The organism is Microbacterium sp. NPDC089186 (genome assembly GCF_040685115.1).
In the GTDB taxonomy this organism is placed as follows: Bacteria; Actinomycetota; Actinomycetes; order Actinomycetales; family Microbacteriaceae; genus Microbacterium; species Microbacterium galbum.
The window spans coordinates 1-111345 of the sequence record NZ_JBFBHJ010000004.1; the positions used below are offsets into that span (position 1 = coordinate 1).

Annotated in this window: 116 protein-coding genes (1 of these 116 only partly in view); 37 read left to right on the forward strand and 79 right to left on the reverse strand. The window is 70.8% G+C overall.

Going from position 1 to position 111345, the window contains the following annotated elements; genetic code table 11:
• Positions 1-420 precede the first annotated feature (420 nt).
• Together AB0N82_RS13775 and rpsA are read right to left on the reverse strand one after the other, a co-directional pair.
• Positions 421-597, reverse strand: a complete 177-nt coding sequence (locus AB0N82_RS13775) for a hypothetical protein (RefSeq protein WP_315992893.1) — start codon at positions 595-597, stop codon at positions 421-423.
• A gap of 120 nt (positions 598-717) precedes the next feature.
• Positions 718-2172 carry a 30S ribosomal protein S1 gene (gene rpsA / locus AB0N82_RS13780; protein WP_315992894.1) on the reverse strand — a complete coding sequence of 485 codons (1455 nt, stop codon included), beginning with the start codon at positions 2170-2172 and terminating at the stop codon, positions 718-720.
• Positions 2173-2709: 537 nt separating this feature from the next.
• Here rpsA and AB0N82_RS13785 point away from each other — a divergent pair.
• Complete coding sequence (locus AB0N82_RS13785; protein ID WP_315992895.1) at positions 2710-3651, forward strand: lytic transglycosylase domain-containing protein; 942 nt, start codon at positions 2710-2712, stop codon at positions 3649-3651.
• 28 nt (positions 3652-3679) lie between these two features.
• On the opposite strand, the gene AB0N82_RS13790 is transcribed toward AB0N82_RS13785, so the two are convergent.
• The gene (locus AB0N82_RS13790; RefSeq protein WP_363392305.1) at positions 3680-6640 is read right to left on the reverse strand and encodes a hypothetical protein; all 2961 of its coding nucleotides are present in this window, start codon (positions 6638-6640) and stop codon (positions 3680-3682) included.
• A gap of 63 nt (positions 6641-6703) precedes the next feature.
• Between AB0N82_RS13790 and AB0N82_RS13795 the strand changes: the two genes are divergently transcribed.
• Positions 6704-7822 (forward strand): hypothetical protein, encoded by a 1119-nt coding sequence (locus AB0N82_RS13795; RefSeq protein WP_363392307.1) that lies wholly within the window; start codon positions 6704-6706, stop codon positions 7820-7822.
• A 9-nt stretch (positions 7823-7831) separates the two neighbouring features.
• Here the strand turns inward: AB0N82_RS13795 and AB0N82_RS13800 are convergent, their stop codons facing one another.
• The 10 genes from AB0N82_RS13800 to AB0N82_RS13845 form a co-directional block, all read right to left on the reverse strand.
• Positions 7832-9529 (reverse strand): AarF/UbiB family protein, encoded by a 1698-nt coding sequence (locus AB0N82_RS13800; protein WP_363392309.1) that lies wholly within the window; start codon positions 9527-9529, stop codon positions 7832-7834.
• 53 nt (positions 9530-9582) lie between these two features.
• The gene (locus AB0N82_RS13805) at positions 9583-10161 is read right to left on the reverse strand and encodes a PadR family transcriptional regulator (protein WP_315992899.1); all 579 of its coding nucleotides are present in this window, start codon (positions 10159-10161) and stop codon (positions 9583-9585) included.
• A gap of 90 nt (positions 10162-10251) precedes the next feature.
• On the reverse strand, positions 10252-11160 hold the full coding sequence (locus AB0N82_RS13810; protein WP_363392311.1) for a phospholipase: 909 nt from the start codon (positions 11158-11160) through the stop codon (positions 10252-10254).
• A 413-nt stretch (positions 11161-11573) separates the two neighbouring features.
• Complete coding sequence (gene pgi, locus AB0N82_RS13815) at positions 11574-13253, reverse strand: glucose-6-phosphate isomerase (protein ID WP_363392313.1); 1680 nt, start codon at positions 13251-13253, stop codon at positions 11574-11576.
• Positions 13254-13316: 63 nt separating this feature from the next.
• Positions 13317-14033 carry a CoA pyrophosphatase gene (locus AB0N82_RS13820; RefSeq protein ID WP_363392315.1) on the reverse strand — a complete coding sequence of 239 codons (717 nt, stop codon included), beginning with the start codon at positions 14031-14033 and terminating at the stop codon, positions 13317-13319.
• A 29-nt stretch (positions 14034-14062) separates the two neighbouring features.
• Complete coding sequence (locus AB0N82_RS13825) at positions 14063-15082, reverse strand: G5 domain-containing protein (protein ID WP_363392317.1); 1020 nt, start codon at positions 15080-15082, stop codon at positions 14063-14065.
• Positions 15083-15129: 47 nt separating this feature from the next.
• Complete coding sequence (locus tag AB0N82_RS13830) at positions 15130-15723, reverse strand: hypothetical protein (RefSeq protein ID WP_363392319.1); 594 nt, start codon at positions 15721-15723, stop codon at positions 15130-15132.
• Positions 15711-16529 (reverse strand): twin-arginine translocase subunit TatC, encoded by an 819-nt coding sequence (gene tatC, locus AB0N82_RS13835; RefSeq protein WP_363392321.1) that lies wholly within the window; start codon positions 16527-16529, stop codon positions 15711-15713. The genes AB0N82_RS13830 and tatC overlap by 13 nt, the downstream gene beginning before the upstream one ends.
• On the reverse strand, positions 16526-16762 hold the full coding sequence (locus AB0N82_RS13840; RefSeq protein WP_363392323.1) for a twin-arginine translocase TatA/TatE family subunit: 237 nt from the start codon (positions 16760-16762) through the stop codon (positions 16526-16528). The genes tatC and AB0N82_RS13840 overlap by 4 nt, the downstream gene beginning before the upstream one ends.
• 17 nt (positions 16763-16779) lie before the next feature.
• Positions 16780-17763: a 3,4-dioxygenase subunit beta gene (locus tag AB0N82_RS13845; protein WP_363392325.1), complete on the reverse strand. Its 984-nt coding sequence runs from the start codon at positions 17761-17763 to the stop codon at positions 16780-16782.
• A 146-nt stretch (positions 17764-17909) separates the two neighbouring features.
• On the opposite strand from AB0N82_RS13845, the gene AB0N82_RS13850 reads away from it, so the two are divergent.
• The 3 genes from AB0N82_RS13850 to AB0N82_RS13860 are packed head-to-tail and all read left to right on the forward strand — an operon-like array spanning position 17910 to position 19884.
• Positions 17910-18242 (forward strand): hypothetical protein, encoded by a 333-nt coding sequence (locus tag AB0N82_RS13850; protein ID WP_363392327.1) that lies wholly within the window; start codon positions 17910-17912, stop codon positions 18240-18242.
• Positions 18206-18919, forward strand: a complete 714-nt coding sequence (locus AB0N82_RS13855) for a response regulator transcription factor (RefSeq protein ID WP_363392329.1) — start codon at positions 18206-18208, stop codon at positions 18917-18919. The genes AB0N82_RS13850 and AB0N82_RS13855 overlap by 37 nt, the downstream gene beginning before the upstream one ends.
• The gene (locus AB0N82_RS13860; RefSeq protein WP_363392331.1) at positions 18916-19884 is read left to right on the forward strand and encodes a HAMP domain-containing sensor histidine kinase; all 969 of its coding nucleotides are present in this window, start codon (positions 18916-18918) and stop codon (positions 19882-19884) included. The genes AB0N82_RS13855 and AB0N82_RS13860 overlap by 4 nt, the downstream gene beginning before the upstream one ends.
• A 9-nt stretch (positions 19885-19893) precedes the next feature.
• On the opposite strand, the gene AB0N82_RS13865 is transcribed toward AB0N82_RS13860, so the two are convergent.
• From AB0N82_RS13865 to AB0N82_RS13895, 7 genes are all read right to left on the reverse strand, one after another.
• Complete coding sequence (locus AB0N82_RS13865; protein ID WP_363392333.1) at positions 19894-20682, reverse strand: FAD:protein FMN transferase; 789 nt, start codon at positions 20680-20682, stop codon at positions 19894-19896.
• Complete coding sequence (locus tag AB0N82_RS13870; protein ID WP_363392334.1) at positions 20679-21191, reverse strand: FMN-binding protein; 513 nt, start codon at positions 21189-21191, stop codon at positions 20679-20681. Before AB0N82_RS13870 ends, AB0N82_RS13865 begins: the two co-directional genes overlap by 4 nt.
• 10 nt (positions 21192-21201) lie before the next feature.
• A complete protein-coding gene (locus AB0N82_RS13875; RefSeq protein ID WP_363392336.1) occupies positions 21202-22626 on the reverse strand; it encodes a ferric reductase-like transmembrane domain-containing protein in 1425 nt (474 codons plus the stop codon).
• 201 nt (positions 22627-22827) lie between these two features.
• On the reverse strand, positions 22828-23487 hold the full coding sequence (locus AB0N82_RS13880) for an NAD(P)H-binding protein (protein ID WP_363392338.1): 660 nt from the start codon (positions 23485-23487) through the stop codon (positions 22828-22830).
• Positions 23484-24188 (reverse strand): DsbA family oxidoreductase, encoded by a 705-nt coding sequence (locus AB0N82_RS13885; protein ID WP_363392340.1) that lies wholly within the window; start codon positions 24186-24188, stop codon positions 23484-23486. Before AB0N82_RS13885 ends, AB0N82_RS13880 begins: the two co-directional genes overlap by 4 nt.
• 128 nt (positions 24189-24316) lie before the next feature.
• Positions 24317-24745, reverse strand: a complete 429-nt coding sequence (locus AB0N82_RS13890) for a helix-turn-helix domain-containing protein (RefSeq protein WP_363392342.1) — start codon at positions 24743-24745, stop codon at positions 24317-24319.
• Between the two features lie 94 nt (positions 24746-24839).
• Complete coding sequence (locus AB0N82_RS13895) at positions 24840-25667, reverse strand: SDR family NAD(P)-dependent oxidoreductase (protein WP_315992917.1); 828 nt, start codon at positions 25665-25667, stop codon at positions 24840-24842.
• Between the two features lie 192 nt (positions 25668-25859).
• Between AB0N82_RS13895 and msrB the strand changes: the two genes are divergently transcribed.
• The 3 genes from msrB (at position 25860) to AB0N82_RS13910 (ending at position 28343) form a co-directional block, all read left to right on the forward strand.
• Positions 25860-26318, forward strand: coding sequence for a peptide-methionine (R)-S-oxide reductase MsrB (gene msrB / locus AB0N82_RS13900; RefSeq protein ID WP_315992918.1), 459 nt, complete (start codon positions 25860-25862; stop codon positions 26316-26318).
• Positions 26319-26362: 44 nt separating this feature from the next.
• Positions 26363-26917 carry a peptide-methionine (S)-S-oxide reductase MsrA gene (gene msrA, locus AB0N82_RS13905; protein ID WP_315992919.1) on the forward strand — a complete coding sequence of 185 codons (555 nt, stop codon included), beginning with the start codon at positions 26363-26365 and terminating at the stop codon, positions 26915-26917.
• Positions 26918-27107: 190 nt separating this feature from the next.
• Complete coding sequence (locus tag AB0N82_RS13910; protein ID WP_315992920.1) at positions 27108-28343, forward strand: NAD(P)/FAD-dependent oxidoreductase; 1236 nt, start codon at positions 27108-27110, stop codon at positions 28341-28343.
• Positions 28344-28392: 49 nt separating this feature from the next.
• On the opposite strand, the gene AB0N82_RS13915 is transcribed toward AB0N82_RS13910, so the two are convergent.
• Genes AB0N82_RS13915 through AB0N82_RS13925 form a run of 3 tightly spaced genes read right to left on the reverse strand, consistent with a single transcriptional unit; the run spans position 28393 to position 30588 of the window.
• A complete protein-coding gene (locus tag AB0N82_RS13915) occupies positions 28393-28893 on the reverse strand; it encodes a GNAT family N-acetyltransferase (protein WP_363392346.1) in 501 nt (166 codons plus the stop codon).
• A complete protein-coding gene (locus tag AB0N82_RS13920) occupies positions 28890-29843 on the reverse strand; it encodes a membrane dipeptidase (protein WP_363392348.1) in 954 nt (317 codons plus the stop codon). Before AB0N82_RS13920 ends, AB0N82_RS13915 begins: the two co-directional genes overlap by 4 nt.
• A 1-nt stretch (position 29844) precedes the next feature.
• Positions 29845-30588 carry a sulfurtransferase gene (locus tag AB0N82_RS13925; RefSeq protein WP_363392350.1) on the reverse strand — a complete coding sequence of 248 codons (744 nt, stop codon included), beginning with the start codon at positions 30586-30588 and terminating at the stop codon, positions 29845-29847.
• A gap of 117 nt (positions 30589-30705) precedes the next feature.
• On the opposite strand from AB0N82_RS13925, the gene AB0N82_RS13930 reads away from it, so the two are divergent.
• From AB0N82_RS13930 to AB0N82_RS13940, 3 genes are read left to right on the forward strand one after another with little or no spacing between them, the layout of a single operon-like run.
• Complete coding sequence (locus AB0N82_RS13930) at positions 30706-31479, forward strand: glycosyltransferase (RefSeq protein ID WP_363392352.1); 774 nt, start codon at positions 30706-30708, stop codon at positions 31477-31479.
• Complete coding sequence (locus AB0N82_RS13935; protein ID WP_363392354.1) at positions 31479-32312, forward strand: endonuclease/exonuclease/phosphatase family protein; 834 nt, start codon at positions 31479-31481, stop codon at positions 32310-32312. The genes AB0N82_RS13930 and AB0N82_RS13935 overlap by 1 nt, the downstream gene beginning before the upstream one ends.
• Before the next feature lie 32 nt (positions 32313-32344).
• Positions 32345-32938 (forward strand): hypothetical protein, encoded by a 594-nt coding sequence (locus tag AB0N82_RS13940; RefSeq protein WP_363392356.1) that lies wholly within the window; start codon positions 32345-32347, stop codon positions 32936-32938.
• 95 nt (positions 32939-33033) lie between these two features.
• On the opposite strand, the gene AB0N82_RS13945 is transcribed toward AB0N82_RS13940, so the two are convergent.
• Positions 33034-34563 carry a catalase gene (locus tag AB0N82_RS13945; protein WP_363392358.1) on the reverse strand — a complete coding sequence of 510 codons (1530 nt, stop codon included), beginning with the start codon at positions 34561-34563 and terminating at the stop codon, positions 33034-33036.
• Between the two features lie 182 nt (positions 34564-34745).
• On the opposite strand from AB0N82_RS13945, the gene AB0N82_RS13950 reads away from it, so the two are divergent.
• Positions 34746-34961 carry a DUF2945 domain-containing protein gene (locus AB0N82_RS13950; RefSeq protein ID WP_315992928.1) on the forward strand — a complete coding sequence of 72 codons (216 nt, stop codon included), beginning with the start codon at positions 34746-34748 and terminating at the stop codon, positions 34959-34961.
• Between the two features lie 177 nt (positions 34962-35138).
• Here the strand turns inward: AB0N82_RS13950 and AB0N82_RS13955 are convergent, their stop codons facing one another.
• Positions 35139-36578 (reverse strand): cryptochrome/photolyase family protein, encoded by a 1440-nt coding sequence (locus AB0N82_RS13955; RefSeq protein ID WP_363392360.1) that lies wholly within the window; start codon positions 36576-36578, stop codon positions 35139-35141.
• On the reverse strand, positions 36575-36730 hold the full coding sequence (locus AB0N82_RS13960; protein ID WP_315992930.1) for a DUF2256 domain-containing protein: 156 nt from the start codon (positions 36728-36730) through the stop codon (positions 36575-36577). The genes AB0N82_RS13955 and AB0N82_RS13960 overlap by 4 nt, the downstream gene beginning before the upstream one ends.
• A gap of 111 nt (positions 36731-36841) precedes the next feature.
• Between AB0N82_RS13960 and AB0N82_RS13965 the strand changes: the two genes are divergently transcribed.
• A complete protein-coding gene (locus AB0N82_RS13965) occupies positions 36842-36970 on the forward strand; it encodes a hypothetical protein (RefSeq protein WP_315992931.1) in 129 nt (42 codons plus the stop codon).
• A 67-nt stretch (positions 36971-37037) separates the two neighbouring features.
• Here the strand turns inward: AB0N82_RS13965 and AB0N82_RS13970 are convergent, their stop codons facing one another.
• Both AB0N82_RS13970 and AB0N82_RS13975 read right to left on the reverse strand, forming a co-directional pair.
• On the reverse strand, positions 37038-37529 hold the full coding sequence (locus AB0N82_RS13970) for a pyridoxamine 5'-phosphate oxidase family protein (RefSeq protein WP_363392363.1): 492 nt from the start codon (positions 37527-37529) through the stop codon (positions 37038-37040).
• Positions 37530-37581: 52 nt separating this feature from the next.
• Complete coding sequence (locus AB0N82_RS13975) at positions 37582-37932, reverse strand: biopolymer transporter Tol (protein ID WP_363392365.1); 351 nt, start codon at positions 37930-37932, stop codon at positions 37582-37584.
• A 229-nt stretch (positions 37933-38161) separates the two neighbouring features.
• Here AB0N82_RS13975 and AB0N82_RS13980 point away from each other — a divergent pair, with 229 nt between their 5' ends.
• The 3 genes from AB0N82_RS13980 (at position 38162) to AB0N82_RS13990 (ending at position 40026) form a co-directional block, all read left to right on the forward strand.
• On the forward strand, positions 38162-38446 hold the full coding sequence (locus AB0N82_RS13980) for a hypothetical protein (protein ID WP_315992934.1): 285 nt from the start codon (positions 38162-38164) through the stop codon (positions 38444-38446).
• 16 nt (positions 38447-38462) lie between these two features.
• Positions 38463-38666 (forward strand): cold-shock protein, encoded by a 204-nt coding sequence (locus AB0N82_RS13985; RefSeq protein WP_013583139.1) that lies wholly within the window; start codon positions 38463-38465, stop codon positions 38664-38666.
• Positions 38667-38910: 244 nt separating this feature from the next.
• Entirely contained in the window at positions 38911-40026 is a 1116-nt protein-coding gene (locus AB0N82_RS13990) for an acyl-CoA desaturase (protein ID WP_363393321.1), read from the forward strand.
• 142 nt (positions 40027-40168) lie between these two features.
• On the opposite strand, the gene AB0N82_RS13995 is transcribed toward AB0N82_RS13990, so the two are convergent.
• Together AB0N82_RS13995 and AB0N82_RS14000 are read right to left on the reverse strand one after the other, a co-directional pair.
• On the reverse strand, positions 40169-40771 hold the full coding sequence (locus AB0N82_RS13995) for a M15 family metallopeptidase (RefSeq protein WP_363392367.1): 603 nt from the start codon (positions 40769-40771) through the stop codon (positions 40169-40171).
• Positions 40772-40855: 84 nt separating this feature from the next.
• Positions 40856-41359: a metallophosphoesterase family protein gene (locus AB0N82_RS14000; RefSeq protein ID WP_315992936.1), complete on the reverse strand. Its 504-nt coding sequence runs from the start codon at positions 41357-41359 to the stop codon at positions 40856-40858.
• 57 nt (positions 41360-41416) lie between these two features.
• On the opposite strand from AB0N82_RS14000, the gene AB0N82_RS14005 reads away from it, so the two are divergent.
• Together AB0N82_RS14005 and AB0N82_RS14010 are read left to right on the forward strand one after the other, a co-directional pair.
• Positions 41417-42085, forward strand: a complete 669-nt coding sequence (locus AB0N82_RS14005) for a response regulator transcription factor (protein WP_315992937.1) — start codon at positions 41417-41419, stop codon at positions 42083-42085.
• Positions 42078-43160: a HAMP domain-containing sensor histidine kinase gene (locus AB0N82_RS14010; RefSeq protein WP_315992938.1), complete on the forward strand. Its 1083-nt coding sequence runs from the start codon at positions 42078-42080 to the stop codon at positions 43158-43160. Before AB0N82_RS14005 ends, AB0N82_RS14010 begins: the two co-directional genes overlap by 8 nt.
• A gap of 23 nt (positions 43161-43183) precedes the next feature.
• On the opposite strand, the gene AB0N82_RS14015 is transcribed toward AB0N82_RS14010, so the two are convergent.
• The gene (locus AB0N82_RS14015) at positions 43184-43609 is read right to left on the reverse strand and encodes a VanZ family protein (RefSeq protein ID WP_363392370.1); all 426 of its coding nucleotides are present in this window, start codon (positions 43607-43609) and stop codon (positions 43184-43186) included.
• A 113-nt stretch (positions 43610-43722) separates the two neighbouring features.
• Between AB0N82_RS14015 and AB0N82_RS14020 the strand changes: the two genes are divergently transcribed.
• Positions 43723-44124 carry a DUF3054 domain-containing protein gene (locus tag AB0N82_RS14020; RefSeq protein WP_315992940.1) on the forward strand — a complete coding sequence of 134 codons (402 nt, stop codon included), beginning with the start codon at positions 43723-43725 and terminating at the stop codon, positions 44122-44124.
• An 87-nt stretch (positions 44125-44211) separates the two neighbouring features.
• Here the strand turns inward: AB0N82_RS14020 and AB0N82_RS14025 are convergent, their stop codons facing one another.
• Complete coding sequence (locus AB0N82_RS14025; RefSeq protein WP_363392372.1) at positions 44212-44733, reverse strand: ACT domain-containing protein; 522 nt, start codon at positions 44731-44733, stop codon at positions 44212-44214.
• 63 nt (positions 44734-44796) lie between these two features.
• Here AB0N82_RS14025 and AB0N82_RS14030 point away from each other — a divergent pair, with 63 nt between their 5' ends.
• Positions 44797-45075: a DUF6412 domain-containing protein gene (locus tag AB0N82_RS14030; RefSeq protein WP_315992942.1), complete on the forward strand. Its 279-nt coding sequence runs from the start codon at positions 44797-44799 to the stop codon at positions 45073-45075.
• A gap of 187 nt (positions 45076-45262) precedes the next feature.
• Complete coding sequence (gene yidC, locus AB0N82_RS14035) at positions 45263-45952, forward strand: membrane protein insertase YidC (protein ID WP_363392374.1); 690 nt, start codon at positions 45263-45265, stop codon at positions 45950-45952.
• A 19-nt stretch (positions 45953-45971) separates the two neighbouring features.
• Here the strand turns inward: yidC and AB0N82_RS14040 are convergent, their stop codons facing one another.
• The 3 genes from AB0N82_RS14040 to AB0N82_RS14050 all read right to left on the reverse strand — a co-directional run bounded on the left by AB0N82_RS14040 (position 45972) and on the right by AB0N82_RS14050 (position 47926).
• Entirely contained in the window at positions 45972-47210 is a 1239-nt protein-coding gene (locus AB0N82_RS14040) for an MFS transporter (RefSeq protein ID WP_363392376.1), read from the reverse strand.
• Between the two features lie 115 nt (positions 47211-47325).
• Positions 47326-47541 carry an SCO4848 family membrane protein gene (locus tag AB0N82_RS14045; RefSeq protein WP_315992945.1) on the reverse strand — a complete coding sequence of 72 codons (216 nt, stop codon included), beginning with the start codon at positions 47539-47541 and terminating at the stop codon, positions 47326-47328.
• Positions 47542-47584: 43 nt separating this feature from the next.
• Positions 47585-47926: a TraR/DksA C4-type zinc finger protein gene (locus AB0N82_RS14050; protein ID WP_315992946.1), complete on the reverse strand. Its 342-nt coding sequence runs from the start codon at positions 47924-47926 to the stop codon at positions 47585-47587.
• Between the two features lie 52 nt (positions 47927-47978).
• Between AB0N82_RS14050 and AB0N82_RS14055 the strand changes: the two genes are divergently transcribed.
• Positions 47979-48323: a DUF2834 domain-containing protein gene (locus tag AB0N82_RS14055; RefSeq protein ID WP_363392379.1), complete on the forward strand. Its 345-nt coding sequence runs from the start codon at positions 47979-47981 to the stop codon at positions 48321-48323.
• Between the two features lie 70 nt (positions 48324-48393).
• Here the strand turns inward: AB0N82_RS14055 and AB0N82_RS14060 are convergent, their stop codons facing one another.
• Complete coding sequence (locus tag AB0N82_RS14060) at positions 48394-49254, reverse strand: SDR family oxidoreductase (RefSeq protein ID WP_363392381.1); 861 nt, start codon at positions 49252-49254, stop codon at positions 48394-48396.
• 93 nt (positions 49255-49347) lie between these two features.
• Between AB0N82_RS14060 and AB0N82_RS14065 the strand changes: the two genes are divergently transcribed.
• From AB0N82_RS14065 to AB0N82_RS14075, 3 genes are all read left to right on the forward strand, one after another.
• A complete protein-coding gene (locus AB0N82_RS14065; RefSeq protein WP_315992949.1) occupies positions 49348-49716 on the forward strand; it encodes a helix-turn-helix domain-containing protein in 369 nt (122 codons plus the stop codon).
• 3 nt (positions 49717-49719) lie between these two features.
• Positions 49720-50775, forward strand: coding sequence for an FUSC family protein (locus AB0N82_RS14070; protein WP_315992950.1), 1056 nt, complete (start codon positions 49720-49722; stop codon positions 50773-50775).
• A gap of 90 nt (positions 50776-50865) precedes the next feature.
• Positions 50866-51513, forward strand: coding sequence for an LON peptidase substrate-binding domain-containing protein (locus AB0N82_RS14075; RefSeq protein ID WP_315992951.1), 648 nt, complete (start codon positions 50866-50868; stop codon positions 51511-51513).
• Between the two features lie 87 nt (positions 51514-51600).
• Here AB0N82_RS14075 and AB0N82_RS14080 read toward each other — a convergent pair whose 3' ends face one another.
• From AB0N82_RS14080 to AB0N82_RS14095, 4 genes are all read right to left on the reverse strand, one after another.
• Complete coding sequence (locus AB0N82_RS14080) at positions 51601-52377, reverse strand: isocitrate lyase/phosphoenolpyruvate mutase family protein (RefSeq protein WP_363392384.1); 777 nt, start codon at positions 52375-52377, stop codon at positions 51601-51603.
• The gene (locus tag AB0N82_RS14085; protein ID WP_363392386.1) at positions 52374-53039 is read right to left on the reverse strand and encodes an SDR family oxidoreductase; all 666 of its coding nucleotides are present in this window, start codon (positions 53037-53039) and stop codon (positions 52374-52376) included. The genes AB0N82_RS14080 and AB0N82_RS14085 overlap by 4 nt, the downstream gene beginning before the upstream one ends.
• 1 nt (position 53040) lies before the next feature.
• Complete coding sequence (locus AB0N82_RS14090; protein ID WP_315992954.1) at positions 53041-53424, reverse strand: PPOX class F420-dependent oxidoreductase; 384 nt, start codon at positions 53422-53424, stop codon at positions 53041-53043.
• An 86-nt stretch (positions 53425-53510) separates the two neighbouring features.
• Positions 53511-53909 (reverse strand): YchJ family metal-binding protein, encoded by a 399-nt coding sequence (locus tag AB0N82_RS14095; RefSeq protein ID WP_315992955.1) that lies wholly within the window; start codon positions 53907-53909, stop codon positions 53511-53513.
• 94 nt (positions 53910-54003) lie between these two features.
• Between AB0N82_RS14095 and AB0N82_RS14100 the strand changes: the two genes are divergently transcribed.
• Positions 54004-54915, forward strand: coding sequence for a 5'-3' exonuclease (locus AB0N82_RS14100; RefSeq protein WP_363392389.1), 912 nt, complete (start codon positions 54004-54006; stop codon positions 54913-54915).
• 1 nt (position 54916) lies between these two features.
• Here AB0N82_RS14100 and AB0N82_RS14105 read toward each other — a convergent pair whose 3' ends face one another.
• Positions 54917-55909, reverse strand: coding sequence for a PHP domain-containing protein (locus AB0N82_RS14105; RefSeq protein WP_363392391.1), 993 nt, complete (start codon positions 55907-55909; stop codon positions 54917-54919).
• Positions 55910-55912: 3 nt separating this feature from the next.
• The gene (gene trpD, locus AB0N82_RS14110) at positions 55913-56974 is read right to left on the reverse strand and encodes an anthranilate phosphoribosyltransferase (RefSeq protein WP_315992958.1); all 1062 of its coding nucleotides are present in this window, start codon (positions 56972-56974) and stop codon (positions 55913-55915) included.
• Between the two features lie 133 nt (positions 56975-57107).
• On the opposite strand from trpD, the gene AB0N82_RS14115 reads away from it, so the two are divergent.
• The 6 genes from AB0N82_RS14115 to AB0N82_RS14140 all read left to right on the forward strand — a co-directional run bounded on the left by AB0N82_RS14115 (position 57108) and on the right by AB0N82_RS14140 (position 63376).
• Entirely contained in the window at positions 57108-57779 is a 672-nt protein-coding gene (locus AB0N82_RS14115) for a heme-copper oxidase subunit III (protein WP_315992959.1), read from the forward strand.
• Between the two features lie 14 nt (positions 57780-57793).
• Positions 57794-58606: a cytochrome c gene (locus AB0N82_RS14120; protein ID WP_298875568.1), complete on the forward strand. Its 813-nt coding sequence runs from the start codon at positions 57794-57796 to the stop codon at positions 58604-58606.
• Positions 58607-58650: 44 nt separating this feature from the next.
• On the forward strand, positions 58651-59709 hold the full coding sequence (locus AB0N82_RS14125; protein WP_315992960.1) for a Rieske 2Fe-2S domain-containing protein: 1059 nt from the start codon (positions 58651-58653) through the stop codon (positions 59707-59709).
• Positions 59706-61550, forward strand: a complete 1845-nt coding sequence (locus AB0N82_RS14130; RefSeq protein WP_315992961.1) for a cytochrome bc complex cytochrome b subunit — start codon at positions 59706-59708, stop codon at positions 61548-61550. Before AB0N82_RS14125 ends, AB0N82_RS14130 begins: the two co-directional genes overlap by 4 nt.
• A 254-nt stretch (positions 61551-61804) precedes the next feature.
• On the forward strand, positions 61805-62212 hold the full coding sequence (locus tag AB0N82_RS14135) for a rhodanese-like domain-containing protein (RefSeq protein ID WP_315992962.1): 408 nt from the start codon (positions 61805-61807) through the stop codon (positions 62210-62212).
• Positions 62213-62407: 195 nt separating this feature from the next.
• Positions 62408-63376 carry an alpha/beta fold hydrolase gene (locus AB0N82_RS14140; protein ID WP_363392395.1) on the forward strand — a complete coding sequence of 323 codons (969 nt, stop codon included), beginning with the start codon at positions 62408-62410 and terminating at the stop codon, positions 63374-63376.
• 51 nt (positions 63377-63427) lie between these two features.
• On the opposite strand, the gene AB0N82_RS14145 is transcribed toward AB0N82_RS14140, so the two are convergent.
• The 6 genes from AB0N82_RS14145 to AB0N82_RS14170 all read right to left on the reverse strand — a co-directional run bounded on the left by AB0N82_RS14145 (position 63428) and on the right by AB0N82_RS14170 (position 69287).
• The gene (locus AB0N82_RS14145) at positions 63428-64219 is read right to left on the reverse strand and encodes a protein phosphatase 2C domain-containing protein (protein WP_315992964.1); all 792 of its coding nucleotides are present in this window, start codon (positions 64217-64219) and stop codon (positions 63428-63430) included.
• A 4-nt stretch (positions 64220-64223) separates the two neighbouring features.
• On the reverse strand, positions 64224-64640 hold the full coding sequence (locus tag AB0N82_RS14150; RefSeq protein WP_315992965.1) for a cytochrome c oxidase subunit 4: 417 nt from the start codon (positions 64638-64640) through the stop codon (positions 64224-64226).
• A gap of 3 nt (positions 64641-64643) precedes the next feature.
• Entirely contained in the window at positions 64644-66407 is a 1764-nt protein-coding gene (gene ctaD, locus AB0N82_RS14155; protein WP_315992966.1) for a cytochrome c oxidase subunit I, read from the reverse strand.
• Between the two features lie 2 nt (positions 66408-66409).
• Positions 66410-67288, reverse strand: coding sequence for a cytochrome c oxidase subunit II (gene coxB, locus AB0N82_RS14160; protein WP_315992967.1), 879 nt, complete (start codon positions 67286-67288; stop codon positions 66410-66412).
• A gap of 166 nt (positions 67289-67454) precedes the next feature.
• On the reverse strand, positions 67455-67820 hold the full coding sequence (erpA, locus tag AB0N82_RS14165) for an iron-sulfur cluster insertion protein ErpA (protein ID WP_056227791.1): 366 nt from the start codon (positions 67818-67820) through the stop codon (positions 67455-67457).
• A gap of 72 nt (positions 67821-67892) precedes the next feature.
• The gene (locus AB0N82_RS14170; protein WP_315992968.1) at positions 67893-69287 is read right to left on the reverse strand and encodes a dipeptidase; all 1395 of its coding nucleotides are present in this window, start codon (positions 69285-69287) and stop codon (positions 67893-67895) included.
• 46 nt (positions 69288-69333) lie between these two features.
• Between AB0N82_RS14170 and AB0N82_RS14175 the strand changes: the two genes are divergently transcribed.
• Positions 69334-69906, forward strand: coding sequence for a DUF3043 domain-containing protein (locus tag AB0N82_RS14175; protein ID WP_315992969.1), 573 nt, complete (start codon positions 69334-69336; stop codon positions 69904-69906).
• Between the two features lie 337 nt (positions 69907-70243).
• Here the strand turns inward: AB0N82_RS14175 and AB0N82_RS14180 are convergent, their stop codons facing one another.
• The 24 genes from AB0N82_RS14180 to AB0N82_RS14295 all read right to left on the reverse strand — a co-directional run bounded on the left by AB0N82_RS14180 (position 70244) and on the right by AB0N82_RS14295 (position 97298).
• On the reverse strand, positions 70244-71269 hold the full coding sequence (locus tag AB0N82_RS14180; RefSeq protein ID WP_363392399.1) for a quinone-dependent dihydroorotate dehydrogenase: 1026 nt from the start codon (positions 71267-71269) through the stop codon (positions 70244-70246).
• Positions 71270-71279: 10 nt separating this feature from the next.
• Positions 71280-71765 (reverse strand): transcriptional regulator NrdR, encoded by a 486-nt coding sequence (gene nrdR / locus AB0N82_RS14185; protein ID WP_076674915.1) that lies wholly within the window; start codon positions 71763-71765, stop codon positions 71280-71282.
• 10 nt (positions 71766-71775) lie between these two features.
• A complete protein-coding gene (gene hisD / locus AB0N82_RS14190; protein WP_363392402.1) occupies positions 71776-73077 on the reverse strand; it encodes a histidinol dehydrogenase in 1302 nt (433 codons plus the stop codon).
• Positions 73078-73243: 166 nt separating this feature from the next.
• A complete protein-coding gene (locus AB0N82_RS14195; RefSeq protein WP_315992972.1) occupies positions 73244-74485 on the reverse strand; it encodes a hypothetical protein in 1242 nt (413 codons plus the stop codon).
• A gap of 108 nt (positions 74486-74593) precedes the next feature.
• Entirely contained in the window at positions 74594-78106 is a 3513-nt protein-coding gene (dnaE, locus tag AB0N82_RS14200) for a DNA polymerase III subunit alpha (RefSeq protein ID WP_363392404.1), read from the reverse strand.
• Between the two features lie 236 nt (positions 78107-78342).
• Positions 78343-79266: an RluA family pseudouridine synthase gene (locus AB0N82_RS14205; RefSeq protein WP_315992974.1), complete on the reverse strand. Its 924-nt coding sequence runs from the start codon at positions 79264-79266 to the stop codon at positions 78343-78345.
• 1 nt (position 79267) lies between these two features.
• Positions 79268-79852, reverse strand: coding sequence for a signal peptidase II (lspA, locus tag AB0N82_RS14210; protein WP_363392406.1), 585 nt, complete (start codon positions 79850-79852; stop codon positions 79268-79270).
• Positions 79853-79865: 13 nt separating this feature from the next.
• Positions 79866-80486 (reverse strand): DivIVA domain-containing protein, encoded by a 621-nt coding sequence (locus AB0N82_RS14215; protein WP_315992976.1) that lies wholly within the window; start codon positions 80484-80486, stop codon positions 79866-79868.
• Between the two features lie 133 nt (positions 80487-80619).
• Positions 80620-80922 (reverse strand): YggT family protein, encoded by a 303-nt coding sequence (locus AB0N82_RS14220; RefSeq protein ID WP_298875518.1) that lies wholly within the window; start codon positions 80920-80922, stop codon positions 80620-80622.
• Positions 80923-80928: 6 nt separating this feature from the next.
• A complete protein-coding gene (sepF, locus tag AB0N82_RS14225) occupies positions 80929-81402 on the reverse strand; it encodes a cell division protein SepF (RefSeq protein WP_363392409.1) in 474 nt (157 codons plus the stop codon).
• A gap of 31 nt (positions 81403-81433) precedes the next feature.
• The gene (locus AB0N82_RS14230) at positions 81434-82117 is read right to left on the reverse strand and encodes a YggS family pyridoxal phosphate-dependent enzyme (protein WP_363392411.1); all 684 of its coding nucleotides are present in this window, start codon (positions 82115-82117) and stop codon (positions 81434-81436) included.
• 67 nt (positions 82118-82184) lie between these two features.
• Positions 82185-83372 carry a cell division protein FtsZ gene (gene ftsZ / locus AB0N82_RS14235; RefSeq protein WP_076674902.1) on the reverse strand — a complete coding sequence of 396 codons (1188 nt, stop codon included), beginning with the start codon at positions 83370-83372 and terminating at the stop codon, positions 82185-82187.
• Positions 83373-83523: 151 nt separating this feature from the next.
• The gene (locus AB0N82_RS14240) at positions 83524-84558 is read right to left on the reverse strand and encodes an FtsQ-type POTRA domain-containing protein (RefSeq protein WP_363392413.1); all 1035 of its coding nucleotides are present in this window, start codon (positions 84556-84558) and stop codon (positions 83524-83526) included.
• Between the two features lie 2 nt (positions 84559-84560).
• Positions 84561-85973, reverse strand: a complete 1413-nt coding sequence (murC, locus tag AB0N82_RS14245) for a UDP-N-acetylmuramate--L-alanine ligase (RefSeq protein WP_315992980.1) — start codon at positions 85971-85973, stop codon at positions 84561-84563.
• A 157-nt stretch (positions 85974-86130) separates the two neighbouring features.
• Positions 86131-87204 carry a UDP-N-acetylglucosamine--N-acetylmuramyl-(pentapeptide) pyrophosphoryl-undecaprenol N-acetylglucosamine transferase gene (locus AB0N82_RS14250; protein WP_363392416.1) on the reverse strand — a complete coding sequence of 358 codons (1074 nt, stop codon included), beginning with the start codon at positions 87202-87204 and terminating at the stop codon, positions 86131-86133.
• Positions 87205-87300: 96 nt separating this feature from the next.
• On the reverse strand, positions 87301-88557 hold the full coding sequence (gene ftsW / locus AB0N82_RS14255) for a putative lipid II flippase FtsW (protein ID WP_363392418.1): 1257 nt from the start codon (positions 88555-88557) through the stop codon (positions 87301-87303).
• Between the two features lie 11 nt (positions 88558-88568).
• A complete protein-coding gene (gene murD / locus AB0N82_RS14260; RefSeq protein WP_363392420.1) occupies positions 88569-90089 on the reverse strand; it encodes a UDP-N-acetylmuramoyl-L-alanine--D-glutamate ligase in 1521 nt (506 codons plus the stop codon).
• The gene (gene mraY / locus AB0N82_RS14265) at positions 90086-91192 is read right to left on the reverse strand and encodes a phospho-N-acetylmuramoyl-pentapeptide-transferase (protein WP_315992983.1); all 1107 of its coding nucleotides are present in this window, start codon (positions 91190-91192) and stop codon (positions 90086-90088) included. Before mraY ends, murD begins: the two co-directional genes overlap by 4 nt.
• Positions 91189-92601 carry a UDP-N-acetylmuramoyl-tripeptide--D-alanyl-D-alanine ligase gene (gene murF / locus AB0N82_RS14270; protein ID WP_363392422.1) on the reverse strand — a complete coding sequence of 471 codons (1413 nt, stop codon included), beginning with the start codon at positions 92599-92601 and terminating at the stop codon, positions 91189-91191. Before murF ends, mraY begins: the two co-directional genes overlap by 4 nt.
• Positions 92602-92665: 64 nt before the next feature.
• Positions 92666-94468: a penicillin-binding protein 2 gene (locus tag AB0N82_RS14275; protein WP_315992985.1), complete on the reverse strand. Its 1803-nt coding sequence runs from the start codon at positions 94466-94468 to the stop codon at positions 92666-92668.
• Between the two features lie 5 nt (positions 94469-94473).
• Positions 94474-95091 (reverse strand): hypothetical protein, encoded by a 618-nt coding sequence (locus AB0N82_RS14280; RefSeq protein ID WP_363392425.1) that lies wholly within the window; start codon positions 95089-95091, stop codon positions 94474-94476.
• Positions 95088-96041 carry a 16S rRNA (cytosine(1402)-N(4))-methyltransferase RsmH gene (rsmH, locus tag AB0N82_RS14285; RefSeq protein ID WP_315992987.1) on the reverse strand — a complete coding sequence of 318 codons (954 nt, stop codon included), beginning with the start codon at positions 96039-96041 and terminating at the stop codon, positions 95088-95090. Before rsmH ends, AB0N82_RS14280 begins: the two co-directional genes overlap by 4 nt.
• Positions 96042-96140: 99 nt before the next feature.
• Entirely contained in the window at positions 96141-96572 is a 432-nt protein-coding gene (gene mraZ, locus AB0N82_RS14290) for a division/cell wall cluster transcriptional repressor MraZ (protein WP_056227713.1), read from the reverse strand.
• Between the two features lie 345 nt (positions 96573-96917).
• Positions 96918-97298, reverse strand: coding sequence for a DUF3040 domain-containing protein (locus tag AB0N82_RS14295; protein ID WP_315992988.1), 381 nt, complete (start codon positions 97296-97298; stop codon positions 96918-96920).
• A gap of 64 nt (positions 97299-97362) precedes the next feature.
• On the opposite strand from AB0N82_RS14295, the gene AB0N82_RS14300 reads away from it, so the two are divergent.
• Positions 97363-98442, forward strand: a complete 1080-nt coding sequence (locus AB0N82_RS14300) for a polyprenyl synthetase family protein (protein ID WP_363392427.1) — start codon at positions 97363-97365, stop codon at positions 98440-98442.
• Between the two features lie 112 nt (positions 98443-98554).
• On the opposite strand, the gene AB0N82_RS14305 is transcribed toward AB0N82_RS14300, so the two are convergent.
• Positions 98555-98899 (reverse strand): Rv2175c family DNA-binding protein, encoded by a 345-nt coding sequence (locus tag AB0N82_RS14305; protein WP_315992990.1) that lies wholly within the window; start codon positions 98897-98899, stop codon positions 98555-98557.
• A gap of 147 nt (positions 98900-99046) precedes the next feature.
• Between AB0N82_RS14305 and AB0N82_RS14310 the strand changes: the two genes are divergently transcribed.
• Both AB0N82_RS14310 and pknB read left to right on the forward strand, forming a co-directional pair.
• Positions 99047-100069, forward strand: coding sequence for a LysM peptidoglycan-binding domain-containing protein (locus tag AB0N82_RS14310; RefSeq protein WP_363392429.1), 1023 nt, complete (start codon positions 99047-99049; stop codon positions 100067-100069).
• Between the two features lie 54 nt (positions 100070-100123).
• A complete protein-coding gene (gene pknB / locus AB0N82_RS14315; protein WP_363392431.1) occupies positions 100124-102076 on the forward strand; it encodes a Stk1 family PASTA domain-containing Ser/Thr kinase in 1953 nt (650 codons plus the stop codon).
• Positions 102077-102406: 330 nt separating this feature from the next.
• Here the strand turns inward: pknB and AB0N82_RS14320 are convergent, their stop codons facing one another.
• Genes AB0N82_RS14320 through AB0N82_RS14330 form a run of 3 tightly spaced genes read right to left on the reverse strand, consistent with a single transcriptional unit; the run spans position 102407 to position 105405 of the window.
• Positions 102407-103744, reverse strand: a complete 1338-nt coding sequence (locus tag AB0N82_RS14320; RefSeq protein ID WP_298875462.1) for a class II 3-deoxy-7-phosphoheptulonate synthase — start codon at positions 103742-103744, stop codon at positions 102407-102409.
• A gap of 9 nt (positions 103745-103753) precedes the next feature.
• Complete coding sequence (locus AB0N82_RS14325) at positions 103754-104467, reverse strand: lysophospholipid acyltransferase family protein (protein ID WP_076674869.1); 714 nt, start codon at positions 104465-104467, stop codon at positions 103754-103756.
• Positions 104468-104469: 2 nt separating this feature from the next.
• Positions 104470-105405, reverse strand: a complete 936-nt coding sequence (locus AB0N82_RS14330; protein WP_315992993.1) for an ROK family glucokinase — start codon at positions 105403-105405, stop codon at positions 104470-104472.
• 153 nt (positions 105406-105558) lie between these two features.
• Here AB0N82_RS14330 and AB0N82_RS14335 point away from each other — a divergent pair, with 153 nt between their 5' ends.
• Positions 105559-107385 carry an AMP-dependent synthetase/ligase gene (locus tag AB0N82_RS14335; RefSeq protein ID WP_363392434.1) on the forward strand — a complete coding sequence of 609 codons (1827 nt, stop codon included), beginning with the start codon at positions 105559-105561 and terminating at the stop codon, positions 107383-107385.
• A gap of 146 nt (positions 107386-107531) precedes the next feature.
• On the opposite strand, the gene def is transcribed toward AB0N82_RS14335, so the two are convergent.
• The 3 genes in view from def to AB0N82_RS14350 are tightly spaced (at most 46 nt apart) and all read right to left on the reverse strand, a layout consistent with a single transcriptional unit that may run on beyond the window.
• Positions 107532-108023: a peptide deformylase gene (gene def / locus AB0N82_RS14340; protein ID WP_315992995.1), complete on the reverse strand. Its 492-nt coding sequence runs from the start codon at positions 108021-108023 to the stop codon at positions 107532-107534.
• Positions 108020-110578, reverse strand: a complete 2559-nt coding sequence (locus tag AB0N82_RS14345; protein ID WP_363392437.1) for a MinD/ParA family protein — start codon at positions 110576-110578, stop codon at positions 108020-108022. Before AB0N82_RS14345 ends, def begins: the two co-directional genes overlap by 4 nt.
• A gap of 46 nt (positions 110579-110624) precedes the next feature.
• Positions 110625-111345, reverse strand: the 3' portion of a protein-coding gene (locus AB0N82_RS14350; RefSeq protein WP_363392439.1) for a pyruvate carboxylase. It continues 2687 nt past the right edge of the window; 721 of the gene's 3408 nt are visible here — the last part of the coding sequence; its start codon lies off the right edge, out of view — the gene reads right to left on this strand; it ends in the stop codon at positions 110625-110627.

Genomic DNA, 111345 nt, shown 5'->3' on the forward strand with positions numbered 1-111345 from the left:
TAAATTGGCATTTGACAAGTGCACGCTGTTGAGTTCTCAAGGAACGGACGCACCCACAGAAACAGTCACCTAGACCTAACCGTGAGGCAGTTCACCACCTTCACTGACCCCGAACTCCGGAACCACAGTGGGACCTCACGAAGAGATCAACCTCGGGTGCCGGCTCGCTGGCCAGAACCAAAACCCTACACCATCCGGTGGAGGATTTGGGATGTTCACCGCTTGAGAGGACGCGGGGCCTTTCGGCCGCTCCGCTCTCCCCTGTGGGGCGAACAAGTAATAAGTTACGCCCGAACGACCACGCCGTCGAATCGACACCCCGCCCCGGGCGTGTCGTTGCCGCTTTTTCCCTTTTTCATCAGGAAAAACCCTGAGATACGCCGGGACTTCGGTTCGGACGGGATCGAGGGTATCCCGCGATCACGCAGCGAGGTGCAGGACGGCCGGCGCGCCCGCGGCGGCATCCATCGAACCGCCGGTGAACTCGATGCCGCCGAAGAACATCGCGCCGATGACGAGAGCGAAGACGAACAGGATCGCGAGGAAGAGCACGGCGACGCCGGCGAGGGTGATCAAGAGCGGAAGTCGAGAAGCCATGACCCCATCCTGCCGTCGGCGGGACCATCGGGCCCGGGGCTTGCGGACGGCCCGGGAAGGTCCCCGCAACGACCGAAGGCCGGCACCCCAGAGGGGTACCGGCCTTCGATGCGGGACGGATCAGCGACCGGAGAGCTTCTCGCGAAGCGCCGCCAGCGACTCGTCGTCGGCGAGAGTGCCCTGGGCGGGCGACTCCGACGAGAAGGACCCACCGAACGAACCGGAGTCCGTCGGGTTGGCCGCCTCGGCCTCGATGGCCTTCGCGACAGCGGCCTTGTGGGCCTCCCAGCGACCCTGGGCAGCGGCGTACTCCTGCTCCCACTGCTCGCGCTGAGCGTCGAAGCCCTCGAGCCAGGCACCCGACTCGGGGTCGAAGCCCTCGGGGTACTTGTACTCGCCGCGCTCGTCGTACTCGGTGGCCATGCCGTACAGCGCGGGGTCGAACTCGGTGCCGTTGGGGTCGACCGACTCGTTGGCCTGCTTGAGCGACAGCGAGATGCGGCGACGCTCGAGGTCGATGTCGATGATCTTGACGAAGACCTCTTCGCCGACCGACACGACCTGCTCGGCGAGCTCGACGTGCTTGCCCGACAGCTCGGAGATGTGCACGAGGCCCTCGATGCCGTCGGCCACGCGGACGAACGCACCGAACGGAACGAGCTTGGTGACCTTGCCCGGCGCGATCTGACCGATCGCGTGGGTACGGGCGAACACCTGCCACGGGTCTTCCTGCGTCGCCTTGAGCGAGAGCGACACGCGCTCACGGTCGAGGTCGACCTCGAGGATCTCGACGGTGACCTCCTGGCCCACCTCGACGACCTCGGAGGCGTGCTCGATGTGCTTCCAGGAGAGCTCGGAGACGTGGACGAGACCGTCGACGCCGCCGAGGTCGACGAACGCACCGAAGTTGACGATCGACGAGACCGTGCCCTTGCGGACCTGGCCCTTGTGCAGGTTGTTGAGGAACGTGGTGCGCGACTCGGACTGCGTCTGCTCGAGCAGGGCGCGGCGCGAGAGCACGACGTTGTTGCGGTTCTTGTCGAGCTCGAGGATCTTGGCCTCGATCTCCTGGCCGAGGTACGGCGTCAGGTCGCGGACGCGACGCAGCTCGATGAGCGACGCCGGGAGGAAGCCGCGGAGGCCGATGTCGACGATGAGACCACCCTTGACGACCTCGATCACGGAACCGGTGACGACACCGTCGTTCTCCTTGATCTTCTCGACGTCGCCCCACGCGCGCTCGTACTGCGCGCGCTTCTTGGACAGGATGAGGCGGCCTTCCTTGTCCTCCTTCTGGAGGACGAGGGCCTCGACGTGGTCGCCGACGTTGACGACCTCGTTGGGGTCGACGTCGTGCTTGATCGAGAGCTCGCGGGAGGGGATGACGCCTTCGGTCTTGTATCCGACGTCGAGGAGGACCTCGTCGCGGTCGATCTTGACCACGGTGCCCTCGATGAGGTCGCCGTCGTTGAAGAACTTGAGCGTCTTCTCGACAGCGGCCAGGAAGTCTTCGGCCGAGCCGATGTCGTTGATCGCGACCTGCTTGGTAGCGGGAGCGGTCGTTGCGGTAGTCATGTAGTGGGTTGTCCTAGTTGGGTGGGTGTCGGGCTCCGACTCCTGCGCCCGTCGGTCCGGCGGACCGGGGCCGTCGGCATCCGCACGCCCGAGGGCGAACGCATGCCACGAGTCGAAGCGAAGCGGATTTGTTCGTGCGATGTCACGGGCCCGCCCGACGAATCGGGTGAAGCCCCACGAGTGACACTCCAGTCTAGCGCACGCTCCCGCCACCGCGGAGACGGCCTCGGCGCCGCACGTATTCGACGTCGCCCATCCAGGCTTCCGGAGCGCCGCGTGACGACCCGGCGGAGGGGAAGCACATCGGCGATTCGCCTCGGATCGGCGCTTTTCGCGGGGGCATCGGAGGGTTTGCGCCCAGGTGCCGTCCAGATTGGCGTGCCAGGCTCCCGGTTTCGTGCCCGCCGAACGCGGGTCGGACGGTGACACCCGCACCGCCCTCCCTCACGTGAAACCGGTTCTATGCGCTCTGATTCGACGTCCCTCACCAATCGTCGCTCCCGTCGCCAAGCCGCCCGCCGCTCCCGCCGTCGTCCTGTGACGACCGCGGGCGCTCTGGTGCTCGGCGTCGTCGCGGCCGCGGCCCTCACCGGCACGGTGCCCGCCGCCACGGCCTCTCCGGCTGATCTGTCGACCGCGACCTTCTCGCTCGCGTCGACCACCACCCCCACCGCTCTCTCCGCCGCCCGAGGACCGGAAGCCCAGGAGGCACGCGCCGCGACCACCGCCGCGACCGCCTCGATGCAGGCCGTCACGTCGGTGCAGAACGACATCGCCGCGTCGGGCCTGGACATCGGCCAGCCCGCCGACGTCGACACCGCTGCGCTCGAGAAGGCGACCGAGCGTCTCGAGGCGGCATCCGCTCTTCCCGACACCTTCCTTCCGAACCTCTCCGACGACGTGACAGCGGCGACCACCGCCGTCGACCAGCGCGTCGCCGAGCTGCGCGGCGGCCTCGACGCCGCCGTGGCGAAGAAGGCCGAAGAGGAGGCCGCCGAGAAGGCCCGCCAGGAGGCCGAGGCGGCTGCTGCGGCGAAGGCCGCCGCAGAGAAGGCCGCGGCCGAGGAGGCCGCCTCGAACAGCGGCAGCGGCTCCGGCGGCTCCGGCAGTGGGAGCAGCGGCGGCGGCTCGTCGTGGACTCCCCCGGCGTCCGGCGGCGGCTCGGGCGACAACAGCCCGGGCGGTGCTCAGGCGACCGCGCGCGGCATGCTCGCCGGCTACGGCTGGGGTGACGACCAGTTCTCGTGCCTCGTCTCGCTGTGGAACAAGGAGTCGGGCTGGAACTACCAGGCCTACAACTCCGGCAGCGGCGCCTTCGGCATCCCCCAGGCTCTGCCCGGAAGCAAGATGTCGTCCGCCGGTGCCGACTGGGCCTCCAACGCGGGTACGCAGATCGCGTGGGGTCTCGGCTACATCTCGGGTCGCTACGGCAGCCCGTGCGGCGCCTGGGGCCACTCGCAGTCGGTCGGCTGGTACTGAGCTGAGCGGTGACCGGCTCGCGAACCGGTCACCGCCATTGCCACATCGAGCGCGTCGCGCCGGAGAACCCTCCGGCGCGGCGCGCTTCGCTCATCAGCGCGAGGTTCTCGGGGCCGGAGAACTCGTGCAGCACCGCCGGTCCGACGTGCACCTGCCAGGCACCGTGGAACCGCACGGCGTCGTCGCGACGGCGGCCGATGGCATCCGGGACCGAGAGGAACTGGCGCGCTCGGCCCCGGCCCGCGTGCTCCAGGACCCGGCGCACCCACCACGACCCTCCCCCGCGGTCGATCTCCAGAACGAAACGGGGCGAGCGGACGGGTCCGCACAGCTGCTCGACGGCGTGGGCGAAGGTGCGCTGATCATCGAGCCCGGCCTGCGGCATCCGGACCTCGACGCGGATCCCGTCGCCGCCTGCACCCGTGACCTCGACCGTCGGTGAGGTGGGGCGGGCGGCGACCCTGCCGCTCTCGGACAGCGCGGTCCACACCACCCTCGCGATGCGCATGAGGGTGGCCGGGGCGTCGCGGCTCTGCCGTCGCGTGCGACGCCAGGCACGGCCGAACGAGACGGACAGGAGCACCCCCGTCACGGCCGCGACCGCGGCGAGTGGAGCACCCACCGCCGTCGGCAGGAAGAACGCCAGGACGACGAGGGCGGCCGGCAGCGCCACGGAGCCTCCGAGCCAGCAGCCCAGCACGCGAGTGGCGTCGACAGAGGTCGAGAAGGCCGGAGCGCGATGCGGGCGTTCGACGACCACAGCGGCCTCCTCCGTGTCCGCGTAGGGGGTGCCGACGCGCCACGCGGCGCGGGTGTCGGCGCGCGGAGGGACGCCGGCGAGGGCATCGACGGCACGCACGGACGAGCCGGGGTCCTTCGCGAGGACGGCGTCGAGAGCCGCGCGACGATCGCGATCGAGCGCCGCACCGAGACCGCGCACGACGGAGCCGGGACGATCGGCGTCGAGACCCCAGAGACGGGCGTGCTTGCGACGGAGGCGGGCGGCATCCGGTTGCGCGGAAAGAGAGGACGTGGGCGGCAGGATCGCGGTCACGGTCCAGTTGTGGGCCACCTTCTCCGGCCACTGCGGGTCGAGGCGCAAGGTGCGTCCGCGCAGCTGCTGCGTCGCAGACGCCGTCGCCACCGCGGTGAGGTCGACGAGCGTGTTGACCGCGGGGCAGTCCCAGCCTTCGCCGAAGAGTCCGCGCGTTCCCACCACCACCTCGATCTCTCCCGCGGCGAGCAGGCGCGACGCCGCGCCGGTGACCCCGGTTCCCGTCGTCCCGCGCACCTCGACGGCGGACGGGTCGTCGGCGCAGGGGATGGTCTCGAGCTCGGCGCCGAGCTCGCGGGTGAGGGCGGGAAGGATGACGGGCGCGTGGCGGGTGGAGACGCGCACGGTCGAGGACGTGATGAGGACCGCCCGCAACGCGGCGGTGCCGGCATCCGTCGAGAGGACGGAGAAGGTGCGCACCGCTCCGGCGGACCCGAGCAGGCCGCCGTGCACGTTCCCGTGCGTGACGAAGTCGGTCACGACGAGGGCGCGCAGACGGTCGCCGAGCTGCGCACGCTCGACGGCGAGGATGTCGCAGGCGCCGCGATCCTTGGCGAGAGACGAGGCCAGCACGGTGTCGATGGGGTCGCGGGTGCGCCGCACGCCGCGGTCGGTGAGGGCGTAACCGAAATCGGCGAGAAGGCGGCGCAGACGTCTCCAGTCGGCCTGACGATCGGGGTCGGGAAGCACCCGATCGAGGGCGTAGCGGCCGAGCAGACGCACGGTCTCGTCGGTGGTGGGTGCCCGACGGGCCACCGCGGGGAGCCTCGCCACCAGGGGATCGTCGGGGGCGATCTCCGAGAACATCGCCGCGGCGGCTTCGGCTCGCGCGAAGTCCGCCGAGAACGCCTCGGCCAGGCCCCGGTCGATCCGAGCGAGGTCGGCGCCCACGGACGTCGAGGTGTGGACATCACGCGGTGCCGACGGCGGAGCGAGCGGATCGGCGATGGGGGCGGTGGCAGCGGCGGGCGGCTGCAGCGCGTCGCGGAGGTATTCGCGTCCCGCTCCGACCGCGAACGTCGTGCGCAGCGCCTCGTCGAGGGCCGCGGCGTGCGCGGAGAGGAAGGCGAGTTCCTCGTCGGTCGGCTCGACCGCGTGCACCAGCTCGCGATAGGGAGCGAGATCGCCCTCGCGCACGACCGCGGGCACGGGCACCTCGAGGTCGACCTCTCCGAGGAGGGACACGTAGTTGTCGTACTCGTTCGCGTCGTCGGGGGACGGCAGCGTCGCCGTCAGGCCCACCACGAGCGGCTCCCGGCCCTCCGCGCGGATCCGGGCGACGAGAGCCGCCACGACGAGAGCCCAGTGGTCGAGGAGGTGGTGGCACTCGTCGAGCACGATCGTCTCGACACCGGCCTCGACGAGGCGGTCCATGAGGTCACGGGCGCGCGGGTGCAGCGCCGACGTGAGGGCGGCGGCATCCTGCCGGGCGAGCGTGCGCCGCACGGACCGTGACCGGGAGCGGATGCCACGCCGGTACGCCGCGGGATTCTTCTCGTTCAGGGCGTCGAGCCAGTCGTGCGCCTGATCGGGCGTGCGCTCGTCGCCGACGAGTTCGTCGGCCCACCGGGCGCGGGCGAGGGCGGTGAACGGCTGGGCGGTGTCGAGCACGCTCACCGCCTGATACGTCAGGGCAGTGAGGTCGGCGGGCCGGAACGGGTCGTCGGAGACGGTCGCCTCGTCGTGGGCGAGTCCCCGGGCGGCCGCGACCCACTGGGCGCGGATGGCCGTGGTGGGCGCGAACACCACCGCGGGGCGACCGCGACGTGCGGCGAGAAGGAGCCCCAGAAGCGTCTTCCCGGCTCCGGGAGGGGCGACCAGATGGACGGGCCCGCCGGAATCCACGTCCACACGGTCGAGGGCGTCCGCCTGGTAGGCGCGCAGCGTACCGTCGAAGCGCCACGCCGACAGAGGACGGCGCGGTTCGGTCGACACCGCGCCAGTCTAGGGAGGCGTCCGGCGCTCACCGGCGGACCGACACCCCGGAAAGGACGACGCGTGGATCTTCGCTGGCTGGACGCGCCCGCCGAGGAGGTCGCCGCCGCGCTCGCGGTCGCGGGCGACCGCCCTCGTCCGTCGTGGGTGCCGACGCGCCGTCAGGTGCTGCTGCATGTCAACAACGCCCTCGTGCTGTGGTTCGCCTCGATCGCGCTCGTCAGCATCGGCGTGCAGGTGGACGGCGTGCAGGACGGCCGGGTCACCGGGAACGACGTCGTCGCCTTCGTCGTGGTGCTCGGCGTGCTCGCGGTATGGCTCGTCGGGACGTTCTTGCTCTGGCGCTGGGCGCAGCGGCCGGTCGCGACGCGCACGCGACTGCGCCATGCGCGGCGGGACCTCACCGCCCTCGCGAACGGCTTCTTTCCCCGCCCGAGCGCGGCCGCCACGTTCTCGTCGCTCGTCACGGACCACAGCGTGGGTGTGCGCGAACATCCGCGTTTCGCCAGCGGCGACACCGAGTTCGGGACCGTGCGCGCCCGCGCGTCCCGTGCCCGGGCCTGGCAGTACGTGAGTGTGCGCCTCGCCTCGGCCGTGCCCCACCTCGTCCTCGATTCCCGGACGAACGGGCGCGGCGGTGAGCTGCCGGCATCCATCGACCGCGGCCAGCGTCTGCGACTCGAGGGGGACTTCGACCGCTCGTTCCACACCTACGCCCCGTCGGGGTACGGACCCGATGCGCTCTATGTGCTGACGCCGGACGTGATGGCGGCACTGGTGGACCACTCCCCCGGGTTCGATGTCGAGATGCGCGACGACCGCCTCGTCTTCTTCCGCGGGGCCGACGCCGACTACACGACCGCCGCGGACTGGGAACGGGTGGATGCCGTGCTCCGCCACGTCGTCCCGCGGATCGCCGCGCACGCCGAAAGCTACGTCGACGAGCGCGTGAGCGGCCAGGGGGCCGTGGAGCGCGTCGCCCGCACGCGGGATGCCGACGCATGGCGCCCGCCGCATCCGCTCATCGCCGCGGACGGTCGGAGACTGCAGGCCCGGACCCCGCAGACGGGACTCGGCCCCGTCGTGGCGCGGATCGCCTGGTTCGTCTTCCGCGGCGCGCTCTACCTGGTTCCGCTGGTCTTCGCCTTCGCCGGATTCATGTCGATCGTCGACGGTCGATGACCGCCCGGCTCACAGGCCGTTGCGACGGGCGATGACGCCGGCGAGCAGCGCGTGCGAGAGCGGGGCGATCGAGGCGATCATCAGGAGCGTGCCGAACACGGCCTGCTCGGCCTGCAACAGGATGCCGCCGATCAGCAGGCCGGTGAACAGCACGGCCGACACCACCCGGCGCACCATGCGTTCGAGCTCGCGCACACGACGTTCGATGCGGGGCGTCTGCACCGACACCGACCCGTCCTCGAAACGCTCGATGAGGTTGTCGACACGGCGCGGGAGACGCGCGGTGACTCCGGCGACCGCTCCCATCTCGCGCACGAACGCCTGCACGGTGTTCCCGCTCTCCTCGCGGATCAGGCGCTGGGCGTAGGGCTCGACGGCGTCCCAGATGTTGAAGGCGGGGTCGAGGGCGCTGCACATGCCGCTAGTGAGCGACATGGCGCGCACGATCAGCAGGAAATTCTCGGGGAGCTGGAAGGGCAGCGCGCGCACGACATCGCCGAACTCAAGCGCGAAAGCGCGGAACTCCCGGGGGTCGACCTCCTGCAGTTCGGCGAAGCCCATGCCGCCGAACCGCGAGAACAGCTGCGTCATCGCGCGCTCGAGCTGCACGGTGTCGGCGGACGGCAGCAGCACGCCGACGTCGCGGATGCCGTCGACCAGCCCCTTGCCGTCGCGCGAGGCCGCGGCGATGAGCACGCGACGAAGGCCGCGGCGCAGACCCGGGGGCACCTCCCCCATCATCCCGAAATCGATGAAGGTGAAGCGCCAGGCCGGTGTGCCGGCGGCGGTCGTACCCCCGGTCGGGGTGACGAACACGTTGCCCGGGTGGGGGTCGGCGTGGAAGAAACCGTCGTCGAAGAGCTGGTCGAACATGACGGCGGCGAAGCGGGCGGCGACCTCGACGGGGTCGATCCCCGCGGCGCGGAGCGCATCGACGTCGTTGATCTTGATGGCGGTGACGTCCTGCAGGGTGAGGACGCGCCGCGTCGTGCGCTCCCACACGACCTCCGGCACCGCCACCCCCTCTTCGCCACCGAAATCCGCGGCGAAGCGCTCGGAGTTGGCCGCCTCGTGCAGGTAGTCGATCTCCTCGAGGCTCGTCACCGCGAACTCCTCGACGAGCGAGGGCATGTCGACGCGGTCCCGCACGAGGGAGACTTTGCTGAGCCACACGCCGACCTTGCGCAGGGCACGCAGGTCGACGTCGACGATGCGGTCGATCCCGGGCCGCTGGATCTTCAGGACCACGGCTCGCAGGCCGGTCTCGTCCGCGAGGGAGTCGGTCAGGACAGCACGATGGGCCTGACCGAGCGACGCCGCCGCGAGGGGACGCTCGTCGACCGAGGTGAAGGCGCGCTCCAGCGGCATCCCGAGTTCTGCTTCGGCGCGAGCGCGCATCTGCGCGAACGGGACCGCGGGCACCTCGTCTTGCAGCCCCTCGAGCTCCTTCGTGATCTCGGGGGGCAGGACGTCGAGGCGCGACGACATGAACTGGCCGACCTTGATCATGAGGCCGCCGAGGTCGACCGCGAGCACGTGGAAGCGCTGCGCGATGCGCTGGAGCCGACGGGTGCGGCCCCGGGCGGAGATCCACCCGAGGCCGAACCGCGGCAGGAACAGCTCGTACCACCACGCCTGGACGAGATAGCGCGCAGCGAACCGCGTGATGCGGCGGTAGCGGGCCTTCATGAGGGCGTCGTCGGTCATCGATCCTCCTGGATGCCGACGTGCGCCCCGCACGCGTCGAGCTCGGGCAAGCCTCAGCCCTGGGCGAGGATGGAGTAGAGCTTACGACGGGCCTCGTCGAGGATCTCGACCGCTTGCGCGACCTGCTCCTTGTCGCCCGTGCGCGCGACCTGCGCCGCTGCCTGGGCGAGCTCGACGCCCGCCTTGGGCAGCGCCGTCATGCGACCGCTGTCGCGCGAGGTCGCGGACTCCCAGGGCGCGGTGCGCTCGGTCGTCTCGTCTCCCGCGGCCGCGCGGCCCTCGGGCGTGAGCGAGTAGGTCTTGCGCCCGTTCGACTCCTCGGACTGCACGAGGCCCTCGTCGGTGAGCAGCTGCAGGGTGGGGTACACCGAGCCGGGGCTCGGCTTCCACGATCCGCCGCTGCGGTCCTCGATCTCGCGGATGATCTGGTAGCCGTGCATCGGCTGCTCGAGCAGCAACGACAGCACCGCGGAGCGCACGTCGCCCTTGTTCATGCGCGGCGACGAGCTGGTCTTCTGCTCGAACTGCGTCCGCAGCTGCTCGAGACCCTCGAGGATGTTGGACATCGGCCACCCGGGGGTGTTGTTGCCGCCGCGTCCGCCGAACGCGTCTCCCAGGAATGAACCACTCATGACGACCTCCTTCGCGCGGACCCGATCTGAGTCAGCGATACATAACGATATATCGCTGAGTGGCCTCGCGGGCGGTCGTGCGGGGAATTCTCAGTACCAGTTCACGGCCTGCGAGTGGCTCCACGCGCTGCAGGGAGTGCCGTAGCCGCGCGAGATGTAATCGAGCCCCCACGCGATCTGCGTCGCCGCATTGGTCTGCCAATCGGCGCCGAAGCTCGCCATCTTGCTCCCCGGCAGGGCCTGCGGGATACCGGTGGCCCCACCGTCATTGTTGTAGGCCTGGTAGTTCCAGCCCGACTCCTTGGTCCACAACGACGCCAGGCACGAGAACTGGTCGCTCCCCCACCCGTACTTCTCCGCGGCGAGCTGCGCGGCGTACGCCTTGGCGCCGTCCGGCGTGTTCACGCGGGCGAGGGCCTCGGCGGCCTCCAGCTGCCGCTGCGCCTCCGCGGCGGCAGCGGCTTCGGCCTGGCGCTGCGCCTCGGCAGCCGCGTCGGCGGCGGCCTTCTCGGCCTTGGCCTGGTCGAGGCTCGTGCGCACCTCGGCGACTCGCGCGGTGACACGGTCGGCCTCGGTCTGGGCGTTCTGACTGAGCGCGGGCACGAGGAGCACGGGGAGGAGGTCGCGGGAACCGAGGCGGTCGACGGCGTCGCTGAGCGCTGCGGTGTCGACGGTGGCGTCACCGATCGACAGGGGAAGACCGGTTGCGGCGACGTCGGCCTGCACGGCGTCGGCGTCGGTCAGGGCCGCCTGCGCGTCGCCGAGAGCCGTGTCGGCGCCGACGGTCACGGCATCCAGCGTCGGGGCCGACGAGACCGGCAGAGCGGAACCGGGCGACGCGAAGGATGCGGCCGAAGCATCCGGCAGCGACACGGGAGCGGCGACCGCGAGTCCGGTCGTGGCGACGAGGCCGAGAGCCAGACCGGCGCAGGTGGCGGCGGTGACGAGGGTGCGACGGGCGCGGTTGACGTGGACGAGCTTCAAATCGGAACGCAGCAAAGAAGGAACTTTCGTCGGGGGCACGCTCGTCGGGATCGAGCGCGGGCTCGTGTCGTCGGGTCGACACAAGTCCCCGAGTGTGGGGGCCGGTTCTGAGCGTTATCTCTTCGTTACCTGAATGGACCGTGGGAGCGCGGGTTCTCCCGATGCGCCGACGGTGCCCGCGGACGCAGCGCGATGAACCCCGGTGGAGCGGAGGCGCGCCGGTGCCCGCTTCCTGCCTCTGATCAGGTGTATCTCTGAAAGCCTCCAGCCGCCGAGCGCGAAGAGGCGCGACGCCGCCGATGGGCCTGCATCAATCCGCCAGCGGGCCGCCGGAAAAGTCGCGAAAAACTTCCCGAACGGCCCGCTGTAGCGGAGCGAACCGCTGCCGTCGGCCGGGCGCGGGCCCGCACGGCCGCGCCGGGCGCGCGTCAGCTGCGGTGGACGCGGTAGTAGTCGAGCAGCGAGCGCGTCGATGCGTCCTGTGCGGCGAGGGCGTCGTCGTCGCCCTCGATCGCCGGTGCGATCTGCAGGGCGAGCTGCTTGCCGAGCTCGACGCCCCACTGGTCGAACGAATTGATGCCCCAGATCGTGCCCTGCGTGAAGACGATGTGCTCGTACAGCGCGATCAGCTGCCCCAGCACGGAGGGCGTCAGGGCGGGGGCGAAGATCGAGGTCGTGGGCCGGTTGCCCGGGAAGGTGCGTGCGGCCACGAGCGCACCGGTGGTGCCCTCGGCCTCGACCTCCTCGGCCGTCTTGCCGAAGGCCAAGGCCTTGGTCTGGGCCAGGAAGTTCGCGAGGAACAGCCCGTGCACGTCGCGTCCGTCGTCGGCGAGGGGGTACGCCGGGTTGACGAAGGCGATGAAGTCGGCGGGGATCAGACGCGTTCCCTGGTGGATCAACTGATAGAACGCGTGCTGACCGTTGGTACCCGGCTCACCCCAGAACACCTCGCCGGTGTCGGTGGTGACCGGCGAGCCGTCCCAGCGCACGGACTTGCCGTTCGACTCCATCGTGAGCTGCTGCAGGTACGCCGCGAAGCGGTGGAGCTGCTGCGCGTAGGGAAGCACGGCGTGCGACTGCGCGCCGAGGAAGTTGGTGTACCAGACGTTGAGCAGGCCCATGAGGACCGGCACGTTCTCGGCGAGGGGCGTGGATGCCACGTGCTCGTCGACGAGGTGGAACCCCGCGAGGAGCTCGCGGAAGGTGTCGGGGCCGAGGGCGATCGCGAGCGACAGACCGATGGCCGAATCGACGGAGTAGCGTCCGCCCACCCAGTCCCAGAATCCGAAGGCGTTGGCGGGGTCGATGCCGAAGGCGGCGACTTTGTCGAGAGCGGTGGACACCGCGACGAAGTGGTGCGCCACGGCGTCGGTGCGGGCGGTATCCGTGTCGTCGATCGCGCCGGCCGCCGCGAGCGTCTCCCAGAGCCAGTCGCGCGCCAGGCGCGCGTTGGTGAGCGTCTCGAGGGTGGTGAACGTCTTGCTCGCCACGATGAACAGCGTCGTCTCGGGGTCGAGGTCGGCGGTCTTCTGGGCGATGTCGGTGGGGTCGATGTTGGACACGAATCGGGCGTGGATGCCGGCGTCGGCGTACGGAAGCAGGGCCTCGTAGACCATGACCGGGCCGAGGTCGCTGCCACCGATGCCGATGTTGACCACGTGCGTGACCTTCTTGCCGGTGACGCCGCGCCACTGGCCCGAGCGGACGCGGTCGGCGAAGGCACCGAGGCGGTCGAGCACCTCGTGCACGTCGTGGTCGACCTGCTGGCCGTCGACGACCAGGGCGGGCTCGGCCCCTGCAGGGCGGCGGAGGGCCGTGTGCAGCACGGCGCGGTCTTCGCTGGTGTTGAGGTGCGCCCCGCGCAGCATGTCGGCGAAGCGCTCGCGCACGCCGGTCTCGTCGGCCAGCGACAGCAGGGCGTCGAGCACCTCGGCGGTGACGAGGTTCTTCGACAGGTCGACGTGCAGATCACCCATCGTGCGCGACAGGGTACGGGCCCGGTCGTCGTCGGCGGCGAACCAGCCGCGCAGGTCGGGCTGGAACTCGTCGCGCAGGGCGGAGAGGCGGGACCAGGAGGCGGTGGTGGTGGGGTCGATAGGCGCAGTCACGGATCCCACGCTAGCGACCCGCGCGGCCCCGCACAGCGAGGATGACGAATGCAGGGGAAGGCGCTACGACGCGGCGGGGTGGGGAGGAGGGGTGAGGCTCGCGGTCGGCAGCGCGATCTCGCGCCCGGCATCCCAGGTCTCGGTCCATCCGAGACGGTCGAACAGCCCGTCCAGCAGCATCGCGGTGAACCCCCACACGATCTGCGGGCCCCCCGCGGTGTCGACGGCGAATGCGGGGCCGCGCCATTCCCGCCCGTCACGACGGATCACCGTCGAGCCCCGCCGCGCCGGGTCGAGGAGATCGGCGACGGGAGCACGGAAGACAGCCGCGGATTCCGCCCGATCGACCGCGTGCACGGGAGTCGGCCGCGCCCACCAGGCGAGCACCGGGGTCACCTCGTGCTGGGAGAACGCCAGAGGGACGGGCGCAAGCGTGCCCAGCACCTGCACGCCCGCCGGGTCGAGTCCGGTCTCCTCGCGCGCTTCGCGCAGCGCCGCGCTCACGGCATCCTCGTCGTCCGGGTCGACGCGGCCTCCGGGGAAGGCGACCTGGCCCGGGTGGGCGCGAAGGGTGCTCGCACGGGCGAGGAGGAGCACATCCAGGTCGCTCGGCACGTGAGCGGCCCGACGTCTGCTCGGGATGCCGTCGAGCACCCCGAACAGGATGAGCACGGCGGCGGCCCGGGCCTCCCCCTCGACCGGCGACGCGCGCAGAGCCGGGGAGATGTCGCCGAGGCCACGCGCGAGGAGGTCTTCGAGCTGGGCGCGGGGCGAGGGCATGCGTCGAGGCTACCGAGCGCGACTCCCCCTCAGCCGTTACAGGCCCAGCCGTCTCCGTCGCGGTCGAGGTCGTACACATCCGGCCCGACCACGCGAGCGACCCCGTCGAAATACGACGGGCCGTTGCCCTTCCCGCCCGCGCAGTCGACGTCGGAGTCGATCGGCACACAGGCGTCCGCATAGCTCGGGTGGCATCCGTCGGACCCGGGCAGCTCGGCGGCGGGCGGGGGCGGGTCGTAGGTGCCGACGACGGAGACCTCGGTGACCGCCTCCCGGGTCACGGACTCCCGCAGGAGGGAGCGGGAGGTCTCGACTCCGTCCACCGTCGTCACCCGGAAGACCGACACCTTCTCGCCATCCGCACCGGCGACGTCGATGCGCGATTGCCCACGCGGCAGACCGTTGTCCTCGACCGACGTCCGGCCGAAAGGGATCGCGGATGCCACCGCCACCTCGGAGACGCGCGTCACCGGAGTCGGTGTCGGCTTCGGGGTCGGAGTCGGCTTCGGAGTCGGAGTCGGCTTCGCAGTCGCTCGGGGGGTTGCGGAGGCCTGCGCCGGAGGGACGGAGGACGTCGGCTCTGCGATCGGTGCCGAGGACGAGCGCGGTTCATCGACCGGCTGAAGAAGCGGGGCGGGTTCCGCGACAGTGACCGTCATCGGGGCGGACGTCAGGGCGACGACTGCCAGACCTCCCGTCCCCGCGACGACGAAGGCCGCCACGACGATGGCGGCGACCGCCGCTCCTGTCGAGCCGAAGCGCAGCCACGTCCGAGACCGGGTAGCGATCGCGACCACCCCGGTCACGACGACCGCCAGGGCCGCGACTCCCAGGAGCGGCCACAGCGCGAGGAGGACGGGGAAGGCCAGAACGACGACCAGGACCCAGACCCAGGTCGGGACGCGGCGCTTCCTCGGCGCGGCGGCGAGGGGCGACGTCTGCTGCCGCCCTCCCTCGCCGACCTGGTCCGTCCAGACGACGCCATCCCACCAGCGCCATCGCCGCTGGTCGGTAGGGTCCGGATACCAGCCGGGCTGCGGTTCGCTCATCGTCTCTCCCCCGCCGGCCCGCGCATCGTCGCGCGACCGGTCCGGGCTCAGTAGAGCAGAGCGGGGGGCCGCGGTCCAGTGTCCATCGCGTCCGCGCCCGTCGAGCCTGTCGGCGGCGTCAACGGGACGGTCGGCACGCCGCCGTTCGCACTCGTGTCCGGGTCCTCGAGGGTCGCATCCACGGGGACGACGATCCACCGAGGGTGCGCCGAGGTCCCCCCGCGGATACGGCGCATCCCGTGGGCGGGCGCTTCGGGCGCGGGAGTCGGCGCGGCGCCGTCGGAGGCGACACCGACCTCCCCCGGCGAGGTGTTCGTCGGAGGGCGTACCGTCGCCTGCTCCTCGATCTTCCTCCTCGTCGACGCCGTGGCATTCATCCCTTCGACCGACGGCGCCGCGAGCGCCTCGGCGACGATGCGGCGGGGGTCGTACCGACGCGGATCCAGGGCGCGCCACTGCGGGGCGTCGACGGGGACGCCGATCTCCTCGGCCGCGCGCACCCGGGCGGCATCCACCGTTCGACGCAGGTCCCTCACCAGGGCCGCCGCGCGGCCGACGACGACGGGGAGGCGCTGCGGGCCCAGGACGACCGCGGCGATGAGGCCCACGAGCAGGAGCTTCTCGAACGTCAGACCGAACACGTCGGTTCCTCGTCCCTCGTGGAGGCCGTCCCGCGGGCGAGCCTCCGGTCGTGCAGGGCGGCGATGAGCAGCGCGGTCGCGTACAGCGCGGACATCGGGACGGCGACGAGGAACATCGACAGCACGTCGGCGGATGGCGTGGCCATCGCGCTGAACAGCACGATCGCGACCAGGGCGTACCGCCAGCTGCGGACCAGGGTGACGGCGGACAGGAGGCCGGCGAGGTTCAGCACCACCAGCACGACGGGCAGCACGAAGGCGACGCCGGTGGCGACCATGATCTTCAGGACGAAGTCGACGTAGGCGCCGGCGTCGAGGATCGTGGAGTCCTCGCTCGCGGCGAACCCCGTGAGCACCGACACCATGTGCGGGAACAGCAGCACCCCCGTGGCGCACCCGGCCGCGAACAGCGGCACCGCGGCTCCGACCGATCCGAGCACGTAGCGCCGCTCGCGACGGGTGAGCCCCGGCAGCACGAACGCGAACACCTGGTACAGCCAGACGGGGCTGGCGAGCACGACGCCCGTCACCAGCGCGGACCGCAGGCGCAGGTCGAACGCCCCCGTGACGCTGTCGAAGTTGAGGCTCGCGTCACGCTCGGCGGCGATCTGCGCGATCGGGGCACGGAGCAGCTCCATCAGGGGGTCGTAGAGGAACCAGCCGACGAGGGCCCCGATCGCGACGGCGAGCGCCGCCCGCATCGCGCGGCGGGTGGCCTCGTCGAGGTGGGCGACGACGGGCATGGGGGCCGACCGCGGCGCCTCGGGTCGAGGCGCCGCAGCGGTGGGGGCGGCGACGGTGGTCATGTCGTGCTCGGCGGGGAGCTGACGGGCACGGCCGTGGTCAGCGGAATACGGTCGTCGGTCCGGTCGGCCGGGACGGCACCGGTGTCGGCCCCGGAGTCGCCGACCTCGGTCTTGAGGATGCGCACGGACTGCCCGAGGCTGCGGGCGAGGGCCGGCAGCTTCGCAGCGCCGAAGATGAGCACGATGACGGCGAGCACGATGAGGGCGTGCCAGCCGGTGAGGTTCTGCAGCATGGGAGGGTCCTTCCGGGTCAGCGGCCGCCGGGCATGGCGCCCGCGGTCGGGGTGGTGGTGGTGTCGACGCGGACGCCGAGCGAGACGGTCCAGCCGGTCGCGTTGTCGCCCGAGGTCGTGGCGAGCTCGAGCACTCCCCCGTCGTCGCCGAAGACGTTGTCGCTGTCGAGCGAGACGCGGGAGAGGTTGGACGCCGAGGACGGGTACGTGGCGGTGTCGGCGTACACCGTCTCGCAGGTGGCCTGCGGCAGGGCGACCTGCGAGGTGGCGATGGCGTTGGATGAATCGGTGATGGCATCCACGTTCGGATACACCTCGAAGTGGATGTGGGGCCAGCGACCGTCGTAGCAGCCGGGGAAGATCGAGGTGAAAGAGACGACGCCGTCGTCACCGACCACCTGCACCCCACGGAGATAGGTCTCGTTCTCGATGCCGGAGGAGTACATCGAGTAGTTCCCCTCGGTGTCGCAGTGCCAGACGTACACGGCGGCTCCGGCGAAGGGCACATCGCCGCCCGCGGTGTCGAAGATCGTGAGGTTCAGCGTCATGGGGACGCCGGTGGCCGTGGCTCCGCCGTCGAGGCTGGAGCGCAGATCGCTGCGCACGATCCCGGACTGCTCGAGCACATCGACGCCGTTCGAGCCGTCGCCGGGGTAGGGCCCGGCGGTCTCGTCGGGGATCTCTCCCGCGGGCAGAGCCGCAGCGGTCGTCGTCGCGGATGCGGAGGGCGTGGGGGTCGCCGAGGGGGTCGTGGTCGCCGTCGGCGTCGCCGTGGGCGTCGCGGTCGTCGCCGTGGACCCGGTCGCCGCCGGCGTGCACGCGGCGAGGGTCGCCGCCCCCGCGCCCAGCACGACCAACCCCAGGATGCCGCGCCGGGAGACGAGCGTGCGGATGTCGAACGGCGCTCCCTGGTCGACGACGGGCTCGTCGGCCCGGTCGAGCAACCGCCCCTCGTAGGTCGGGCCCTCGGGGGTCAACTGGGTCTCGGGGATCCTGCTCACGGTCGCCTCCCGGCTCTCGGTGGGTGTGTCGTCGGATCGAGGATGCGCGGGGCACCCTGCGCGGGCCCTGCGCATTCCTATGAGCCTGCTTTGCGTCGATCGACGCCTTCGATCCACCGGCCCGCCGCTCGCGACGGCGTGTCAGGATGAAGGTCGGGAGGACCGTGATGACGCCGCAGCTGCACGCCGTGACCCTCGTCGTGAACATGCCGATCACCAAGATCGACGCCCTCGACGCCATCGCCTTCGCGGCGGACGGGAACGTCGAGGATGCCGGTACCGCACGGCCGCGCGTGTGGCTCGCCCCGCACGCGTGGGCCGAGGTCGAGATCCCCAAGTTCGCCGACCCGCCGCCGTTCGCGATCGACGTCTACTCCGACACCTCGGGCGCGATCGCGTGGGCGCAGGCTCGCCGACTGCACGCGGCGCTCGAGCGCTTCGGATGGACCGTGCACCCGCCCGTGGCCGGGGCGCGGTGACCACGGCTGCTCCCGCGCCGCGCGCGCGGCTGCTCTACGTCGAGGACGACGCCGAGATCGCGGCCATGACGCTCGAGGTGCTGCGCGAGGTCTACGACGTCACCCACGAGGGCGACGGGCTCGCCGGCCGCGAGCGCGCGCTGCGCGACCGTTTCGACGTCGTCGTGCTCGACCGGCGCGTTCCCGGCTGCGACGGGGCCGAGATCGTGCGCTCCCTGCGCGCCGCGCACATCACGACGCCGGTGCTCATGCTGACGGCCCTGGGCGCGGTGTCCGACCGGGTGGACGGCCTGGATGCCGGCGCGAACGACTACCTGCTCAAGCCCTTCGACTTCGACGAACTGCTTGCGCGGCTCCGCGCACTCCTTCGCGCCTTCCGGGCGGAGGGACGTCGGCGCGAGGTGTCCGACTGGACCTACCTCCCCGACACCGGCGTCGCCTACGGCCCGAGCGGGGCGCGCGTGGCCCTGACGGCGACCGAGAACGCCGTCCTCGATGTGCTCAGCCGCAGCCCCGATCACGTCTTCTCGCGCGAGGAGATCGCGGGCGCCGTGTTCAGTTCGCCCGATGCGGTGACCACCGTCGACACCTACGTCCATTACGTGCGCCGCAAGACCGCCACGGAGGTCATCGAGACGGTGCGCGGACGCGGCTACCGCGCGGGGGCCGCTCGGTGAGCGCCGAGGACGACCGTCGGGTCGTCCGACGTGCCGCCCTGCGCGTCGGGGCGCTCGTGGCGGGGGCCTCCGCCGCCGCGATCGCGGGGGGCGTCGGCATCCTGGTCTGGGTGCTCGTGTCGGGCGCGCGCGAGGAGGGGGGTGGTCACCGCCCGGGGTTCGGGCCCCCCGGCGGCGACCGCTTCGTCGTCGATCTCGACGACGTGCTGCCGTGGGTCATCGGGCTCGGACTGGTGGGGGTCGTGGTGCTCGGGCTCGTGGGCTGGGCCGCCGCGCGCTGGTCGGTGGGTCCGCTCGACGACGCGCTCCGCCGCCAGCGCGCCTTCGTGTCGGACGCGAGTCACGAGTTGCGCACCCCGCTCACGGCGTTGACCAGTCGTATCCAGATCGTCCAGCGGCGCCTGCAGCGCGCCGAACCCGCCGACGAGCCGGTCGCGCAGCTGCGTCGTGACGCGCAGGTGCTCGACGACGTGCTCACCGACATGCTGCTCACCGCCGAAGGGGCGGCCCAGACCGGCACCTCCTCGACCGCGGGCAGCGTGCGCGCGGCCGTCGCCGGCCTCGACGCGCTCGCCGACGACGCGGGGGTGAATGTGCGCACCGGCGCCCTCGCCGATGTCGTCGTCGCCGTCCCCGCGGTCACGGTGGTGCGCATGTGCACCGCGCTGCTCGACAACGCCGTCGGTCACACGCCCGCCGCCGGGACGGTGACGGTCACGGCCCGCGACGAGGGGGACGACGTCGTGATCCGGGTGGCCGACGAGGGGCACGGGATCGCGGATGCCGACCTCCCCCGCATCTTCGAACGCTTCGCGCGCGGCGCCGAGTCGGGCCGGCGTCGCGGCTTCGGTCTCGGGCTCTCGCTGGTGCGCGAGGCCGCGACGCGCGCCGGCGGACGGATCGAGGTGGAAAGCACGTCACCGGCGGGCACGGTGTTCGCGCTGCGTCTGCCGCGCGCCCGCTGAGAAGCGCGGTCAGCCCGCCACGGCGGAGCGGAACGCCGTCACCTCGACGCCGCCCGCGAAGCGTCTGACGTCACCGTGCTCCCACACCACCCCGGATGCCACGGGTGCCGCCGGCATCCATGCGAAGTCGTCGACGCCGGCGATCGCCGCGACCGTCGCCCACGCGTCGGCGGTGGCGAGGTCGTCCGCCAGCACCGTCGCGCTGACCGGGCCCGCGCGGCGCTCGCCGGTGCGCGGATCGACGAGGTGGGCTCCGCGCTCGGCGGTGCCCGAGGTCGCGACGGCCCCGTCGACGATCTCGACCGTCGCGAGCAGGACGCCCGCGTGCACGGGGTGGGCGATTCCGACCGTCCACGCGTGCTCGCTCCCCGGGGCCGTGCGCAGACGCATGTCTCCCCCGACGTTGAGGCCGACCGCTTCGACGACCCCGTCCGCGAGCAGTTCGTCGAACGCCGCGGCCGCGGCATCCACCGACCACCCCTTCACATACCCGGTCGGATCGAACCAGCCCTGCCAGTGCGCGTCGAAGCGACCGCCCGACGCGAGGCGCAGATCGCGGCATCGCTCCGCGACCTCGGCGACCCGCGCATCGAGCTCGCCGAGTTCGAGGCCCTCGTCGCGCAGGCGCGAGACGTCGGAGTCCACGCGGTAGGTCGAGAACACGCGCTCGTCGTCGCGCAGGCGGGCGAGGGCCGCGGCGAACGCCGTCTCGGCGGCGACGGTGCGGGTGCCCTTGACCGTCAGCGAGGCGACGGTCCCCATCACGGGCTCGGTCACCGTGAACGCCGGAGCCGTCACGATCGGGCCTGGTCGAGGGCGGACTGCAGCGAGGTGCGGTACCCGGTGCTCGTATACGTGGCACCGGAGACCATGTCGACCTGCGCGCTCTGCGCCTGGATCGTCTCCTGCATCAAGGTGGGCAGCGCGCGCGAGTTGATCTGCTGGTCGCGTCCGTTCGACGAGGGGTACTCGGGCACCTGCACGTCGGTGATCGAGCCGCCCGACACCGTGATCTGCACCTGCACCGGTCCGTACCGGGTGTTCGCGGACGAGCCGGTGTACGTGCCGTCGCGGAGTCCGCGGGAGGTGGTCTGGCCGGCCGCGCCGGACGACGAGGACCCGGATGCCGAGGAGCTCGACGACGACGCGGACGGGGTCGGGGCGGGGGCGGCCGCCGTCGTTCCCGTGGACACGGGAGCGACGTCCGACAGCGCGCCGGCGGAATCCGGGGCGACCGAGGTGCGGTAGCTGAAGAGCAGCACGAGGCCCGTCACCGTGGCCATGACGGCGTAGACGATTCGTTTCATCGGGTCCTCCTCAGACGGTGAAGGCTTCGAGATGGATCTGAGCCGACGGGACGCCGGCACGGCGGAGGTCTGTGCGCACGGCGTCCATCCAGGGACGGGGGCCGCAGAGATAGACGTCGGTGTCGGCGGGACGAGGAGCCACATACCGCACGAGATCGGCACCCGCCCACGCAGCGTGCGACTGCGGGAGCCACGGCGAGGCGGTGGCCGCGCGCGGGCCGGGCAGCGCCGCGTGCCGCAGGCCCCGCTCCCGCTCGAGGCGCTGGATCGCGTCGACGCGGAGCGCGTCGCCCGCGGTGTGGTCGCGCACGAGCAGCGTCGCCTCGCCGGGGGCCCAGCGGGCCTCCTGGAGCAGGGCGACGAGCGGGGCGACGCCGGCCCCGGCGCCGATCATCAGCAGCTCGCGCCCGCGCCGCTCGTCGGTCGTGAGCGTGCCGTAGGGCCCCTCGATCAGCACGCGCGTGCCGGGATGCAGGGCGGCGAGCCGGTGCGTGCCGTCGCCCACCAGACGGGCGGAGATCACGAGCTCGCGGCCGTCGGGGGCCGCGGCGAGTGAGAAGGGGTGCCCGCGCGTCCAGCCGGATCCGTCGAGGAAGCGCCAGACGAAGAACTGCCCGCCCCGGGCGTTCAACGCCCCGAGCCGGCGGCCCGTCAGGCGCACCGACACCCCGCGGTCGCCGTCGCGTTCGACGGCGCTCACCCGGATGCCGTGACGGAGCGACCGGGTCAACGGCATCCCGAGCCGGAACACGATCACCGCGGCGGCCGTGAGAGCCCACATCGTCCACCAGTACACGGTCGCGGCGGGGTTGGCGGTGAAGTCGGCGCCCGTCCACAGCATGTGCGGGATCGCGAGGCCGACCCCGAGATAGCCGTAGAGGTGCAGCAGATGCCACGACTCGTACCGCAGACGACGGCGGGCCCTGCGCACCGAGGTGACCACAACGAGCAGCAGCAGGCCGGTGCCCGCGGTCGCCAGCAGCATGCCCGGGTAGTCCCACACGAACTCCCACGCCTGCACCAGCGGGTTGAGCCCCGCCGAGACCGCATACCCGAGGATCTGCAGGGCGATGTGCGCGATGAAAAGAGCGAACGACCAGAAGCCGACGATCCGGTGCATGCGGGTGATCCCGTCACGACCGAAGCCGCGCTCGAACAGCGGCACGCGCGCCATGAGCAGCACCTGGTAGAAGAGGAGGTCGGCGGATGCCAGGCCCGCTGCCCGGCCGAGGGCGTTGAGGGTGTCGCCTCCCCCCGCGAGCAGCGCCTGGACCTCGCCGCCGGAGACCCACACCGCCACCACGATCAGGCTCGTCGCCCACACGACCGTGACGGCTGCGAGGTTCCAGGCGGCCCGGTTGCTCGTGCGCGGCCGCACCGCGCGGCGCGCGGGCACGGCTGCGGGCGGGGCGGTGAGGACGGGTGCTGCGGTCATGCGCTCAGCGTGCCCGCGCGCTCCCCAGACGGCTCCAAGAAGGCGGGCGGGTGGGCGGATGCATAGGGATTACGTAGGTTCAGCGTCGGTACCCGGCGCCAGGGCGCGGCGGGCTCTGTCGTGAGAGGAGCGCGCGGGAGGCTCCCAGCCGAGGCGCGACGGGGACGGCCGGGCGGAGAAGCAGCGCCGAGGAGAGCAGGATCAGCGGTCGTTCCAGATCAGCGGCGCCTGTCGGAGCCAGGTGTCGTCTTCGAGGGAGTCGAGGAGGAAGCGGGCGACGTCGGCGCGGCTGATGCTGAACCCCGGCTTCTCCGTGCCCACGAGCGCGGCGCGCGCGGCTCCGCGGGAGGGCGCGTCGGAGAGGGCGACCGAGCGGGCCATCACCCATTCCACGTCGGACGCGCGGATGACCGCATCGACGCCGTGATGATCGGTGTACCCGTGGCGGATTCCGGAGGTCTTGATGAGCCCCTTCATCAGGGGGTTCAACGCGGGCCAGGAGTCGCCGGCGCCCTGCGTGGAGGCGACGGCGATCCGGCGGATGCCGTTCTCCGTCATGACCGTGAGGGTGTCGCGGGTCGCGTCGGTCATGAACGCGGGCGGGCTGACGGGTGTGGCCCAGGGGTTGTCGCTGGCGCGCGAGTTGTTCAACGCGCTGACCACCGCGTCGACGCCTTCCGCGGCGCGGCGGATGTCGTCGATGCGAGCGGGGGTTCCGGCGACGAGCTCGACGCCATCGGGTGCCACGAGGGCGTCGGGGTTGCGAACGAGCGCGCGAACGCGATGACCGCGTTCGACTGCCTGGGACAGGACATGGACGCCGGTGCGTCCGCTGCCGCCGAGAACGAGGAGGGTGGTCATGGGCGTTCCGTTTCCGTCGGCGGCGTCGGTTCTGAAGGGGCGGAGGCGATGGTCTGGGCGAGCGCCTGCGCGTAGCCATTCACGGACTGGGCCCCGGACGCGGCCAGTCGACGGTCGAAGACCGTGAACGGCACACCCTGCACGCCCAGACGCCGGCCCTCCTCGTTGTCTTCCCGGACCGCATCGGCGTACTCGTCTCCGGCGAGCACCTCGCGGACCCGGTCTGCGGAGAGGCCCACCTCGGCGCCGGCAGCCGAGAGAGAATCCGCGGCGAACGGGTTGAGGTCGCCCGCGAAGAACCGGTCCTGCACGAGCGAGAAGAACTCGAGACCGACGCCCTGGTCCTGCGCGAACTGGAAGACGCGGTGGAAGTCGGAGGTGTTCGCGTTCAATCGGTCGACCGAGAACGGCAGTCCCTCGCTCTGTGCGAGAGCCTGGATGCGCCGCTCCGCCTGGACGACGATCTGCGCGTCGCCGCCGTGCGAGCGGATGAAAGCGCTCTCGATCGTCTCAGGGGTCGTCGGGGCACCCGGGTTCAGCTCGAAGGAGCGCAGACGCAGCTCGAATCGGTCTCCGTCGGCGCGCCCGGCGATCGCCTCCTGGAGCCGGTGCTTGCCGACGTAGCACCAGGGGCACCCCAGGTCGCTCCAGACCTCGATCACGACGGGTCGGGACGTCTCAGACGGGTTGTCATCAGTCATGTCGCTTACCTCACTTGTAGTGCGTAGCAACATCATCCGACTGTGGAAGATCGTTCACAAAAGGCACTTCCGCGTGCCCGACGAAGGCGCAGGTGCGCGTGCGAAACCGGCGTGGCCCCGCCGCCGCCTCAGCCGACGGAGGCTGACGTCTCGGCGCGAGAGCCGGCTCGGCCCACACCGATCCGCTCGCGCAGGGCTCTGTTCGCCGCCACCGTCGCGTGGTTCTCCACCGCCCACTGCGAGAGTTGCAGGACGGCTTGCTGCAGAGACCTGCCCAGAGGGGTCACCCGATACTCGACCCTCGGCGGGACTTCCGCGTACGCCCGTCGCTCCACGAGCCCGTCGCGCTCGAGCGCCTTCAGGGTGACCGTCAGCATGCGCTGCGAGACGCCCGGGATGCTCGCCATCAGGTCGGAGTAGCGCAGCGTCCGTTCACCGAGAGTGCTGAGCACCAGGACGGTCCACTTGTCGCCGATGCGATCCAGTACTTCCCTGATGAAGGCGCTGTCCTCGGGCCACATGGCGCAGGGACCCACCGCTTTCCTCTCCGTGGCCATCTCCCGCCTCCTCGACCGACTCACCGTAGCAAGCGGGTGCCCACGCAGGCTTCCGCTTCCCGATCACCCCGGCACTCTGGCCCGGGTTCTCGCGTCAGCCGGCGAGGTCCGCGAGCGCCGCGCTGCGCTCCCACAGCTGCTTCGCGACGGCGGGGTCGTCGGCGAGCTTGTTGGTCTTCGCGGGCTTGTTGTTCGCGTAGAAGCCGCCCGGCTCCCAATCGACGCCGGGCTTGCCGAGTGCGAGCCAGGTCAATCGCGCCCCGCCCACCGACGTCGAGGTCATCAGGCGCTGCGCCAACGGGCCGCCGTACAGGAACTTCCACGGGCCATTGCTGGAGGCCCCGAAGTTCGACGCGATCACCCCGGGGTGGAAGGCCACCGCCGACAGGCCCTGGTCGCCGAACCGGCGGTTCAGCTCCTTGGTGAACAGGACGTTCGCGAGCTTGGCATTGCCGTAGGCGTTCGTGGAGGAGTAGCGGCGAGCGCCCTGCAGGTCGTCGATGTCGAAGCGCGGGAAGAGCTTCGCCGCGGCGCTGGAGGTCTGGATCACCGAGGCGTCGGAGTCGATGAGGCGCTCGAGCAGCAGGTTCGTCAGCAGGAACGGCGCGAGGTGGTTCACCTGGAACGTCGTCTCGTATCCGTCCGTGGTGAGCGTGCGCTCGCCGAACACGCCCCCGGCGTTGTTGGCGAGCACGTCGATGCGCGGGTACCGCTCGAGGAGGGATGCCGCGAGCTCGCGCACCTGGGCCAGATCGCTGAAGTCGGCGACGAACGAGTCCACGCCGAGCGTCCGCGCGACGCGCGCGGTCTTGTCGGGATTGCGCCCCACCACCACGACCTCCTCGCCGAGCTGCGCGAGCTGCTTCGCGGAGGCGGCGCCGATGCCGTCGCTCGCGCCGGTGATGACGATGGTGCGGGTCATGGGTGCCTCCTGGGTCGTGATGCAGCCACGCTAACGGCGGCCTCGACGTCGACGGCGGGGCTTGCCCCCGGCATCCGGAGTCCGTCACAGAACTCACAGGCCGCTCCCAGCCCGGCGGGACCAAATCCGGCACGGTCGACGTTCTCTTCTGTGACGGCCGACACCGGTCGCCATGACGAAGGGACACGAACCGTGAGCACGGAGTACCGGAAGACGTCGGAGGCGCTGAGCCGCCTCACCGACCGCCAGTTCGCCGTCACGCAGGACGACGCGACCGAACCGCCGTTCCGCAACGAGTACTGGGACAACCACGAGGACGGCATCTACGTCGACGTCGTGTCGGGGCAGCCCCTGTTCTCCTCGACCGACAAGTTCGAGAGCGGCTCGGGCTGGCCGAGCTTCACCAAGCCCATCGACGACGTCGCCGTCGTGGAGAAGACCGATCGGACGCTGTGGATGACGCGCACCGAGGTGCGCTCGGCCGGGGCGGACAGCCACCTCGGACACGTCTTCGACGACGGCCCGCGCCAGGCCGGCGGCCTGAGATACTGCATGAACTCGGCCGCTCTGCGCTTCGTCCCCGTCGCGGAGCTCGAGGCGCAGGGCTACGGCGCCTACCTCCCCCTGTTCCGCGAGAGCCGGGCCTCATGAACCTCTTCACCCTCTTCACCCGTGACCGCAAAAGGAGCACCAGCATGACCAGCGGACCTTCCGACACCGGCGAGATCACCCGCCGCCCCGGCACCGAGACCGCCGTCCTCGCGGGCGGCTGCTTCTGGGGCGTCGAAGACCTCATCCGTCGCCAGCCGGGCGTTCTCGACACGCGCGTCGGCTACACCGGCGGGCAGAACGACCACGCGACCTATCGCAACCACCCCGGCCACGCCGAGGCGGTCGAGATCGTCTTCGACCCCGCGAAGACCACGTACCGCGACATCCTGGCGTTCTTCTTCCAGATCCACGACCCGTCGACCCTGAACCGCCAGGGCAACGACATCGGCACGAGCTACCGCTCGGCGATCTTCCCGCTCTCGTCCGAGCAGGAGAAGGTCGCGCGCGACACGATCGCCGATGTCGACGCATCGGGGATCTGGCCGGCGAAGGTCGTCACCACGATCGAGCCGGAGGCGCCCTTCTGGGAGGCCGAGCCCGAGCACCAGGACTACCTGATCCGCATCCCGAACGGCTACACGTGCCACTTCGTGCGCCCCGGCTGGGTGCTGCCCAAGCGTGAGGAAGCCTCCGCGTAACGAATCGAGAGGGCCCGGATGCCACGGCATCCGGGCCCTTTCGCGTCCCCCGCGATGACCTGCAGGCCGTCGAGCGTCCCGGACACGCCGGACGCCCTCGCGCGATGCGGCGTGTTCCGGACACTCGAGGATCCGGCGCCACGCGCGCAAGCCCGACGGCCGGGACGACGGCGCTTCGTAGGCTCTCGGCATGAGCGAGTACGACGTCATCGTGGTCGGTGCGGGCCTCGCGGGGCTGCGCGCGGCGACCCGCCTCGCGGAGGCCGGACGCGACGTCGTCGTCCTCGAGGCCGGGGACGCCGTGGGAGGGCGGGAGCGCACCGACGTCGTCGACGGATTCCGCCTCGATCTCGGCTTCCATGTGCTGAACCCGGCCTATCCCGCGATCCGACGCTGGGTCGACGTCGACGCGCTGGCGCTGCGGCGCTTTCCCGTGGCGGTCGGCGTGCGACTCGACGACCGGGTGGCGCGGCTCGCGCACCCGCTGCGGCATCCGTCGTCGCTGGCCGAGACGCTGGCGAGCGGACTCGTGCGGCCGACGGATGTCCTCGCCCTGGCTCGGTGGGCGGGTCCGACCGTCCTGACCGCCCGGGCGGCGAAGACCGGCGACGACCGCGCTCTCGCCGAGGCGTGGGACCGGGCGGGCCTGCGCGGACCCCTGCGGGAGGCCGTGCTCGAACCCTTCCTGGCCGGCGTGCTCGCCGACGACCGACAGGAGACCTCCGACGCGTTCGTCCGCCTGCTCATCCGCAGCTTCGCGCTCGGGCGCCCGGGCGTTCCCGCCGCGGGCATCGGCGCCCTCCCCGCGCAGCTCGCCGACGCCGCCCGGCGAGCGGGAGCCGGCATCCGCCTGTCGCACCGCGTGGTCTCGACCCGGCGGCGAGCGCACGGCTGGCATGTGGGCATCGAGGGTCAGGATGCCGTGACCGCCCGCGCCGTGATCCTCGCCACCGGTCTCGACCCGGCCTTGGACGTGTCGCTCGCCGCGCCGCGGGGCCTGCAGACGTGGTGGTTCGCCGCCGACGAGGCACCGACGGACGACGGCGCGCTCCGGGTCGACGGCCGTCGTCGCGGCCCGGTGGTGAACACCGCGGTGATGACGAACACCGCCCCGACCTACGCGCCGCGGGGGCAGCACCTCATCCAGGCGACGTGCGTGTTGCCCTCGGACGCGTCGGAGAGCGGCATCCGTCGCCAGCTCGCCGAGATCTGGGATGCCGACACCCGCCCCTGGCGCCTGCTGCGTCGCGACGACATCGCCCGAGCCCTCCCCGTGCAGGATCCACCGCTGCGACGGCGGCGTCCCGTGCGGCTCGGCGACGGCCGTTACGTCGCCGGGGATCACCGCGACACGGCGTCGATCCAGGGCGCGCTCGTGTCGGGTCAGCGGGCCGCGGAGGCGGTACGGGCCGACCTCGGGCGGTGAACCGGCGTGGCCCCGGTCAGCCGGGGCGCGGTTCGACGTGGACGCTGCGTCATCCCCGCTGAGCCAGCGCCTGCAGCGCTTCGCCGGTCACCCGGCGCGTCGTCCACTCCTCCAGCGCCTCGGCTCCGAGGGCACGGTAGAAGCCGATGGCCGGCTCGTTCCAGTCCAGCACCGTCCATTCCAGGCGCGAATACCCGCGCCGCACGCACTCCTCGGCGAGCGCCGAGAGCAGAGCGACCCCGTACCCGTGCGAGCGGTACTGTTCGTGCACGTAGAGGTCCTCGAGCCAGATGCCGTGCGTGCCCGTCCACGTGGAGTAGGTGAGGAACCAGATCGCGATCGCGCGAATATCGTCGTCGGGGCCGGCCACGACGATCGCGAACGCGCGCGGCTCGTCGCCGAACAGCGTCGCGGTGATCATCGCCGCGGTGTTCTCGACGGCATCCGGCTCCTTCTCGTAGTCGGCGAGGGCCTGGATGCAGGCGAGGATGCCGTCCTCGTCACCGGGTCGGGCACGGCGCAGCACGGCGTCGTCGGGGAATGCGGTCATGCGTGAGCCTCCCAGCTCTCGAGGGCGACGCGGCGGAAGTTCCCGCCGAGCACCGCGGCGATGTCGGCGTCGGCCCAGCCCCGCGCCGCGAGGGCGCCGCCGAGCTGAACGAAGGTCTCCGGCGGCATCCATTCGACCGGTCCCCACGCGGTGTAGCTGGCGTCGTAGAGCTCGGGGCTCGTCGCCAGCACGTCGCGGAAGGTCTCCCAGTCGAAGGAGAAGTCCGTGCTCACGCCCACGTGCGCGATGCCGACGACTCCGACGGCGTGCTCGATGTGGCGCACCATCGCCTCGAGCGTCGGGGTGTTGGGCCCGAGGAAGATGCCGACGCCGGTCACGCCCACCACTCCCCCGGTGTCGGCGACGGCGCGGGCCTGATCGTCGGTGATGTTGCGCGGGTGATCCCACACGGCGCGCGGGTTGGAGTGGCTGAAGACGACCGGTCGGGTCGACACCGCGCACATGTCGAAGGTGGTGCGCGCCCCCACGTGCGAGCCGTCGGGCACCATGCCGCGAACGTTCATCTCGGCGACGAGATCGCGACCCCACGCGGTGAGGCCGTCGTCGATCGCGTCGAGGCACCCGCCGCCGGCGGCGTTGGCGTGGTTGTAGACCGGCCCGAGGGTGCGCACACCCAGGGCCGTGAGAGCGGCCACCGCGCCGAGGTCTCCCCCGAGGGGGGCGACGTCTTCGAGGTCGAACACCACCGCGGTGTCCCCGGCGGCGGCGATGCGGTCGACGTCCTCGACGGATGCCGCCAGCGCGAGCCCCTCGATCGCCTCGACCTGCGCACGGAAGGAGTGAAGGACGGATGCCGCGACCTCGGGGCCGTGCGGGGCGAAGCCGACGTTCAGCGACACCAGGCCGCCCCCGCCGCCGCGATAGCGGTGCAGCTCGGTCAGGTCGGCGGTCTCGACGAGCTCGGCGCACGCGTGCTGGTCCCAGATCACGTCAGGCCCCCACCCGCGCGGCGAGCGCGGGGTCGAGCGCCTCGCGCTCGTCGAACACGAAGCAGTCGCCGCTCCAGTGCGCCGCGCCCTGCGCGTCGAACCACCCGAGGATGCCGCCGTCGAGCTGGTACGCCTCGACGCCCTCGTCCCGCAGGTACAGCGCCGCCTTCTCGCAGCGGATGCCGCCGGTGCAGAAGCTCACGACCGTCTTGCCGACGAGCTCGTCGCGGTGCGCGCTCGCGGCAGCCGGGAACTGGGTGAACCGGTCGATGCGCCAGTCCAGCGCCCCGGCGAAGGTGCCGTAGTCGACCTCGAAAGCGTTGCGCGTGTCGACGAGCACCACCTCGCGACCGTCGTCGTCGCTGCCACGGTCGAGCCACCGGCGCAGGGTCTCCGGGCTCACGGCGGGTGCCCGGCCGTCCTGCGGACGCACCTCGGGGCGATCCATGCGGATGATCTCGCGCTTCACCTTCACCCGCAGTGCGCCGAAGGGCACGGCCTCCGACCAGCTCTCCTTCGTCTGCAGGGCCGCGAAACGCGCATCGGTCCGGAGATCGTCGACGAAACCGCGCACCTCGTCGGCGGACCCCGCCAGGAAGAGGTTGATCCCCTCCTCGGCCAGCAGGATCGTCCCGCGCAGCCCCCGCGCCCCGGCCTGCTCGCGCAGTGCGTCCCGGAGGGCTGCCGGGTCGTCGAGCGGCGTGAACAGGTACGCCGACACGTTCAGGGTGGATGCGGATGCCATGACCTCCACCCTACGAAAGCCCGCACGTGCGCGTGTCATCGTGCGACGCCGGCGTCAAGCCGGGAAACGCCCCGCGTCGATCGCCTAGCGTGGGAGGACTCGTCCCCGGGAGGAAGCGTGCCCCTTGGCCCCGTGCCGTCGACCGTGACCGTCTCCGTGGTCATCCCCGTCCGCGACGATTCCGCGCACCTCCGGCGGTGCCTGGGAGCGCTCGCCGCGCAGACCCTCGCCCCCGACGAGATCGTCGTCGTCGACAACGACTCCCGCGACGACAGCGCCGCCGTCGCGCGCGGCGCGGGGGCGCGCGTGGTCTTCTGCGGCGAGCGCGGCATCCCTGCCGCTGCGGCCGCGGGCTACGACGCCGCGCGGGGCGACCTCATCCTCCGGCTCGACGCCGACAGCATCCCCGCGGCGACCTGGGTGGCGAGCATGGTCGAGGCGCTGAAGGACACGGACGTGGATGCCGTCACCGGCGGTGCCGTGTTCCATGACGGCCCGGCGGCCGGGCGCGTGGCGATGGCCCGGGCCTTCCTCGGCACCTACACCGCCTTCGCCGTCCCCGCCCTCGGTCACGCGCCCCTGTGGGGGTCGAACATGGCGTTCCGGCGGCGGGCGTGGGAGGACGTGCGTGCCGAGGTGCACCTCGACCCCGAGCTGCACGACGACCTCGACCTGGCCTACCACCTCGGCGAGCGGCACCGCATCCGCCACGTCCCGGGGCACCACATGCGCGTGTCATCGCGGACCGTCGAGCCGGGGCGGTTCGCGCGGTGCTTCCGCCGCGGCGCGGGCACGGTGTTCGCGCACTGGCCGCGGGACTTCCCGGTCGCCCGGTGGGTGCGTGTGGCCCGCCGGCGTGCCGTGCGCCCCCTCAGCGAGGGGGCGCGCTGATGGCCGGCATCCTGTTTCCCGACGTCGAGGCTCCCGACCTGCACGTGATGAGCTTCAACATCCGCCGACGCTTCGACCGCATCACCTGGCCGCCCGCCGACCGCTGGCCGATGCGCAAGCAGCGGTTGCGCACGTTCCTCGGCGCGAACCGTCCGCACCTCCTCGGCTCGCAGGAGGCGATGCCCGACCAGGCGCAGTGGGTGCAGGACTCCCTGGGCTCGAGCTACGGGCGCCTCGGTCTCGGGCGCGGCAAGGACCGGGGCGGCGAGGGCACTCCGCTGTTCTACGACCGCGACCGCATCGGGGTGGAGGACTGGCGCCAGGTCGCCCTCTCCGACACCCCCGAGGTGCCCGGATCGACCGGGTGGGGCAACACGATCCCGCGTATCGCCGTGATCGCGCACCTGCGCGACCTCGCCACCGGCGCGGGCTTCACCTTCGTCAACACGCACTTCGACGCCTTCTCGCGGCGCGCGCGGCGGCGGTCGGCCACCTGGCTGCACGATCTGGTCGCCGCCGAGGCGGGACCGCTGCTGTTCACCGCCGACGTGAACGCGCACGTGCGCTCGGGCGAGCTCGCCGGTATGTTCGCCGACGCACTGCTCGTCGACACCTGGTCGTACGCCCACGCGCGGCGGTCGGCCGAGTGGGGCACATTCAACAACTACGCGACCCCGCGGGTCGGCGCTCGGCGCATCGACGCGCTGCTGGCCACCCCCGAGGTCGGGGTGCGCGCCGTGGGCATCGACCCCCGCCCCACCGGGACGCAGTGGCCGAGCGACCACCTCCCCGTGCAGGCCGTGGTACGCATCCCCGTCGGGAGCCCACGGTGACCGCTCACCGCGCGCCGTCCGAAAAGCAGCGGATGCCGTTGCTCTCGGCGATGTACGCCAACCTCAAGCGCCCGCCGCGCAGCGTCACCGACTGGCTCGCCGACGCGGTGCGCGCGGCCGCGATCGTGATCGTGATCGTCTCGCTGTTCGCCCTGCCGTTCACGGACTTCGCCGTGCTGTCGATGTCACTGCCCGCGGTGATGCTCTCGCGCATGATCGGCCTGCGCTCCGGACTCGACCTCGTCACGTGCGTCACCGTGTTCATCGCGGCCGGCAGCAACGTCCTCGACCTGTACCGCGCGTGGACGGGGTGGGATCTGATCGTCCACGCCGTATGCACGGGAGTGTTGGCCGCCGTCGCGCTCGTGCTCCTCGACGACGCTCGGGTGATCGAGCCGACCGGCCGGCGCCGAACGCCGATCCTCGTCGCCACGACGGCGGGGCTCGCGCTCAGCGCCGTGTGGGAGATGGTCGAGTGGTTCGGCTACCGCTTCATCACCGACGCCATCTTCGTCACGTACGACGACACCATCGGCGACATGATCGCGGGGGGCGCGGGAGCGCTGATCGCCGGAGTGCTGGCCTCCCGCTGGCGCCTCACGCGCACGGATCGCGCCGCTCTCTGACGCCCCGCCCCGGCGGGACCGCACGGACGCGAACGCGCCGGCCCCCGAGGGGACCGGCGCGTTCGCCGTCGACGGTGCCGACTCAGATGGCCGACTCAGATGGTGCCGGCGACGTCCGTTCCCACGAGGTCGCCGTCGGGGTTCGGCTCGCTCAGCTGCTCGCCGGGAGCGGTCGAGTCCTCGAGCGGCGGGAGGCCCGCCTCGACGCGCGATCCGGTCTCGGCATCCACGTTCTTCCAGTACTGCACGGCACGATCGCGGACGTCCTTCCGGGTCACTCCCCCGACGTGCCCGACGATCGTCTCGACGAGACGGTCGCGCTCCTCGGCCGACATGACCTCGCGCACGAGGGCACCCGCCTGACCCCAGTCGTCGTCCTCGGGGTGCAGCGTCGCCGCCGACCGCACGAGTTCGCCGTCGCTGTGCCAGCCGCCGTCGCCGGCGCGTCGCGGGTCGGCCGCGGGTCCGCCCACCGAGTTCGGCGCGTAGACGGGCACCTCGGGCGGGTTGTACTCGTAGCGCATCGCGCCCTCCTTCGAGTACGAGTGCACCTCGGCGTGCGGACGGTTCACCGGCAGCTGCTGGTAGTTGGTGCCGACGCGGTAGCGGTGCGCGTCGGCGTAGCTGAAGATGCGCGCCTGCAGCATTTTGTCGGGGCTGCCGTCGATGCCGGGCACGAAGTTCGACGGCTCGAAGGCCGCCTGCTCGATCTCGGCGAAGTAGTTACCCGGGTTGCGGTTCAGCTCCATCGTGCCGACCTCGATCTCGGGGTAGTCGCTGTGCGGCCACACCTTGGTCAGGTCGAACGGGTTGAAGCGGTAGGTCTTGGCATCCTCGTAGGGCATGATCTGCACCTTCAGCGTCCACGTGGGGAACTCGCCCCGCTCGATCGCCGCGTACAGGTCGCGGATGTGGAAGTCGGCGTCCTGGCCCGCGATCTGATCCGCCTCGTCTTGCGTGAGCGTCTTGTGGCCGAGGTCGGTGTGGAAGTGGTACTTGACCCAGAACCGTTCGCCGTCGGCATTGATCCACTGGTAGGTGTGCGAGCCGTAGCCGTTCATGTGCCGCCAGGACGCCGGGATGCCGCGGTCGCCCATGAGCCACGTGACCTGGTGGGCGCTCTCGGGTGAGAGCGTCCAGAAATCCCACTGCATGGTGTTGTCGCGCAGGTGGCTGCCGGGGAGGCGCTTCTGCGACCGGATGAAGTCGGGGAACTTGATGCCGTCCTTGACGAAGAAGACGGGGGTGTTGTTGCCGACGAGGTCGTAATTGCCCTCGGTCGTATAGAACTTCAGCGAGAACCCGCGGGGGTCGCGCCACGTGTCGGGGCTGCCCTGCTCGCCGGCGACCGACGAGAAGCGCGCCAGCATCTCGGTCTCGACGCCGGGCTGGAACAACGCGGCCCGGGTGTAGGCCGAGACGTCGCCGGTCGTGCGGAAGGTGCCGAACGCTCCGCCGCCCTTCGCGTGCACGACGCGCTCGGGGACGCGCTCGCGATTGAACTGCGCGAGCTTCTCGATCAGGTAGTGGTCGGTCAGCGCGATCGAGCCGTCGGCTCCGACGCTCTGCGAATGCTCGTCACTGGCGACGGGTGCGCCGCCGTTCGTGGTGGTCGGCTCGGTCATGGCTCTCCTCACGTCGTGGGCCGCGAAACGAAGGGCCCACGACGACGCTACGCACCCCCTCCGACATCGAGGGGGTGTTGCGCTTCGCGCGCGAAGCACTTACTGTCCGGGGGCTGTCAATCCCCCGCGGACGTCCCCGCGGCCTCGAAACCATGGCCCCACACGAACCGAAGGGACATGACATGTCGAAGGATCTGTCGAAGGGCGATCGCGTCAGCTGGGACACCCCGCAGGGCAAGACCCAGGGCGAGGTCGTGGAGAAGAAGACGAAGGACTTCCAGCACGACGGCCAGAAGTTCACGGCGTCCGAGGACGACCCGGCCTACATCGTGAAGTCGGAGAAGTCGGGCTCGACCGCGGCGCACAAGGGCTCGTCGCTGAACAAGCTCAAGAGCTGACCGCGCGGTCGCGACGGCGGGCTCAGCGACCACCCCGGTCCTGAGCCCGCCGAAGGACCCGGGCCGCCGCAGAGGCCCCTGAGCCTGTCGAAGGGACCGGGCCCACACGGCACCCGGTGACGTCGACAGGCTCAGGCACCTCCGCTCCGCGAGACCGTCGAGGACCGGCACCCATCGCTACTCCTTCGCGTCGCGCCGCTTCCTCATCTGCGCCAGCGCGAGCCCCAGCCGGTGGTTGCCCGCCAGCACGTCTTCGTGCCGCTCGAGGAACTCCCAGTACGCCTCGGTGAACGCCGAGTCCTTGGCATCCTGCGCCGACGGCCACCACGAGCCCATCTTCTGCAGATACGCCCCGCCCGAGACGTAGGGCTTGGTGGCAACGAACCCGCCGTCGGCGAACTGGCTCATGCCCATGACGTTGGGCACCATCACCCAGTCGTACGCGTCGACGAACAGCGCGAGGAACCACGCGTTCACCTGCCGCGGCGCGTAGCCCTGCAGGAGGAACCAGTTGCCGAGCACCATCAGCCGCTCGATGTGGTGCGCGTACCCCCACCGGTGCACGCGCTCCAGCACCGTGCGCACCGGGATCGGCAGGTCCTTCGGCATCCGCTCCCCCGAATACCAGTACTTCTGGATCCGCTGCTCGAGGTGCAGCGCGTTTACGTGCTCGAGCTTCGGGTGTGCCCGGTACATGCCGCGCATGTACTCGCGCCATCCGATCACCTGGCGGACGAACCCCTCGACGGATGCCAGCGGGGCGTCCGTGCGGGTGGCTGCGGCGACCACCTCCTCGACGGTCAGGAGCCCGATGTTGAGCATCGGCGAGATGATCGCGTGGAAGAGGAACGGCTCGTCGGCCTTCATCGCGTCCTCGTAGCGGCCGAAGTCGTGCAAGCGCTCCGCGACGAAGACGTCGAGCCAGTCGCGGGAGTCCTCGGGGGTCACCGGGAGCCAGAACTCCTCCGCCGCGCCCGGGTGCTCGGGGAACAGCTCATCGACCTCCGCGATCACCCCGCGCGTGATCTCGTCGTGCGCGAGCTGCGGCAGGGGCGGGATCTCGACGCCCTTCTTCGGCAGGGCCTTACGGTTGTCGGCATCGAAGTTCCAGCGACGCCCCGCGGGCTTGCCGCCGTCCATAAGGATGCCGGTGCGCCGGCGCTGCCAGTGGTAGAAGTCCTCCATGAGCGGCGTGGGGTGTTCCGCGAACCAGCCGTCCACGTCCTCCTCGGGCGTGAGGAAGAGCCCGTCCGAGAGCACGTCCGTGTCGACGTCGTGGTCGGCGCAGATCCGCGCGATGCGCTCGTCGACGGGACGGTTCGGGTCGCTCATCCAGGTCAACCGCGACACGTGGTGCTTCTTCAGCAGGCGTTCGAGGCCCGCCTTGAACGTCAGGTCGTCGTCGAGGGTGATGCGCCGCACGGTCCGGCCCTCGGCCTCCAGCCGCGCCGCCGTGTGCCGCATGGCCGACACGAGCAGCACGATCTTGTGCCGGTGGTACGGCAGCTTCGCGAACCGCGGTGCCGACTCGATGAAGAAGAACTCCTCGACCTCGTCGTCGACGTACGCGGGGTGCTCGGCGAACTGCTGGGTCGCCAGGATCAGCGCGGCCTTCATGCGCTGCGCCTCTGAGCTGCGGCCTTCGACCGGCATCCGCGCGAGCAGTACAACACCTGGTCCCACTGATCGCGTCCGCTCCAGCGCTTGCGGTCGCTGAACGGGCGGCCGCAATACGCGCAGGGCTTGGAGCGCACTTCGGGTCGTGACATGCCGTCATCGTCGCAAAGCGCCGGGGCCCGACTCGGGGGCTTGCGCTCTCACGACGAACCGTTGCGCGCAAGGCCCGTGCGCCTGGATCGGACGAGTGGTCGGGTGCCGTCATGGACACCTTCGCCGAACGCACCCCCGACACCGCTGACGAGCCCGACGAGCTCGAGACCGCCGACGCACCGTCGGTTCCCACGACCGACGACGACGACACCCCCGTCGACAACCCCTCCGGCGGCTGAGGCCGCCTCTCCCCGCACCCGCGGGTCGGGGCGGTGCCGGTGGATCGGCACCGCCCCGGTCGGGTCGTCAGTCGGTCAGGTCGAACGTCTCGTTCTCGCCGCCGCGCGGGCGATCACCCGTCACCTTCGACGTCACGAGCGCGATCGCCGTCGCGATGCGCCCACCCGCGCTGCCCCAGTACTCCCCCGTCAAGGTCGAGACCTTCAGCAGCGTCACGCCCGGCGCCTCGGGGCCGTCCGGGAACCACGCCTCGACGCTCGTCGACCACAGCTCCTTGAGCTTGGCGAGGTCGTCGACGACCTCGGCCTCCCCCGCGAGCGACAGCCACGTGCCGTCGGTGCTGAACGACAACCCCACCTTCGGGTCCCGACGCACGTGCTCGACGGCGGAGGCGTGCGTCCCGACGATGAACCAGAGATCTCCGTCGGACTCGGTCTCCTGCACGGTGAGGGGGTGAGCGTGCAGGTCGCCGTTCTCGGCCCGCGTGGTGACCATGGCGAAGCGGAACTTCTTCAGCAGTTCGTTGAGCTTCTCCAGCTCGGAAACAGTGGATGACATGACTCTCCCTCGATCGTGGAGGTCCCAGCCCAGCGGTTCGATCCTCGACGCGCTACGTGTTGACGGCGGGCGCACCGTCTGCTCTCGGAGGGGCGAGGCGGTCGAGCTCGGCCAGCGCCTCGCGCGCCCGCGACAGCCGCGCCGCGACCTCGTCGTCCCACCACTTCGGCCCTCGTTCGCCCAACCCGGCCTTGGCCAGCCCCACGCGAGACCGGGCGTCGGCCGTGGCGTCGTCATCCCCGTCGCGTTTCGCCACGCGCACCGCCGCACGCGCCCTCCCCAGGTGGGAGCGCAGGGCCGTGGCGAGATCCTCCGGAAGCGACGGGTCCGTCCGACGCCACCGCCTGCCGTCGATGACCAGCCAGCGCTCGTCGTCGGACGCGGCCGGATCGGTGGATGCCATGCGCCCAGTCCAGCGCACCGCGCCGGCCGTCGAAAGTTCCCGGGCGGCGTTCGGGCATCCGTGCTAGCCTGGAGGTATTCGTTCTGGGACTTGCTTCATCGACGCCCGCCTCATCGCTGAGATGCCGGGCGCACGGCGCCGAGCCGTTTCCGACAGCATTCCCTCCCTCACCCATCGCGTGCCTCGCTCGACGGCCTCGGTCCTCGCGTCGCACTCGCGGAAAGTTCTTGTGTCTTTGCTTCACCCTTCGCCACTGTCGTGGCGCCAGGCCGATCTCGACGTCTACGTCGCGACGGCCGGATCCGACTACGCCGGTTTCGTCGGCGCGGCCACCTCGGGCTACGAAGCCCAAGGTCCGCTCGGCGAGAACCTCGGCGTCCACGCGTCCGTCGTCGCGGCTCAGGCCGCGGTCGACGGGCACCGCGTCCGTGTCACCGATTCGGTGCCGCGGCGTCCCCGTCCGCTCCGCACGCGTCGGAGCGGCACCCACGGTCGCATCTGCGGCCCAACATGAATAAAGGAAGAACACGATGGCCACTGGCACCGTGAAATGGTTCAACTCCGAAAAGGGCTACGGCTTCATCGCTCCCGATGACGGCTCGGCCGACCTGTTCGCGCACTTCAGCGCGATCCAGGGCAACGGCTTCAAGGAGCTCACCGAGGCCCAGAAGGTCGAGTTCGACGCTGAGCAGGGCCCCAAGGGCATGCAGGCGGCGAACATCCGCCCCCTCTGAGCTCCGCTCCTCTGCACGAGAGCCGGGCGCGTCGCCGACGCGACGCCCCGGCTTTCGTCGTTTCCGGGCGGCGGCGGCCCGGCCGTCGCGGGGGCGCTCGCACGCGCGGATGTTTCCGTTTCCCGTGAGGCTCCTGCACATGTGGATGTATTCCGGGGCCTTTATACGGCGACCCGTAATGTGAACCTCGGGTCGGGAAGCCGTCGGCCCGACCTCCGTAGAACGCACACCCGAGGAGCAGCAGATCGCTACCCCCGTCGCCGAGTCCCGCCTCGGCCCCGTACGTCAGACCTATTCCGGAACCAAGGAATTCCCCCCGATCACCAAGGCCTACACGGAGCTGTCGCAGGTGGTCCGCGAGAGCGGGCTGCTCGTACGCACCCCGCGGTTCTACGCGGGTGTCGCCGTGGCGATCGTGCTCGGGTTCGCCGGGTGCATCACCGGCTTCATCCTTCTCGGCGACAGCTGGTTCCAACTGATCATCGCCGCGGTCCTCGGCATCCTGTTCACGCAGGTCGCCTTCCTCGCGCACGAGGCGGCCCACCGGCAGATCTTCGCCTCCGGCCCCGCCAACGACCGCCTCGGCCTCTTCATCGGCAACGGCATCGTCGGCATGAGCCGCTCGTGGTGGGCATCGAAGCACACCCGGCATCACGCCAACCCGAACCGCGTCGGCAAAGACCCCGACATCGAGATCGACACGATCTCGTTCCTCGACGTCGACGCCGCCAAGGCGCGCGGCGTGCAGCGCTGGATCACGCAGCGCCAGGGCTATCTCTTCTTCCCGCTGCTGGCCTTCGAGGGCATCAACCTCTACGTCCTGGCGCTCCGTCACCTGCTCTCGCGCGGCGAGAACAAGGACCGTTGGAAGGAGCTCGGCCTGCTCGCCCTGCGCCACACGATCTTCATCGCCCCGATCTTCGTCTTCCTGCCGGTGGGCCTCGCATTCGCGTTCTTCGGCGTCTCGGTCGCCGTGTTCGGCATCTACATGGGCGCGTCCTTCGCGCCCAACCACAAGGGGATGCCGGTCATCGAGCCCGGCGCGAAGCTCGACTTCTTCAGCAAGCAGGTGCGCACCTCGCGCAATGTCTCGGGCGGCTGGTGGGCCACGTGGCTCATGGGCGGGCTCAATTACCAGATCGAGCACCACCTGTTCCCGAACATGCCGCGCCCGCACCTCAGCCGCGCCCGCGTCATCGTGCGCGAGCACTGCGCGACGCTGGACGTGCCCTACGTCGAGACGACGCTGTTCCAGTCCTACGGGATCGTCATCCGGTACCTCAACCGGGTGGGCCTCGCTGCCCGCGACCCGTTCGAGTGCCCGATGACCTCGGCGGCGCGCCACCTCAACGCGGAGTGATCCCCGTCGAACGACGGCGCCGTGCCCTCCGGGGCGCGGCGCCGTCGTTCTCCGCGGCCGGGCTTGTTCGAGCGCGCGGTGATCGAGGGCGGTGAGAACGCCACCCCTTCACGCACGCGGGTGCACCTTCGGGCGGGCGCCGTCACCCGCGCGCATCCGCGAGCGGCGGAGGACACTCGCCGCCGTCCGTCGTCGCCCGTTCGAAATGCCACCTCTCGTTCGCATAGGTCTGGCAGAGGCCCCATTCGCGGCCGTGCTCGATGATCCACAGCTGGGCGTCCAGCGATCCGATGTCGACGGCGTGCCCGGTCACGTGGCTGGACTGCTCGGGAGTCGCGACGAATTCGCGAGCCACCTCCTCGCTGCCGTAGGTGCGGATCGCCTCTTGCAGGAGCCAGCGCTGATAGGCCTCACTTCGCCATCCGCTGGTGATGTCGAACGAGATGCCGTCGTCGTCGGCCACCTCCGCCGCGGCCCGCAACGCCTCGAGCAGCTCGGCGTCGAGGCGTCCCAGTGCCGGATGCCCGTCATCGGCCGGCGTCAACGGCTCGGCATCCGGGATCATGCCGTCGGCCTCGGTCGGCGGGAACGGAACCGCAGCGCTGATCCCCGCGACGAACGACGACGCGGTCACCGTCGACAGGACGACGAGGGCGACGATGAGCACGACGATCGCCCCGCCGGCGCCGACGAGCAGCACGAGGAGGCGACGACGGACGGGGCGTGGAGACCGGGACGAACGCATGCCACCAGTCGATCGCGACGACCGTTGCCGGAGCGTATGCCGCCGGGCATACGACGGCGATAGTCCCGTCCGGACCGGTCACGATCAGTCGCGCGAGACCTCGTGCAGGAGCACGTCGCGGACGGCGCCGTCCGACAGCGTCGCCGTCATGACCGTGCACGCCGGTTGGCGGCGCCGATCGGTGGGCGAGCCGGGGTTGAGCAGCCGCAGTCCCGCGGGGGTCAGCGAGTCCCACGGGATATGGCTGTGCCCGAACACGAGCACGTCCGTGTCGGGGTAGGCGGCATCCATGCGCTTCTCCCGCCCCGCGGCGGCGCCCGTCTCGTGCACCACGGCGAGGCGCACCCCGTCGATCTCGGCACGGGCCACCTCGGGCAGACGCGTCCGCAGGCCGTCCCCGTCGTTGTTGCCCCAGACCCCCAGCACGGGTCCGATCGCCGACAGATCGTCGAGCACGCTCTCCTCGACCCAGTCGCCGGCGTGCACGATGAGATCGGCCCGGGATGCCATCCGCCGCACCGCCGTGGGGAGAGCTCGGGCCCTCTTCGGCACGTGCGTGTCGGCGAGGAGCAGAAGTCGCGTCGGCATGCGTCCACGCTACCGACGCATACGTCGGCGATATCCCCGCCCGCCTACGATGACGGGATGCGCGTGCTGATCGTCGAGGACGAACCCTTCCTCGCCGAGGCGATCCGTGACGGCCTCCGGCTCGAGGCGATCGCCGCCGATATCGCCGGCGACGGCGACACCGCTCTCGAACTGCTCGGCTACACCGCGTACGACGTCGTGGTGCTCGACCGCGACATCCCGGGCCCGAACGGCGACGAGATCGCGCGGGACCTGGCTGCCCGTGCAACCGCGCCCCGCGTCCTGATGCTGACCGCGGCCGACCGCCTCGACGACAAGGCGTCGGGGTTCGAGAGCGGCGCCGACGACTACCTGACCAAACCCTTCGTGCTGCGCGAGCTCGTCCTGCGCCTCCGGGCTCTCGCCCGGCGCCCTGCGGCCTCCGCCCCACCGGTGCTCGACCAGGACGGCATCCGCCTCGACCCGTTCCGCCGCGAGGTCTACCGCGACGGTCGATACGTCTCGCTGACGCGGAAGCAGTTCGCGGTGCTGGAGGTGCTGATGACCGCGAGGGGCGGGGTCGTCAGCGCCGAGGCGCTGCTGGAGCGCGCGTGGGACGAGAACGCCGACCCGTTCACGAACGCCGTGCGCATCACCATCTCCACGCTCCGCAAGCGCCTCGGCGAGCCCTGGCTCATCCAGACGGTTCCGGGCGTCGGCTACCGCATGGGTCCGCTCGATGGATGAGCGCGCACCCGGCCTGTCGGTGCGCGTCAAGCTCACGTTGAGCTACGCCGCGTTCGTCGTGATCGTCGGTGTCGCCGTCTTCGCGCTCGGGTTCCTCGTGCTGCGCTTCCTGCCGGAGGGGAACCTCTTCTCCGACAGCGGCGCGTTCACCCCCGCGCGCGGAGACTTGACGGAGGCGTTCGTGCGATACGCCTGGTACACGGTGGCGGGCCTCGCGGTCGTCGGCCTCGGCGGCGGGTGGGTCGTGTCGGGCATCATGCTGCGGCCTCTCACCCGCATCACCGACACCGCCCGCGCCGTGCAGGGCGGCGATCTGGAACGGCGCGTCGCCCAGCCCGGCCGACGCGACGAGCTCACCGATCTGGCCGACACCTTCGACGCGATGCTCGAACGTGTCGGCGAGACCCTCCGCGAGCAGAAGCGGTTCGCCGCGAACGCGTCGCACGAGCTGCGCACGCCGCACGCGACGATGCGCACCATGCTGGAGGTGGCGCGTGCCGATCCGGCCGGGGTCGACATCGACACGCTCCTCGACCGGCTCGACACCACCAACGAACGTGCGATCCGACTCACCGAAGCGCTGCTCCTGCTGTCGCGCGCCGGCAGCACGACGCCTCTGCCGCGCGGCTCCGTCGATGTCGGCTCCGTCGTCCGGGCGGCCGTCGTCGAGGCGCAGTCAAGCGCTCACGACGCCGGTGTCGCGCTGACGGCGCAGACCGCCTCGGAGGTGACGGCCCATGGCGACGAGACGCTCCTCGCCCAAGCGGTGACCAACCTCGTGCGCAACGCCGTCGTGCACAACGTCCCGGGCGGCTGGGTGCGCGTGGGCGTGCACAGCGATGCCGCCGAGGTGTTCGTGGACGTCGCCAACACCGGGGCTCCGCTCACGGACGCCCTCGTCGCCACGCTCCCGGAGCCGTTCGTGCGCGGCGCCGGCCGGACGCGCGGGCGTGGGGACGGGACGGGGCTGGGCCTCGCGATCGTCGCCTCGGTCGCGCGCGCGCATGACGGAGTGCTCGAACTCTGGCCGCGCGAGGGCGGGGGCCTTTACGCGCGGCTTCGTCTGCCGCGCTGATCGCGGCGCGAGCGGCGCGCGCGTCATCGACGTGCGAGCAGCCTGCCCCCGACGACCACGACCGTTCCGATCAGTGCTCCGGCGGTGTTGGCCACGACATCGCTCGGGTCCGGCACACGCCCGGGGATGACGGTCTGCGCGATCTCGATCGTGGCCGACACCGCCGCCCCCAGGACCACGGATGCCGGCGCCCACCGCAGCGGGAGCAGCAGCGCGACCGCCGCACCGAGGGGGATGAAGAATCCGATGTTCACGGCCACATCGACACCCCAGCCGAACAGCACCTCGGTCCACACCGGCGGGAGCCGATCGAGCACATCGAGGGCGAGGGAGCGCGCCGGCCACGCGATCGAGCGCGGCGCGAGCGTGAGCGCGGCCGTCACGGCCAAGACCCCCGTGGCGCCCAGCACGCGGGCGGGGGTGAGCAGCGGTGCGCGGCTATCTGTCATGAGAACCTCCGGGTCGACGAATCACCAGCCCATCGCGCGGCGTGTTGCCCCGGCGTCTGCGGGAGTCGATACGTCGGCGATAGGCGGGCCCGCGAGACGGCGAGAATGGAGGCGTGCCATCGACCCGCCGCTCCCCCGCCGCCCTCGCTCTCCTCGTGGACGCCGTCCTCGTGACCGTCTTCGCCGCCATCGGGCGGGCGACCCATGACGGCGACGTGCTCGGGCCGTTCGGTTCGGGGCTCGCGACGACGGCCTGGCCCTTCCTCGTCGCCCTCCTCGTCGGCTGGCTGGTGTCACGGGCGTGGCGCGGCCCGGTCGCGCTCGTCCGCACGGGGCTGCCCGTCTGGGCCGTCACGGTGATCCTCGGCATGGTGCTGCGTGCCGTCAGCGGTCAGGGCGTCGCGGTGGCGTTCGTCATCGTCGCGGCCGTCACGCTCGCGCTGTTCCTGCTCGGGTGGCGCGGGATCGCGCGCCTCATCGGACGGGGACGACGGACCGCGACGCGACCGCTCTGAGCCCCACCCGGTCGCTTCGCGTCGGCGCCCCGGTCCTGGCAGCCGACGTCCGGAACGCACGCGCCACCGGGATGCCGGACCGAGAGGTCAGGCTTCGTCGGACAGGGTGACGTCGACCTGGATCTCCGTCGCCAACCTCTCCAACTCCGCCACCAGGTCGTCGACGACGACGGTCGCAGCGAGCGTCGCCGTGATCGAGGCCTCGAACAGTCGTCCGCCGGCCATCGCGGCATCCGTCGTCTGCGTCGACATGCGTTCGATACTCGCGCCCTGCGCGCTGAGTGCGGTCGACAGCTCGCGCACGATACCGGGGCGGTCGTTTCCGACCACGTCGAACGTCACCGTGCGCGCGGCAGCGGCAGCGGCGGCGGCAGCAGCTCCGGCGTGCACCGTGACGGCGAGCGTTCCGGCCAGCCCCTCGAGTGCGGCGCGCAGGGCGGCGGCGCCGTCGGCGGCGATCGAGACCTCGACGATGCCGGCGAAAGCTCCCGCCAGCTCGGCGAGCTCGCTGTTCTCCCAGTTGCCGCCGTGGGCGTTGACGATGTCGGCGACGGAGGACACGAGCCCGGCGCGATCGTCGCCGACGATGGTGAGGACGAGGGTGGTCATGGCGACAGCGTAGCGAGCGGCCCGCTGCTACCGTGGGACCACGAGACTCCCGGGGGTGAGCGTGTGATCGCATCGATGATCGCCGTGCTCAACCTCGTGCTCGCCTCCGCCGAGCTGGCCGTGACACCCGGAGGGGGGACACCGCTGCTGGCGGTCGTCCTGGCCGCGGCGGTCGTCGTCACCGCCGTGATCGTGCTCGTCGTCCTCCCGGCGCTCCTGGCCGCCACGGCGCCGCCGAGTCCCCGGCCCGCCGATCCCTCGGCACCGATCGCCCAGAGCGATCCCGATGCCGCCGGCCACCCGCGCCCGCGCGCGCCGGGCCGCACGATCCGCGTCGCCTGATCCCGACCGCCTTGCCGCGTCCCGCGGCATTCTCCGGCGTTCTCTGCGAACTGCGACGCCGGTCGCCCGCGCCCGCCCGGCTCCTGCCGTCGACCGCGCCCCGCGACCGATCCCCGCCGTGATCGACGCACCGATTGGACGCCCCGTGGACCTCTTCGCCCTTCCTCCCCTCGCTTTCCTCCTCGACATGACCACCCGCGCTCTGCTCGCGCTCGCCGCCGTCTTCGACCCGCTCGTGCCGGGCGCCGCCGCCGCCCTCGCGGTCGTCGCCGTGACCGTGATCGTGCGGATGCTCCTCATCCCCGTGGGCGTGTCGCAGGCGCGTGCCGAGCAGACACGCGCGCGCCTCGCCCCGCAGCTGCGCGCCCTGCAGGAGCGGTGGCGGAAGAACCCGGAACGTCTGCAGAGCGAGACGATGCAGCTCTACCGCGACGAAGGCGCCTCCCCCTTCGGCGGCTGCCTGCCCCTGCTCGCGCAGGCTCCGGTGGTGGGGCTGCTGTACGCGGTGTTCTTGCATCCCGTCGTCGGCGGACACGCGAACCTCCTCCTCGCGCACGACCTCTGGGGTGTCCCCCTCGGACGCAGCCTGGTCTCCGCCCTCTCGACGGGAACGGTGGATGCCGCCACCGCCGCCGTGATCGGCGGGATCGTCGTCGTGATCGCCGGGGTCGCCGAGCTCACCCGACGCCTGCTCCGGTCTGCGGTCGACCCCTCCGCGCCGGCCTGGACGGGCGCGATGGTCGGCGCGCTGCAGTTCACCACGGCCGTCGTGGCGGTGTTCGTGCCTCTGGCCGCCGGCCTCTATCTCGCGGTGACCACCGTGTGGACGCTCGCGCAGAGGCTGATCCTGCGCCGTCGCTACCCGCTCCCGGCGTGAGGTCCGGGCGGACGCGGGCTCACACGGTGAGCGGGGCGGCGTCCCACCGCGGCGCAGACGACGCATTGACCGCCGCCATGGCGAGCACGAGCAGCGCCGCGCCCGCGGGAAGAAGCATCGCCGTGGCCACCGAGACATCCTCGGCGATCGCGCCGGTCACCGCCGACGACACCGCTTGGGCGAGGGTCAGCGCGGAGGCGAGCAGGGTCATGGTCGAGGCGGTTCGTCCGCGCGGGGCGCGGTGACCGGCGAGGCTGAACAGCGTCACGAGCGAGGGCCCGACGCCGATGCCCATGAGGCACAGCACGATCGTGACGGTGATCACGGATCCGCCGACCGTGTACGCCCCCGCGGACGCGGTGAGGATAGCCGCGAACAGCACCAGGCGCCAGCGCAGCGCGAAGCGCGCGGGCAGGGCCGCGACGGCCAGGGCCAGGACGGCCGAGCCGACGCCCATCACGCCGTAGAGCAGCGCCCCCGCCTCGGGTGCGCCCTGGGCCTCCATGAACGCGGTCAGCGAGGTCAGCGTCGAACCGAAGAACAGTCCGACGCCGAAGACGGCCGCGATCAGCACGAGCATGCGGGGGTGCAGCACGTCACGGAAGGGCGCCATCTCCTCGCGCTCCGACCGTTCGGGTACGGCCCGTCCGGTCGGGTGCAGCGCGAACGCGGTGACGAAGACGAAGCTCAGCACCGCGGCGCCGATGATGGGCGCCCAGGGGGCGACGAGCGCGGCGAGGACGCCGACGACGAAGGGGCCGATGACGAAGGCGGTCTCGTCTGCGGCCGACTCGTACGCCATCGCACGCGAGAAGGTGCGCTCACGGCGCTCGGGGCGCACCCGGTCGCCGATGAGGGCCATCACGCGGCTCCGCGACATCGCGGCGGTCTGCGGGCCGGTGAGACCGATCGCCGTCGCGACGATGAGCAGCAGCGCCTCACCGGGGGCCGATGCCACCACGAGCGGGAAGAGCGCGAGCAGGATGCCGTTGGCCACCCCCACCGGGACGAGCACGCGCCGCTGGCCGTGACGGTCGGCGAGGTCGCCGAGCACGGGGCCCGCGACGACGACGCCGAGGCCGACGGCGGCGGAGGTGAGCCCGCCGAGCGCCACGGAGCCGCGCAGGGCGACGACGATGGCGAGAACGCCGACGGTCATCATCGCGAACGGCAGACGAGCGACGAACGCGACCGGAAAGTACCAGAATCCGGTGTGGTGGATCAACGGTCGGTCGACGACGGGGGCGGGGTGGTGCATGAGGATCTCCGGGGCGTGGGGCAGTGCCGCCTTGCCGGTCCGGTAGGTAGATGCACGAGGTGCGGCGGGCGAACCCGCGCGACCAGTCTACCGAAAGGCCTCGACCGGGGCCCGGTCAGCTCACGATCGCGGCGATGGCGGCGAGCACGGACGCGAGGGCGAGCACGAGGGCGACCGCGATGAGCACGGTGTGCACGATGAGGAACGCCGTCGGCTTGCCCGCGGCATCCCGCGCCCGGGGGTCCTTCGCGATGCGCGGGTAGAAGCGCGGCCAGACGACGGCGTTGAAGACGGCGTTGGCGAACAGCAGCACGATCAGCAGGGGTTCCACACGTCGAGCCTAGGCGCCCCCGTCCGCCCGTCGCGCCGCGCGACTACCGCGCGCAGTCGATGCACCGCCGCGCGAACGGCCGCGCCTCCAGGCGGGCGTCCGCGATGGGCCGGCCGCACCGCTCGCATACCCCGAAGGTCCCGGATGCCACGCGCTCGCGCGCAGCGCGGATCTCGGCGCGTTCGGCCTCGGCTCCGCGACGCAGCGCGTCGACCTGGGCCCACTCCCCCGACAGCGTCGATCCCTCGGGGTCGTGCTCGTCGTCGGCTGTTGCGTCGGCGCGGTCGTGACGAAGACTCTCCTCGTCGTCGTGCAGGCGGGAGAGGCGGTGAGCGATCTCCCGCTCCCGTTCCTCCAGCACGCGCCGTGCGGTGTCGGCATCCATGCCTCGACGCTAGCCCCCTCCGCCGACACCGGCGCTGGGGCAGGATCGCGGCATGAGCGAAATCCGACGCCACTGGTCGCCGACCGCGGTCGCGTTCCTCGTCCTGTCCGTCGCCGGCCTGGTCGGCACCTGGACCTTCAACGCCTTCGCCATCGTGCAGATGCGCGACTTCATCGGGGATCTCGTCACGAGCGGACCCGCGGTGTCGTCGATCACGATCGACCTGCTCGTCGTGGCGATCGCCGGGAGCGTTTTCGTGATCGTCGAGGCGCGGCGGCTCGGCATGCGCTTCGCGTGGCTGTACATCGTGCTCTCCGGCGTGACCGCGTTCGCCTTCACGTTCCCGCTCTTCCTGGCCATGCGCCAGCGCCGCCTGACCGCCCTCGAGAACGCGTGAGTCGCCGAGGATCGTCGCTCCACAGGCGCAGAAGCGACGAATCCCGGCGACTCATGCGAGGGACGAGGGGTCAGCGGGCGGCGAGGCCCTCGCGGAGTCCGTCGGCCAGCGGGGTTGTCGGGCGACCGATCAGCTCCGACAGCGTGCCGTCGGTCTGCGAGAGCGCACCGCGCGCGATGGCGTCGTCGATCCCCGCGACGAACGCCGCCGTCCCGGCATCCAGGCCCGCCGCCTGCAGGCCGGCCTCCAGCTTCTCGAGCGTCACCGCCGTGTACGTCACCGGACGGCCGAGCACCTCGCCCGCGGCCGCGGCGAGGTCGTCGTAGGTCCACGCCACATCTCCGCCGACCTCGAGGGTGCGTCCGGCGAGCTCGTCGGTGGTCAGGGCGATCGCCGCCGCCGCCGCATAGTCGCGACGGCTCGCGCTGGCGACACGCGCATCCCCGACGGCCGCGACGATCTCGCCGGTGTCGGCCGCGCGGGCCACGGCATCCAGGTAGTTCTCGGTGTACCAGTTGTGACGCAGGACGGTCGCCGACAGGCCCGACGCGGCGATCGCCTCCTCGGTGGCCTTGTGATCGGCGCCGAGCGCGTAGTCGACCTGGTCGACGCGCGGGGCGCTGGTGTAGACGAGGCGCTCCACGCCGGCCGCGCGCGCCGCGTCGATGACATTGCGGTGCCCGGTCACGCGGTCGGCGTCGGTCCCGGAGATCAGCAGCACGCGGTCGACGCCCGCGAAGGCTGCGGCGAGGGTCCCGGGGCGGGAGTAGTCGAGCTCGACGACGCCGACCCCGCGCGCGGCGAGGTCGTCCACCTTCGCGGGCGTGCGGACGCCGGCGACGATGTCGGATGCCGCGACGCCGCGCTCGAGGAGAGCGTCGACGACGAGACGGCCGAGGTGTCCGGAGGCGGCGGTGACGAGGAGAGTCATGGGAGTGTCCTTTCGATCGGTACGCCTCGTGCAACGGCGGCCGCCCGCCCGCATTCCGGAATGCAGGTACCCACTTTCTGGTTAGGTACTCACATGAGCGTCAGTCTTGCCGATCTGCGCGGCCGCAACCCCGAGATCTTCACCGACGGCTGCCCCACCCGCACCGTGCTCGATCACGTGATGGGCAAGTGGGGCATCCTCGTGCTGCTGGCGCTGTCCGACGGCACGCAGCGCTGGGGCGTCCTCCGCCGCAACATCTCCGGGATCAGCGAGAAGATGCTGGCCAGCACCCTCAAGACGCTCGAGGGCGACGGACTCGTGCAACGCACGGCCTACCCCGAGGTCCCGCCCCGCGTCGAGTACGCCCTCACACCGCGCGGACGCGATCTCATGACGCGCGTGATCCCCCTCATGGAGTGGGTCGCCGACAACGCCGACGACATCGTGGCGCGGAAGGACTGACCCGTGCGCATCCCCGACCTGCGCACGGTGCGCGGCAGTCTCACCGTCCGCGCGCCGCGGCGTGTCCCCCTGCTCCAGGTGGCGAAGTCCGCGCTCGCCATCGTGGCGGCGTGGCTCCTGGCGGGCTGGCTCGTGCAGGGTCCGCCCCCGATCTTCGCCGCGATCGCGGCGCTCCTCGTCGTCCAGCCGAGCATCAACCAGTCGTTCACCCGCGCCGTCGAACGCAGCGTCGGCGTCATCGTCGGCGTCCTCATCGCCGCCCTCCTCGGCCTCGCCTTCGGGTCGCAGCCGTGGGTGGCGCTCCTCTCGGCGGGGGTGGCGCTGGCCGTCGCCTGGGCCGCCCGGATCTCGCCGGGCGCGACGAACCAGATCGCGATCAGCGCCCTCCTCGTGCTCGCCCTCGGCACCGCGACCCCGAACTACGCCCTCGACCGCGTCCTCGAGACCCTCATCGGCGCTGCCATCGGCATCGTCGTCAACACCGTCCTCGTCCCGCCCGTGCTCGTGCCCGCGGCCCGCGAGAAGGTCGACGTCCTCGGACGCGAGCTGGCCGCGGCCCTCGAGCGCCTCGCCGACGCCCTCGAGAGGCCGCAGACCCCGGCATCCCTCGAGGGGCTCCTGCTCGAGGCGCGGTTGCTGCGCCCCGTCCGGGATGCCGCCGCCGATGCGATCCGCGAGGGAGCCGACTCGCTGGCCTTGAACCCCCGCAGCAACCGGCACCGCGCTGAGCTCGCGCAGATGGGTGCGCTGCTGGATCGCTTCACCCCGGTGGTGACGCAGACCGTCGGCATGACGCGTGCCGTCTACGACGGTTACGAGAGCTCCATCGTCGACGAGCCGGCGGTGCGCGCGATCGCGGAGCAGTTGCACCGGGCCGCGCACGACGTGCGGTTGGCGTTCGCCCTCGACGCGGGGCCCGAGCGGGCGGTCGACACCGAGCCCGCGCTCACCCGCCCCCTGCAGATCCAGACGCCCTCGACCCTGCACTGGGTGCTCACGGGATCGCTCCTGATGGATCTGCACCGCGTCCACGAGACGCTCCGTGAGACCGAGGACTGAGCCGGACGGCATCCCTGTCCTCTCCGCCAGCCCCCTGAGGATCGGCGCCGTCGCGACCCCGTCGTCCCCCGGCGCTGGTTGACTGGGGCCATGGGTACCGCGATGTTCCCCCTCGGAGCCGTCCTCTTCCCGCACACGCCCCTCGCGCTGCGGATCTTCGAGGAGCGCTATCTCGTCATGCTGGGGCGCCTGCTCGACGAGACCGACCCCGCCTTCGGCGTGGTGCTCATCGAGCGCGGCTCCGAGACCGGCGGCGGCGACCAGCGTTTCGCCCTCGGCACCATGGCGCAGCTCAGTCACGTCGTCCCGCAGGCGGGGCAGATGCAGATCGTGGCGCGCGGGACCGAGCGCTTCGAGATCGTCGAGTGGCTCGACGACGCGCCCTATCCGCGCGCCGACGTCCGCGCCCTCCCCGACCTCGAGTGGAACGACGCACTGATGCCGCTGCTCGAGGAGGCCGAGCGCATCGTGCGGCGCGTGCTCGGCCGCGCCCAGCAGTACGGTGGCACGCGCTGGGATCCCGAGGTCGAGCTGTCGGAGGAGCCGCTCCCCCGCGCCTGGCAGGTCGCCGCGATCGCGCCGCTGGGTGAACTCGACCAGATGGAGCTCCTGCGCTCCGAGACCCTGGGCGGGCTGCTCCGGGCGACCATCGACCTCACCCTCGCGGCCGAGCCGCTGCTGAACGACCCGGTGCCCGACGGGGTCATCGTCGTCGACGAGGACGACGACGAGGTCTGACATCGGCGGTCGCCCCGCGGATGCCGACCACGACGCGACGGAGTCCGGAACACCGCCGACGCGGCATCCCGGACTCCGGTGCGGCGGTCAGTTCAGTTCGCGGACCGTCGACGGAATGACGCCGTCGGCGTAGAGGTCGATCGCGAGATCCTGAAGCGCCGTCAGCGCGACGCGTTGGGTCTGCGGGCCGTACGAGATGCGGGAGACCCCCAGCGCCTCGTACTCGGCGGCCGTGAGGTTGCCCGGGACGCCGATGACGCTCAGCTTCCGCTCCCCGAGACCCTCGACCAGGCGCCGGGTCGTGTCGGCATCGAGCTTCCCGGGCACGAATACCGAGGTGGCACCCGCCGCGAGGAACGCGCGGCCGCGCTCGACGGCATCCGCGATCTTGTCGTCGAGCGGCCGATCCGCACCCTTCAGAAACACGTCGGTGCGGGCGTTGAGCGCGAAGGGGACGCCCTCCGCCTCACCGGCGGCGATCACCGCTTCGACGGCGGCGATGGCCTCGGCGAGCGGCTTCACCCGGTCCTCGACGTTGGCGCCCACGACGCCGACGCCGATCGCCCGGCGCGTCGTCTCGCCCGGATCGCCGAAGCCGGCGTCGAGGTCCGCGCTGACGGGCACGTCGACGGCGGCGACGATGCGTCCGACCATGTCGAGCATGAGCTCGACGGGGATGTTCTCGCCGTCCTCGTAGCCGAAGGTCGCGGCGATCGAATGACCCGCTGTCGCGAGTGCCTTCGTCTCGGGAAGCGCCGCGACGGCCCGCGCCGACACGACGTCCCAGACGTTGACGACGCGGAGGATCTCGGGGGCGGCGTGCAGCCCGACGAGGGTCTGCGCGCGGTCGGCGACGGCGGTCATGCGTCGCTCCCTGCGTGCTCGGCGACGATGGCCTCGGCGATGAGCGTGTCCCCGGCGCCGAAGCGGATGAAGCGCCCGATGGTCGCCGGCTGCACGAGCACGGCGGCGGCCACGGCCGCGACGTCGGCGCGCGAGACCTCGCCCTTGCCCTGCGGTGCGGTGGTGATGCGTCCCGTCGGCGGGTCGAGGGTGAGCGTGCCCGGGCCGAGGATGGTCCAGTCCAGCTCGCTCGCCCGCAGGTGGTCGTCGGCCGCGAGCTTCGCGTCGGCGTAGGCGTAGAACGAGTCGTCGGGGTCGATCCCGTGATCGGGCGTCGAACCGATCCACGACACCATCACGAAGCGTCGCACGCCCGCCTTCGCTGCGGCGTCGACCGCGCGCTGCGCGGCGTCGCGATCGACGGCGTAGGTGCGCTCGGCGCTGCCGCCGCCGGCCCCGGCGGACCACACGATCGCGTCGGCGCCCTCGAAGGCTGCGGCCATCTCGTCGGTGTCGGCGTTCTCCACGTCGAGCACGAGGGGCGTCCCGCCCGCCTGTTCGATGTCGCCGGCCTGGTCGGGATTGCGGATGACGGAGGTGGCCTCGTCGCCGCGGTCGGCGAGCAGCCGTGCCAGGTGCAGGGCCACCTTCCCGTGCCCTCCGATGATCACGATGCGTTCCATGTCACTGTCCTCCTACGTTGTCGATCGACATTTTCAAGATCACGCGGTCGGCGCGATCGGGCGGCGCCTCCTGCTGCGCGTTGCCGTAGCGCATGCCGAGGAAGACGTAGAACGCGCCCTCGGGGTCGGGCTCCACCTCGATGAGGCGACCGCGCACCTCGATGTAGCGGTACGGGCGCTCGGGGTCGAAGACCATGAGGCTCATCGACGGATTGCGCTGCAGGTTGCGGTACTTCTGGCGCGTCACGGTGTGCGTGAACAGCAGGTGTTCACCGTCGTAGGCGAACCACATCGGGTTCACCTGCACCGTCCCGTCCGGACGGACGGTGCCGAGACTGCCGTAGTTCGGGTTCTCGAGCAGGTCGCGTTGCGCGTCGGGGATCATGCGTGTCCTTTCGCCGAGGATCCGGAATCGACCCTATTCAGCAGCACCGACACGCCCACGCGGGGTTGACGCCCCGCGTGACGCCGTCACGCCACGTCGCCGTCGACGTACACCCACCGCCCGCCCCGCCGCACGAAGCGGCTCCGCTCGACCAGCTCTCCGTCCCGGCCGGCCTGCCGCCAGCGCGCGCGGAAGGCCACCACCGCGGCATCCCCGTCCTCCGCCGCGTCCTCGATGATCAGTCCGGTCCACACCGTGCCGTCGTCGACGTCGATGTGATCCGGACGGGTACGGGGATGCCACGACCGGGCGAGGTGCGCCTCGTCGCCGAGCGCGAAGGCGGAGTAGCGCGAGCGCATGAGCCGCTCCGCGCTCGGGGCGGGGGCACCGTCGAGGATCGGCGCACAGCAGTCGCCGAACACCCCGCCCCCGCACGGACACGGCGCTTGCGCCTGTGGACGAGTGGATGCCGACCCGAAAGACATCCCGCCACTCTAGGTCTCGTCCCCGTTCCCTCCCCGCCGTCGAGCCTTCCCGCGCCGATCGCCCCCGAGCACCTCCCGTGCCAGGATCGAGACCGTGACCGACCGCATCATGCTCCTCGACACCGCGTCGCTCTACTTCCGCGCCTTCTACGGCGTGCCCGACAAGGTGAAGGCCGCCGACGGCTCGTCGGTCAACGCCGTCCGGGGCCTGCTCGACATGATCGCCAAGCTCGTCACCACCTACCGCCCCACGCGCCTCGTCGCCTGCTGGGACGACGACTGGCGACCCGCTTGGCGCGTCGACCTGCTCCCGAGCTACAAGGCGCACCGCGTCGTCGAGGCGGTGCCGTCCGGGCCCGACGTGGAAGAGGTCCCCGATCCGCTCGAGGCCCAGATCCCCCTCATCCGGGAAACGCTGGCCGCGCTCGGCATCCCCGTTGTCGGCGCTCCCGAGCACGAGGCCGACGACGTCATCGGCACCCTCGCCACCCGGGCCGACGCGCCCGTCGACGTCGTGACCGGCGATCGCGATCTCTTCCAGCTGATCGACGACGCCCGCGGCATCCGCATCATCTACACCGCCCGCGGCATGAGCAACCTCGAGATCGTCGACGACTCCGCGGTGCTCGGCAAGTACGGCGTGCACGCCGCGCAGTACGCCGACTTCGCGGTCCTCCGGGGCGACCCCTCCGACGGCCTTCCCGGCGTGGCCGGCATCGGCGAGAAGTCCGCCGCCTCGCTCCTCGCGGCCCACGGCTCTCTCGACGCCATCCGCGCCGCCGTCGAGGACGGAACCGCGGGCACCCCCGCGCAGCGCGCGAAGATCGCCGCTGCCGCCGACTACCTCGCCGTCGCCCCGACCGTCGTGCGCGTCGCGTGCGATCTGCCGCTCGCTCCCTTCGACGACGCACTCGGGCCCGTGGACGAGGACGCCGCGACGGCGCTCGCCGAGAAGTGGAACCTGGGCTCGTCGATGACTCGCGCCCTCGCCGCCCTACCGCGCTGAATCAGCGCTTCCTCTCGAGCCACTCCCGCAGCCGCGGCAGCGGCCACGTCGTCACGATCCGCTCGACGGGCACCCCGAGGGCCTCGGCGCGCGCCGCCCCGTAGTCGAGCAGCGACAGCTGGCCGGGAGCATGGGCGTCGGAGTCGATCGAGAACAGGCACCCCGCCGCGATCGCCTGGGAAAGCATCTCGTCGGGCGGATCCTGCCGCTCGGGCCGCGAGTTGATCTCGACCGCGACGCCCGTTTCCGCGCACGCCGCGAACACCGCCTCGGCGTCGAACTCCGATGGCGGGCGCGTCCCCCGCGCCCCCTCGACGAGCCTGCCGGTCACGTGCCCCAGCACGTCGACCCGAGGATCCCGCGCCGCCGCCACCAGACGCGTCGTCATGAGCCGACGCTCCATGCGCAGTTTGGAATGAGCGGATGCCACGACCACGTCGAGCGCGTGCAGCAGCTCGTCCTCCTGGTCGAGGCTCCCGTCGTCCAGGATGTCGACCTCGATCCCGGTGAGCAGCGTGAACCCCTCACCACGGTGACCCCGCACGATCTCCATCTGCGCCCGCAGGCGCTCCGGCGACAGACCGTTCGCGACGGTCAGCCGCGGAGAGTGGTCGGTGAGCGCGAGGTACTCGTGCCCCAACCCGCGGGCCGCGTCCACCATCGCCTCGATCGGGGTCAGCCCGTCCGACCACTCGCTGTGGCTGTGCAGATCGCCGCGCAGCAGCGGGCGCACCGTGTCGCCCCCTACCGCCGCCGTCTCCTCGCGCAGTTTCGACAGTCGCTCGGGCACCTCGCCGGCCAGGGCCTGCTGGATGACGGCGAACGTGGAGTCGCCGATGCCCGGGCGCCGCCGCAGTGCCGGGTCGCGCAGCTGCTCCACGGACAGACCCTCGATCGCGGCGGCCGCCGCGCGGAACGCCTTCGACTTGTACCGCGACGACCTCTCCCGCTCGAGCAGGTACGCGATCTCGGTGAGCGCGTCGAGCGGATCCATGCCCTACTCCGCCAGGTCCTTCGACGTCTGCACCCAGGCGTCGAGCTTCGCGGAGGCTCGACCGTCGTCGATCGCCGCCGCCGCATCGGCCATCGCCTCGGCGAGGCGCTCGAGGATCGGACGCTGCACCTGGGCCGCATCCTGGAACAGGCGGAACGACACGAGCCCCGCCGCGGCGTTCAACAGCACGATGTCGCGGACCGGTCCGGTCTCTCCGCCGAGCACCCGCCGCACCACCTCGGCGTTGTGATCGGGAGACCCGCCCAGCAGGTCGTCGATGTCGGCCAGAGGGATGCCGAGATCCCGCGGGTCGAGATCGTGCTCGTGCACGTCGCCGCGGCTGATCTCCCACACCCGGCTGTGGCCGGTGGTCGTCAGTTCGTCGAGGCCGTCGTCGCCGCGGAAGACGAGGGCGGTGGCCCCCCGCGTCCGGAAGACGCCGGTGATGAGCGGCACCCGGTCGAGGTGCGCGACGCCCACGGCATTGGCCTCGGCTCGGGCCGGGTTGCACAGGGGCCCCAGGAAGTTGAAGACCGTGGGCACGCCGAGCTCGGAGCGCGTCGCCGCGGCGTGACGGAAGCCGGGGTGGAAAGCCGAGGCGAACGCGAACGTGATGCCCGTGCGCTCCAGCGTCTCGGCCACCTTCTCGGGCGCGAGCGTCAGGGCGATGCCCAGCGACGACAGCACGTCGCTCGACCCCGACGCCGAACTCGCGGCACGGTTCCCGTGCTTCACGACGGGGACTCCGGATGCCGCCGCCACCACGGCCGCCATCGTCGACACGTTCACGGTGCCGTAGCGGTCTCCCCCGGTACCGACGATGTCGAGCACCTCGGCCCGTACCGGCAGCGGTACAGCGGCCTCCAGGATGGCGTCACGGAATCCGACGATCTCCTCGACCGTCTCGCCCTTCGCCCGCAGCGCCATCAGGAATCCCGCGAGCTGCGAGGGCGTCGCCTCTCCGGCCATGACCTGCCGCATGGCCCACGTGGACTCCGACACGCTGAGGTCGGTACCCGCGAGCAACGAGGAGAGCAGATCGGGCCAAGTGAAGCGTTCCGCCATGCCATGATCCTTTCACACGCGTGTCGCTCGCCCTCACGGAGGCCCACGGCCGTGGAACCGCCTCCGCACCGGGGATTCCTTGCGGATTCTGAGGCTTCCCTAAGTCTCGACGATGGAATATCCCAGGGTGGGGATGGGAATATCGGCCCTCGGGATCGCGCATAATGGAACGGTGACGACCTCAGCGACGTATTCCCAGGCTGTGCGTGCCGTGAAGCGGCCCGACCCGGTCGCCGTGGGCACCATCGTGTGGCTGGGCAGCGAGGTCATGTTCTTCGCCGGCCTGTTCGCGATCTACTTCACCCTGCGCAGCACGTCCGCGCCCCTCTGGGCCGAAGAGACGCAGCTGCTCAACGTCCCCTTCGCGACCGTCAACACGATCATCCTCGTGCTGTCCTCGGTCACGTGCCAGATGGGCGTGTTCGCTGCGGAGCGGTACCAGCCGTACCGCACGGGCAAGCCCACGGGCTTCCTCAAGTGGGGAATGGTGGAGTGGTTCTACCTCACCTTCATCCTCGGCGCGGTCTTCGTGTCGGGTCAGGTGTGGGAGTACGCGACGCTGGTGGCGGAGGGCATGCCCATCAGTGCCAACCCCTACGCCTCGGCCTTCTACCTCACCACCGGCTTCCACGCCCTCCACGTGACGGGTGGCCTCATCGCCTTCCTTCTCGTGATCGGTCGCGCATACGCCGTGAAGAACTTCGGCCGGAAAGAGATGACCACCTCGATCGTCGTGTCCTACTACTGGCACTTCGTCGACGTCGTCTGGATCGCCCTGTTCTTCGTCATCTACTTCCTCAAGTAAGAGAGCTGCACCACATGGCACGCGAGAAGAAGACTCGTCGGGCATCCGGTCGCCGGAGCCCCCTGGCCGCTGCCGCGCTGATCGGCATCGGCCTCCTCCTGACCGGAGGCGTCTACGCCGGCGCGTCGGCCGCCATGGCCGCGACGTCGACCGTCCCCGAGAGCGAGGTGAACTCGGCGACCGCGGTCGACGAGGGTCAGAAGCTCTTCCAGGCGAACTGCGCCACCTGTCACGGTCTCGACCTCCAGGGCAGCCAGCAGGGTCCGTCCCTGTTCGGCGTCGGCGAGCTGTCGGTCCACTTCCAGGTCTCGACCGGTCGCATGCCGCTGCAGGCCCAGGGCCCGCAGGCTCCCGTGAAGCCGCCGCAGTTCACCGAGGAGCAGATCAACGCGATCGCCGCCTACGTGCAGTCGGCCGCTCCCGGCCCCGAGTACCCCTCGGCCGACCTCGTCGACGGCGAGGGCGATCTGTCGCACGGTGCCGAACTGTTCCGCATCAACTGCGCCATGTGCCACAACGTCGCCGGCGCCGGTGGCGCGCTGACCGAAGGCAAGTGGGCGCCCGACCTCCACACGGTCACGCCCGTCAACATGTACGCCGCCATGGTCACCGGGCCGCAGAACATGCCGGTCTTCAACGACCTCAACCTCACCCCCGAAGACAAGCGCGACGTCATCTCCTACCTGATGTACCTCCAGAAGAACGACTCCCCGGGTGGCTACGCCCTCGGCTCGCTCGGTCCGGTCTCTGAGGGTCTGTTCATCTGGATCTTCGGTATCGGGGCGCTCATCGCCCTGACCGTGTGGATCACGGCGAAGTCCAACTGACCGTCGTCTTCGACATTACGTAAACGCACGAGGAGCACAGCACTATGGCACACGCGGACGACGCACTCGAGCACGAGAGGGCTTCCTGGAAGCCCGGCTCGGGGCTCGCCGTCGCGGTTCCCGACGCCGTACAGAACCCCGGCCTTCCCGGTCACCGTCAGCGCATGACGGACCAGGACCCGGCGACGATGAAGCGCGCGGTCCGCACGGTCTACACGCTGTTCTACTTCTCGGTCGCGGCGAGCATCTGGGCGAGCATCGCCTACATGATCTTCCCGATCGAGTCGGGCGCGCTGATCGACATCCGTTACAACAATCTCTTCATCGGACTCGGCATCGCCTTCGCGCTACTGGCGATCGGCATCGGCACCATCCACTGGGGCAAGTCGGTGATGTCCGACAAGGAGTACATCGAAGACCGTCACGCCACGCGTGGGCGCGACCAGGTCCGCGAAGGTGCGATCAACGTCTTCGCCGAGGCCGACAAGGACTCCGGATTCGGCCGTCGCGAGATCATCCGCAACTCGATGTTCGCCGCCCTGGCCGCCTCGGTCATCCCGGGTATCACGCTGTTCCGTGGTCTGGCTCCGCAGGACGTCGACCCGGTGACCGCTCTGAGCCACACGATGTGGAAAGAGGGAATGCGCCTCTCGCACGACCCCTCGGGTCGTCCGATCCGCGCCGCCGACGTCACCCTCGGCTCCGCTTTCCATGTCATCCCCGAGGAGCTCGCCGGCCTCGGCCACGACGAGGGCTACCTCGAAGAGAAGGCCAAGGCCATCGTCCTGCTCATGCGCATGCAGCCGGAGCAGCTGAACCCCGAGACCAACAACCTGGACTGGTCGTACGACGGCATCATCGCGTACTCCAAGGTCTGCACGCACGTCGGCTGCCCCGTGGCGCTGTACGAGCAGCAGACCCACCACCTCCTGTGCCCCTGCCACCAGTCGCAGTTCGACGTCGCCAACGGTGCGGCCGTCATCTTCGGCCCGGCCGCCCGTCCCCTGCCGCAGCTCCCCATCACCGTCGACGCCGAGGGCTACCTCGTCGCTCAGAGTGACTTCCACGAGCCCGTCGGCCCCAGCTTCTGGGAGCGCTCATGAGCACCGGTACCCACCCCACCGAGAACGTCACGACCGAACCGGCCGTGTACTCCGGGCCGCCTCAGGCCCCGGCCGGCCGCGAGGGCAAGCCGCTCGGCGGCAAGTTCGTCGGCGCCGCCGCCAACTACCTCGACGAGCGCACGAGCATGTCGGGCATCGTCAAGGAGCTCGGCCGCAAGGTCTTCCCCGACCACTGGTCGTTCATGCTCGGCGAGATCGCGCTGTGGAGCTTCGTCGTCGTCCTGCTCTCGGGTACGTTCCTGACGTTCTTCTTCCAGGCTTCGATGGTCGAGACGCACTACAACGGTGCCTACGAGCCCATGCGCGGCATCGCGATGTCGGCCGCGATGGAGTCGGCGCTGCACATCTCGTTCGACCTGCGCGGTGGTCTCCTGGTCCGCCAGATCCACCACTGGGCGGCACTCGTGTTCGTGGCCGGTATCGGCGTGCACATGCTGCGCGTCTTCTTCACCGGTGCGTTCCGCAAGCCCCGCGAGCTCAACTGGGTCGTCGGCTTCATCCTCTTCATCCTCGCGATGGCCGAGGGCTTCACCGGATACTCGCTCCCCGACGACCTGCTCTCGGGTAACGGCCTCCGCATCATCGACGGCATGATCAAGGGTCTGCCGATCATCGGAACCTGGACCTCGTTCCTGCTCTTCGGCGGCGAGTTCCCCGGAACCGCGATCGTCGGACGCCTGTACACGCTGCACATCCTGCTGCTGCCCGCGATCCTCGTGGCCCTGCTCGCCGTGCACCTGATGCTGATGATCATCAACAAGCACACGCAGTTCGCCGGCCCCGCCCGGACGAACAGCAATGTCGTGGGCTACCCGATGCTCCCGGTCTACGCCTCCAAGATGGGCGGATTCTTCTTCATCACGTTCGGTGTCATCGTCCTGATCGCCGCCCTCGTGACCATCAACCCCATCTGGAACTACGGTCCGTACGACCCGTCTCCCGTGTCCGCCGGTACCCAGCCCGACTGGTACATCGGCTTCGCCGACGGTGCCCTGCGTCTGGTCCCGCCGCACCTCGAGTTCGTGCTCTGGGGCCACACCTGGTCGTGGAACATCATCTTCCCGGTGGCCGTCCTCGGTCTGTTCATCGTTCTGGTCCTGATCTACCCCTTCATCGAGGCGTGGGTCACGGGCGACAAGCGTGAGCACCACATCGCCCAGCGCCCGCGCAACGCCGCGACGCGCACGGCGATCGGCGCCGCGGGTGTCACCTTCTACGCCGTGATGTGGGCGGCTGCCTCGTCCGACATCATCGCGACGCACTTCCACCTCACGATGGAGGGCGTCATCCACACCCTCCAGGCACTGCTGATCCTCGGACCGGTGCTCGCCTACTTCGTCACCAAGCGCATCTGCATCGCGCTCCAGAAGAAGGACCGCGAGATCGCGCTGCACGGCTACGAGTCGGGTCGCATCGTCCGCCTCCCCGGTGGCGAGTACATCGAGGTCCACCAGCCGGTCGACGAGTACGAGCGCTGGAAGCTGGTCGACAACGAGACCTACGAGCCTCTGGTGGTCCGCCCGAACGACAAGGGTCAGATCCCCTGGCACGAGAACGTGCGTGCGTCGGTGTCGCGGTGGTTCTTCGAGGACCGCCTCGCTCCCCTCACGCAGACCGAGATCGACGCGGCGGTGGCTCACCAGCACCACGAGCTCGACCACATCGCGCACGAGGAGGCCGACGAGATCGCCGGCGCCAACGCTCGCGCCGACGAGGACGGTCGCCCTCACAATGAGGTCGGCGGCCGCGTCGAGGTCGAGATCCCGGCCCCCAAGGGCCTCGAGGAGCGCAACCGTCCGAACGACGGCAAGAGCGAGTAACCACTCCTCCCTGACGGAACCCCCGGTGCTACGGCGCCGGGGGTTCCGTCTTTTGCTCCGTCGACCCTCCGCAGGAGGCTCGCGTCCGCGCGACAATCGAGAGGCGCTCCACCCGGGGATTCACCGGATGCGGCCGGCCCCGCCGCGTTCCTGGGTGCTTCGGGGATGAGCGATCGGTCTCCTGGCAGGAAGACGACGACGCCTGGCATCCGAACCTCTCCCCTACGGCGTGGACGCGGTCCTACCGTGGAGCCATGACCGACGCCCTCGACTATTTCCGTCACCGCCTCGCCCACGAAACGGACCCCTCGGATGTCTACGCCGCGCAGAAAGCCGGGGATCGCTTCGTTCTCGTCGACGTGCGCGGGGAAGACGCGTGGACCCAGGGTCGTATCGTCGGAGCCGTCCACATGCCCTACCGCGACATCGCCGCGCGAGCGCCCCGGGAGATCGACCCTGACGTCGAGGTCGTCGTCTATTGCTGGAGCCCGGGATGCAACGCCGGGCAGAAGGGCGCCCTCGCGTTCGCGGAGCTCGGCTACCGCGTCCGCGAGATGATCGGTGGCTACGAGTACTGGGTGCGCGAGGGACAGCCGGTCGAGAACGACCACGGACCGCTCGAGCGCGTCTTCGACCCCACGGTGATGGTTGTACGCACGTGACGCCGGGACGCTCCTGACGGCCGTACGCAGTTGTCGACCGCCCGACGTGGCCGCCGGAAGGACGGGACGGTCGCCGGCGGATCGCGAAATCGGTTACTCGCGACTCGCGCGTCGAGTCGCTGACGATCACGCGCTCCGCGGGGCGACGATGACTCCGACGGCACGACCGCAGGGGATCTCCCGTAGGCTGCGTCGATGCAGCATCCGCCTCTCGACCCGTTCACGTCCGGATACCTCGACAGACCCGACGGCGCACGCCTCTACTGGGAGGTGTCGGGCAACCCTACCGGTCGACCCGCGCTCTACCTGCACGGCGGTCCCGGCGGTGGTCTCGGCAAGGGTGGGTACCGCCGACGCTTCGACCCCCGACTCCACCTCATCATCGGACTGGATCAGCGCGGATGCGGACGCAGCACGCCCTGGGCGTCGGACGATCTCGCCACTCTCGAGACGCAGACGATGACGCACCTCCTCGACGATCTCGAAGCCCTGCGCGAGCACCTCGCCGTGGACCGCTGGCTGCTCCACGGCGTCTCATGGGGGTCGACGCTGGCGCTCGCCTACGCGCTCGAATATCCTCAGCGCGTCAGCGAAGTGGTCAACCTCGCGGTGACGAGCGGTGGCCGGTGGGAGATCGATTGGATCACCGACGGGATGCAACCCGTCTTCCCCGAGGCCCACGCTCGCCTGCGCGAGCCCCTTCGCGCCGACGAGCGCACGATCGAGGGGTACGCGCGTCTGCTGCGCGATCCCGACCCCGCGGTCCGCCGCGACGCCGGCGACCGGTGGGACCAATGGGAGGCGACCCACATGTCACTCGGCCCCCTGGCGGGCCCGGGCCCTTTCCTGCACGACGACCCCCATCAACGACGGAACTTCGCCACACTCGTCACGCACTATTGGGCGCGCGACTGCTTCCTGCCCGGTGATCGTGCCGTGCTCGTCCGCATCGGGGAGCTGGCCGGCATCCCCGGGGTCCTCGTGCACGGGCGGCGCGATATCAGCGGGCCGGCACTCACGGCATGGCGATTGCACCGGTCCTGGCCGGGAAGCCGACTCGAAATCGTGGAGGAAGACGGCCACGGTGGCCCTCGCAGCGCGCAGATCGCCCAGGATGCCATAGATGCGTTCGCGCGCGAGGACTCGCGCTCAGACGGGCGCTGACGCGGAGGAGGCCACCTCCGCGGAGGAGACGATCAACGACCGCGTGAGGGGTCAGGCGGTTTCCACGTCTTCTGCGAACCAGCGAGCTGCCGACCCGAAGAAGATCGGTTCCCCGCCGTCGGTCTCATCGTCGTCCACGACGTCGCACACCACCACCGTGACGTTGTCGCGCGTCCCTGCCTCGAGCGCGAGGGCGACTGCCGCCGCCGCTGCGGAGCGGGCGTCGGGCGCCTCGGCGATGAGACGGGCGACATCGGCCTCCGGGACGTAGTCCGTGAGACCGTCGCTGCAGAGAACCCACCGGTCGCCGAGGATCGGGGGCCGTTCCGCCACCGATACGACATCACCCTCGGCGCCGCCGAGCGAGGCGGTGATGATGTTACGGCGCGGGTGCGCCGCGGCAGCCTCGGGAGGGATGATCCCATGGTCGACGAGCGCCTGAACGTAGGAGTCGTCGCGGGTCTCCCGCGTGAACTCTCCGTCGCGAAGGAGGTAAGCGCGGGAATCACCGGTGTGCGCCAGCAGCAACTCACCGCTGACGCTGAGGAAGATGCCGGTGAACGTCGTTGCCATCCCCTCGAGCGCGGGATCGCGTTCGACGTGGGCGCGGATGTCCCAATTGGCTTCACGGATGCGAACCAGGAGGCCGTCGGCATCCAGCCCGCCCCCGCTCGTCGCCACGAGGCGATGGACGAGGGCGGCGGATGCGAGGTCTCCGGACGGACCACCGCCGACGCCATCGGCGACAGCCGCCCCCCAGGACGCCGCGAAGGCGGCGTCCTGGTTGGTGGGTCGATGGGCGCCGGCGTCGGAGACGGCAGCCGCTCTCAGACGGACGGGCACAGGATCAGCGCGCGAAGTACCCGCGGTAGTACTCGTACACCCAGCCGACGATCGCGACGACGAACACCGCGAAACCGACGGGGACGAGCCAGCTGCCCACGGCGAGGCCGATCACGGCGATCGCCGCAGAGGCCGCGAGGACGATGGGCCACCAGGACCACGGGCTGAACTCGCCCATCTCGGGGTCGCCGTCGTCGATGTCGGCCGTGAGGATGTCCTCCGGGAGGTCACCGCGCTGCGCCTTCATGACACGGCCGATGTAGAAGGCGATCATCGAAGACATGAGCCCGAGGAACGCCAGGGCGACCGTTCCCACCCACTCGACACCGCCGTGCTGAAGCAGGCTCCACACCGTGTAGACCGCCGCGATGACGAACGAGAACACCGCGATGATCCACCAGAGATTGACGTTGGTACGCATGTGTTACTTGACCTCTCCGGCAGCTGCGTCGACGACGGGCGTATCGGGAGCGTCCTTGACCGGACCGACACCGACCGGGATGCCGGCCTCGGGGTGGTTCAAGTCGAAGGCGGGACGCTCGCTGCGGATGCGCGGGATCGAGGTGAAGTTGTGTCGCGGCGGCGGGCACGACGTGGCCCACTCGAGCGATGCGCCGTAGCCCCAGGGGTCGTCGACGGTCACACGCGGCGCCTTGCGAGCCGTGATCCACACGTTGAGCAGGAACGGGATCATCGACGCGCCGAGGATCATCGATCCCACGGTCGACAGCTGGTTCTCCCACGTCCATCCGTCGGCCGCGGCATAGTCCGCGTAGCGACGAGCCATGCCGTCGACACCCAGCCAGTGCTGGATCAGGAAGGTCATGTGGAAGCCGACGAACAGCATCCAGAAGTGCACCATGCCGAGACGCTCGTTGAGCATCTTGCCGGTCCACTTGGGCCACCAGAAGTAGAAGCCGGCGAACATCGCGAACACGACCGTGCCGAAGACGACGTAGTGGAAGTGCGCGACCACGAAGTACGAGTCGGACAGGTGGAAGTCCAGCGGCGGCGAGGCGAGGATCACGCCGGTGAGACCGCCGAAGACGAACGACACCAGGAAGCCGAGAGCGAAGACCATCGGCGTTTCGAAGGTGACCGAGCCGCGCCACAGCGTTCCGATCCAGTTGAAGATCTTCACGCCCGTCGGCACCGCGATGAGCATCGTCATCAGGGCGAAGAATGGCAGCAGCACACCGCCGGTGACGTACATGTGGTGCGCCCACACGGCGACAGACAGAGCGGCGATCGCGATGGTCGCGTACACGAGCGTCTTGTAACCGAAGATCGGCTTGCGGCTGAAGACCGGGAAGATCTCCGAGACGATGCCGAAGAACGGCAGCGCGATGATGTACACCTCGGGGTGACCGAAGAACCAGAACAGGTGCTGCCAGAGCAGGACGCCGCCGTTCTCGGGGCTGTAGATGTGCGCACCGAGCACGCGGTCGGCAGCCGCCGCGAAGATGGCCGCCGCGAGGACGGGGAACGCCAGCAGGATCAGGATGCTCGTGATCAGCGTGTTCCACGAGAAGATCGGCATGCGCCACATGGTCATGCCCGGAGCACGCATCGTGAGCACGGTCGTGATGAAGTTGACCGCTCCGAGGATCGTGCCGAAACCGCTGATGCCGAGGCCGAGCATCCAGAGATTGCCGCCGACACCGGGCGAGAAGCTCGCATTCGCGAGGGGCTGATAGGCGAACCAACCGAAGCCGGCCGCACCCTGCGGGGTGAGGAAGCCGGACACCGCGATGGTGGAGCCGAAGAGGAAGAGCCAGAACGCAAAGGCGTTCAGACGCGGGAACGCCACGTCGGGGGCGCCGATCTGCAGCGGCAACAGCGCATTCGCGAAGCCCGCGAACAGCGGCGTCGCGAACATCAGCAGCATGATCGTGCCGTGCATGGTGAAGAGCTGGTTGTACTGCTCTTTGGTCGGGATGATCTGCATCCCGGGCTCGAACAGCTCGGCGCGGATGATGAGCGCCATCACTCCACCGAGCATGAAGAAGATCACCGAGGCGATCAGATACATGTACCCGATGGTCTTGTGGTCGGTGGAGGTGATCCACTTGACGACCAGGTTGCCCTTCTGCTCCACACGCGTGGTGCTGAGCAGTGCGGCTTGACGCGGCGGGAGAGTCGTCGGGCGCGAGGGCCCGGTCCCCTGGAGCGGAAGCGTCGTGGCCATGATCACTCGTTCCCTTCGACGCCGGTGGTCAGGTTCTGCAGACGCGACAGGTCGCTGATGTCGCCCACGTCGCCGGCGCGGCGCAGGGAGTCCAGGTAGTCGGTGTACTCGGCCTCGCTGACGACCTTGACGTTGAAGAGCATCGCGGAGTGGTACTCACCGCAGAGCTCCGCGCACTTGCCTTCGTAGGTGCCTTCACGGGTGGGCGTGAACGACCACTCGTTGTCGCGGCCGATGTACATGTCTTTCTTGTAGAGGAAGTCGATGATCCAGAACGAGTGGATGACGTCGCGCGAGCGGAGGTCGATCTTGACCGTCTTGTTCACCGGCAGGTAGAGCGTCGGCACGTCGTCGAGGTCGTAGCCGTCGGAGGTGGCCTTCGCCTGGACACCCATCGAGTACACGGCGTCGGAGTTGTCTTCCTTCTCGCCGTTGTACTGGAAGTCCCACGCCCACTGCTTGCCGTAGGCCGTGATCGACACGTCGGGGTCGTCGTACTGCGTCTCGAGCGTGTTCTGGTCGCGCGCCGTGAAGGCGAAGAAGCCGACGACCAGGATGAGCGGGACGATCGTGTAGAAGATCTCGATCGGCATGTTGTACCGCAGCTGGACGGGCAGTCCCGACTGACCGCGACGACGGCGGTAGGCGATGACCGACCACAGCATCAGACCCCAGGTGACGACACCCACGGCGAGGAGCACGATCCACGAGTTGACCCACAGGCCGGCGACCATGTCGGTGTGGTTCGTCGCGGCCGGGCCGTCATCGACGAAGCCGGGCAGGAATCCGTGCAGCTGAGACGTGGTGCAGCCCGAGAGGAGTGCGACCGACGCGATCCCGAGAGGGAGCGCGGCCCAGCGAAGGCGACGTTTGGAGGGCACAATGCACCTTTCCGGGTCGTGGATGAAGCTTTGACAGTCTACGGCAACCTCTCACCGTTCTCTGGCCATTCGTCCAGTGCCGAGACATCGGAAACCCCCGGGTTCCACGGTGCGATCCGTGGCCCCGGGGGTCCGTGACGCCGATGTCGGAGGACGTCGACCGAGCTCAGTGGAAGCTGTCGCCGCAGGCGCAGGAGCCCTGCGCGTTGGGGTTGTCGATCGTGAAGCCCTGCTCCGAGATCGTGTCCTTGAAGTCGATGTTCGCGCCGTCGAGGTACGGCACGCTCATGTCGTCGACGATGACTTCGACGCCGTCGAAATCGACGACCTTGTCACCGTCGAGGTAGCGCTCGTCGAAATACAGCTGGTAGATGAGGCCGGAGCAGCCGCCGGGCTGGACGGCGACGCGCAGGCGCAGGTCGTCGCGACCCTCCTGCGACAGCAGGCTCTTCACCTTGTCGGAGGCGGCCGCGGTCAGGCCGACGCCGTGCTCGCGGGTCTCGGCGGAGGACGACAGAGTGGTGTCGGTCATGGCGATGCCCTTCGGGTTGATCGGTCGCGGGGACGAGACGAGTCTACGCCCGTCCCGTCCACGCGGCCCCGATCAGACGGTCCGTTCGTTCAGGCGCGCCAGCAGCAGCGCTTCCGAGACCAGTGCGTTGCGGAACGTGTCGAGGTGCAGCGACTCGTTCGGGCTGTGCGCGCGCGCGTGCGGGTCCTCGACGCCCGTGACGAGGATCTGCGCCGCGGGGAACTCGCGGACGAGATCGGAGATGAAGGGGATGGACCCCCCGATCCCGACATCGACCGACTCGACGCCGTAGCCGTCGGCGAACGCGGCGCGCGCCTCCTCGACGGCCCATCCCCCGGTGTCCACGAGGAAGGAGTCGCCGCAGTCGACGTCGCTGAACTCGAGCTGCGCGCCGAACGGCGCGTGAGCGCGGAGGTGCGCCTGGACCGCGGCGAAGGCCTTCTCGGCATCCTGACCGGGGGCGACCCGCGCGCTGATGACCACACTCGTCTGCGGCGCGAGGGTGTTCGAGGCCGCCTCGACGGGGGTCGCGTCCCACCCGGTGATCGTGATCGACGGCTTGTTCCAGATGCGGCTCAGGATCGAGTCGCGTCCGATGGGGCTGACGCCCTCCAGCAGGCCGGACTCGGCGCGCAGGGTGGCCTCGTCGTAGTCGGGTGTCGGGACGTCACGCGTCGCGAGGCCCTCGACGGCGACGGCGCCGTCGTCGTCCCACAGGGTGGCGAGCAGCTTCACGGTGGCGAGCATGGCGTCGGGGACCGCGCCGCCCATCATCCCGGAGTGGGAGGCGTGGGCGAGGGTGCGCACGGTCAGGGTGAAACGCGCGTTGCCGCGCAGCGACACCGTCAGGCCGGGCGTGCGCTCGTCCCAGTTCCCCGAGTCCGCGACCACGATGACGTCGGAGCGCAGGGTCTCGGCGTTGTCGGCGAGGAACTGGCCGAATGAGCGCGACCCGTACTCCTCTTCCCCCTCGATGAACACGGCGAGGCCGAGGTCGAGGTCGTCGCCGAGCACGTCGGAGACGGCGCGGATCGCGCCGACGTGCGCCATGATGCCGGCCTTGTCGTCGGCGGCTCCGCGTCCGTACAGGCGCCCGTCGCGCAACGTCGGCTCGAAGGGCGGCGAGTCCCACAGCGCCTCGTCGCCGGGAGGCTGTACATCGTGGTGGGCGTAGAGCAGAACCGTCGGTCGGCCATTGCGGGCGGCGCGTGAGGCGAGCACGGCCGGCTGCCCCACTTCATCGGTACCGGGGATCGCGGCGCGGGTGACCGCAACCGAATCGAAGACTCCGGTGCCCTCGAGGAGGGCGGCGACCGCCTCGGCGCTCTTCACCAGAGCGCTCTGATCGAAGGCCGGCCAGGCGATCGACGGGATGCGGACGAGGGAGCCGAGATCGGCCAGGGCGGAGGGGATTCCGGCATCGGCTGCTTTTTGCACAGCCTCCTGCCGGGACAGGTCGAGGGTCATGCGGGTAATCTTAAGTCTCCCGACCAGCGAATCACCGAGGTTTCCCGTGGCCAAGTCCCCCGCCCCCGCCCCCAACGACACCCCCGTCGACTCGACGGCGCTCGGATCGGGCAAGGGCCGCGCGACACCCTCGCGCGCCGAGCAGGAGGCCGCGCGCAAGCGCCCCCTGGTCCCCGACACCAAAGAGGCGAAGGCCCGCGCTCGCGCAGAATTGGCTGCGCAGCGCGAGAAGGCCCGCATCGGCATGGCGGCGGGCGAGGAGCGCTACCTGCCGGTCCGCGACCGCGGACCACAGCGCCGGTTCGCACGAGACTTCGTGGATGCCGGCTGGCACCTCGGCGAGGGCGTCATGCCGTTCATGGTGCTCGTGATCGTCGCGACGCTGATCCCCGTGCAGTTCTTCCAGTACTGGTCGTTCGTCGCGCTGTGGATCTTCATCCTCTTCGTCATCGGCGACATGATCATCACCTCGGTCCGCGTCAAGCGCGCCGCGAAGGAGAAGTTCGGCGAGAGCCGCCTCGAGAAGGGCCTCGGGTGGTACGCGGCGATGCGCACCGTGCAGATGCGCTTCATGCGCCTGCCGAAGGCTCAGGTCAAGCGGGGCCAGTACCCCGCCTGATCCCCCGTTTCACGAAGCGGCGCGCCGGAAGGCGCGCCGCTTCGTCGTTGGTCGCGGAATCACAGGTCATGCGCGGAAGGCGCACCCTCCCGCCGTCGAGTGTCCACGACACGCCGCCGGACGGGCGAGCATGCGGCGTGTCCTGGACACTCGGCGGGCTGCGAAAGCGGGCGGAGGCGGCAGGCAGGTGGGCGCATGGCCGCCCCGGCGCGGCGTTGCGCCGTGCCGCGCGTTCAGGACGGCATGCCGCGCCACGCGCGTGTTCGCACGCGGCCGTCGGTCCGGGAGCGCGGGGCGATCCGGTCAGGGGCATAGAGGACGCGGCATCCGGTGAGGATCAGCGGGCGCGGGCGAGACCGCGATTGATCTGACGCGCCCAGAGGGGACCGCGGTAGAGGAACGCCGTGTACCCCTGCACGAGCGTGGCCCCCGCGGCGAGGCGCTCGCGCACATCGTCGGCGGTGTCCACTCCCCCGGCCGAGATCACGACGAAGTCCGCAGGGACCGCCTCGCGCACCAGGCGGAGCACCTCGAGTGCGCGGCGCTTCAGGGGCGCGCCGGAGAGCCCACCCGCGCCCGCAGCCTCGACCTTCGCGGCATCCGTCGTCAGTCCGGACCGCGCGATGGTGGTGTTGGTGGCGATGAGCCCCGCCAGTCCGGCATCGACGGCGAGACGGGCGATGTCGCTCACCTCGTCGTCGTCGAGGTCGGGGGCGATCTTGACGAGGAGCGGCGTGCCCCCCGCCGCCTCGCGCACGGCGGTCAGCAGCGGGCGGAGGGTCTCGACGGCTTGCAGCCCGCGGAGTCCGGGCGTGTTCGGCGACGAGACGTTGACGACGAGGTAATCGGCCAGCGGCGCGAGCAGACGGGCGCTGCGCACGTAATCGGTCGTGGCGTCCTCCACGGCCACGACGCGGCTCTTGCCGATGTTCACGCCGACGACCGGACGGCGACGGGACCGGCGGAGCCGACGCAGACGTGCGGCCGCAGCGGCGGCGCCGTCGTTGTTGAACCCCATCCGGTTGATGACGGCGCGGTCCGCGACGAGACGGAACAGACGCGGCTTGGGGTTGCCCGGCTGCGGGAGCGCGGTGACCGTGCCGACCTCGACGTGGCCGAAGCCGAGCGCGCCGAGTCCGCGGCCCATCGTGACGTTCTTGTCGAAGCCCGCGGCCACGCCGAACGGCGAATCGAACGTCAGCCCCAGGGCCTGCACCCGCTGCTCGGGACTGGGCGCGGTGGCACGACGGACGACGGATGCCACGGGCTCCACCCCGGCGACGCGGATGACGAGCGCACCGAGATGGTGGGCGAACTCGGGATCGAGACGCGAGAGGACCGTACGGAAGAGAAGGGGATACATCCCCGCCAGGCTACTGGACGACGTCGCGATCGTCGTTCGCGGGTCGGCCCGCGTGATCGGCGCGCAGCTGGGCGATCGCCGCGTCGAAATCGTCGAGCGAGTCGAAGGCCTGGTACACGCTCGCGAAGCGCAGATAGGCCACTTCGTCGAGCTCGCGCAGCGGCCCGAGGATCGACAGACCGATCTCGTTCGCCTCGATCTGCGACGACCCCGTCTGACGGATCGCCTCCTCCACCTGCTGCGCCAGCACAGCGAGATCGGCGTCGGTCACGGGGCGCCCCTGGCAGGCTTTGCGCACGCCGGACATGACCTTCTCGCGGCTGAAGGGCTCGACCACTCCCGACCGCTTGATGACGTTCAGGCTCGCCGTCTCCACCGTCGAGAACCGGCCCCCGCATTTCGGGCACTGACGCCGACGGCGGATGCTCAGTCCGTCGTCGCTCGTGCGCGAGTCGATGACGCGGGAGTCGGGGTTGCGGCAGAAGGGGCAGTGCATGGGGTCTCCCTCAGTCGTCGAACCGCGCGGTCACGGCCTCGCCGTGAGCGGGGAGCGCCTCGGCGTCGGCGAGGGTCACGATGGCATCCCGGACGAGCGAGAGCGCCGCACGGTCGTACTCGATCACCTGCTGCGGGCGGAGGAACGTCGCCGCGGAGAGGCCCGCGCTGTATCGCGCCTGTCCCCCCGTCGGCAGCACGTGATTGCTGCCGGCGAGGTAGTCGCCCAGGCTCACCGGCGTGTAGGGACCGACGAAGACGGCTCCCGCGTTGACGAAGTCCTCGGGCCGCGGATCAGCAAGGTGCAGCTCGAGGTGCTCGGGCGCGTAGGCGTTGCTGAAGGCGGTGGCCTGCGCGATGTCGTCGACGAGCACGACGGCCGACTGCGGCCCGTGGAACGCCGCCGTGACGCGCTCGGTGTGGCGCGTCGAGGCGACGCGGGCGGGCAGAGCGGCGCGCACCGCTTCGGCCAGCTCGGGCGAGTCGGTCACGAGCACGGCCGACGCCTGTTCGTCGTGCTCCGCCTGGCTGACGAGGTCGGCCGCGACGAGGGCCGGAATGGCCGTCTCGTCGGCGACGACGAGGATCTCGGTGGCACCCGCCTCGGAATCTGTGCCCACCCGGCCCGCGACGGCGCGCTTGGCCGAGGCGACGAAGTTGTTCCCCGGACCGGTCACGACGTCGACCGGGTCGAGGCCGATCTCGGCGACGCCGTGGGCGAACGCCCCGATGGCTCCCGCGCCGCCCATCGCGTAGACCTCGGTCACTCCGAGCAGACGGGCCGCGGCGAGGATGACGGGGTGAACGCGTCCGCCGAATTCGGCCTGCGGCGGGGAGGCGAGGGCGACCTCGCGCACGCCGGCGACCTGGGCCGGAACGGCATTCATGACGACGCTCGAGGGGTAGACCGCCTTGCCGCCCGGCACGTAGAGGCCCACGCGGCGCACCGGCTGCCAGCGCTGCGTGACACGGGCGCCGTCGCCGAGCTCGGTCACGACCGGCGCCGGGACCTGGGCGGCGGATGCCGTGCGCACGCGCGCGATCGCCTCGTCGAGGGCGGCGCGGATCTGCGGGTCGAGGTCGCGCAGGGCCTCGTCGAGGTGCGCCATGGGCACGCGGATCGCGTGGTCGCTGACACGGTCGAAGCGCGCGGCCTGCTCACGGAGAGCCTCCTCGCCCCGATGGGCCACGTCGGCGACCAGACGGGCGGCGGTGGCCAGGGCCTCGTCGCGCGCGGCGTCGGCGCGCGGGACGACGGCGAGGAGCTCGGCCGGCGAGAGGACGCGGCCGCGGAGATCGATCGTGCGGAGCATGGGCTCAAGGCTACCGGCCGACCCGGAGCCCTTTCGCGCAGTCCCCAGGGCTCGCAGCGCGCGCTCAGGCAGCCGGCCGGTGGGCCGGAAGAGGGATCCGATCCGCGAGCCGGGTCGCGGACACAGGAGAGGGCGAGGGCCCGGCGACCCCCACCCTCTCGCGACGTCAGCCTCGGGTCACGCCCGACACGTCGTGCAGATAGCCGATCCGGCCGTCATCGTGACGGACGACGAACGTCTCGCCGCGATCCTCGATCACGAGCGCCCACGCCGTCGGCCCGATCCGGAAGATCGGCGTGCCGTAGTCGTCGACGATCTCCCGCTCCTCGGGTGCCAGTGCCCAGAAGGCGTGCGCATGGCGGTGATCGTCGCCCTCGGACCCGTGTCCGGCATCGACGGGCGGCTCGTGGACGGCCTCGCGTCCCGTCTCGTGCGCGGGCACGGCCCCGGTGTCGGCGTGCAACGGCGCGAAGATGTCGGTCGCCGTGTCGTCGCCGCGCGTGGCGGGGAGCACGGAGGTCGCCGGCGCCGCATCGTGGTGCGGCAGGTCGGTGGACCCGGTGTAGCTGCCGGGAGTGGGCGCGTCGGCCTCGGCCTCGGCGGCGGCGGGTGCGGAGACGGGGCGCGGGGCCCGCGGCGCGCGCGGACGGGCGACGACCGGTCGGATGGGACGGGCGTTGCGGTGTGCGGCGATCTCTTCACGGCCGCGGAAATCCGCCGAGAACGGCGGGATCACCGGGGCGAAGACGGTGAGGACGACCCCGGCCAGGAGCACGATGGCCTCCACCCAGATCACCCAGGACCGCGTCCAGATCCCGGTCTGGTCGAAGACCGCCACGGTGTCCCATACCCACGAGACCCACACGAGGGCCGAAACCGTGAAAGCCACCGAGGCGAATTGGTCGATGCCGAGCGAGCCGACCCGACGGATGCCCTGCGGAGAAAGTCGACGCAGCACGATCAGGCCGACCGCGACGGTGGGGAGGGCCACCGCGGGAATCCACCACAGCCCGGACAACCACACGTTGCCGCCCCCGATGAGGACGCCCGACGGCGAATCCAGGATGTTCGTGCGGAAGAACGAGACGAAGAAGGCCACCACCCAGACGCCCAGCAGGGCGACTTCGCGCACGGAGAACGGCCCGACGCCGTACGACGCGGACTCGGCGCGAGCGGGTGCGACCTGATCGGTGTCCGGACGGACCGGCGCGGAGGAGTGCTCGGGTGCCGACGGGGCGACCGGCGGGTGCTCGGCGGACGAGTCGCGTGCGGAGGTCGTTTCTGCGCCGATCGAGGCGGGAGTCCCGGCCTCGTCGGACGCCGATGACGCGACGGATGCGGTCGTCGGGTCGACGTGATCGCGGTCGGGGTCGGGCTGGGAGGTGTCGTGGGGATACTGATCGTTCACGGGGGTCCTTTCACCCAGGGCGCCGCAGCGCCCGGACATCGTAACCGGCGGGTCTTCAGCGTCTGCTGGGGTTGCGACGCTCCGGTATCTCGACCGGTCGGCGGGGCGTCAGCCGAGGCAATTGGGCCCCAGGAGACCCTTGAGCTCGCCGAACAGGTCGGCGGTCACGCGAACCGGCATCGGCACTTCGAACACTTTCGCCGTGCCCCCCTTGTGCAGCTTCAGGAGCACCTCGGTCGAGCCGGAGTGGCGTCGGAGCATCTGCGCCAACTCACCCACCAGCGCCTCGTTGGCGCGCTGTTCGGGTACGACCAGCGTGAGCCCGCCCGACTCGTCGAGTCCCTCGAGATCGGGGGTGAAGGCGCTCTGGGCATGCAGGTTCAGGCCGTCGTCGCGTCGAGAGACGCGCCCGCGCACGACCAGGATCGAGTCGGCTTGGAGCACGGGGGCGAACTCGGCGTACGTCTTGCCCATGAACATCACGGTCACCTCGCCGTTGAAATCCTCGACGGTGACCATGCCGTAAGGGTTTCCGCTCTGTTTCGCGACGCGGTGCTGGACGCTGGTGAGAAGACCCGCCACCGTGACCTGATCGCCGTCCTGCACGTCTTCGGACGCGAGGAGGTCGTGGATCGATGTCGAGGCGTGCTTCGCGAGGGGCACCTCGAGGCCGGCAAGCGGGTGGTCGGAGACGTACAGACCGAGCATCTCGCGCTCGAAGGCGAGCTTGTCCTTCTTCGTCCACTCGGGCCTCTCGGGCACCTTGACGACCTGCTGGGGTTCGTCCCACAGCGAGTCGAAGTCGAAACCGACCTCGCCGTTGGCCTCCCGGCGCTTGTCGAGCACGGCGCCCTCGCAGGCGTCCTCGTGCACCTCGACCAGAGCGCGGCGCGTGGATCCGAGGGAGTCGAACGCGCCCGCTTTGATGAGCGACTCCACGGTGCGCTTGTTGGCGACGTGCATCGGGACCTTCGACAGGAAGTCGTGGAACGACGTGTACTTGGCATCCTGACGGGCGGCGACGATGCCGTCGACCACGTTGGTGCCGACGTTGCGCACCGCGCCGAGACCGAAGCGGATGTCCTCCCCGACGGCGGCGAAGAAGCGGATCGACTCGTTGACATCGGGCGGCAGGACCTTGATGCCCATGCGGCGGCACTCGTTGAGGTACACCGCCATCTTGTCCTTCGAGTCGCCGACGCTCGTCAACAGGGCGGCCATGTACTCGGCGGGATAGTGCGCCTTGAGGTAGGCCGTCCAGTACGACACGAGACCGTACGCCGCGGTGTGCGCCTTGTTGAAGGCGTAGTCGGCGAACGATTCGAGCACCTTCCACAGCGTCTGCTGCGCGACCTCGCCGAACCCGCGCTCGGTCATGCCGCCGAAGAAGATCTCTTTCTGCTTGTCGAGCTCGCTCTTCTTCTTCTTGCCCATCGCGCGGCGCAGCAGGTCGGCCTGACCGAGCGTGTACCCGGCGACGCGCTGGGCGACGGCCATCACCTGCTCCTGATAGACGATCAGACCGTAGGTGGTATCGAGGATGTCGGCGAGGGGCTCTTCGAGCTCGGGGTGGATCGGCTCGATCTCCTGCTGCTTGTTCTTGCGCAGCGCGTAGTTGATGTGCGAGTTCACGCCCATCGGACCCGGGCGGTACAGGGCCAGCACGGCCGAGATGTCCTCGAAGTTGTCGGGCCGCATCAGACGCAGCAGCGAACGCATGGGCCCGCCGTCGAGCTGGAACACGCCCAGCGTGTCGCCCCGTGCGAGCAGTTCGTAGGATGCCGCATCGTCAAGATCGAGGTCTTCGAGCACGAGAGGATGCCCGCGGTTGGCTTCGATGTTGTCGAGGGCGTCGTTGATGATCGTGAGGTTGCGAAGTCCCAGGAAGTCCATCTTGATGAGGCCGAGCGACTCGCACGCCGGGTAATCGAATTGCGTGACGATCTGGCCGTCCTGCTCGCGGCGCATAATCGGGATGATGTCGATGAGCGGCTCGCTCGACATGATCACACCGGCTGCGTGCACGCCCCACTGGCGCTTCAGGTTCTCGAGTCCGAGCGCGGTGTCGAATACCGTCTTGGCCTCGGGATCCGTCTCGATGAGCGTGCGGAACTCGCTCGCCTCTTTGTAGCGCGGGTGCTCGGGATTGAACATGCCGTCGAGCGGCATGTCTTTACCCATGACGGCCGGCGGCATGGCCTTGGTCAGCTTGTCGCCCATGCTGAACGGGAATCCGAGCACGCGCCCGGCGTCTTTCAGGGCCTGCTTCGCCTTGATCGTCCCGTAGGTCACGATCTGCGCGACGCGCTCATCGCCGTACTTCTCGGTGACGTATTGGATGACCTCGCCGCGGCGGCGGTCGTCGAAGTCGACGTCGAAGTCGGGCATCGAGACGCGGTCGGGGTTGAGGAAGCGCTCGAAGATGAGACCGTGCTGGAGCGGGTCGAGGTCGGTGATCTTCATCGCGTAGGCCACCATCGAGCCGGCGCCCGAACCGCGGCCGGGTCCGACGCGGATGCCGTTGTTCTTGGCCCAGTTGATGAAGTCGGCGACCACGAGGAAGTAGCCCGGGAACCCCATCTGCAGGATGACGTCGGTCTCGTACTCGGCCTGCTTGCGCACCGCATCCGGGATGCCACCGGGGTAGCGATCGTGGAGGCCGTTCTCGACCTCCTTGATCATCCAGCTGCCCTCGGTCTCCCCGGCCGGCACCGGGAAACGCGGCATGTAGTTGGCGGAGGTGTCGAACTCGACCTCGCACCGTTCGGCGATGAGGAGCGTGTTGTCGCACGCCTCGGGGTTGTCGCGGAAGGCCTGGCGCATCTCGGCGGCGGACTTGACGTAGTAGCCGTCGCCGTCGAACTTGAAGCGCTTGGGGTCGTCGAGCGTCGATCCCGACTGCACGCAGAGCAGGGCGGCGTGGCTCGTCGCATCGTGCTGGTGCGTGTAGTGGAGGTCGTTCGTCCCGACGAGCGGGATGTCGAGCTCCTTGGAGATCTTGAGCAGATCGGACATGACACGGCGCTCGATCGAGAGACCGTGGTCCATGATCTCGGCGAAGTAGTTGTCTTTGCCGAAGATGTCTTGGAATTCCGCCGCGGCGGCCTTCGCCGCGTCGTACTGACCGAGCCGGAGGCGCGTCTGCACCTCACCCGAGGGGCAGCCGGTCGTGGCGATGAGGCCCTTGCTGTAGGTCTGCAGCAGCTCGCGGTCCATGCGGGGCTTGAAGTAATAGCCCTCCATGCTCGCCCGCGACGACAGCCGGAACAGATTGTGCATGCCCTCGGTGGTCTCGGACAGGAGTGTCATGTGCGTGTACGCGCCCGAGCCCGAGACGTCGTCGCTCTGCTGCTCGGGGGTGCCCCACCGCACACGGGACTTGTCGGAACGGTGGGTTCCGGGCGTGACGTACGCCTCAATGCCGATGATCGGCTTGATGCCGGCGTCTTTCGCGGTCTTGTAAAACTCGTAGGCAGCGAACGTGTTGCCGTGATCGGTGACCGCGATGGCCGGCATGCCCTGCTTGACGGCTTCTTGGACCATCGGGCCGATGCGCGCTGCGCCGTCGAGCATCGAGTACTCGCTGTGCACGTGAAGGTGAGCGAAGGAGTCAGCTGCCACGCGTCGAGTCTACGTTCGGCCTCCGACATCGGCCCGGGATGTTCGGGGCGGACGCCCAGTCGACGGAGCCCTCCCGGGCGCGTCGCCGGCCGCGTGCGAGCGCGGGCGGCCGAGCAGGGCGACCGAACGTGTCGACGCGCGGGGCGCGCCCCGCGTCGGCCGGGAGGCGGCACGAATCTCGCGAACGACGCCGGTTCCACGTGCGGGAAGTCACCGCCGCGCGCCGTCGCGCCGGGTCAGATGCCGTCGCCGAGGATCTCGAGGGCCCGTGCCAGGTCGTCCGGGTAGGGCGACTCGAACTCGACCCACTCCCCCGTTCCGGGATGCGTGAAGGCCAGTCGGTGCGCGTGCAGCCACTGACGTGTGAGCCCCAGGCGGGCCGAGAGCGTCGGATCGGCGCCGTACAGCGGGTCGCCGGCGCACGGATGCCGGTGGGCGGCCATGTGCACGCGGATCTGGTGCGTGCGTCCGGTCTCGAGGTGGATCTCGAGGAGCGAGGCCCGCGGGAAGGCCTCGAGCGTCTCGTAATGCGTGACCGAGTCCTTGCCGTCGGGGGTCACGGCGAATTTCCACGAGTGGTGCGGGTGACGACCGATGGGCGCGTCGATGGTTCCGGCCAGAGGATCAGGATGCCCCTGGACGACGGCGTGGTAGATCTTGTCGACCTCGCGCTCCTTGAACGCGCTCTTCAGCAGCGTGTAGGCACGCTCGGCCTTGGCCACGACCATGAGACCGCTCGTGCCGGCGTCGAGACGGTGGACGATCCCTCGCCGCTCGGGCGGGCCGCTCGTGGCGATCCGGAAACCCGCCGCGGCGAGGGCCCCGAGCACGGTGGGCCCTTCCCACCCGAGGGAGGGGTGGGCCGCCACGCCGGCCGGCTTGTCGACCACGACGATGTCGTCGTCGTCGTGCACGATGCCGAGGTCGGGGACGGCGACCGGCACGATCTCGGGTTCGCGCTTGGGCTCCCACTCCACACTCAGCCATGAGCCGGCGCGGAGGCGGTCGGAGCGTCCGGCGGCGCGGCCGTCGACGCTCACGCCCCCGGCGTCGGCGACCTCGGCGGCGAAGGTGCGGGAGAATCCCAGCATCTTGGCGAGAGCCTGGTCGATGCGCGTTCCGTCGAGCCCGTCGGGGACGGGGAGGCTGCGGGACTCCATGTCAGCGCGCGCCGGGGCCGGACGAGGCGTCGACGTCACCGGCGGCCGCCTCGTCGGCGGCGCGCGACGCGCGCGTCTCACGCGTGCCGTCGAGGCGGAGCCCGAACAGCACGAGGATCGCGACGGAGATCATCATCGACACGATGAAGACATCGGCGACGTTGTAGATCGCCGGCATCATCCAGGGCGTCGAGATGAAGTCGACGACGTGTCCGACCGGGAAGCCCGGCTCGCGGAGCAGGCGGTCGGTGAGATTGCCCAGCACCCCGCCGAGCAGCAGGCCGAGGACGACGGCCCACAGCCGCGAGCGCACGCGGCGGAGGGCGAGGAAGACGATGACGGCCGCGACGACCGCGAGAGCGATCGTGAACAGCCAGGTGACCCCTTCGCCGAGCGAGAACGCGGCGCCGGGGTTTCGGACGAGATAGAACTGCAGGGCGTCACCGAGCACCGGGACGACGCGCTCCGGAGGGAGGTTGTCGATGGCGACGGTCTTCGCCAACTGGTCGGCGGCCAGCACCACCACCGCGAGGATCGCGATGACGATGCCGGCCGCCGCCGGTCGCAGAGGAGGTCGACTGCGCAAAGAGTCTGTCGACTTACAGGCCGATCGCCGACACGGGCGTGGAGCCCGACGACGACGCGCTGGTGTCGAGGTCGCGGAGCTGACCCTCGATGTACGAACGCAGCTGCGAGCGGTAGTCGCGCTCGAAGTTGCGGAGCTCGGTGATACGACCCTCGAGCGTCACGCGCTCCTTCTCGAGACGAGCGCGCTCCTCGCGGCCCTTCTGCTCGGCCTCGGCAACGATGGACGCCGCCTGCGCCTGCGCCTCGCCGATGAGCTGGTCGCGCTGGGCCTTACCCTCGGCGACGTGCTCGTCGTGCAGACGCTGCGCGAGCTCGATGATGCCGGCGCTCTGCGCTGCCGGCTCGGCGTCGGACGCCACCGGGGCGGCCGGGGCCGGAGCGGGGGTCTCGACCGGAGCGGGCTCCTCGGCCTTGGGCTCCTCGGCGACGGGAGCGGCGACCGTGGCCGGAGCGGCCTCGCCGGACTCGAACGCGGCGAGCTTGGCCTTCAGCTCCTCGTTCTCGGCGATGGTCTTGCGCCACTCGACGACGATCTCGTCGAGGAAGTCGTCGACCTCGTCGGGGTCGAAGCCCTCCTTGAAGCGCACGTGCTGGAACTGCTTGGTGACGACGTCATCGGGGGTCAGTGCCATGGTGTTTCCTCTTTCGAGAGCTCTGATTCGGAACTGTTGGGGGTGTCGCACCGGGGCGTACCGCTTCGGAACAGCATAGCCGCCGCCCTCCGTCAGTGTCGAAGGGCACTGTCGAGAGGACGGCGGCGGGAGGTCACGCGGCCGCGAGGGACCGCGTCACGCTCAGCAGCATGAAGCAGACGAACATGACGATCGCGAATCCGAAATCGATCGCGATCCCCCCGATGCGCAGGGGTGGGATGATGCGGCGGACCAGCTTGATGGGCGGATCCGTCACGGTGTAGACGATCTCAGCCAACACGAGGGTGGCACCGCGCGGACGCCACTCCCGGTTGAACATCGGGATGTACTCGAGCACGAGGCGCGCGAGCAGCAGCACGATGTAGATGAACAGCAGCGCGCTGAGGATGGAGCCGACCAGGCTCAGGACGGCCACGATCGCTTACTGGGACGCGAACGGCGCAGCCTCGGGGTCGGCCTGCGCGATCGCACCGTCGCCGGAGACGGCGATGTTCTCGGGCGAGAGCAGGAAGACCTTGCTCGTCACCCGCTCGATGCGACCGTACAGCCCGAGCGAGAGTCCGCTCGCGAAGTCGATCAGGCGACGCGCGTCGGCGTCGCTCATCTGCGACAGGTTGATGATGACCGGGATGCCCTCGCGGAAGTTCTCCGCGATCGTCTGGGCGTCGCGGTACTGCTTGGGGTGCACCGTCAGGATCTCGCTGACGGGACCGGCCGAGGGCTGACGCACCACGGCGGGGCGGTGCAGCGGGGTCACCGGCGCGGCCTTCTCGACGGGAGCGGCGGCGGGTGCCGTCTGCTTGCGCGCGATGGGCTGCGGCGCCGTCTCCTCGTAGGTCTCTTCCTCATCGGCGAGGCCCAGGTACACCATCGTCTTCTTCAGCGGGTTCGACATCGCATCCTCCGTTCGATCGTCTGGTCCGAGGCTAGTCGCGCACGGGCCTCGGCCCCGTGATTGCCGAGCCGATCCGCAGGTGTGTCGCGCCCATCGCAATCGCTTCCGGGAAATCGCCCGTCATCCCTGCCGAGATCCACGCGGCATCCGAGACGACGGTGCGGACCGCGTCGGCCGCCCGACGGAGCCGCTCGAAAGCCCGCGCGGGCTCCTCGTCGAGCGGAGCGACCGCCATGACCCCGCGCAGACGCAGACTCGGCAGACCGGCCACGTGCGTCGCCAGCGCCTCCACCCCGGCGGGGGCGACCCCTCCCCGGCCGGTGTCGTCGGTGAGGTTCACCTGCAACAGCACGTCGAGCGGCGCGTCGCCGCCGGCCGCATCGAGCGCGTCGGCGATGCGGTCGCGATCGACCGAGTGCACGGCATCCGCCGCCGCCCGGACGGCGCGGGCCTTGTTCGTCTGCGCCTGCCCGATGAAGTGCCAGGTCAGATCGGGGATGCCGGACAGCTCCGCGCGCTTCGCGGTGAGCTCCTGCTGCCGGTTCTCGCCCACGTCGCGCACCCCCAGGTCGTACAGGTCGACGACGAGGGATGCCGGGTGGAACTTCGTCACCACGATGCGGGTGATGCCGGCGGGATCGCGGTTCGCGGCGCGGGCTGCGTCGTGGATGCGCGCATCGACGGCGGCGAGCCGGTCGGCGAGGGCGGTGTCCATGGTGCTCCTTCGACGACGCGAGCGGGCCCGGTGGGGACCGGACCCGCTCGCTTTCGGGGACTGTCTCTTACTTCAGGAAGTCGGGCACGTCGAGGTCGTCGTCGGCGTAGCCGTTGTCGTAGGAGGTCTCGGGCACGCGCGCGGTCACCGGCGCGGGCTCGGGGCGACGCTCGGGAGCGCGCTCCGTGGCGGCCTTCTGCTCTTCGGCGGCGTCGAGGTCGCGGGCGACGTCGTCGGCGGGGATCACCGGGACGACGGGCGCCGAGGCCGGTCGCTGCGCGCCGACGGCGTCGATGCGCAGGGAGGGCTCTCCCCCGTCGAAGCCGGCCGCGATCACCGTGACGCGCACCTCGTCGCCGAGGGTGTCGTCGATGACCGTACCGAAGATGATGTTGGCCTCGGGGTGCGCGGCCTCCTTCACCAGTTGCGCGGCGTCGTTGATCTCGAAGATGCCGAGGTTCGATCCGCCCTGGATCGACAGCAGCACGCCGTGGGCGCCTTCGATCGAGGCCTCCAGCAGCGGCGATTCCACCGCGAGCTCGGCGGCCTTGATCGCGCGATCGGCCCCCCTCGACGAGCCGATGCCCATGAGCGCGGAGCCGGCCCCCTGCATCACCGACTTGACGTCGGCGAAGTCGAGGTTGATGAGACCCGGGGTCGTGATGAGGTCGGTGATGCCCTGCACACCGGCGAGGAGCACCTGGTCGGCCGTGGCGAAGGCCTCGATCATCGAGATGCCGCGGTCGCTGATCTCGAGGAGGCGGTCGTTGGGGACGACGATGAGGGTGTCGACCTCTTCCTTCAGACGCCCGACGCCGGCCTCGGCCTGGCTCTGACGACGACGACCCTCGAACGAGAAGGGCTTGGTGACGACACCGATGGTCAGGGCGCCGATCGACTTGGCGATCTTGGCGACGACGGGGGCGCCGCCCGTACCCGTACCACCGCCCTCGCCTGCCGTGACGAAGACCATGTCGGCACCGCGCAGGGCCTCTTCGATCTCTTCCGCGTGGTCCTCGGCGGCGCGACGACCCACCTCGGGATCCGCACCGGCACCCAGGCCGCGCGTGAGCTCGCGGCCCACGTCGAGCTTGACGTCGGCGTCGCTCATGAGCAGCGCCTGCGCGTCGGTGTTGATCGCGATGAACTCCACCCCGCGCAGGCCGAGCTCGATCATGCGGTTGACGGCGTTGACGCCGCCCCCGCCCACACCGACGACCTTGATCACGGCGAGGTAGTTCTGGTTGTGGCTCATGCCGGCCTCCGTTTGTCCCCGAACCCGAAACTCTAAACCTCATGTTGAGGGTTAAAGAATTGCCCGGTATGCAATTCCTTAGCTCGAAGGTAGGTCGCGCCGGGGGCACCGTCGGGCCGACACGCGGCGTGTTCCGTTATCGCGTCGAATATCAGCGGACGACGCCGGCCTCGGGCGAGGTGACGTCGTACTCCTTGGCACGATCGGGCGGGCTCTGCGTCATCAGACGGTCGAGCACGATCGCCTTCTCGGCAGACCGGTCGGCGCTCCCCCACACCACACGCGACCCCGTCGCGCCGAGCGTGAGCGTGACGTCATCGGGGGTGGATGCCGAGACGCCGGTGACCCGTGCGCGCACGGCGTCCGGCAGCGCGCGCATGACACGGCCGGCCGCGTGGAACGCCGCCGACCCGGTGCCGCCGCTGATCTCGAGCAGGGGCTGACCCCCCGGCGCGTCGGGGGTGGTCGACAGTGCCACGCCCGCGGCATCCACCACGGTGAAGCCGGCCGGGGTCTGCAGGGCGCCGATCGGCGTGCGCTCGACGACGTTGACGACGAGGTCGTGCGGCGGTCGCGCCTCGAGCGTGTACGACTCCACGAGCGGGAAGCGCACGAGGGCGGCCTTCACCGCACTGTCGTCGACCAGCGCCAGCGGCGTTCCGACCTGGGCGTTCAGAGCCTCGGCGACCGTGGCGGCGTCGAGCTGCGAGGTACCGACGACGTCGATGCGCTCGACGGCGAACAGCGGGCTGTAGGCCGCCCCGGCGGTGCCGAGCACCATCACGAGGAAGGCCGCGCCCACGCCGATCCAGACGCGGCGACGACGACGCTGCCGGACGGTGAAGCGTTTGACCTCGGCCGCCAGGGCGCGGCGCCGGGCGCGCGAGGCCCGCCACACGTCGCGCAGGCTCGTGCCCTCGGCATCCGTCGCCGCTTCCTCGCGAGCGGGCTTGCGGCCCGCATCCGGGATGTCGGCGGGGCGCACGAGCGGCAGCACCGGGGCGGTCTCGGACGCGGGATCGGGATGCCGGGACTCCGGCGCGCGTTCCCCGACGACGGTCGACGGCGCACGGCGGTCGTCGCGAGCCCCCTCGATCGGTTCCCGCAGGGCCCCGCCGTGGTTCCGGGCCGTGGCCGCGGCGCGCTCGGACTCCGGGGGCGGAGGCAGGGGCGAGGGCCGGCGCACGCTCAGACCGCCGGTGCCGTCGTGGTCGTGCGCGACAGGGCGTCGAGCACCTGCGGGATGATCTGGTAGACGTTGCCGCAGCCGAGGGTGATGACGTAGTCGCCGGGCCGGGCGATCTCGGCGGTGTAGTCGGCGGCGGCCTGCCAGTCGGGCACGTAGTGCACATGCGCGGGGTCGGCGAACGCGCCGCTGACGAGCTCCCCGGTCACCCCGGGTACGGGGTCCTCGCGCGCGCCGTACACGTCGAGCATGACCGTGTGGTCGGCGTGCGACTCCAGCACCTCGGCGAACTCGCGGAACATCTCCTGCGTGCGCGAGTACGTGTGGGGCTGCTGGATCGCGATCAGGCGTCCCTCCCCCACGACCGTGCGCGCGGCCGACAGCGCGGCCGCCACCTCGGTCGGGTGGTGGGCGTAATCGTCGTAGACGCTGACGCCGCGCTCGACGCCGTGGAGCTCGAAGCGGCGGACCGTGCCACCGAAGGCCTCGACCGCGCGCGCCGCGTCGGCGAGGGGATGACCCAGCACGCGCAGCACGGCCACGGCGCCCGCGGCGTTCACGGCGTTGTGGGCGCCGGGGACGCGCAGGCGCACCTCGACGCTCTCGTCGCCGGCGGTCAGCGTGAAGGCGACGGGCCCGTCCGTCCGGATGCCGCTGAGCCGCACGTCGGCGCTCTCGTCCTCGCCGAAGGTGACGACGTTCGCGTGCGTGATGCGCTCGCGGACGGCGCGGGCTCCGGGGTCGTCGGCCGAGATCACCACGGCCTCGCTCGCGGCATCCGCGAAACGGGCGAATGCGGCGTCGAACGCGTCGCGCGAACCGTAGTGGTCGAGGTGGTCGGGATCGACGTTGGTGATGAGGGCGACGGAGGTGTCGTAGAGCTCGAACGTGCCGTCGGACTCGTCGGCCTCGATCACGACGAGGTCGTCGGAGCCGGTGCCGCTCGAGGCGCCGAGATCGGCGATCACGCCGCCGTTGACGAACGTCGGGTCGAGCTCGAGGGCGCGCAGGGCGGTCACGATCATGCCGGTCGAGGTGGTCTTGCCGTGGGCCCCGGCGACCGAGACGAGACGGCGCCCCCCGATCAGCCAGTGCAGCGCCTGGGACCGGTGGATGACGTGCAGGCCGCGCTGCTTCGCGGTGACGAACTCGGGGTTCTCCGGCCAGATCGCCCCGGTGTGCACGACCGTGTCGGCGTCGCCGAGGTGCGCGGCGTCGTGACCGACGTGGACGGTGGCGCCGCGGGCGGCGAGGTCGCGGAGGGCCGCGCTGTCGGCCCGGTCGGAGCCGGAGACCCGGATGCCGCGGTCGAGGAACATGCGGGCGAGGCCGGACATGCCCGATCCCCCCACGCCGATGAAGTGCGCGGAGGTGATGGTCTCGGGGATGGGGAGGCTCAGGTCGGGTCTGATCATGGCGCTTGCGAGTTTACGTCGCCCTCCCTGCGCAACGGCCTCGCCGCGCTGGCGCGGACCCCGCTTCCGCACGGCCGGGGCGCCGTTGCCGCGGGGAGGGATGCCTCGGACGAGCGGCATCCCTCGTTCCCGTCGCGCCCGGCGCGAGACGCCGGGCTCAGCGGGCCAGGGCCTCGTCGATCATGGCGATGACGTTCTCGGTTCCCGTGCGGATGCCGGTGCGCGCGGCCGCGTCGCGCATGGCGGTGCGCCGCGCGTCGTCGGCGAGCAGCGGCACGACCTCGGCGCGCACCCGGTCGGGGGTGAATTCCGCGTCGGGGATGAGCAGCGCCGCCCCGGCGCGCACGGACGCGGCGGCGTTGAGGCTCTGCTCGCCGTTGCCGACCGCGTAGGGCACGTAGACGGCGGGGATGCCGAGCGCGTTGATCTCGCTCACGGTCGCCGCACCCGAGCGCGACACGACGAGATCGGCGAGGGCGAACGCGAGGTCCATGCGGTCGACGTACCGGACCACGGCGTAGCCCTCGGCACCCGGGTCGGCAAGGTCGGAGTTCTGTCCGGTGACGTGGAGCAGCTGCCACCCGGCGTCGAGCACATCGCGCCACGCGCCCTCGAACGCGGTGTTCAGCCGCAGCGCGCCGAGGGAGCCGCCGAAGACCAGCAGGGTCGGGCGGTCGGCGTCGAGGCCGAAGTGGGCGGCCGCCTCCGCGCGGAGGGCGGGAGCGTCGAGCTCGACGACCTCGCGACGCAGCGGCATACCGACCTCGCGCGCCCCGCGGAGCGGCGTGCCGGCGAAGGCGACGCCCACTCCTGCGGCGGTGCGGGCGCCCAGGACGTTGGCGAGTCCCGGCTTGGCGTTGGCTTCGTGCACGACGAAGGGCACCCGCTCGCGGCGCGCGGCGATGTACGCGGGCGCCGCCGCGTAGCCGCCGAAGCCGACGACCGCGTCGACGCCGCGCTGGCGGATCATGCGGCGCACGTCGGCGACCGCGCGGAGGAAGCGGGCGGGGAAGACCGCGGCAGCGCGGTCGGGCCGCCGCGGGAAGGGGACCTTCGCGATGGTGAGCAGCTCGTACCCGCGCAACGGGACCAGGCGCGACTCGAGGCCCTCGCGGGTTCCGAGCACGAGCACGTCCGAGGCGGCGTCGCGCGCGCGCAGACCGTCGGCGACCGCGAGGAGGGGGTTCACGTGCCCGGCGGTACCGCCGCCGGCGAGGAGGTAAGTCGTCACCGTACGACCCTAGTCAGGTCGGGGGCACCGCCTCGCCGCGACCACTCGGGCCGGGTAGCGACGGGGCCGGATCCTCGACGTGTCGCCGTGTGCCCCTCAGCCGCGGCGGCCGGAACGTCGCGCCGGGGCGGCGCGGCGGTTCGAGCGGGACTCCACGACCTCGCGGTGGTCGGGGAGCGTGCGCGCGCACGACAGCAGCACACCGCACGCGATGAGCACCGACAGCAGAGACGTGCCACCCTGCGACATGAACGGCAGCGGGACGCCCAGCACCGGGAAGATGCGCAGCACCACGCCGATGTTCACCAGCGCCTGACCGACGATCCACAGGGTGATCGCGCCGGCGACGATGCGCACGAAGCTGTCGTCGGTCCGTCGGATGATGCGGAAGGCGCCGACGGCGAAGACCGCGAACAGCACGAGCACCACGATGCAGCCGACCAGACCCAGCTCCTCGCCGATGATGGCGAAGATGTAGTCGTTGGCGGCCGCCGGGAGCCAGTCGTACTTCTCCTTCGAGTTGCCCAGGCCCAGTCCCAGCAGTCCCCCGCTGGCGAGCCCCCAGATCCCGTGCAGCGACTGGTAGCACGAGGTGTAGTAGCAGGAGGCGTCGTCGGGGTTGAACAGGCTCATGATGCGGGCCATGCGGTTCTCGCTGCCGACGGCCGACAGCAGCACCACCGCGATGGCCAGCACCGCCGGGACGATGAACATGCGCAGCTTGATACCGGCGAAGAACAGCGCCCCCAGCACCACGAGCACGAGGATCATCACCGTACCGAGGTCCTTGCCGCCCAGCACGGTTCCGATCACGAGCACCGCGACGGGGACGACGGGGATGAAGACGTGCTTCCACGAGGTCAGCAATCGCCGCTTGCGGTACAGCACCGCGCCCATCCACAGCGCGAGGGTGAGCTTGAGGAACTCGGCGGGCTGGAACTGGAAACCGGCGATCTGCACCCAGTTGCGGTTGCCGTACGAGGCGATGCCGAGGCCCGGGACGTAGACGAGCAGCTGGAACATGGTCGCCAGGATCAGCGCGGGCCACGCGATCTTCTTCCAGAAGCTCATGCGCGCCCGGCTCAGCACGAACATCAGCGGGATGCCGACGACCGCGAACACGCCCTGCTTGATGACGTGGTCGAAGGGGCTCTGCCCGCCGTCGAGGGCGGAGGTGGCCGACAGGACCATCACCAGACCGAACCCCGTCAGCAGCAGGGCCGCGGAGGCGATCAACAGGAACTCGCTCGCGACCGGGCGGAACGCCCGTCCGAGGGAGACGCGCGCGATGAGACCGCTGCGCTCGGGCTGCTCGTCCGGCGTCTGCCGTGGAGGGGGTGCCGTCGTGGTCACGCGTGGTCCCCTCAGTCGGTCGGTCGAGATGCTCCGTCGTCGTGGCCGGCGATCCACGCCCGCACCGCGTCGGCGAACCGGTCGCCGCGGTCGGAGTAGGACGCGAATTGGTCGAAGGATGCCGCCGCGGGAGCCAGGAGAACCGTGTCTCCGTCCCGGGCCACACCCGCCGCCAGTTCGACGACCTGCGCCATGACGTCTTCAGTCTCGGCGTGGTCGACCTCGAACAGCGGCACCGCGGGGGCGTGTCGCGCGAACGCCGCGACGATGTCGCCGCGCTCGGTGCCGATCACGATCACGGCGCGCACGGAGGCTCCGCGCGCGCGCACGAGATCGGACAGGTCGACGCCCTTCAGGAGCCCGCCGACGACCCACACGGCGCCGGGATAGGCGGCCAGCGACGACGCCGCCGCGTGCGGGTTGGTCGCCTTGGAGTCGTCGACCCACGTCACGCCGGCGTGTGCGCCGACAACCTGGATGCGATGCGGGTCGAGGCGGAAGCGTTCGAGGGTGTCGAAGATGTGCGCCGGGGTGACGCCGAGGGATCGGGCCAGGGCGGATGCCGCGAGGATGTTGGCGACCATGTGCGGTGCCGCGAGTCCCCGAGCCGCCAGGTCGGTGACGGTCGTGAGCTCGAGGGCCGAGGTCGCGCGCTCTTCGAGGAAGGCCCGGTCCACCAGGATGCCGTCGACGACCCCGAGATCGCTCGGTCCCGGCACGCCGAGGTCGAAGCCGATCGCACGGGCGCCCTCGACCACTTCGGCGTCTTCGACCATGCCGCGGGTGGCGAGGTCGGCCTTGTTGTACACGCAGGCCACGCGGGTGCGCGCGTAGACGCCGGCCTTGGCGTCGCGGTACGCGTCGGCGCCGCCGTGCCATTCGAGATGGTCGTCGGCGAGATTGAGGCACACCGCCGCGTGGGGCGAGAGCGCATCGGGGCCGGCCTGGAGGTTGAGGTACCAGAGCTGGTGGCTGGAGAGCTCGACCACGAGCGCGTCGAAGCCGCCCGGATCGCGCACGGCATCGAGCACCGGGGTGCCGATGTTGCCCACCGGAGCTGCGCGCAGACCCGCCGTGACCAGCATCTCGGCGGTCAGCCGCGTGGTGGTGGTCTTTCCGTTCGTGCCGGTGATGAGCACCCAGTCGGCCGGCCGCCCGTCGGCTCGGACGACCTTGTCGCGCACGCGCCACGCCAGCTCCACGTCGCCCCACAGGGCGATGCCCTGTTCCTGCGTCCAGCGGATCAGGGGGTGGTGCGGCGGGAAGCCCGGGGAGGCGATGACCACCTCGGGCGCGAAGGCGCTCAGCTCGGCCGGGACCGCGTCGAGCGGCCCCTCGTGCAGGCGCACGCCCAGGACCGGCAGGAGGCGACCGTACTCGGCATCCGCCCGTTCGGTCACCACGAGCACCTCGGCGCCCAACTCGGAGAGGGTGTCGGCGACGGAGAACCCCGTCACCGACAGGCCCAGCACGGCAACGCGCAGGCCCTTCCAGTCGGCGTGCCAGCTGGTGAGGGAGGAGAGGTCGGTCATACGCGTGCGAGCCATTCGACGTAGAAGAATCCGATGCCCGAGACGGCGAGCAGGCCCGCGATGATCCACATGCGCACGACGATGGTGACCTCGGGCCACCCCCGCATCTCGAGGTGATGGTGCAAGGGGCTCATGAGGAAGAGCCTCTTGCCCTTGGTGATCTTGAAGTAGGCCCGCTGGAGGATCACCGAGCCCGACGCGATCACGTAGACGCCCGCGATGAGCACGAGCAGCAGCTCGGTGCGGGTGAAGATCGCCAGCGCCGCGATGACGCCGCCGATGGCCATCGACCCGCAGTCGCCCATGAAGACCTTGGCCTTCGGGGCGTTCCACCACAGGAATCCGACGAGCGCCCCCACGAAGGAGGCCGACACGATGGCGAGGTCGAACGGGTCGCGCACGGCGTAGCATCCGGCCTGCACGGTCGGATCGAGGACGTCGGCGCACATCTGCTTGTTCTGCCAGAAGGCCATGAGGCTGTACGCGCCGACGACGAAGATGCCCGAGCCCGCGGCGAGGCCGTCGAGTCCATCGGCGACGTTGACCGAGTTGGATGCCGCGGTGCCGATGAGCGAGATCCACGCGAGGTAGAGCAGCCAGCCGAGGACCGGGCCCAGCGCGAACAGCGAGAGCACCTGGATGTCGCGGAAGACGGAGATGTACTCCGACGCGGCCGTCTGACCGAACGTGTTCGGGAAGTTCAGCGCGACGATCGCGAAGGGCACCACGACCAGCACCTGGCCGAGGATCTTGCGCCACCCCGACAGGCCGAGGCTGTTCTGGTGGCGCACCTTCATGTAGTCGTCGATGAAGCCCACGACACCGAAGCCGAGCATGAGCCACAGCACGAGAAGCCCGGAGACGGTGGGCGGGTTGTTGCCGGCGTAGGAGCCGATGAAGTAGCCCACGATCGTGCCGGAGATGAAGATCGTGCCACCCATGGTGGGCGTGCCGCGTTTGGCGCCGTGCGAGGGGTTGTGCACGTTCTCGGGCGTGCGGATGACCTGGCCCCAGCCCCACTTGCGGAACCACCGCAGGAACACCGGGGTGAGGAAGAGGGTGAAGGCGAGCGAGATCGCCGCCGACGTCAGAAGTGATCTCACGCGAACAGCTCCCCGAGTCGATCGCCGAGGTGGCGCAGCCCCGCCGAGTTGGACGACTTCACCAGGACGCGGTCGCCGTCGCGCAGCTCGGTCGAGAGGTAGTCGTACGCGGCGTCGGCGTCGGAGAAGAAGACGGCCTCGCCGTCCCACGACCCCTGCGCGATCGCCTCGAGGTACATGCGGCGCGCCTCGGGACCGATGACGACGATCCGCTGGATGCGCAGGCGCACGGCGAGCAGACCGACCCGGTCGTGCTCCTCGTCGGCGTACTCCCCCAGCTCGCTCATCGCGCCGAGGACGGCGACGGTGCGTTCGTCGGGACCGGTGATCTGCGCGAGGGTGCGCAGCGCCGCGGACATCGAGTCGGGGCTGGCGTTGTAGGCGTCGTTGATGATGCGCACCCGGTCGGAGCCCATCGGCTGCATGCGCCAGCGCTCCGCGATCTCGAGCGTCTCCACGCGCGCGATCGCGTCGGCCGCCGAGACGCCCAGGGCGGTGGCGGCGGCGATCGCGGCGAGGGCGTTCATGACGTGGTGCTCGCCGAGCACCCGCAGGGTGAGGGTGTGCGCCTGTCCGTCGACCACGAGATCGGCCCGGGTCCCCGATGCCGTGACCTCGACGTCGAGGGCGCGCACGACGGCCCGCTCGCCGCGGCCGAACCACCGGACGTCCTGCCCGCGCTCGCGCGCGATCGGCTCCATCGCCGCGACGCGCGGGTCGTCGGCGTTGAGCACGGCGAGCCCGCCCTCCCGGGTGGCCGTCACGAGCTCGCTCTTGGCGTGGAACGTCGACTCGATGCCGCCGAACCCGCCCGCGTGGGCCATGCCGACCATGAGGACGACGCCGATGTCGGGGGTCACCAGGCCCGCGAGCCGCGCGATCGCACCGGGGGCGCTCGCGCCGAACTCGCTGACGAGGAAACGGGTGTCGTCCTCGACGCGCAGCATCGTCAGCGGAGCGCCGACCTCGTTGTTGAACGACGCACGCGGGGCGACGGTGGGGCCCTCGTCCTCGAGGATGCGCGCGAGCATGTTCTTGGTCGTCGTCTTGCCGTTCGATCCGGTGATGCCCACGATCTTCAGAGCGCCGGCGGCGCGGACCCGGGCGACGTTGTCGCGCGCGAGGGCGGCGAGGGCCTCGATGACGTCGTCGACGACGACCTGGCTCACCTCCTCGGCGAGCTCGCGTTCCACGATCGCCAGAGCGGCGCCCCTCTCGATCGCCGTGCCGACGAAGAGGTGCCCGTCGGTCGTCTCCCCGGGCTTGGCGACGAAGATCCCGCCGGGCTCGATGAGGCGCGAATCGGTGTCGACCGGACCGGAGACGGTCGTGTCGGGGGTGTCGTCGCGGCGGAGCACGAGGCGCCCGCCGAGCACGCCGGCGAGGTGGGAGAGGCTGGTGGAGATCATTGCTGTGCGGACGCCCTTTCCGTGTCGCATTCGTTACCGAGACGAGACCGGCGTCGGCGGTGTCTCAGCCGAACTTGGGCAGTTCGGGGGTCGTGGTTCCCGACGGGATGACGCGGTAGGTCTTGAGAACCTGCGTCATCGCCTTCTGGAACGCGGGGGCGGTGGCCGCGGACGATTTTACCGTCCGCGGTTCGTCGAGGTTGACCGCGACGACGTACTGCGGGTCGTCGGCGGGGGCGAAACCGATCATCGTGGTGAAGTACGCATCGGGCTTGTAGGCACCGGTGTTCTCGTCGACCTTCTCGCCGGTTCCGGTCTTGATCGCGAGGCGATACCCCGGGATGGCGATCTTGCTCGCCAGCTCTCCCTGGGTGGCGACGTTCTCCAGCATGAGCCCGACCTCCTTCGCCGTCGCGGTGGAGATGACCTGCGTCCCCTCGGTGGAGGGGGTGTCGGTGACGGAGCCGTCGGCCGCGGTGCAGCCCTCCACCAGCGAGAGCGGGATCTTCACGCCGCCGTTCGCGATGGTCTGGTACGCCCCGACGAGCTGCGGAACGGTCACCGACAGACCCTGACCGAAGGCGGTGTTGTAGAAGGTCTGCGTGTCCCAGTCCCCGACCGGGTGCAGGATGCCGGCCGACTCGCCGGGGAAGTCGATCGCGCTGAGCGAGCCCATACCGAACTTCTGCAGGTAGTCGTAGCGCGTCTGCTTCGGGATCATCTCGGCGAACTTCGAGATGCCGACGTTCGAGGAGTCGATCAGCACCCCCGTCGGCGTGTAGGTGTTCGCGCCGTGCGAGAAGGCGTCGGACACGCGGGCGTCGCCGCCCAGCACCTCGCGCGAGGAAGCGGTGACGGTGGTCTCCGGAGTGTACGAGCCGCTGTCCAGGCCGATCGCCGTGGTGAGCGCCTTGAACGTCGACCCCGGCTCGAACGGGCTCGAGAACGCACGGCTCCCCCGGTCGTCCGCGGGGGTCGCGGTCGGGTCGTTGGGATCGACCGAGGGGTACTCGGCGAGGGCGCGGATCTTGCCCGTCTTCGCTTCGACGACGGTGATCGTCCCCCGCAGCGATCCGGTGTTCTGCACCTGCTCCGCGATGAGCTGGCCGAGGTACCACTGCAGGTCGCGGTCGATCGTGAGCTTCAGGGTGCCGCCGTCCACGGCGGGCTGGGTGACGACCTCGGTACCGGGCAGCACGACGCCGTCGCGGCTCTGCTGGAAGACGACCTTGCCGTCGGTGGAGGCGAGGCAGGCGTTGTCGGCGTTCTCCAGACCGGCGAGCGGTTGTCCGTCACTGCCGACGAAGCCCAGGAGATTCCCGCCCACGGCACCGTCCGGGTAGACGCGCCCCGACTGCGGGGGGAAGCTCAGGAACGGCAGCTTGAGATCCGCGAGGGCGCGGTACTGCTCGGTCGAGACGTTCTTCGCGATCATCGCGTAGCGGGAGTCGGGGTTCTCGGCCACGGCATCCGTGACGATCTTCTCGACCTCGGCGGCATCCTGTCCGGTGACGGCCGCGATCTGCGCGGCGAGCTCGGGCCAGCCGGTGGTGGTCCCCGAGTCGTCGTCGCTTCCCGCGTCGACGGTGGTGATGCCCTTCGCGGCGAGCATCGGGTCGACCTGCACGTCGTAGCGGTTGACCGCGGAGGCGAGCACGACGCCGTTCTCGTCGACGATCGACCCGCGGGAGGCGTACTCGACGCGCGAGTTCTCCAGTCCCATCGCGAGGGAGTCGCTCACGTGCGTCCGGGCGTTGACGACCTGGATGTCGACGAGGCGCACGACGAAGGCGACGAGCACGATCAGCACGATCGAAAGGGCGACGACGGTCCGACGCCGCGGGGACCGGGAGGTGGTGGTCGTCATGGCTTTCATCGTGTCGCGGGAGTCGGCAGACCGTCGCTGATCGACGGGGGTGTCGCCGATTCGGTCGTCGTGGTCGCCGCGCCCGAGGAGGAGGAGGCGGTCGCGGGCGTCGCCGCGGAGCCGGTCTCGGTCGTCGCCGCCGAGGGGTCGGTGACCAGCGGCACCCCGGCGATCAGGGCGTTGCGCACGGAGCCGCGGCCCATGGCATCCACCGAGGAGGTCGAGTCGGCCGGCTTGCCCGAGCCGATGACGGCACCGTCGCTCAGCCGCAGGTAGGTGGGCGATTCGTCGATGACCATGCCGAGCGCCGCCGCGTTGGCCGCGAGGTACTGGGGCGAGCTGAGTCCGGCGCTCTCGTCGTTCAGGATCTGCTTCTGGTACGTCAGGTCGCGCTGCTGCTGCGTGAGGGCGGCGATCTCGAACGAACTCTGCGTGGTGAGGATGCCGAGTCCCATCTGCACGAGCACGATGACCAGGGCGCCGGTCACCGCGATGACGCCGAACAGGCGGCGGGGCGCGCGCCGACGGGCCGTCGCGGGGACGACGGCGAGTCGCCTCTCACGGACGGGCGTCGGAAAGTCCGGATAGGCGGCCCGGGGGTCGATGGCCGGGGATGCGCTCATGCGTCCTCCTGGATCCTCTCGGCCGCGCGCAGGCGCACGGGGGTGGCACGGGGGTTGGCTACGCGCTCGGCGTCGCCGGCGAGCTCGGCGCCGCGGACGAGCAGCCGGAACTTCGGGGCATGCTCGGGCAGCTCCACGGGCAGGCCACGCGGGGCGGTCGAGGTCGAGGCGTCGGCGAAGACGCGCTTCACGAGCCGGTCCTCGAGCGACTGGTACGACAGCACGACGATGCGCCCGCCGACCCCCAGCACGCTCAGGGCGGCCGGGATCGTGCGCTCGAGCACGGCGAGTTCGGCGTTGACCTCGATGCGCAGCGCCTGGAAGACGCGCTTCGCGGGGTGGCGCTCGCGCAGAACGGCCGCGGGGGTCGCCGCCTGCAGCACGTCGACGAGCTGGCCGGAGCGCTCGAGCGGGGCGACGGCGCGCGCCGCGATGATCGCCCGCGCGTAGCGTCCGGCGAGCTTCTCCTCGCCGTAGCGCTCGAAGATGCGGCGCAGATCGCCCTCGCCGTAGCTGGCGAGCACCTCGGCCGCGGTGACGCCCTGGGTCTGGTCCATGCGCATGTCGAGCGGTGCGTCCTGCGCGTAGGCGAAGCCGCGATCGGCCACGTCGAGCTGCAGCGACGACACCCCGAGGTCGAACAGGATGCCGTCCACCTTCTCGACGCCGGCGGAGGCCACGGCCTCGGCGATCCCGTCGTACACCGTGTGCACGAGGGTGACGCGGTCGCCGAAGCGCGCGAGCCGCTCCCCCGCGATGCGCAGGGCGTCGGTGTCGCGGTCGAGGCCGATCAGGCGTGCGTTCGGGAAGCGGTCGAGGAACGCCTCGGAGTGCCCGCCCATGCCGAGCGTTCCGTCGACGAAGACGGAGCCGGGCTTCTGCAGGGCGGGACCGAGCAGCTCGGCGCAGCGCTCGAGGAGGACGGGGGTGTGGATGTCGCGGATGTCCATGATGATCGGGGCCGATCCTTCGGCTCTGATCCCCACCCGCATCGACCTGGCACCGGGGAAGTGTGACAGGGCGTGCGGCTGGGCATCACAGCCGGAGGGTCAGAACAGTCCCGGGATCACCTCCTGCTCCATCTCGGCGTACGTCTCTTCGTTGCTCTCGGCGTAGGAGTTCCACGCCTCCGCGTCCCAGATCTCCGCGTGCGCTCCGACACCCGTGACGACGAGCTCGCGCCCGAGCCCGGCGTAGGTACGCAGCGCCGGGGGGACGGTGATGCGGTTCTGGCTGTCGGGCTTCTCGGCGCTGGCCCCCGAGAGGAACATGCGCAGGAAGTCGCGGGCCTGCTTGTTGCTGAGCGGCGCCTCGCGGATCCGCTCGTGCACGCGCTCGAACTCCTCGGTGCTGAACACGTAGAGGCAGCGGTCCTGCCCCCGGGTGATCACCACTCCGGCCCCGAGATCGTCACGGAACTTCGCGGGCAGGATGACGCGCCCCTTGTCGTCGAGCTTGGGAGTGTGCGTGCCGAGCAGCATTCGGGCGTCCACCCCCTTCGTCCGGCCTGCGAAGTTTCCCCCACTTTACTCCACCGTCCTCCACTTCGCTATCGAAAAGAGGGGTCTTCTGGGCGAGGGCTCCCTTGTGTACTGTGTGCACCGCGCTCCACGACCCGGGCCGATGCCGCGTCTTTCCGCGGAAGACCCCGCGCGCGCGGCCCACGGTGGAGGAGAAGGGAGGGATTCCGCCGCCTCCATCGCGACGGACGCGCGGCGTCCGGGGGCCTCCGTTCGGCGGGGCTGCGGAACAGGGTCGGGTGGTGCCGGGCGCACGAAAAAGCACCGGCTCCGAGGAGCCGGTGCTTTTACAAACGGTGCAGAAGTTTAGGGGCCTTCGCGACGGCGGTCCCACCGGTCGTTCATGCGATCCATGAACGACGATCCCGCGGCACGAGGGGCGCGGGCCCTGGGCGCCGACTTCGAGAGGGGGGCGGAGCCTCGCGTCGGAGTGACGGCGAAGACGACACCGCCCACCATCAGGAGGAAGCCGAGGACGCCGACCGCGATGCCGAGGAAGCCCGTGTTGAAGCCGATCGACACACCCACCACGAGGGCGCCGAGGCCGGCGAGCACAAGGATCGAGCCGAGGACGATGTTGCGGTAGCTGAGGGCGCGACTGGGAGCGGAGACGACATCTGTGTCGTTACTCATGAGATGGCGCTCCATCTCATCAAGCAGGCGCTGCTCCTGTTCGGAGAGTGGCATGCATCCCCCTCTATGGTGTGGTGCGAACGATTCTACGTGCGGCGTGGATCACTAGGCTAGGCCCGTGACGACCTCCCTGGAACCGATCGAAGCTGTTTCCCAGCGACTCGACAAGTTCCTCTCCGAACAGCTATCGTACGCCTCCGCCCTGGGTCCGGAGGCCGAGACGCTCACCCGTTCCGGGGCGTCGGCGCTGCGGGGCGGCAAGCGGCTGCGGGCACGGTTCTGCCTGACCGGATGGCACTCCGTCGCGGGCGGCGAGCGACGCTTCGACGCCGCCGCGCTCGCGGTGGCGACGGCGCTCGAGATCTTCCACGCCGCCGCCCTCGTGCACGACGACCTGGTGGACAACTCCGACACGCGCCGCGGGCAGCCGGCCGCGCACCGCGCCCTGCAGAACAGCCACCGCGAAGCCGGGTGGACGGGCGACTCCGACGCCTTCGGTCGGTCCGGCGCGATCCTGCTGGGTGACCTGCTCGTCGCGTGGAGCGACGACCTGCTCGAAGAGGGCCTCGCCGCCGCCCCGACCGCCGCGGCGACCCGACGCGCCTACGCGCACATGCGTCGCGACGTCACGATCGGCCAGTTCCTCGACGTGGCCGAAGAATCCGCCTACACCGTCTACCCCGACGACACCCACGCCGACCGCGCGCTGCGGGTCGCCTCGTACAAGTCGGCGCGGTACAGCATCCAGCAACCCCTGCAGATCGGCGCGGCCCTCGCGGGTGCCGACGAGGCGCAGCTGAGCGCACTGGGCCGTTTCGGCCACGACGTGGGGATGGCCTTCCAGCTGCGCGACGACGTGCTCGGAGTGTTCGGTGACACCGCCGAGACCGGCAAGCCGGTCGGCGACGACCTGCGCGAGGGCAAGCGCACGGTCCTGGTCGCCTACGCCCGCGAACGCCTCTCGGCCGAGGACCGTCGAGACGTCGATGCACTGCTCGGGGATTCCGCCCTGGATGCCGAGCAGGTTCGCATCCTGCAGCGCACCATCGTCGACACCGGCGCACTCGCGCGCACCGAGGAGCTCATCGCCGACTACGCCAGACGAGCGGATGACGCCCTCGCCGACGCGCCGCTGGGCACCGAGGCGGTCGTGGAACTGCGCGCGCTCGCGACGGCCGCCACCCACCGCACGGCCTGAGCCGGGGCACGGACCGCGCGAGGACGCACGGCTCGACGGGGCGGCGCGAGGACGCACGACTCGACGGGGCGGTGCGAACCCGCCGGCGGGCTCAGCGCGCGCCCGGAGGCGATCAGGCGAGGGTCGCGGCGACCCGCCGCACCTCGCTCTTGCGACCGGCCAGGAGCGCCTCGATGGGTGCCATTCCGATGGTCTCCTCGGGGGTGAGGAGCCAGTCGATGGTCTCGTCGGGGTCGAAGCCCGCGTCGTGGAGGACGATGATCGTGCCGCGCAGAGCCGGCAGCGGACGCCCCTCGGCGATGAACACCGCGGGGACCTTGAACACGCCGTCGCGGCGCGAGCCCACGAGGTAGTCCTCGTCGAAGAGCCGGCGCACGCGCCCCAGGGACTCGTCGAGGAGTTCCACCAGATCGGGGATCGTCAGCCAGTCGGTCGGGTAACGGGAGGTGTCGGTCACCTTGCCATGATCTCATCCCGCGCGGTGGAACCCGCTCGGTGGGGCGTCACGCTGCCGGTTTCACATCTGTCACACGCACCACGCGCGTTGACATCCGTCACAGCCCGTGTCACCGTGGCGGGCAGTCGGAAGAACGGATCCCCCACCATGCGACGACTCACGCTGTCCTCCCTGCCCGCTCGACGCACGAGCGCCTGGCCCACCGCCGCGGTGTGGCCCGCCGCCGTCGCCGGGACCATCGCCCTCACCCTGACGGGAGAGAACGCGGCGCACGCCGCTCCTCCCTCTCCGGCGCTCACCGTCGCCCCTCCCGCGCCGCGCGTCGTCGGACCGATCGTTCCGCTCGCCGCCGCGGTCAGCGCGTCGACGTACACGGTCCAGCCCGGCGACACCGTGTGGGCGATCGCCCGGGCGCACGGTCTCGACCCCGCCGCGGTGAGTTCGGTGAACGGCCTCGGCGCCGACGCGATGATCCGCCCCGGCCAGGTGCTCGCCCTCACCGCCGTACCTGCCCCGGCCGCGCCGGCCCCGCCCGCGGCACCGGCCGTGACGACGCACGAGGTGCGCCCCGGCGACACCGTGTCGGCCATCGCCCGCGCGGGCGGCGTGTCGGTCGACGCCGTCCTCTCGGCGAACGGCCTCACCCGCGCGTCGATCATCTACCCGGGCGACGTGCTGCAGGTCCCCTCCGCCGCGGCCGCTCCGGCCGCGGCTCCGGCCCCCACCCCGGCCCCGGCCTCCGTCGGCCCCGTGGCCGCTGCGGAGCTGGACGCCGAGCAGAGCGAGAACGCGCGCCTCATCATCCGCGTCGGACGGGAACTCGGGGTCTCCGACCGCGGCATCCTGATCGCCCTCGGCACCGCGATGCAGGAGTCCTGGCTGCGCAACCTCGATTGGGGCGACCGCGACTCCCTCGGTCTCTTCCAGCAGCGCCCCAGCACCGGGTGGGGCACCGCCGAGCAGATCCTCGACCGGGAGCGCTCGACACGGGTGTTCTACGGCGGCGCGAGCGACCCCAACGGCACGGCGACGCGGGGCCTGCTCGACATCCCGGGATGGGAGTCCCTGGCGTACGCCGATGCCGCGCAGGCGGTGCAGATCTCGGCCTACCCCGATCGCTACGCGCGATGGGAACAGCCGGCGACCGTCTGGCTCGCCGTTCTCGGATGAGGTCGGGGTGAGCCGCTCCCGGGGCTCACAGGGGGCCGTCCGTAGACTCGTCGTGTGAGCACGAGTCAGCAGGCAGACCCGCTGATCGGCCGTCTCGTCGACGGCCGGTACCGGGTGCGCGCGCGTATCGCGCGTGGCGGCATGGCAACCGTGTACGTCGCGACCGATCTGCGTCTGGAGCGGCGGGTCGCCCTGAAGGTCATGCACGGCCACCTCAGCGACGACACCGTGTTCCAGAGCCGGTTCATCCAGGAGGCCCGCTCGGCTGCGCGTCTGGCGGATCCGCACGTCGTCAACGTCTTCGACCAGGGCCAGGACGGCGAGATGGCCTACCTCGTCATGGAGTACCTGCCCGGCATCACGCTGCGCGAGCTCCTGCGCGAGCACCGTCGCCTCACCGTGGATCAGACGCTGACCATCATGGATGCCATCCTGTCGGGGCTCGCGGCCGCTCACCGCGCCGGCATCGTCCACCGCGACGTCAAGCCCGAGAACGTGCTCCTCGCCGAAGACGGACGCATCAAGATCGGCGACTTCGGCCTCGCGCGTGCGACCACGGCCAACACCGCCAGCGGCGCCCAGCTCATGGGGACCATCGCGTACCTCGCTCCGGAACTCGTCACGCGGGGCACCGCCGATGCCCGCAGCGACATCTACTCGCTCGGCATCATGCTGTACGAGATGCTCGCCGGAGAGCAGCCGTACAAGGGCGAGCAGCCGATGCAGATCGCGTACCAGCACGCCACCGACTCGGTGCCGCGCCCGAGCGCGAAGAACCCCGCGGTGCCCGAGCAGCTCGACGAACTCGTCCTGTGGGCGACCGAACGCGAGCCCGACGACCGTCCGCTCGATGCGGGGACGATGCTCGAGCGCCTGCGCGCCATCGAGAAGGACCTCGGCCTGGCCCCTCAGGTCGCCCGGGCCGTCTCGGTCGGCACGGCGGGCGCCGCCTCCCCCGCCGAGTCGCGGGAACTCACCAAGGTGCTTCCGCAGACGGCAGCCGTCCCGTCGGCCACGGTCGACGAGCCCGACAACGCCGCCCGCCTCCGCGCGCGCACGCGTCGCCGCACCGCGCGCGGCGTCTGGATCCTCCTCCTCGTCCTTTTCCTGGCCGGCGGGGCCGGACTCACGGGCTGGTACTTCGGGTCCGGCCCCGGCTCGCTGGTCGGCGTCCCCGACGTCTCGGGACGCAGCTACGACGAGGCGCAGGCGCTCCTCGTCCAGGAGCAGTTGCAGGCGCAGCGGCAGGACGTGAACGATCGCGAGATCCCGGCCGGAACCACCGTCGGGTCCGACCCCGCCCCCGGCGAGCGGCTCGACAAGAACACCGTCGTGACCGTGCTGGTCTCCATCGGACCCGCCACCCATCAGATTCCCGCGCTCGGCGGTCGTACCGCCGACGAGGTGCGCGCCGTCTTCGAGGCCGCCTTCGTCGGGGTCGGCGACGACCCCGCGCGCGAATTCACCGACTCGGCGGACGGCACCGTACTGAGCGCGTCGATCGTCCCCCGTTCTGGCGGCGACGCCTTCGCGTGCACCGACGGCTGCACGGTCTACGAAGGGGACGCCGCCACGCTCGTCGTCTCGCTCGGTCCGATCCCCGACGTCACGGGCGAGACGCAGTCCGCCGCCGAGCGCTCCCTCGACGGCGTGGGACTGTCGACCTCCGTCTCGGAGGAGTACAGCAACAGCGTGGCCTCCGGGGTCGTGATCGGCATCGGCGACCGCGACGGTGGCGGCAACTGGCGCCCCGGCGACACCGTGCCGTTGCGCGTGTCGATCGGCCCCAGGCCCGTCGAGATCCCCGGCAACATCGTCGGTATGTCCATCCGTGACGCGGTCGCCGCACTCGATGCGCTCGGGTTCGAGGTCAACGCCGGCATCGACGACGGCACCCTGCCCCTCGGCTTCAAGTACTGGGACATCTACAAGGTGCGGGCGACCAACCCCAAGGCCGGGACGACCGCACCGCAGGGCTCGACGATCACGCTGACGCCGACGCTCTAGGCCGACCACCCGGGCCCCGCCGACGGGGCGGAGGCGCGTGGGCCACGGTCGCACACCTCGCGCGGCCGTGCGGGCAGATCCGACGCCCACCCGCCGTGCGCTTCACCATCCCGCCCACCCTCCGCCCCACCCCGCATCCGGCATACGGCATCCGGCACCCGGCATGCGGCATCCGGCATCCGGCATCCGGCACCCGGCATGCGGCACCCGGCACCCGGAACCCGGCATGCGGCATCCGGCACCCGGCACCCGGAACCCGGAACCCGGAACCCGGGAACGACGATGCCCCCGACCGCACGGGTCGGGGGCATCTCGCAGGCGGCACGCGGGTCAGCGCTTCTCGAGCTCCTCCGCCACGAGGAAGGCCAGCTCCAGGCTCTGACGGTGGTTCAGACGCGGGTCGCACAGGCTCTCGTAGCGCGTCGCGAGGGTCGCCTCGTCGATCTGCTCGGAGCCGCCCAGGCATTCGGTGACGTCGTCACCGGTGAGTTCGACGTGGATGCCGCCGGGGTGCGTGCCCACCGAGCGGTGCGCCTCGAAGAACCCGCGCACCTCGTCGACGACGTCGTCGAAGCGACGCGTCTTGTAGCCGGTGGGCGTGGTGATGCCGTTGCCGTGCATGGGATCGGTGACCCACAGCGGGGTGGCGCCGGAGTCGCGGACGGCCTCCAGGAGCGGGGGCAGGGCATCGCGGATCTTGCCCGCACCCATGCGCGTGATGAACGTCAGGCGCCCCGGCTCGCGCTCGGGGTCGAGCTTGTCGATCAGCGCGAGCGCCGTCTCGGCCGTGGTGGTGGGGCCGAGCTTGACGCCGATGGGGTTGCGGATCTTCGAGAAGTAGTCGACGTGCGCGCCGTCGAGCTCGCGCGTGCGCTCGCCGATCCACTGGAAGTGCGACGAGGTGTTGTAGGGCAGGCCGGTGCGCGAGTCGATCCGGGTCATGGGGCGCTCGTAGTCCATGAGCAGGCCCTCGTGGCCGGTGTAGAACTCCACGCGCGTCAGCTCGTCGAAGTCGGCGCCGGCCGCCTCCATGAACTTGATCGCCCGGTCGATCTCGGTCGCCATGCTCTCGTACGCCTGGTTGGCAGGAGTGGAGGCGAAGCCCTTGTTCCAGCTGTGCACCTCGCGGAGGTCGGCGAACCCGCCCTGCGTGAAGGCCCGGATGAGGTTCAGGGTCGACGCGGCCGTGTGGTAGCCCTTGAGCAGGCGCGCGGGATCGGCCTTGCGGGACTCCTCGGTGAAGTCGTAGCCGTTGACGATGTCGCCGCGGTAGGCCGGCAGCGTCACGTCGCCGCGCGTCTCGGTGTCGCTCGAGCGGGGCTTGGCGAACTGCCCGGCCATGCGGCCCATCTTGACGACGGGCATCGACGCGCCGTAGGTGAGCACGACGGCCATCTGGAGCACGGTCTTGATGCGGTTGCGGATCTGCTCGGCGGTCGCGCCGGCGAACGTCTCGGCGCAGTCACCGCCCTGGAGCAGGAACGCCTGGCCTGCGGCGGCACGGGCGAGACGATCGCGCAGGATGTCGACCTCGCCGGCGAAGACCAGCGGCGGGAGGGTCGCCAGCTCTGCGGATGCCGCCGCCACCGCGCCCTCGTCATACCACTGGGGCTGCTGCTTGATGGGCAGGGATCGCCAGTGGTCGAGGTCGTGGAGCTGCTGATTCACCCCTGAAGTCTAGTGGCGCGACGACGGCGCCTTCGCCGCCTGTGCACTGGCCAGCCGGTCCTTCACGGTGGAGGCGTAGACGTCTTCGTAGCGCTGCTCGCCGAGGCGCTGCAGGGCCACCATGATCTCGTCGGTGACCGAGCGCAGGACGTAGCGGTCGCCCTCCATGCCCTCGAAACGGGAGAAGTCGAGTGGCTCGCCGATGACGATCCCCACACGTCCCACGCGCGGCAGTCGCTGACCGATCGGCATCACCGCGCCGGTGTCGACCATGACCACGGGGACCACCGGCACGCGCGCCTCGAGCGCCATGCGCGCGATGCCCGTGCGTCCGCGGTACAGCGTGCCGTCGGGGCTGCGGGTGCCCTCCGGGTAGATCCCGAGCAGCTCACCGCGCCCGAGGACGCCGAGGCCCGTGTTCAGCGACGCCTCCGACGCCTTCCCTCCCGACCGGTCGATGGGCAGCTGGCCGGTCGCCTGGAAGAACATCCGGGTGGCCCAGCCCTTGAGGCCCTTGCCGGTGAAGTAGTCGCTCTTGGCGAGGAACGCCATGCGGCGGTCGATCATGAGCGGCAGGAAGATCGAATCCGAGAACGACAGGTGGTTGCTGGCGAGGATCGCCGCACCCTCCGCCGGGATGTTGCGCCGGCCCACCATCCATGGGCGGAACACGGCCTTGATGACCGGTCCGATGACCACGTACTTCATGAGCCAGTAGAACATCGTCAGCGCTCCTTCCCGGCGAGGTCGGCGACCCCGATGAGACCGGCGTCGTTGCCCAGGCGCGCGATCGCGAACTCGGCGACCGGACGTTCACCGTACCCCGGCAACGACGTCTCGTACGCGAGCTTCACCGGTTCGAGCAGGTCGGCGCCCAGCTGCGCCACTCCCCCGCCGATCACGAAGACCTCGGGATCGAGCACGGCCTGGAAACCGCCGCACGCCTCGCCGAGAGCGGTCGCGACGCGGCGGAGCGCCTCGACCGCCCCGGGGTCGCCCGCCAGCACGAGGCGAGAGACGGCGGGTCCGGGAATGGCGCCCCTCTCCGCGCGGACGGCCGCCAACGCGGCACCGATACCGCCCTCGTCAGCGATCGTGTTGGCCTCGCGCTGCAGCGCGCGTCCCGAGGCGTACTGCTCGAGGCATCCGTTCTGTCCGCAGCCGCACGGGTGGCCGCCCCGGACGAAGCGCAGGTGACCGAGCTCGGCGCCGATGCCGTGACCACCGCGGAACAGCTCGCCGTCGGTGACGACGGCACCGCCGACGCCCGTGCCCATCGTCAGCATGACCATGTCGCGCACGCCCCGGCCCGCGCCGAAGCGGTACTCGCCCCAGCCGGCGGCGTTCGCGTCGTTCTCGATCGTCACGGGGGCGTCGAGGCGCTGCTCCAGGCGGGCGCGCAGGGGTTCGTCGCGCCAGTCGATGTTGGGGGCGTAGATGACGGTGCTGCGGTCGCGGCTGATGAACCCGGCGGCGGCGACGCCGATGGCGTGCACCTCGTGCGCGCGGCGCAGATGATCGGCCATGTCGACCACGGCATCCACGAGGGCCGAGGGGTCGATGGGGGTGTCGACGCGGAGCTTCTCGATGATGGTGCCGTCGTCGTCGACGACGCCTCCGGCGATCTTCGTTCCCCCGATATCGATGCCGACGTTGCGCACCGCGCTCCCTTCCGGGCCCACCGAGAGGGCGGCCCGGAGCAGTCTAGCCAAGGCGGGCGGCGCGCGAACGACGTCTCGCTCCGGGGGCGGCACAGGCCGTGCGGATAGACTGATGGACCGCTCGACGTTCTTTCCGGTGCCGAAGGAGTTACCGTGATCCAGTTCGACCTCCCCCCTGTCGTCCCCGCCGATCCCGACGCCAACGCGTCGGATCTGCTCGCCGACCGCGTCCGCGCGACGCCCGACCGGCCCCTGTTCGCCGTGCCCGAGGCCGGAGGATGGCGCGACGTCTCGGCGGTCGAGTTCGAGCGCCAGGTCATCGCCCTGGCGAAGGGCTTCATCGCCGCCGGCGTCCAACCGGGAGAGAAGGTCGGCTTCATCGCCCGCACCACCTACGACTGGACGCTCGTCGACTTCGCGCTCTTCTACGCCGGGGCCGTCATGGTGCCGGTGTACGAGACGAGCTCCCCCTCGCAGATCTCGTGGATCCTGTCGGACTCCGGCGCCATCGCGGTCGTCGTGGAGTCCGCGGAGCACTCCGACCGCCTCGACGAGGTGCGCAGCGACCTTCCGCTCGTCCGCGAGGTGTGGGCGATGCACACGGGCGCCCTCGACGCACTCGTCGCGGGCGGCACGCACATCACCGACGAAGAGGTCGAGCGCCGCCGCCACCTCGCGAAGGCCTCCGACATCGCGACCCTCATCTACACGTCGGGGTCGACGGGACGCCCCAAGGGCTGCGTCCTCGTGCACAGCAACTTCGTCGAGCTCGCCCGCAACTCCGCCAAGGCCCTGCACGAGGTCGTCGAGACGCCGAGCGCCTCGACGCTGCTGTTCATCACCACGGCCCACGTCTTCGCGCGTTTCATCTCGCTGCTGAACGTGCACGCGGGGGTGAAGACCGGGCACCAGCCCGACACCAAGCAACTGCTGCCCGCCCTCGGCACCTTCCAGCCGACCTTCCTGCTCGCCGTGCCCCGGGTCTTCGAGAAGGTCTACAACTCCGCCGAGCAGAAGGCCGAGGCCGGCGGCAAGGGCAAGATCTTCCGCGCCGCGGCCGACCTCGCGATCGAGCACTCGCAGCGGCTGCAGGAGGGGAAGAAGATCTCCCTCCCCCTCAAGCTGAAGTTCGCGCTCTTCGACAAGCTGGTCTACTCCAAGCTCCGGGATGCCATGGGCGGACGCGTGGTCTACGCGGTGTCGGGATCGGCCCCGCTCGGACCGCGACTGGGGCACTTCTTCCGCAGCCTCGGCGTCGTGATCCTCGAGGGCTACGGACTCACCGAGACGACGGCCCCGGCCACGGTCAACCTCGCGACGAAGTCGAAGATCGGCACGGTCGGTCCGGTGCTCCCCGGTGTCGGGGTGCGCCTGGCCGATGACGGCGAGATCCAGGTGCGCGGCATCAACGTCTTCCGCGAGTACTGGCAGAACCCGGATGCCACGGCCGAGGCCTTCGACGGCGAGTGGTTCAAGACCGGCGACATCGGCGCCTTCGACGCCGACGGCTTCCTCGCGATCACGGGCCGCAAGAAGGAGATCATCGTCACGGCCGGCGGCAAGAACGTCGCTCCGGCCGCCCTCGAGGATCCCATCCGCGCGAACCCGATCGTGGGCCAGGTCGTGGTCGTCGGCGACCACAAGCCGTTCATCGCCGCCCTCGTCACCCTGGATCCCGAGATGCTGCCGACGTGGCTCGCCAACAACGGCCTGCCCGCCGACATGTCGCTGCAGGACGCGAGCACGAACGAGAAGGTGCGCGCCGAGGTGCAGGGCGCGATCGACCGCGCGAACACCCGCGTGTCGCGCGCGGAGTCGATCCGCAAGTTCACGATCCTGCCCACGGAGTGGACCGAGGCGAGCGGCCACCTGACGCCCAAGATGAGCATCAAGCGCAACGTCATCGTCGCCGACTTCGCCGACGCGATCGAGGACATCTACGCCGTGCCGGTGAACACGACCAACGTCTCTCTCCCCTGAGACCCGGAATGCCGAACGGCCCGGCCCCCTCGGGGGTCGGGCCGTTCTGCTGCGCCGAGAACAGGGCATGCCACGGGAACAGGGGAATCCGCGACGAAGGGGCCTGTCCTCGCGCCGTCCCCTGTTCTCGTGTCAGGGCCAGCGGGTCAGAACCAGTCGCTCTCGCGCACCTGACGCATCGCCTCGCGGCGGGTCTCGGCGGGCAGCCGCGAGAGATAGAGCATTCCGTCGAGGTGGTCGGTCTCGTGCTGCAGCGCCTGTGCGAGCAGCCCTTCACCCTCGAGCACGACCTCCCGGCCGTCGAGGTCGATGCCGACGACCTTCGCCCACGGGTAGCGGATGGCGTCGTGCCACAGACCGGGCACCGAGAGGCATCCCTCCCCCACCGGCTGGGGCTCGCCGCGTGTCTCCACGAGGACGGGATTGATGACGTACCCGATGTCGCCGTCGATGTTGTAGCTGAACGCGCGCAGACCGACCCCGATCTGCGGAGCCGCGACTCCCGCGCGCCCGGGCAGCTCGACCGTGTCGAGCAGGTCTTGGACGAGGGCGCGCACGCCGTCGTCGATCTCGTCGATGGGAGCGCTCGTGGCGCGCAGGACCGGGTCGCCGAACAGGCGGATCGGACGGACGCTCATGCGGAGGCCACCGGAGCGCGGAGGCCCTCGACGACGGCGGCGGCGAGCTCCCGCGCGGCCTGGCGCGTGCCGGGCTGCAGGTCGCGGAACGTGATCGCACTGCCCGCGGCGATGCGTGCGTCGTAGGGCATGCGGATGACGGTGCGCACGCGCGAGCGGAAGTGGGACTCCAACTCGCTCTCGCGCACCAGCGGCGCGCCCGGACGCGAGTTGTTCAACACCACGACGGCGTCGCGCACACGCGCCGCGTAGCCGTTGGTCTCGAGCCACGTCAGCGTCTCGGACGCCAGCCGCGCCTCGTCGACGGAGAGTCCCGCCACGATCACGAGGGTGTCGGCGAGCTCGAGCGTGGCCCCCATGACGGAGTGGACGATGCCGGTCCCCGTGTCTGTGAGCACGATCGAGTAGTAATGCGCGGCGACGTCGGCGACCTGACGGTAGTCGTCGTCGCTGAAGGCCTCCGACTGACGCGGATCCGCATCGGATGCCAGCACGTCGAGGCGGGTGGCATCCCGGGCGACGATCGACGAGACGTCGTTGTAGCCGGCCATCTCGTCGTGCGCGCGCACGAGGTCGCGCACGGTGCGGCCGTTGGGGCGGCCGACACGGTCGGCGAGCGTCCCGCGGTCGGGGTTCGCGTCGACGGCGATGATGCGATCGTCGCGCGCGTCGGCGAGGGCCATGCCGAGCAGCGAGGTGACAGTGGTCTTGCCGACCCCGCCCTTGCGCGAAAGCACGGGCACGAAGCGCGCCCCGCCCGCGAGAGGGGCCGAGATGCGGCGGTCCAGCTCCTTGCGCTGCCGGGCGCGGCGCCCGTCGCCGAGGTTGATGCGGTGGCGCGACGCCGAGTACACCAGCTGCTGCCACAGGCCCTCGGGCTCCGGACGGCTGATCTGCTTCGGGTCGAGCAGGCGGTCGGCCGTGAGCAGGTCGGCGCTCTCGCGGGAGTCGTCGATCTGACCGATGCGCTTGGACGTCAGCGCGACCTCGGGCGCCGGGGTGCGCACGCGCTCCATGGCGTGGGCGCGATCCACCCGCGCGGCCTCCTCGGCGGTGCGGGCGGCGTCATCGGCCTGATGCGCCTGACGGCGGGTGAGCGGCACGGTGCCGATGACCCCCGTCGCGGCGCGCTCGGCGCGCGTGGTCGGGACGCTGCCGGTGGGGACGGCACGGGTCGCCGGCGAAGCCGCCGCCGCGGCCGCCGCCGCTGGGACCGTCGGAGCCGGCACGGTGGTCGCACCGGTCTGCGGCCGGGCGCCGCCGGTCGGAGCGGATGCCGGCTCCTCGGCGACGCGTGCGGTGAGCAGCACCGCGTCATCGGTCGCCCGCGCGTGGTCGTCGCTCTCGGAGGCGGAGCCCGCGTCCGATGCGTCCTCGTCGTCGTGGTCGTCGTCGATCGCGGCCTCCACGACCTCGTCGTCGGTCTCGTCGGCCGAGGCGGAGACACCGGTCTCCGGCACCCACGGAGCGTGGGTCAGCGGCTCGGCGGAGGCACCGATCGACCCCTCCTCGATCGGCTCCTCGTCGAAGGGTTCCTCGTCGAGGGGCTGCTCGTCGAAGGGCTCCTCATCGAAGGGCTCCGCGGCATCCGCCTCGTACAGCTCGACGTCGTCGACGACCTCGACGTCGTGCAGGTCGTCGGATGCGGCCGCGTCCTCCGGCGCCTCGTCGGGGGTCGCGCCGACCTCGGAGATCGCATCATCAGGCGCTGGAGCGTCGGTCCCCGGAACTGTCTCGAGCGACTCGTGCGCGGTGTCGGGGTGCTCGTCGAGCGACCGCTCATCGGCGGAAGCCCGCGGCGTGGTCGCGTCGACGTCCCCTGCTTCGACACCGGCATCGTCCGTCACCGATGCCTCCGCGTCGACGTCCTCGACGTCGTCGTGCGCGGGGGCGCCACCGAGATCGTCCTGACGGTCGTCGCCGTACTCGGCCCGTTCGACGTCGCCCTCGTCGTCGGAGGCGTCGTCATGGGACGCCTCGCCGTCCGCCTCATGCTCCACCGCGTCGCGCTCGGGTGCACCCTCGTCGACGGGGCCCGCTCCCTCGTGCTCCGCGGGCGCGGCATCCTGATCGTCGTCGCGCGCATCGTCGCCCGACCCGTCGGCAGCCGGAGCCTCGTACGGACCTTCGGGGTCGTCGCCTACGACCTCGGCGTCGTGCACGTCGTCATCGACCGATCCGGCGTCCCGGTGCGGTTCGTCTCCATGCGCGCCGTCGTGGTGCGCGTCGTCGGGGTGCGGTTCGAGGATGATCTCGTCCGTCGCGAGCTCGTCCACCTGGGCGGCGACCTCGTCGTCGTCGGTCTCGGAGGCGAGCCGGCGAGGTGCGGAGGAATCGTCCAGCGCGGCGAGGTCGGCGTCATCGAAGGGGATCTCGTCCTCGATCACGTCGTCGTCGAGATCGTCGTCGTCACCGGTCGCCGGCAGGTCGACACTGACCTGCGCGGTGTATCCACCGAGGATCGTGATGCTGGCCGTGTCGAGGTTCCCGCTCTCGTCGAGCACGCCGTGCTCGGCGTTCTCGTCGGGGTTCGCGTCGGTGCGGTCGGGGGTCACTGCAGTCTCCAAACGGGAAGAGGGCGCGAAAGCGCCCCCTCCCAGGCTACTGCGCGGGGCGGATCACCAGCAAAAGATCCCCCGCCTCCACCTGCTGCGTGGTACCGATCGCGACACGGTCGACCACTCCCTCGACCGGTGCCGTGATCGCCGCCTCCATCTTCATCGCCTCGATCGACGCGACCGCCTGACCCGCCTGCACCCGATCGCCGGGGGCGGCCTTCATCGTCACCACACCCGAGAAGGGCGCGGCCACCTGGCCAGGCTTCGACGTATCCGCCTTCTCCGCCTGCCGCGCCTCGACGTCGATCGATCGGTCGCGCACGAAGACCGGACGCAGTTGGCCGTTCAGCGTCGTCATGACGGTGCGCATGCCCTTGTCGTCGGCGTCGCCCACCGCCTCGAGCCCCACGAAGAGCTGCACCCCGCGCTCGATCTCGACGGTGTGCTCCCCGCCCGGGCGCAAGCCGTACAGATAATCGGCGGTGTCGAGCACGCTCAGGTCGCCGAAGCGCTCGCGCACCTCCAGGAAGGTGCGCGTCGGCGCGGGGAACAGCAGGTGGTTCAGGCGCGCACGCCGCTCGGCGGACTCCCCCGCCAGCGCCGCGGTGTCGCCGTCGGTGAGCGGGGTGACCCCCGTCTTGGCATCCCGCCCGGCCAGCACCTTCGACCGGAACGGCTCGGGCCACCCACCCGGAAGGTCGCCGAGCTCACCGGCCATGAACGACACGACCGAGTCGGGCACGTCGTACTTCTCCGGGTTGCTC

Coding starts and splice junctions, on each gene's coding strand:
- AB0N82_RS14135 (WP_315992962.1), top strand. CDS start 61,805: ATGACCGACGCCCTCGACTATTTCCGTCACCGCCTCGCCCACGAAACG.
- ftsZ (WP_076674902.1), bottom strand. CDS start 83,372: ATGAGCCACAACCAGAACTACCTCGCCGTGATCAAGGTCGTCGGTGTG.
- AB0N82_RS14170 (WP_315992968.1), bottom strand. CDS start 69,287: ATGACCCTCGACCTGTCCCGGCAGGAGGCTGTGCAAAAAGCAGCCGAT.
- AB0N82_RS13995 (WP_363392367.1), bottom strand. CDS start 40,771: ATGCGTTCGTCCCGGTCTCCACGCCCCGTCCGTCGTCGCCTCCTCGTG.
- AB0N82_RS13870 (WP_363392334.1), bottom strand. CDS start 21,191: ATGAAACGAATCGTCTACGCCGTCATGGCCACGGTGACGGGCCTCGTG.
- AB0N82_RS13840 (WP_363392323.1), bottom strand. CDS start 16,762: ATGCTGCAGAACCTCACCGGCTGGCACGCCCTCATCGTGCTCGCCGTC.
- nrdR (WP_076674915.1), bottom strand. CDS start 71,765: ATGCACTGCCCCTTCTGCCGCAACCCCGACTCCCGCGTCATCGACTCG.
- AB0N82_RS14040 (WP_363392376.1), bottom strand. CDS start 47,210: ATGCACCACCCCGCCCCCGTCGTCGACCGACCGTTGATCCACCACACC.
- AB0N82_RS14060 (WP_363392381.1), bottom strand. CDS start 49,254: ATGACTCTCCTCGTCACCGCCGCCTCCGGACACCTCGGCCGTCTCGTC.
- AB0N82_RS14075 (WP_315992951.1), top strand. CDS start 50,866: ATGGGTACCGCGATGTTCCCCCTCGGAGCCGTCCTCTTCCCGCACACG.
- AB0N82_RS13910 (WP_315992920.1), top strand. CDS start 27,108: ATGAGCGAGTACGACGTCATCGTGGTCGGTGCGGGCCTCGCGGGGCTG.
- mraZ (WP_056227713.1), bottom strand. CDS start 96,572: ATGCTGCTCGGCACGCACACTCCCAAGCTCGACGACAAGGGGCGCGTC.
- AB0N82_RS14025 (WP_363392372.1), bottom strand. CDS start 44,733: ATGACCACCCTCGTCCTCACCATCGTCGGCGACGATCGCGCCGGGCTC.
- AB0N82_RS14015 (WP_363392370.1), bottom strand. CDS start 43,609: ATGACAGATAGCCGCGCACCGCTGCTCACCCCCGCCCGCGTGCTGGGC.
- AB0N82_RS14115 (WP_315992959.1), top strand. CDS start 57,108: ATGGGAATATCGGCCCTCGGGATCGCGCATAATGGAACGGTGACGACC.
- AB0N82_RS13850 (WP_363392327.1), top strand. CDS start 17,910: ATGAAGGTCGGGAGGACCGTGATGACGCCGCAGCTGCACGCCGTGACC.
- AB0N82_RS14120 (WP_298875568.1), top strand. CDS start 57,794: ATGGCACGCGAGAAGAAGACTCGTCGGGCATCCGGTCGCCGGAGCCCC.
- AB0N82_RS14205 (WP_315992974.1), bottom strand. CDS start 79,266: ATGGAGTCCCGCAGCCTCCCCGTCCCCGACGGGCTCGACGGAACGCGC.
- erpA (WP_056227791.1), bottom strand. CDS start 67,820: ATGACCGACACCACTCTGTCGTCCTCCGCCGAGACCCGCGAGCACGGC.
- AB0N82_RS13885 (WP_363392340.1), bottom strand. CDS start 24,188: ATGACTGATGACAACCCGTCTGAGACGTCCCGACCCGTCGTGATCGAG.
- AB0N82_RS14065 (WP_315992949.1), top strand. CDS start 49,348: ATGAGCGTCAGTCTTGCCGATCTGCGCGGCCGCAACCCCGAGATCTTC.
- murD (WP_363392420.1), bottom strand. CDS start 90,089: ATGACCGACCTCTCCTCCCTCACCAGCTGGCACGCCGACTGGAAGGGC.
- AB0N82_RS14005 (WP_315992937.1), top strand. CDS start 41,417: ATGCGCGTGCTGATCGTCGAGGACGAACCCTTCCTCGCCGAGGCGATC.
- hisD (WP_363392402.1), bottom strand. CDS start 73,077: ATGCTCCGCACGATCGATCTCCGCGGCCGCGTCCTCTCGCCGGCCGAG.
- AB0N82_RS14055 (WP_363392379.1), top strand. CDS start 47,979: ATGAGCGAAATCCGACGCCACTGGTCGCCGACCGCGGTCGCGTTCCTC.
- rsmH (WP_315992987.1), bottom strand. CDS start 96,041: ATGGACATCCGCGACATCCACACCCCCGTCCTCCTCGAGCGCTGCGCC.
- AB0N82_RS13935 (WP_363392354.1), top strand. CDS start 31,479: ATGGCCGGCATCCTGTTTCCCGACGTCGAGGCTCCCGACCTGCACGTG.
- AB0N82_RS13970 (WP_363392363.1), bottom strand. CDS start 37,529: ATGTCATCCACTGTTTCCGAGCTGGAGAAGCTCAACGAACTGCTGAAG.
- AB0N82_RS14130 (WP_315992961.1), top strand. CDS start 59,706: ATGAGCACCGGTACCCACCCCACCGAGAACGTCACGACCGAACCGGCC.
- ctaD (WP_315992966.1), bottom strand. CDS start 66,407: ATGGCCACGACGCTTCCGCTCCAGGGGACCGGGCCCTCGCGCCCGACG.
- AB0N82_RS13875 (WP_363392336.1), bottom strand. CDS start 22,626: ATGACCGCAGCACCCGTCCTCACCGCCCCGCCCGCAGCCGTGCCCGCG.
- AB0N82_RS13895 (WP_315992917.1), bottom strand. CDS start 25,667: ATGACCCGCACCATCGTCATCACCGGCGCGAGCGACGGCATCGGCGCC.
- AB0N82_RS13890 (WP_363392342.1), bottom strand. CDS start 24,745: ATGGCCACGGAGAGGAAAGCGGTGGGTCCCTGCGCCATGTGGCCCGAG.
- AB0N82_RS13940 (WP_363392356.1), top strand. CDS start 32,345: ATGCCGTTGCTCTCGGCGATGTACGCCAACCTCAAGCGCCCGCCGCGC.
- AB0N82_RS14230 (WP_363392411.1), bottom strand. CDS start 82,117: ATGGACACCGCCCTCGCCGACCGGCTCGCCGCCGTCGATGCGCGCATC.
- murF (WP_363392422.1), bottom strand. CDS start 92,601: ATGATCTCCACCAGCCTCTCCCACCTCGCCGGCGTGCTCGGCGGGCGC.
- AB0N82_RS14215 (WP_315992976.1), bottom strand. CDS start 80,486: ATGGCACTGACCCCCGATGACGTCGTCACCAAGCAGTTCCAGCACGTG.
- AB0N82_RS14080 (WP_363392384.1), bottom strand. CDS start 52,377: ATGACCGCCGTCGCCGACCGCGCGCAGACCCTCGTCGGGCTGCACGCC.
- AB0N82_RS14140 (WP_363392395.1), top strand. CDS start 62,408: ATGCAGCATCCGCCTCTCGACCCGTTCACGTCCGGATACCTCGACAGA.
- AB0N82_RS13955 (WP_363392360.1), bottom strand. CDS start 36,578: ATGAAGGCCGCGCTGATCCTGGCGACCCAGCAGTTCGCCGAGCACCCC.
- AB0N82_RS14180 (WP_363392399.1), bottom strand. CDS start 71,269: ATGTATCCCCTTCTCTTCCGTACGGTCCTCTCGCGTCTCGATCCCGAG.
- AB0N82_RS14105 (WP_363392391.1), bottom strand. CDS start 55,909: ATGGATCCGCTCGACGCGCTCACCGAGATCGCGTACCTGCTCGAGCGG.
- msrA (WP_315992919.1), top strand. CDS start 26,363: ATGACCAGCGGACCTTCCGACACCGGCGAGATCACCCGCCGCCCCGGC.
- murC (WP_315992980.1), bottom strand. CDS start 85,973: ATGATCAGACCCGACCTGAGCCTCCCCATCCCCGAGACCATCACCTCC.
- AB0N82_RS13855 (WP_363392329.1), top strand. CDS start 18,206: ATGGACCGTGCACCCGCCCGTGGCCGGGGCGCGGTGACCACGGCTGCT.
- tatC (WP_363392321.1), bottom strand. CDS start 16,529: ATGACCACCGTCGCCGCCCCCACCGCTGCGGCGCCTCGACCCGAGGCG.
- AB0N82_RS14090 (WP_315992954.1), bottom strand. CDS start 53,424: ATGATCCCCGACGCGCAACGCGACCTGCTCGAGAACCCGAACTACGGC.
- AB0N82_RS14095 (WP_315992955.1), bottom strand. CDS start 53,909: ATGTCTTTCGGGTCGGCATCCACTCGTCCACAGGCGCAAGCGCCGTGT.
- AB0N82_RS14125 (WP_315992960.1), top strand. CDS start 58,651: ATGGCACACGCGGACGACGCACTCGAGCACGAGAGGGCTTCCTGGAAG.
- AB0N82_RS14275 (WP_315992985.1), bottom strand. CDS start 94,468: ATGACGACCACCACCTCCCGGTCCCCGCGGCGTCGGACCGTCGTCGCC.
- AB0N82_RS13915 (WP_363392346.1), bottom strand. CDS start 28,893: ATGACCGCATTCCCCGACGACGCCGTGCTGCGCCGTGCCCGACCCGGT.
- AB0N82_RS13825 (WP_363392317.1), bottom strand. CDS start 15,082: ATGAGCGAACCGCAGCCCGGCTGGTATCCGGACCCTACCGACCAGCGG.
- AB0N82_RS13960 (WP_315992930.1), bottom strand. CDS start 36,730: ATGTCACGACCCGAAGTGCGCTCCAAGCCCTGCGCGTATTGCGGCCGC.
- yidC (WP_363392374.1), top strand. CDS start 45,263: ATGACCACCCGCGCTCTGCTCGCGCTCGCCGCCGTCTTCGACCCGCTC.
- AB0N82_RS13805 (WP_315992899.1), bottom strand. CDS start 10,161: ATGAGTGGTTCATTCCTGGGAGACGCGTTCGGCGGACGCGGCGGCAAC.
- AB0N82_RS14150 (WP_315992965.1), bottom strand. CDS start 64,640: ATGCGTACCAACGTCAATCTCTGGTGGATCATCGCGGTGTTCTCGTTC.
- AB0N82_RS14295 (WP_315992988.1), bottom strand. CDS start 97,298: ATGCCACTCTCCGAACAGGAGCAGCGCCTGCTTGATGAGATGGAGCGC.
- rpsA (WP_315992894.1), bottom strand. CDS start 2,172: ATGACTACCGCAACGACCGCTCCCGCTACCAAGCAGGTCGCGATCAAC.
- AB0N82_RS13950 (WP_315992928.1), top strand. CDS start 34,746: ATGTCGAAGGATCTGTCGAAGGGCGATCGCGTCAGCTGGGACACCCCG.
- AB0N82_RS14325 (WP_076674869.1), bottom strand. CDS start 104,467: ATGTTCTACTGGCTCATGAAGTACGTGGTCATCGGACCGGTCATCAAG.
- AB0N82_RS13775 (WP_315992893.1), bottom strand. CDS start 597: ATGGCTTCTCGACTTCCGCTCTTGATCACCCTCGCCGGCGTCGCCGTG.
- AB0N82_RS14310 (WP_363392429.1), top strand. CDS start 99,047: ATGCGACGACTCACGCTGTCCTCCCTGCCCGCTCGACGCACGAGCGCC.
- AB0N82_RS14010 (WP_315992938.1), top strand. CDS start 42,078: ATGGATGAGCGCGCACCCGGCCTGTCGGTGCGCGTCAAGCTCACGTTG.
- AB0N82_RS14280 (WP_363392425.1), bottom strand. CDS start 95,091: ATGAGCGCATCCCCGGCCATCGACCCCCGGGCCGCCTATCCGGACTTT.
- sepF (WP_363392409.1), bottom strand. CDS start 81,402: ATGTCGAACCCGCTGAAGAAGACGATGGTGTACCTGGGCCTCGCCGAT.
- AB0N82_RS13965 (WP_315992931.1), top strand. CDS start 36,842: ATGGACACCTTCGCCGAACGCACCCCCGACACCGCTGACGAGCCCGAC.
- AB0N82_RS14085 (WP_363392386.1), bottom strand. CDS start 53,039: ATGGAACGCATCGTGATCATCGGAGGGCACGGGAAGGTGGCCCTGCAC.
- AB0N82_RS14000 (WP_315992936.1), bottom strand. CDS start 41,359: ATGCCGACGCGACTTCTGCTCCTCGCCGACACGCACGTGCCGAAGAGG.
- AB0N82_RS13820 (WP_363392315.1), bottom strand. CDS start 14,033: ATGCCCTCGCCCCGCGCCCAGCTCGAAGACCTCCTCGCGCGTGGCCTC.
- AB0N82_RS13800 (WP_363392309.1), bottom strand. CDS start 9,529: ATGACCGACGACGCCCTCATGAAGGCCCGCTACCGCCGCATCACGCGG.
- AB0N82_RS13925 (WP_363392350.1), bottom strand. CDS start 30,588: ATGGCATCCGCATCCACCCTGAACGTGTCGGCGTACCTGTTCACGCCG.
- def (WP_315992995.1), bottom strand. CDS start 108,023: ATGAGCGTCCGTCCGATCCGCCTGTTCGGCGACCCGGTCCTGCGCGCC.
- AB0N82_RS13880 (WP_363392338.1), bottom strand. CDS start 23,487: ATGACCACCCTCCTCGTTCTCGGCGGCAGCGGACGCACCGGCGTCCAT.
- AB0N82_RS14050 (WP_315992946.1), bottom strand. CDS start 47,926: ATGGATGCCGACACCGCACGGCGCGTGCTGGAGGAACGGGAGCGGGAG.
- AB0N82_RS13985 (WP_013583139.1), top strand. CDS start 38,463: ATGGCCACTGGCACCGTGAAATGGTTCAACTCCGAAAAGGGCTACGGC.
- AB0N82_RS13975 (WP_363392365.1), bottom strand. CDS start 37,932: ATGGCATCCACCGATCCGGCCGCGTCCGACGACGAGCGCTGGCTGGTC.
- AB0N82_RS13945 (WP_363392358.1), bottom strand. CDS start 34,563: ATGACCGAGCCGACCACCACGAACGGCGGCGCACCCGTCGCCAGTGAC.
- trpD (WP_315992958.1), bottom strand. CDS start 56,974: ATGGCGGAACGCTTCACTTGGCCCGATCTGCTCTCCTCGTTGCTCGCG.